Source organism: Stappia sp. BW2 (genome assembly GCF_008107695.1).
Classification (GTDB): domain Bacteria; phylum Pseudomonadota; class Alphaproteobacteria; order Rhizobiales; family Stappiaceae; genus Roseibium.
Genome location: NZ_VIRG01000053.1, coordinates 56997 through 172339 on the forward strand (window position 1 = coordinate 56997; position 115343 = coordinate 172339).

Annotated in this window: 100 protein-coding genes (2 of these 100 cut by a window edge); 41 read left to right on the plus strand and 59 right to left on the minus strand. The window is 60.2% G+C overall.

Going from position 1 to position 115343, the window contains the following annotated elements; all coding sequences use genetic code 11:
* From hypD to FMN63_RS04690, 17 genes are all read right to left on the minus strand, one after another.
* Positions 1 to 688: the 5' portion of a hydrogenase formation protein HypD gene (gene hypD, locus FMN63_RS04610; RefSeq protein ID WP_148582782.1), read on the minus strand. The gene continues 467 nt to the left of window position 1, outside the view; only the first 688 of its 1155 coding nucleotides appear in the window; it begins with the start codon at positions 686 to 688; the stop codon falls past the left edge of the window.
* Complete coding sequence (locus FMN63_RS04615) at positions 685 to 954, minus strand: HypC/HybG/HupF family hydrogenase formation chaperone (protein ID WP_148582783.1); 270 nt, start codon at positions 952 to 954, stop codon at positions 685 to 687. Before FMN63_RS04615 ends, hypD begins: the two co-directional genes overlap by 4 nt.
* A gap of 12 nt (positions 955 to 966) precedes the next feature.
* A complete protein-coding gene (gene hypB / locus FMN63_RS04620) occupies positions 967 to 1800 on the minus strand; it encodes a hydrogenase nickel incorporation protein HypB (protein ID WP_209000939.1) in 834 nt (277 codons plus the stop codon).
* A complete protein-coding gene (gene hypA / locus FMN63_RS04625) occupies positions 1800 to 2141 on the minus strand; it encodes a hydrogenase maturation nickel metallochaperone HypA (RefSeq protein WP_148582785.1) in 342 nt (113 codons plus the stop codon). Before hypA ends, hypB begins: the two co-directional genes overlap by 1 nt.
* Complete coding sequence (locus FMN63_RS04630; protein ID WP_148582786.1) at positions 2134 to 2592, minus strand: hydrogenase maturation protease; 459 nt, start codon at positions 2590 to 2592, stop codon at positions 2134 to 2136. Before FMN63_RS04630 ends, hypA begins: the two co-directional genes overlap by 8 nt.
* A 218-nt stretch (positions 2593 to 2810) precedes the next feature.
* Complete coding sequence (locus tag FMN63_RS04635; protein WP_148582787.1) at positions 2811 to 4253, minus strand: Ni/Fe hydrogenase subunit alpha; 1443 nt, start codon at positions 4251 to 4253, stop codon at positions 2811 to 2813.
* An 11-nt stretch (positions 4254 to 4264) separates the two neighbouring features.
* On the minus strand, positions 4265 to 4834 hold the full coding sequence (locus FMN63_RS04640; protein ID WP_148582788.1) for an NADH-quinone oxidoreductase subunit B family protein: 570 nt from the start codon (positions 4832 to 4834) through the stop codon (positions 4265 to 4267).
* Positions 4831 to 5559 (minus strand): 2Fe-2S iron-sulfur cluster-binding protein, encoded by a 729-nt coding sequence (locus FMN63_RS04645; RefSeq protein ID WP_148582789.1) that lies wholly within the window; start codon positions 5557 to 5559, stop codon positions 4831 to 4833. The genes FMN63_RS04640 and FMN63_RS04645 overlap by 4 nt, the downstream gene beginning before the upstream one ends.
* Positions 5556 to 7436 carry an NAD(P)H-dependent oxidoreductase subunit E gene (locus tag FMN63_RS04650; protein WP_148582790.1) on the minus strand — a complete coding sequence of 627 codons (1881 nt, stop codon included), beginning with the start codon at positions 7434 to 7436 and terminating at the stop codon, positions 5556 to 5558. Before FMN63_RS04650 ends, FMN63_RS04645 begins: the two co-directional genes overlap by 4 nt.
* Positions 7437 to 7917: 481 nt before the next feature.
* A complete protein-coding gene (locus tag FMN63_RS04655) occupies positions 7918 to 9105 on the minus strand; it encodes a M56 family metallopeptidase (protein ID WP_148582791.1) in 1188 nt (395 codons plus the stop codon).
* Positions 9092 to 9487 carry a BlaI/MecI/CopY family transcriptional regulator gene (locus tag FMN63_RS04660; RefSeq protein WP_006931837.1) on the minus strand — a complete coding sequence of 132 codons (396 nt, stop codon included), beginning with the start codon at positions 9485 to 9487 and terminating at the stop codon, positions 9092 to 9094. The genes FMN63_RS04655 and FMN63_RS04660 overlap by 14 nt, the downstream gene beginning before the upstream one ends.
* A 170-nt stretch (positions 9488 to 9657) precedes the next feature.
* Entirely contained in the window at positions 9658 to 9939 is a 282-nt protein-coding gene (locus FMN63_RS04665; protein ID WP_209000940.1) for a DUF2160 domain-containing protein, read from the minus strand.
* Positions 9936 to 10733, minus strand: a complete 798-nt coding sequence (locus FMN63_RS04670) for a carbohydrate ABC transporter permease (protein WP_148582793.1) — start codon at positions 10731 to 10733, stop codon at positions 9936 to 9938. Before FMN63_RS04670 ends, FMN63_RS04665 begins: the two co-directional genes overlap by 4 nt.
* A gap of 11 nt (positions 10734 to 10744) precedes the next feature.
* The gene (locus FMN63_RS04675; protein ID WP_006931840.1) at positions 10745 to 11611 is read right to left on the minus strand and encodes a carbohydrate ABC transporter permease; all 867 of its coding nucleotides are present in this window, start codon (positions 11609 to 11611) and stop codon (positions 10745 to 10747) included.
* Positions 11608 to 12699 carry an ABC transporter ATP-binding protein gene (locus FMN63_RS04680; protein WP_148582794.1) on the minus strand — a complete coding sequence of 364 codons (1092 nt, stop codon included), beginning with the start codon at positions 12697 to 12699 and terminating at the stop codon, positions 11608 to 11610. The genes FMN63_RS04675 and FMN63_RS04680 overlap by 4 nt, the downstream gene beginning before the upstream one ends.
* 12 nt (positions 12700 to 12711) lie before the next feature.
* Positions 12712 to 13776: an ABC transporter ATP-binding protein gene (locus FMN63_RS04685; protein WP_148582795.1), complete on the minus strand. Its 1065-nt coding sequence runs from the start codon at positions 13774 to 13776 to the stop codon at positions 12712 to 12714.
* A gap of 174 nt (positions 13777 to 13950) precedes the next feature.
* A complete protein-coding gene (locus FMN63_RS04690) occupies positions 13951 to 15690 on the minus strand; it encodes an ABC transporter substrate-binding protein (RefSeq protein WP_148582796.1) in 1740 nt (579 codons plus the stop codon).
* A 582-nt stretch (positions 15691 to 16272) separates the two neighbouring features.
* On the opposite strand from FMN63_RS04690, the gene FMN63_RS04695 reads away from it, so the two are divergent.
* The gene (locus tag FMN63_RS04695) at positions 16273 to 17331 is read left to right on the plus strand and encodes an NAD-dependent epimerase/dehydratase family protein (protein WP_148582797.1); all 1059 of its coding nucleotides are present in this window, start codon (positions 16273 to 16275) and stop codon (positions 17329 to 17331) included.
* Between the two features lie 187 nt (positions 17332 to 17518).
* Here the strand turns inward: FMN63_RS04695 and FMN63_RS04700 are convergent, their stop codons facing one another.
* The 3 genes from FMN63_RS04700 to FMN63_RS04710 form a co-directional block, all read right to left on the minus strand.
* Entirely contained in the window at positions 17519 to 18655 is a 1137-nt protein-coding gene (locus tag FMN63_RS04700) for an ABC transporter substrate-binding protein (RefSeq protein WP_148582798.1), read from the minus strand.
* Between the two features lie 122 nt (positions 18656 to 18777).
* Positions 18778 to 19632 carry a tryptophan 2,3-dioxygenase gene (gene kynA, locus FMN63_RS04705; RefSeq protein ID WP_148582799.1) on the minus strand — a complete coding sequence of 285 codons (855 nt, stop codon included), beginning with the start codon at positions 19630 to 19632 and terminating at the stop codon, positions 18778 to 18780.
* A 134-nt stretch (positions 19633 to 19766) separates the two neighbouring features.
* Entirely contained in the window at positions 19767 to 20855 is a 1089-nt protein-coding gene (locus FMN63_RS04710; protein ID WP_148582800.1) for an ABC transporter substrate-binding protein, read from the minus strand.
* A gap of 480 nt (positions 20856 to 21335) precedes the next feature.
* On the opposite strand from FMN63_RS04710, the gene FMN63_RS04715 reads away from it, so the two are divergent.
* From FMN63_RS04715 to FMN63_RS04730, 4 genes are all read left to right on the plus strand, one after another.
* Entirely contained in the window at positions 21336 to 24668 is a 3333-nt protein-coding gene (locus FMN63_RS04715) for a transglutaminase family protein (protein ID WP_148582801.1), read from the plus strand.
* Positions 24669 to 24701: 33 nt separating this feature from the next.
* Positions 24702 to 27107 carry a circularly permuted type 2 ATP-grasp protein gene (locus FMN63_RS04720; RefSeq protein ID WP_148582802.1) on the plus strand — a complete coding sequence of 802 codons (2406 nt, stop codon included), beginning with the start codon at positions 24702 to 24704 and terminating at the stop codon, positions 27105 to 27107.
* Positions 27108 to 27149: 42 nt separating this feature from the next.
* The gene (locus FMN63_RS04725) at positions 27150 to 28025 is read left to right on the plus strand and encodes a transglutaminase family protein (protein ID WP_148582803.1); all 876 of its coding nucleotides are present in this window, start codon (positions 27150 to 27152) and stop codon (positions 28023 to 28025) included.
* A 138-nt stretch (positions 28026 to 28163) separates the two neighbouring features.
* On the plus strand, positions 28164 to 29615 hold the full coding sequence (locus tag FMN63_RS04730; protein ID WP_148582804.1) for a serine protease: 1452 nt from the start codon (positions 28164 to 28166) through the stop codon (positions 29613 to 29615).
* Between the two features lie 41 nt (positions 29616 to 29656).
* Here FMN63_RS04730 and FMN63_RS04735 read toward each other — a convergent pair whose 3' ends face one another.
* The 9 genes from FMN63_RS04735 to FMN63_RS04775 form a co-directional block, all read right to left on the minus strand.
* On the minus strand, positions 29657 to 30715 hold the full coding sequence (locus FMN63_RS04735; RefSeq protein WP_148582805.1) for an ABC transporter ATP-binding protein: 1059 nt from the start codon (positions 30713 to 30715) through the stop codon (positions 29657 to 29659).
* Between the two features lie 10 nt (positions 30716 to 30725).
* The gene (locus FMN63_RS04740; protein WP_148582806.1) at positions 30726 to 32015 is read right to left on the minus strand and encodes an MGH1-like glycoside hydrolase domain-containing protein; all 1290 of its coding nucleotides are present in this window, start codon (positions 32013 to 32015) and stop codon (positions 30726 to 30728) included.
* Between the two features lie 43 nt (positions 32016 to 32058).
* Positions 32059 to 33291 (minus strand): carbohydrate ABC transporter permease, encoded by a 1233-nt coding sequence (locus FMN63_RS04745; protein WP_148582807.1) that lies wholly within the window; start codon positions 33289 to 33291, stop codon positions 32059 to 32061.
* Positions 33288 to 34535 carry a carbohydrate ABC transporter permease gene (locus FMN63_RS04750; protein ID WP_286192543.1) on the minus strand — a complete coding sequence of 416 codons (1248 nt, stop codon included), beginning with the start codon at positions 34533 to 34535 and terminating at the stop codon, positions 33288 to 33290. The genes FMN63_RS04745 and FMN63_RS04750 overlap by 4 nt, the downstream gene beginning before the upstream one ends.
* Before the next feature lie 259 nt (positions 34536 to 34794).
* A complete protein-coding gene (locus FMN63_RS04755) occupies positions 34795 to 36144 on the minus strand; it encodes an ABC transporter substrate-binding protein (RefSeq protein WP_148582809.1) in 1350 nt (449 codons plus the stop codon).
* Position 36145: 1 nt separating this feature from the next.
* The gene (locus tag FMN63_RS04760) at positions 36146 to 37252 is read right to left on the minus strand and encodes a LacI family DNA-binding transcriptional regulator (protein ID WP_148582810.1); all 1107 of its coding nucleotides are present in this window, start codon (positions 37250 to 37252) and stop codon (positions 36146 to 36148) included.
* Positions 37253 to 37550: 298 nt separating this feature from the next.
* A complete protein-coding gene (rbsD, locus tag FMN63_RS04765; RefSeq protein ID WP_148582811.1) occupies positions 37551 to 37961 on the minus strand; it encodes a D-ribose pyranase in 411 nt (136 codons plus the stop codon).
* 27 nt (positions 37962 to 37988) lie between these two features.
* Complete coding sequence (locus FMN63_RS04770) at positions 37989 to 39170, minus strand: GAK system CofD-like protein (RefSeq protein ID WP_148582812.1); 1182 nt, start codon at positions 39168 to 39170, stop codon at positions 37989 to 37991.
* Between the two features lie 71 nt (positions 39171 to 39241).
* Positions 39242 to 40498, minus strand: a complete 1257-nt coding sequence (locus tag FMN63_RS04775; protein WP_148582813.1) for a glycerate kinase type-2 family protein — start codon at positions 40496 to 40498, stop codon at positions 39242 to 39244.
* A 190-nt stretch (positions 40499 to 40688) separates the two neighbouring features.
* Between FMN63_RS04775 and FMN63_RS04780 the strand changes: the two genes are divergently transcribed.
* Complete coding sequence (locus tag FMN63_RS04780) at positions 40689 to 41078, plus strand: DUF427 domain-containing protein (RefSeq protein WP_209000941.1); 390 nt, start codon at positions 40689 to 40691, stop codon at positions 41076 to 41078.
* 27 nt (positions 41079 to 41105) lie between these two features.
* Here the strand turns inward: FMN63_RS04780 and FMN63_RS04785 are convergent, their stop codons facing one another.
* The 5 genes from FMN63_RS04785 to FMN63_RS04805 all read right to left on the minus strand — a co-directional run bounded on the left by FMN63_RS04785 (position 41106) and on the right by FMN63_RS04805 (position 44921).
* Entirely contained in the window at positions 41106 to 41477 is a 372-nt protein-coding gene (locus FMN63_RS04785) for a hotdog family protein (RefSeq protein WP_148582815.1), read from the minus strand.
* Entirely contained in the window at positions 41474 to 41863 is a 390-nt protein-coding gene (locus FMN63_RS04790) for a MaoC/PaaZ C-terminal domain-containing protein (RefSeq protein ID WP_148582816.1), read from the minus strand. Before FMN63_RS04790 ends, FMN63_RS04785 begins: the two co-directional genes overlap by 4 nt.
* A gap of 3 nt (positions 41864 to 41866) precedes the next feature.
* Complete coding sequence (locus FMN63_RS04795; RefSeq protein WP_148582817.1) at positions 41867 to 43408, minus strand: AMP-binding protein; 1542 nt, start codon at positions 43406 to 43408, stop codon at positions 41867 to 41869.
* 102 nt (positions 43409 to 43510) lie between these two features.
* On the minus strand, positions 43511 to 44284 hold the full coding sequence (locus FMN63_RS04800) for an enoyl-CoA hydratase/isomerase family protein (protein ID WP_148582818.1): 774 nt from the start codon (positions 44282 to 44284) through the stop codon (positions 43511 to 43513).
* Positions 44285 to 44294: 10 nt separating this feature from the next.
* A complete protein-coding gene (locus FMN63_RS04805; RefSeq protein ID WP_148582819.1) occupies positions 44295 to 44921 on the minus strand; it encodes a TetR/AcrR family transcriptional regulator in 627 nt (208 codons plus the stop codon).
* Between the two features lie 462 nt (positions 44922 to 45383).
* On the opposite strand from FMN63_RS04805, the gene hemA reads away from it, so the two are divergent.
* The 10 genes from hemA to FMN63_RS04850 all read left to right on the plus strand — a co-directional run bounded on the left by hemA (position 45384) and on the right by FMN63_RS04850 (position 55483).
* A complete protein-coding gene (hemA, locus tag FMN63_RS04810) occupies positions 45384 to 46601 on the plus strand; it encodes a 5-aminolevulinate synthase (RefSeq protein WP_148582820.1) in 1218 nt (405 codons plus the stop codon).
* A gap of 468 nt (positions 46602 to 47069) precedes the next feature.
* Positions 47070 to 47804, plus strand: a complete 735-nt coding sequence (locus tag FMN63_RS04815; protein WP_148582821.1) for a DUF1194 domain-containing protein — start codon at positions 47070 to 47072, stop codon at positions 47802 to 47804.
* 148 nt (positions 47805 to 47952) lie between these two features.
* Entirely contained in the window at positions 47953 to 49200 is a 1248-nt protein-coding gene (locus FMN63_RS04820; RefSeq protein WP_148582822.1) for a cation:proton antiporter domain-containing protein, read from the plus strand.
* Between the two features lie 53 nt (positions 49201 to 49253).
* On the plus strand, positions 49254 to 50864 hold the full coding sequence (locus FMN63_RS04825) for a glutamate synthase-related protein (protein ID WP_148582823.1): 1611 nt from the start codon (positions 49254 to 49256) through the stop codon (positions 50862 to 50864).
* A 29-nt stretch (positions 50865 to 50893) separates the two neighbouring features.
* Entirely contained in the window at positions 50894 to 52870 is a 1977-nt protein-coding gene (locus FMN63_RS04830; RefSeq protein ID WP_148582824.1) for a thiamine pyrophosphate-binding protein, read from the plus strand.
* Between the two features lie 163 nt (positions 52871 to 53033).
* Positions 53034 to 53255: a hypothetical protein gene (locus tag FMN63_RS04835; protein ID WP_062487206.1), complete on the plus strand. Its 222-nt coding sequence runs from the start codon at positions 53034 to 53036 to the stop codon at positions 53253 to 53255.
* Complete coding sequence (locus FMN63_RS29545) at positions 53252 to 53419, plus strand: hypothetical protein (RefSeq protein ID WP_162854991.1); 168 nt, start codon at positions 53252 to 53254, stop codon at positions 53417 to 53419. Before FMN63_RS04835 ends, FMN63_RS29545 begins: the two co-directional genes overlap by 4 nt.
* On the plus strand, positions 53416 to 54483 hold the full coding sequence (locus FMN63_RS04840) for a Rieske 2Fe-2S domain-containing protein (RefSeq protein WP_148582825.1): 1068 nt from the start codon (positions 53416 to 53418) through the stop codon (positions 54481 to 54483). Before FMN63_RS29545 ends, FMN63_RS04840 begins: the two co-directional genes overlap by 4 nt.
* Positions 54480 to 55241 (plus strand): hypothetical protein, encoded by a 762-nt coding sequence (locus FMN63_RS04845; protein ID WP_148582826.1) that lies wholly within the window; start codon positions 54480 to 54482, stop codon positions 55239 to 55241. The genes FMN63_RS04840 and FMN63_RS04845 overlap by 4 nt, the downstream gene beginning before the upstream one ends.
* The gene (locus FMN63_RS04850) at positions 55238 to 55483 is read left to right on the plus strand and encodes a hypothetical protein (protein ID WP_148582827.1); all 246 of its coding nucleotides are present in this window, start codon (positions 55238 to 55240) and stop codon (positions 55481 to 55483) included. Before FMN63_RS04845 ends, FMN63_RS04850 begins: the two co-directional genes overlap by 4 nt.
* A gap of 86 nt (positions 55484 to 55569) precedes the next feature.
* On the opposite strand, the gene FMN63_RS04855 is transcribed toward FMN63_RS04850, so the two are convergent.
* The 8 genes from FMN63_RS04855 to FMN63_RS04890 all read right to left on the minus strand — a co-directional run bounded on the left by FMN63_RS04855 (position 55570) and on the right by FMN63_RS04890 (position 63982).
* Positions 55570 to 56352: an alpha/beta fold hydrolase gene (locus tag FMN63_RS04855; protein WP_148583093.1), complete on the minus strand. Its 783-nt coding sequence runs from the start codon at positions 56350 to 56352 to the stop codon at positions 55570 to 55572.
* 8 nt (positions 56353 to 56360) lie between these two features.
* Positions 56361 to 57422 (minus strand): branched-chain amino acid ABC transporter permease, encoded by a 1062-nt coding sequence (locus FMN63_RS04860; protein ID WP_148582828.1) that lies wholly within the window; start codon positions 57420 to 57422, stop codon positions 56361 to 56363.
* A 15-nt stretch (positions 57423 to 57437) separates the two neighbouring features.
* Positions 57438 to 58466, minus strand: coding sequence for a branched-chain amino acid ABC transporter permease (locus FMN63_RS04865; RefSeq protein ID WP_148582829.1), 1029 nt, complete (start codon positions 58464 to 58466; stop codon positions 57438 to 57440).
* Positions 58463 to 59188: an ABC transporter ATP-binding protein gene (locus tag FMN63_RS04870; protein ID WP_148582830.1), complete on the minus strand. Its 726-nt coding sequence runs from the start codon at positions 59186 to 59188 to the stop codon at positions 58463 to 58465. The genes FMN63_RS04865 and FMN63_RS04870 overlap by 4 nt, the downstream gene beginning before the upstream one ends.
* Positions 59188 to 59970 (minus strand): ABC transporter ATP-binding protein, encoded by a 783-nt coding sequence (locus FMN63_RS04875; protein WP_209000942.1) that lies wholly within the window; start codon positions 59968 to 59970, stop codon positions 59188 to 59190. The genes FMN63_RS04870 and FMN63_RS04875 overlap by 1 nt, the downstream gene beginning before the upstream one ends.
* A 143-nt stretch (positions 59971 to 60113) precedes the next feature.
* Positions 60114 to 61313 (minus strand): substrate-binding domain-containing protein, encoded by a 1200-nt coding sequence (locus FMN63_RS04880; RefSeq protein ID WP_148582832.1) that lies wholly within the window; start codon positions 61311 to 61313, stop codon positions 60114 to 60116.
* Positions 61314 to 62104: 791 nt separating this feature from the next.
* The gene (locus FMN63_RS04885) at positions 62105 to 63166 is read right to left on the minus strand and encodes an ABC transporter ATP-binding protein (RefSeq protein ID WP_148582833.1); all 1062 of its coding nucleotides are present in this window, start codon (positions 63164 to 63166) and stop codon (positions 62105 to 62107) included.
* Between the two features lie 27 nt (positions 63167 to 63193).
* Positions 63194 to 63982 (minus strand): IclR family transcriptional regulator, encoded by a 789-nt coding sequence (locus FMN63_RS04890; RefSeq protein WP_209000943.1) that lies wholly within the window; start codon positions 63980 to 63982, stop codon positions 63194 to 63196.
* A 117-nt stretch (positions 63983 to 64099) separates the two neighbouring features.
* Between FMN63_RS04890 and FMN63_RS04895 the strand changes: the two genes are divergently transcribed.
* The 9 genes from FMN63_RS04895 (at position 64100) to FMN63_RS04935 (ending at position 74519) form a co-directional block, all read left to right on the plus strand.
* Complete coding sequence (locus FMN63_RS04895; protein ID WP_148582835.1) at positions 64100 to 65359, plus strand: ABC transporter substrate-binding protein; 1260 nt, start codon at positions 64100 to 64102, stop codon at positions 65357 to 65359.
* A gap of 87 nt (positions 65360 to 65446) precedes the next feature.
* Positions 65447 to 66364 (plus strand): carbohydrate ABC transporter permease, encoded by a 918-nt coding sequence (locus FMN63_RS04900; protein ID WP_148582836.1) that lies wholly within the window; start codon positions 65447 to 65449, stop codon positions 66362 to 66364.
* A 1-nt stretch (position 66365) separates the two neighbouring features.
* The gene (locus FMN63_RS04905) at positions 66366 to 67214 is read left to right on the plus strand and encodes a carbohydrate ABC transporter permease (RefSeq protein ID WP_148582837.1); all 849 of its coding nucleotides are present in this window, start codon (positions 66366 to 66368) and stop codon (positions 67212 to 67214) included.
* A complete protein-coding gene (locus tag FMN63_RS04910) occupies positions 67211 to 69286 on the plus strand; it encodes an alpha-galactosidase (protein WP_148582838.1) in 2076 nt (691 codons plus the stop codon). The genes FMN63_RS04905 and FMN63_RS04910 overlap by 4 nt, the downstream gene beginning before the upstream one ends.
* A 61-nt stretch (positions 69287 to 69347) precedes the next feature.
* The gene (locus tag FMN63_RS04915; RefSeq protein ID WP_148582839.1) at positions 69348 to 70112 is read left to right on the plus strand and encodes an SDR family NAD(P)-dependent oxidoreductase; all 765 of its coding nucleotides are present in this window, start codon (positions 69348 to 69350) and stop codon (positions 70110 to 70112) included.
* Positions 70109 to 71029, plus strand: a complete 921-nt coding sequence (locus tag FMN63_RS04920) for a 2-dehydro-3-deoxygalactonokinase (protein ID WP_148582840.1) — start codon at positions 70109 to 70111, stop codon at positions 71027 to 71029. The genes FMN63_RS04915 and FMN63_RS04920 overlap by 4 nt, the downstream gene beginning before the upstream one ends.
* On the plus strand, positions 71026 to 71640 hold the full coding sequence (locus FMN63_RS04925; protein WP_148582841.1) for a 2-dehydro-3-deoxy-6-phosphogalactonate aldolase: 615 nt from the start codon (positions 71026 to 71028) through the stop codon (positions 71638 to 71640). The genes FMN63_RS04920 and FMN63_RS04925 overlap by 4 nt, the downstream gene beginning before the upstream one ends.
* Positions 71641 to 71644: 4 nt before the next feature.
* Positions 71645 to 72484 carry an SMP-30/gluconolactonase/LRE family protein gene (locus tag FMN63_RS04930; protein WP_209000944.1) on the plus strand — a complete coding sequence of 280 codons (840 nt, stop codon included), beginning with the start codon at positions 71645 to 71647 and terminating at the stop codon, positions 72482 to 72484.
* Positions 72485 to 72617: 133 nt separating this feature from the next.
* On the plus strand, positions 72618 to 74519 hold the full coding sequence (locus tag FMN63_RS04935; protein ID WP_148582843.1) for a beta-galactosidase: 1902 nt from the start codon (positions 72618 to 72620) through the stop codon (positions 74517 to 74519).
* A 208-nt stretch (positions 74520 to 74727) separates the two neighbouring features.
* Here FMN63_RS04935 and FMN63_RS04940 read toward each other — a convergent pair whose 3' ends face one another.
* The 3 genes from FMN63_RS04940 to iolG all read right to left on the minus strand — a co-directional run bounded on the left by FMN63_RS04940 (position 74728) and on the right by iolG (position 78010).
* Positions 74728 to 75405, minus strand: a complete 678-nt coding sequence (locus tag FMN63_RS04940) for a DsbA family oxidoreductase (protein WP_205513858.1) — start codon at positions 75403 to 75405, stop codon at positions 74728 to 74730.
* A gap of 298 nt (positions 75406 to 75703) precedes the next feature.
* Positions 75704 to 76837, minus strand: a complete 1134-nt coding sequence (locus FMN63_RS04945) for a Gfo/Idh/MocA family protein (protein WP_148582844.1) — start codon at positions 76835 to 76837, stop codon at positions 75704 to 75706.
* 174 nt (positions 76838 to 77011) lie between these two features.
* Positions 77012 to 78010 (minus strand): inositol 2-dehydrogenase, encoded by a 999-nt coding sequence (gene iolG / locus FMN63_RS04950; protein ID WP_148582845.1) that lies wholly within the window; start codon positions 78008 to 78010, stop codon positions 77012 to 77014.
* A gap of 117 nt (positions 78011 to 78127) precedes the next feature.
* Here iolG and FMN63_RS04955 point away from each other — a divergent pair, with 117 nt between their 5' ends.
* The 8 genes from FMN63_RS04955 to iolB all read left to right on the plus strand — a co-directional run bounded on the left by FMN63_RS04955 (position 78128) and on the right by iolB (position 87885).
* Positions 78128 to 78994 (plus strand): MurR/RpiR family transcriptional regulator, encoded by an 867-nt coding sequence (locus FMN63_RS04955; protein WP_148582846.1) that lies wholly within the window; start codon positions 78128 to 78130, stop codon positions 78992 to 78994.
* A gap of 145 nt (positions 78995 to 79139) precedes the next feature.
* Entirely contained in the window at positions 79140 to 80081 is a 942-nt protein-coding gene (locus FMN63_RS04960; RefSeq protein WP_205513861.1) for a sugar ABC transporter substrate-binding protein, read from the plus strand.
* A gap of 173 nt (positions 80082 to 80254) precedes the next feature.
* A complete protein-coding gene (locus FMN63_RS04965) occupies positions 80255 to 81382 on the plus strand; it encodes an ABC transporter permease (protein ID WP_148582847.1) in 1128 nt (375 codons plus the stop codon).
* Position 81383: 1 nt separating this feature from the next.
* Positions 81384 to 82163 (plus strand): ATP-binding cassette domain-containing protein, encoded by a 780-nt coding sequence (locus tag FMN63_RS04970; protein WP_148582848.1) that lies wholly within the window; start codon positions 81384 to 81386, stop codon positions 82161 to 82163.
* Positions 82164 to 82191: 28 nt separating this feature from the next.
* Positions 82192 to 84150 carry a bifunctional 5-dehydro-2-deoxygluconokinase/5-dehydro-2-deoxyphosphogluconate aldolase gene (locus tag FMN63_RS04975; protein WP_148582849.1) on the plus strand — a complete coding sequence of 653 codons (1959 nt, stop codon included), beginning with the start codon at positions 82192 to 82194 and terminating at the stop codon, positions 84148 to 84150.
* On the plus strand, positions 84147 to 85988 hold the full coding sequence (gene iolD / locus FMN63_RS04980; protein ID WP_148582850.1) for a 3D-(3,5/4)-trihydroxycyclohexane-1,2-dione acylhydrolase (decyclizing): 1842 nt from the start codon (positions 84147 to 84149) through the stop codon (positions 85986 to 85988). The genes FMN63_RS04975 and iolD overlap by 4 nt, the downstream gene beginning before the upstream one ends.
* A gap of 200 nt (positions 85989 to 86188) precedes the next feature.
* Positions 86189 to 87085 carry a myo-inosose-2 dehydratase gene (gene iolE, locus FMN63_RS04985; RefSeq protein WP_148582851.1) on the plus strand — a complete coding sequence of 299 codons (897 nt, stop codon included), beginning with the start codon at positions 86189 to 86191 and terminating at the stop codon, positions 87083 to 87085.
* Positions 87082 to 87885, plus strand: coding sequence for a 5-deoxy-glucuronate isomerase (gene iolB, locus FMN63_RS04990; protein ID WP_148582852.1), 804 nt, complete (start codon positions 87082 to 87084; stop codon positions 87883 to 87885). The genes iolE and iolB overlap by 4 nt, the downstream gene beginning before the upstream one ends.
* A gap of 138 nt (positions 87886 to 88023) precedes the next feature.
* Here iolB and FMN63_RS04995 read toward each other — a convergent pair whose 3' ends face one another.
* From FMN63_RS04995 to FMN63_RS05025, 7 genes are all read right to left on the minus strand, one after another.
* Positions 88024 to 90456, minus strand: a complete 2433-nt coding sequence (locus tag FMN63_RS04995; protein WP_148582853.1) for a methyl-accepting chemotaxis protein — start codon at positions 90454 to 90456, stop codon at positions 88024 to 88026.
* A 205-nt stretch (positions 90457 to 90661) separates the two neighbouring features.
* On the minus strand, positions 90662 to 91597 hold the full coding sequence (locus tag FMN63_RS05000; protein ID WP_148582854.1) for a sugar kinase: 936 nt from the start codon (positions 91595 to 91597) through the stop codon (positions 90662 to 90664).
* 364 nt (positions 91598 to 91961) lie between these two features.
* Positions 91962 to 92768: a DeoR/GlpR family DNA-binding transcription regulator gene (locus FMN63_RS05005; protein WP_148582855.1), complete on the minus strand. Its 807-nt coding sequence runs from the start codon at positions 92766 to 92768 to the stop codon at positions 91962 to 91964.
* Positions 92769 to 93388: 620 nt separating this feature from the next.
* Positions 93389 to 94480 carry an ABC transporter ATP-binding protein gene (locus tag FMN63_RS05010; RefSeq protein WP_148582856.1) on the minus strand — a complete coding sequence of 364 codons (1092 nt, stop codon included), beginning with the start codon at positions 94478 to 94480 and terminating at the stop codon, positions 93389 to 93391.
* Between the two features lie 33 nt (positions 94481 to 94513).
* The gene (locus FMN63_RS05015) at positions 94514 to 95662 is read right to left on the minus strand and encodes a carbohydrate ABC transporter permease (protein WP_148582857.1); all 1149 of its coding nucleotides are present in this window, start codon (positions 95660 to 95662) and stop codon (positions 94514 to 94516) included.
* On the minus strand, positions 95662 to 96903 hold the full coding sequence (locus FMN63_RS05020; protein WP_148582858.1) for a carbohydrate ABC transporter permease: 1242 nt from the start codon (positions 96901 to 96903) through the stop codon (positions 95662 to 95664). Before FMN63_RS05020 ends, FMN63_RS05015 begins: the two co-directional genes overlap by 1 nt.
* A gap of 143 nt (positions 96904 to 97046) precedes the next feature.
* Positions 97047 to 98414 carry an ABC transporter substrate-binding protein gene (locus FMN63_RS05025; protein ID WP_148582859.1) on the minus strand — a complete coding sequence of 456 codons (1368 nt, stop codon included), beginning with the start codon at positions 98412 to 98414 and terminating at the stop codon, positions 97047 to 97049.
* Between the two features lie 261 nt (positions 98415 to 98675).
* Here FMN63_RS05025 and FMN63_RS05030 point away from each other — a divergent pair, with 261 nt between their 5' ends.
* A complete protein-coding gene (locus FMN63_RS05030; protein WP_286192544.1) occupies positions 98676 to 99707 on the plus strand; it encodes a LacI family DNA-binding transcriptional regulator in 1032 nt (343 codons plus the stop codon).
* Here FMN63_RS05030 and FMN63_RS05035 read toward each other — a convergent pair whose 3' ends face one another.
* The gene (locus FMN63_RS05035) at positions 99708 to 100376 is read right to left on the minus strand and encodes a GntR family transcriptional regulator (RefSeq protein ID WP_148582861.1); all 669 of its coding nucleotides are present in this window, start codon (positions 100374 to 100376) and stop codon (positions 99708 to 99710) included.
* Positions 100377 to 101218: 842 nt separating this feature from the next.
* Between FMN63_RS05035 and FMN63_RS05040 the strand changes: the two genes are divergently transcribed.
* The gene (locus FMN63_RS05040) at positions 101219 to 102703 is read left to right on the plus strand and encodes a TolC family outer membrane protein (protein ID WP_209000945.1); all 1485 of its coding nucleotides are present in this window, start codon (positions 101219 to 101221) and stop codon (positions 102701 to 102703) included.
* A gap of 65 nt (positions 102704 to 102768) precedes the next feature.
* Here the strand turns inward: FMN63_RS05040 and FMN63_RS05045 are convergent, their stop codons facing one another.
* The 4 genes from FMN63_RS05045 to FMN63_RS05060 all read right to left on the minus strand — a co-directional run bounded on the left by FMN63_RS05045 (position 102769) and on the right by FMN63_RS05060 (position 107101).
* Positions 102769 to 103800, minus strand: coding sequence for a quaternary amine ABC transporter ATP-binding protein (locus FMN63_RS05045; protein ID WP_148582862.1), 1032 nt, complete (start codon positions 103798 to 103800; stop codon positions 102769 to 102771).
* Complete coding sequence (locus FMN63_RS05050; RefSeq protein WP_148582863.1) at positions 103793 to 104677, minus strand: ABC transporter permease; 885 nt, start codon at positions 104675 to 104677, stop codon at positions 103793 to 103795. Before FMN63_RS05050 ends, FMN63_RS05045 begins: the two co-directional genes overlap by 8 nt.
* A gap of 83 nt (positions 104678 to 104760) precedes the next feature.
* Positions 104761 to 105753: an ABC transporter substrate-binding protein gene (locus FMN63_RS05055; protein WP_148582864.1), complete on the minus strand. Its 993-nt coding sequence runs from the start codon at positions 105751 to 105753 to the stop codon at positions 104761 to 104763.
* 487 nt (positions 105754 to 106240) lie between these two features.
* A complete protein-coding gene (locus tag FMN63_RS05060) occupies positions 106241 to 107101 on the minus strand; it encodes a LysR family transcriptional regulator (protein WP_148582865.1) in 861 nt (286 codons plus the stop codon).
* 90 nt (positions 107102 to 107191) lie between these two features.
* On the opposite strand from FMN63_RS05060, the gene FMN63_RS05065 reads away from it, so the two are divergent.
* The 4 genes from FMN63_RS05065 (at position 107192) to FMN63_RS05080 (ending at position 109840) form a co-directional block, all read left to right on the plus strand.
* On the plus strand, positions 107192 to 107605 hold the full coding sequence (locus tag FMN63_RS05065; protein WP_148582866.1) for a VOC family protein: 414 nt from the start codon (positions 107192 to 107194) through the stop codon (positions 107603 to 107605).
* Complete coding sequence (locus FMN63_RS05070) at positions 107602 to 108549, plus strand: 2-hydroxyacid dehydrogenase (protein ID WP_148582867.1); 948 nt, start codon at positions 107602 to 107604, stop codon at positions 108547 to 108549. Before FMN63_RS05065 ends, FMN63_RS05070 begins: the two co-directional genes overlap by 4 nt.
* 86 nt (positions 108550 to 108635) lie before the next feature.
* Complete coding sequence (locus FMN63_RS05075; protein WP_148582868.1) at positions 108636 to 109454, plus strand: sugar phosphate isomerase/epimerase family protein; 819 nt, start codon at positions 108636 to 108638, stop codon at positions 109452 to 109454.
* A gap of 137 nt (positions 109455 to 109591) precedes the next feature.
* The gene (locus FMN63_RS05080; RefSeq protein ID WP_148582869.1) at positions 109592 to 109840 is read left to right on the plus strand and encodes a YccS family putative transporter; all 249 of its coding nucleotides are present in this window, start codon (positions 109592 to 109594) and stop codon (positions 109838 to 109840) included.
* Between the two features lie 132 nt (positions 109841 to 109972).
* Here FMN63_RS05080 and gnd read toward each other — a convergent pair whose 3' ends face one another.
* Positions 109973 to 111397 carry an NADP-dependent phosphogluconate dehydrogenase gene (gene gnd / locus FMN63_RS05085; protein WP_209000946.1) on the minus strand — a complete coding sequence of 475 codons (1425 nt, stop codon included), beginning with the start codon at positions 111395 to 111397 and terminating at the stop codon, positions 109973 to 109975.
* 336 nt (positions 111398 to 111733) lie between these two features.
* On the opposite strand from gnd, the gene FMN63_RS05090 reads away from it, so the two are divergent.
* The gene (locus tag FMN63_RS05090) at positions 111734 to 112714 is read left to right on the plus strand and encodes an ABC transporter substrate-binding protein (RefSeq protein ID WP_148582871.1); all 981 of its coding nucleotides are present in this window, start codon (positions 111734 to 111736) and stop codon (positions 112712 to 112714) included.
* 256 nt (positions 112715 to 112970) lie between these two features.
* The gene (locus FMN63_RS05095; RefSeq protein WP_148582872.1) at positions 112971 to 114671 is read left to right on the plus strand and encodes an ABC transporter permease; all 1701 of its coding nucleotides are present in this window, start codon (positions 112971 to 112973) and stop codon (positions 114669 to 114671) included.
* A 74-nt stretch (positions 114672 to 114745) separates the two neighbouring features.
* Here FMN63_RS05095 and FMN63_RS05100 read toward each other — a convergent pair whose 3' ends face one another.
* Positions 114746 to 115343: the 3' portion of an ABC transporter ATP-binding protein gene (locus tag FMN63_RS05100; protein WP_148582873.1), read on the minus strand. 449 nt of this gene lie beyond the right edge of the window; only the last 598 of its 1047 coding nucleotides appear in the window; its start codon lies off the right edge, out of view; it ends in the stop codon at positions 114746 to 114748.

The window sequence follows — 115343 nt, forward strand, 5'->3', positions numbered from 1 at the left end:
CAAAGCCGGCAATGACGACCGGCTTCCTGAAGTCCCGCGCCGCCGGTTCATAAGGAGCCCAGCCGATGACCGAGCTGACATGGGAGGGACCCAGGAAACCGTCGATCTTCACCGGTCGCTCGCCCGGTTCCGCCGGCGCGTTGACGATATGGGCGATGGCCGGAGGCGTCAGAACATGATTGCAGAAGACAGAGAAATTCTTCAGCCCCTCCGCCTTTGCCTGCAGGATCGCGACCGCCGTCGGCGGCGTCGTCGTTTCGAAACCGATGGCAAAGAACACCACCTGCCGCTCCGGGTTCTCCCGGGCAATCCGCAGCGCGTCCTGGGTCGAATAGACCATCCGGATATCGGCCCCTTCGGCCTTGGCCCGGATGAGGCTTTTCTGCTTGGTTCCCGGCACGCGCATCATGTCGCCGTAGGTGGTCAGGATCACGTTCGCCTTCAGTGCCAGCTCCACGGCGTCATCGAGACGGCGAACCGGCAAGACGCAGACCGGACAGCCTGGCCCATGGACATACTCCACATTTTCCGGAACCAGGTCCTGCACCCCGTAGCGAAAGATCGCGTGGGTATGACCACCACAGAACTCCATCAGATGATAATGCCGATCCGGATCGGCTTCCTGCCGGATGGCAAGGGCAAGCTTTTCCGCCAGCTGTCCGTCCCGAAATTCCTTGATGTATTTCATGCGTCCGCCCCCGCCACCGGTTCGCCTGCCATATCCTCCAGCTCTTCGGCGAGTACGCCGGCTTCCGCCATCAGCTGCAAGGTGCGTTCGGCTTCCTCTTCGCTAAGCTTGTGCAGGGCATAGCCGACATGGACGAGAACATAGTCGCCGACGGCAACCTCCTCCAGCAGAGCGGTCGAGACCGGTTTGCGGATCCCCTCCAGGGCAACGGTTGCCATGGCGTCGCCGTCAATGGAAACGACCCTGGCGGGAATGGCAAGACACATGAACCGGACCTCCTATTCTGCGGCAAGGCCGCGCGCGTGCGCCACCTGCATCTTCAGGGCACCGTCCAGCCATGTCAGCCAGCCGTTGACGCCCTCGCCCGTGCGGGCCGACACTTGCAGAACCTGGATCTTGCGATTGACCCGCCGCGCGTTCTTGATCGCCGCCCCGACGCAGAAATCCACGTGCGGCAGAAGGTCGGTCTTGTTGAGGATCATCAGATCGGCATTGGCAAAGATATCCGGATATTTCAGCGGCTTGTCCTCGCCTTCCGTCACCGACAGGATCACCACCTTGAAGGCTTCGCCGAGATCGAAGGCCGCCGGGCAAACCAGATTGCCGACATTCTCAATGAAAAGCACTCCGCCTTGGGCAAGCGGCAGCCTTTCCAGGGCGTGGCCAACCATATGCGCATCCAGATGGCAGCCCTTGCCGGTGTTGATCTGAATGGCGGGAGCACCGGTTTCACGGATCCGATCGGCGTCATTCGACGTCTGCTGATCGCCCTCGATGACCGCGGCAGGGGTCTTTCCTGCCATCCGCTTCAAGGTTTCAACGAGCAGCGTTGTCTTGCCAGAGCCGGGGCTGGAGACGAGATTGAGCGCCAGCACACCTTTTGCAGTCAACAAGGCCCGGTTGCGATCTGCATAGGAATTATTCTTGCCCAGAATATCGGTTTCGATCTGGATCAGCCGTGCCTGGCTCATGCCCGGCACAGCCCCACCGGCTTCGCCCTCGCCGAAATGGACATGACAGACATCGTGTGCGCGCGCATGCGCGTCAGAATGCCCATGATCAGGGTCATGGTCTTTTTCATGGAAACCGCTGCATCCGCATACCGTACACATCAAACCACCTCCAGTTCCCGGATCTTCAGTTCTTCACCGCTGACGACCTGCAGGGCTTCGGAACCGCATTCCGGGCAGCAATCGAACCGCGCTTTTACCGGCACGGTCTTGAAACAGGACAGGCACAGCGCTTCGGCTGAAGGCCGGGAAATTTCCAGCACGGCGCCATCCGCCAGCGAGCCCTTCATGACGACGTCAAAGCCGAACTTCAGCGCTTCGGGTTCGACGCAGGACAAAGGCCCGATGTCGACGGCAACCCGCTTCACCCTGGTGAAGCTGTCCTTCGCCGCCTGGTCCTTCAAAATGTCGAGGATGCTCTCGCAAAGGGACATTTCATGCATCGGCAGCCTCCCTCTGGTGAGCCGCTGTTTGCAGCCAGTCCAGAAAGAAAGCCTCGGCTTCCGCCAGATTGGCGGCAGCCCTCGCAGAAAGGCCTTCCTTCACCTCGCCAAACTCATAGCCGGAGATCCCCAGCACGAAGGCCTTCGGCGTAGCGCCGTATAGCGTTTCACACAGCGCCAGTACGGTCTCTGGAACAAGACTGTGACTGCCGAGCACCTCCGGTGCGCCCGGCGCAATTTCCCTGAACGAATATGCCCCTTCTGCGCCAATCTCCGCATCGGCGAAGATCACCACATCATGGCTAGAGACCGCCAGCGCGTGCTCGGCGACAAGCTGGTAATCGGTGTCCACTTCCAACCCCGGCAAGGCGCGCGCGGCAACGGCTTCGGACAAGGCCGGCCCAAGCCCGTCGTCCCCTCGCCCCGGATTGCCGTAGCCGATCAGCAGCATGACGACATCCTCTTTTCAGGCACATAAAACCTTGCCGCACACAAATTCTCTCCATCGTCATCCCGGCCAAGCGCAGCGCGAGCCGGGATCGGGGAGCCACACATCTCTCCGGAATTCATTTCCAGAAAGAGAGTATTCGGCTCTCCGATCCCGGATCTCTGCGTTGCTGCGTCCAGGATGACTGAAGGAGAGGCTGTCATGTCGTTATCCCCCCACGTTCAAACACACTGCGTCTGGCTGTCGACCAGCGCACCGTCCGCATTGAACAATTCCACCTGCAGCGGCATCTGGCCAAGGGCGTGGGTGGCGCAGGAAAGGCACGGGTCGTAGGCGCGGATCGCGACTTCGACATGGTTCAGCATGCCCTCGGTGATCTGCTCCTTGCCGGACAGATGCTTGATCGCGACATCCTTCACCGCCCGGTTCATGCCCTCGTTGTTATGGGTGGTGGAGACGATCAGGTTGCAATAAGTGACCTGGTCATGCTCATCGACCTTGTAATGGTGGATGAGGTTGCCGCGCGGTGCCTCGATCACTCCGATGCCTTCCTCGCGCCGATCGCCCTTGGCAATCAGATCCGTCCCTTGCAGATCCGGGTCGTTCAGCAGCTCCCTGATCTTTTCCACGCAATGCAGAACCTCGATCATGCGCGCCCAGTGATTGGCCAGCGTGGAATTGTTGGGTGTTCCGCTGGTGACGGCTTTCAGATCCTTCAGGGCAGCATTGGCAAGAGGCGTGTCGATGAAGCTTGCCGTATTCATGCGCGCCAGCGGCCCGACCCGGTACCAACCTGCGTCCGGTCCAAGCGACTTGATGAAGGGAAATTTCATGTAGGACCAGGAGCGCACATCCTCGACGATCAGCTCATGATACTTGGTGTAAGGCACCTGATCGAAGATCATGTCACCGGTAGAACTGAGCGCGCGCAGATTGCCGTGATAAAGATCGAGCGCACCGTCGCTCTCGCGTACCAGCGACATGTAGTTGGACGGGAAGGAGCCGAACTCGGCGACCAGGTCCTCATGTTCGAGCGTATAGTCCTGGGCCAGCTTCACCGCATCCAGGGACCATTCGATCATCTGATCCACCGTGGCGAGGAAATGATCCCGCCGTTCGATGGGTAGATTGCGGTTGATGCCGCCCGGAATGGCCCCGGTGCCGTGCACCTTCTTGCCGGCTGTCGCCTCGATGATCTCCTGACCGTATTTGCGCATCAGGATGGCGCGTTTGCCGAGTTCCGGATTTTCCTTGATCACTTCGAAGATGTTGCGCTTTTCCGCAGGCGCACCAAAGCCGAACAGAAGATCGGGCGCCGCCAGATGGAAGAAGTGCAGAACGTGGGACTGCATCACCTGGCCGTAATGCATCAGCCGGCGCATCTTTTCCGCCGTCGGCGTCAATTGGTCGACCCCCGCGATCATGTCCATGGCTTTCGCCGCCGCCAGATGGTGGCTGACCGGGCAGATGCCGCAAAGCCGCTGCACGATCACCGGTACTTCCCACATCAGCCGTCCGCGGATGAAGCGTTCGAAGCCGCGGAATTCGACGATATGCAGCCGGGCTTCATCCACCTCGTTGTCCGCATTGAGATGGATGGTCACTTTGCCGTGCCCTTCCACTCGGGTGACGGGGGAGATTTCAATCAGTCTGGGTTCAGCCATTGCGATCGCCCTCAGTCGAACTTGATCATGTCACGCTCGAAGCCCCGGAACTTGCCGGTCAGCAGCTTGGAAAGCGTGTCGAAAATGATGTCCCCGCTCGGTGCACAGCCCGGGATCTGGTAGTCGATCTCCACCACCTGGGAACAGGGATAGACCTCGTCCAGCAACAAGGGCAGCGCCGGATCGTTGGGCACGTTGTGGGTGGTGTTGCGGATGTATTTGCCGGTGATATAGGCCTCATCCAGACATTCGCGCAGCGGGGCGTCGGAATGCATGATCGCGTTGCGCATGGCCGGCAGGCCGCCCATGATCGCGCATTGACCAAGCGCGATCAGCACATCGCAGTTTCGGCGGAAATCATGCAGCACATGCACGTTCTCCTCGTTGCAGCAGCCGCCTTCGATGATGCCGATGTCGCAGCGCTGGGTGAAGCGCTTCTTGTCGGTGAGCGGCGACCGGTCGACATCGACAAGCTGCATCAGATCGATCAGGCGTTCGTCGATATCCAGGATCGCCATGTGGCAGCCGAAACAGCCGGCAAGAGACGCGGTCGCGATCCTGGCCTTGGGCAGCTCGCTCATTTGCGCTTCTCCTCGATGTCATGACCGATCAGCCCATGATCGAATTCCCGCTCGCCGATGGGAACGGCAAAGCCGACGCGCTTGCGGATGATGCAGCCGACCGGGCAAACCTCGGCCGAAATGGCGTGATCGCTCACCTGCGCATCCGTGTCGGCAAGGTTCTCGCCGTTGACCGCGACCCGCCGGTGAATGCCGCGGCCGACATAGCCGAACACCCCCTTGCCATCGACATCCTGGGAAGCGCGGATGCAGCGCCCGCAGGAAATGCAGCGGTTGGTGTCCAGCGCGATATCGGGATGAGACGCATCCAGCGCCCGGCAGGGTTCGAGATAGGGAAACTTGGTAGCCTCCGTCATATCCAGCCGGTAGGCCATGGCCTGAAGCTCGCAATTGCCGCTGGCTTCGCAGATCGGGCAAAGGTGATTGCCCTCGTGAAACAGCATCTCCACCAGGTCCCGGCGCATCTTGGTCAGATGCGGGGTCTCGTTCTCCACCGCCTGCCCGGGTGCCGCCGGTTGCGTACAGGCCGCCACGCTGCGCCCGCCTGCCTTCACCGTACACACCCGGCAACTGCCCTGGTGGCGCAGGCCTTCGTGGTCGCACAGACGCGGAATATAGACCCCGGCCTCGTCGGCAGCTTCCATGATGGTCTGGCCCGCATAAGCGGTGATCTCCACTCCGTCGATGGTGAAGGTAAAGCCGGTCTCTTTCTTCGTGCCGCTCATTGGGTGAAATCCTTGTCGAAGATATAGGAGCGGCGCTTGGCAATCTTGCGTGCACCATCGATGGCCGACTGGATGTCGAACGTGTCGCGAATGCCGTCCTTGCTCGGCTTGATCACCGCCGAATAGACCAGCGGAAAATTCTTCAAGGTGGTGAGAACCGGATTAGGCGACGTCATGCCGAGGCCGCAGCGGCTGGTTTCGATGATAGTTCCGGAGAGATCCTTGAGGTAGTCGATATCCTCCGGGTTCGCGAGGCCCTTGCGGAACTTCTGGATCGCCTTCTGCAGGAAGACGTTGCCGACCCGGCAGGGCGTGCAATAGCCGCAGCTCTCATGCACGAAGAAGGACATGTAATATTCGACGATCTCCAGAACGTTGCACTCGCCGTTGAAGACAATGATCGCCCCGCCGGTCGCAAGGTCGTCGAAGGTCAGTTTGCGGTGAAAGCTGTCGCGGGCAATCATCGTGCCGCTCGGCCCGCCGACCTGGACGGCAGCCGCATCCTCACCGCCAACCATCGCCAGCAGTTCCCAGACCGTGTGCCCATATGGCAGTTCATAGATGCCAGGGTTCAGGCAATCGCCACAGACGGAGAACAGCTTCGTGCCGTGCGACCCTTCCAGACCCATCGCATTGAACCAGGCCGCCCCCTTGTCGAGAATACGGGCGGCATGACAGAAGGTCTCCACGTTATTGACCACCGTCGGATACCCGAGATACCCCCGATTGACCGGAAACGGCGGCCGCGTCTTGGGTTCGCCCGGCAGGCCCTCACAGGAGCTGATGAGCGCACCTTCCTCACCGCAGATATAGGCGCCCGCGCCGAGCTGCAGGCGGATATCGAAATCGAAGCCCTTCACGCCCAGTATGTCCGTGCCGAGCAGGCCCCGACGGCGCCTTTCCTCCAGCACCTGTTGCAGGAGCTCGCGCAGATAGACATATTCGCCGCGCAGATAAAGAATGCCCTCGCGCGCCCCGACGGCTCTTGCCGCAATCGTCATGCCTTCGATCAGGAGATGCGGCCGTTCGGTCAGGAGAACCCGGTCCTTGAAGGTGCCCGGCTCGCCTTCATCGGCATTGCAGATGACGAAATGCTTTTCAGCGCGCTCGCTGGCGGCAAAACGCCATTTTCGCCCGGTGGTAAAGCCCGCGCCGCCACAGCCGCGCAACCCGCTTTCCTCAATCGCGGATATGATCTGCGTCGGGGTAATTGTGGCCGCCTTGGCAAGTCCGGCGTCTTCCGGCACCGGAGCGAGCAACACCTCGCCTGCGTGGCGGATGTTGTTGTCGACCATATGCAGAGCGCGTTCGGTGGGTGTCAGCGCCTCGAACCGTTCACTGATCAGCTGCTCCGGACGCTGGCCAGCCTTCAGCGCCTGTGCAGCACTGCGCGCCGTCTCCGGCGTCAGTTTCGTCAGGACGATGTCATTGACCATCGCGGCCGGCGCCTGATCGCACATGCCGATGCAAGGGGTGTATTCCAGCGAAAAGGCGCCATCATTGCTGGTCTCGCCCACCTTCACCCCAAGTACCTCTTCAAAGGCACAGGCAACCTCGGACAGGCCGGAAAAACGATCGACGATATCGTCGCACAGCCGGATGGTGATGCGGCCTTTCGGCGTCAATGACAGAAAGGAATAGAAACTGGCAACGCCCTCCACCTCGATCCGGGTGAGACCTGTGGCAGCGGCGATATGGTCCATGGTTGCCGGGGCAATACAGCGGTAGCGATCCTGCACGTCGCGCAGGATATCGAGCATGCGATGCTTGTCGTTGCCGAATTGCGCGCAGATCGCGTCTATCTCTTCGGCGGGAACAGGTTCGGTTCCGCAGATGGCCGTCGAGACCCCGTTTCCGGTCTTGTGCCCGTTTTCCATGGCCCCTCCATTCTGATACCCAAAGCTGACTGCACCCGAGCCGGCACAGAAAATGCGCTGTTCCATCAGCAACCGACTGGCTGGTGTTGCGCCCCGCCCTAAATCGATTTGAAGCCGAACAGGCCTGTCGCGCATAATCGCAACGAGCCGCAACAAACTTGTGAAATTTACCGGCGACCTCACGCTCACAGACTTGTAGGACAACGTCTTTGAGGAAAATCAACTTGCATAAAATCGGAGCAGCCAGTGCCGTCACAGTCTGCCAGCCGGATGCGGTTCCGCACCGGTGCAGATGCGCCTCCGGCAATCACGTGCAGGACAGACTTTTTGGGGTCGACTGGTTTGAAGGGACAGGCAGTGGATACGCCAGTTGCGCAAGCGGCTCCAGCCACAAGCGCGCTTGCGTCGTCTCAGGCGGCTTGGCGCGTGAGGGCTATGTCCCTGCTCCGGACGAATGCCGGCCGGAGCAGCGTTGCGTCACTCAGCGCAGTGGGCGCTGCGCGAAGGTGTTATAAGCCTGCAACTGGCCATTCGAACCGTTTCTGGTTTCCAGCCGTTCCAGGTTGATGATGGCCGACAGCATCAGCCGGTCCTGGCTCCAATCCGCCGGTTTCTGTATCGAAAGAGCCGACAGGAACACCACGGCCACCATGGGCAATACGGCCAGACTGGTTACACCCCAATGCGGGCGAACCCGGTTGGTTTCCAGAAGGGCCTCCACACGGCGGCGGAGTTTTTGGGCCGGCGAGCGGCGCAAGAGCTTTTCCTGCACTTCCAGAAGGGCGACGGCGGCTACACCGACGGACCGATCACGTGCTTCCCTGTCCTGGCGTTTGCGAATTCCCGCCTGGGCAGCCCGCAGCAGGCACATGCAGTAGGACCTCAGGTCCACATGCGCGTTTTCCGCAACCTTCTGATCGCAGGCAAGTTCACGCAGACGCTCGACTTCGGACTTCCACATGTAGAAGAACGGGTTCCAGAAAAACAGCGGCCGCAGCAGCTCCAGTCCGACTTCCCAGGTGACATCGCCCTGACGCAGATGCTGGAACTCGTGCTTGAGAACCAGCTTCAGATCCTCCGGCTCGGCCAGAAGATCGGACGGGATGACCACATAATGGCGCTTCAGGCCGCGTGCCGAGAACGGCACCAATGCGCTGTCGGACAGCAGCAGTTGCACACGGCCGTTGCTCCGCCATTCGTGGCAGGTGGCCAGCACCCGGTGCAGCCGGACGAAACTGACGACGAGTTTCAGGGCGAAATAGCTGAACCCGGCCAGAAGGCCGAGCGCAATTCCCACACCGACGCCATTGGACAGGGTCAGGATCATTTCACTGAGCTGCCCGCGCAAACCCAAAAGGGACTGGAAGTCTTCCGCCGGAATGGCAATGCCACCACGCAGATACTGCGCTACGGCATAATCGGCCAGATTGACGGACAGGGTCCGGGGGACCACTTCCGCCGACAACATGTGCTGGTAGCCCATGACGGCGAAAGGCGTTAGCAGGATCAGCGCGAACAAACCGTTCAGCAGCCCAAGCTGTACGGAAAAATCGACCTTTTTTCCGGAACGGGCCAGCAGAAGTTTGGCGCTCAGCCACACCATTGCGGTGATGGCAAGTGTGATGTTCAGATCGATGTAGATATCAAAAATCTGGTTAAGTAGCGTCATCTGTCCTCCTCCTGTCCAGCAACGCTCTGATTTCCTCCAGATCGTCTCCCGTAAGTTCGTATTCATCGACAAGCCGGGCCACGAGGGACGCAGGTGTGCCGTCGAACAGTTTTTCTGACAGATTTCGGAGAGATCGGGACTGGTAGGTATCCCTGGTCAGCCGAGGGGAATAGATGAATGTCTTGCCTTCTTTGCGGCTGTCCACGAAGCCTTTTTCATCCAGAATCCGCATGATGGTGGCACAGGACGTATAGGCGAGTTTTCTCTCCGGCGGCAGACATGCAAGGATGTCCCGCACGGAACCTTCGCCGAGCTTCCAGAGTTCAGTCATGAACTCCAGTTCGACTTCGGTCAAAAACTCGTTGCTTTTACGCTTTCTCATTACAGTCCTGCACCGATTGCGGAATGGATGTGGCTTACGACATCTATTCTTGCACCAGAATATCGGAAATTACTATGTCTTTAGTCGATGAAGGCGTTCGGGTCTTTTCCCGTCTTTAAGACCTCCCACGGGGACGAAGCGCGCGGAAAATCCGCGCGCCCGGTTGCTCATCAAACCTTCCAGAAACAGAAGACGCCCCACCCGATGCTCAGGGCCAGCGGCCACCAGAGCGGGTTGCCCACCAGGCCAAGCCAGGCCAGGAAGATGTAGGCCGCACCGAGCAGGGTGATGAAGAGGCGGTCGCCACGGGTCGTTTCCAGTCCCAGGATCCCCCTTCGTGCAGCACCGCCCGGAAATTTGAATTCCACAACAGTCAGCACGCCGATTGCGGAGAAGATACCGACAAACAACAGGGCCGTCGGCAAGGTCCATGCCATCCAACCGAGCATCATACCCTCCCCAGGGCGAAGCCCTTGGCTATGTAGTTACGAACAAAATAGATAACGATGGCGCCGGGAATGATCGTCAGGGTCCCGGCGGCCGCCAGCAGACCCAGTTCGTAACCGGCGGAGGAAGCGGTTCGGGTCATCACGGCAGCAATGGGTTTCGCCTCGACGGCGGTCAGTGTCTTGGACAGCAGCATTTCCACCCAGGAGAACATGAAGCAGAAGAAGGCAGCCACCCCGACGCCGGACTTGATGGCCGGCAGGAAGATCGTCATGAAGAAACGCGGGAAGGAATAGCCGTCCACATAGGCGGTTTCGTCCAGTTCCTTGGGCACCCCGCTCATGAACCCTTCCAGGATCCAGACCGCCAGCGGCACGTTGAACAGGCAGTGCGCCAGGGCAACCGCCAGATGCGTGTCGAACAGGCCGACGGCGGAATAAAGCTGGAAGAACGGCAGCGCGAAGACGGCGGCCGGTGCCATGCGGTTGGTCAGCAGCCAGAAGAACAGGTGCTTGTCGCCCACGAAGGAGTAGCGGGAGAACGCATAGGCTGCCGGCAACGCAACGGTGATCGAAATGACCGAATTGATGGTCACATAGATGATCGAGTTGATGTAGCCCCAATACCACGTCGGATCGGTGAAGATGTCGATGTAGTTGGCAAAGGTCCAGGTCTGCGGGAACAGGGTGAACCCGGACAGGATCTCGTTGGTGGTCTTGAAGCTCATCGCGACGAGCCAGTAGATCGGCAACATCAGGAAGAGGATATAGATCACGGGAACCAGGCTTTTCAGGCGCATGACGGTTCTCCTTAGGACTTGTTATCGTTCATCGTCATCAGCGTGTAGAACAGCCAGGAGGCGAACAACGTGATGGCGAAGTAGATGAGGGACATGGCGGCTGCCGGTCCAAGGTCGAACTGACCGAGGGCGATCTTCACAAGGTCGATCGAGAGCAGTGTCGTGGAGTTGCCCGGACCGCCGCCCGTCAACACGAAAGGCTCGGTGTAGATGTTGAAGCTGTCCATGAAGCGCAGCAGCACGGCAATCGTCAGCACCGTTTTCATCTTCGGCAGCTGGATGAACCGGAATACCGCCCAGCGGGACGCCCCGTCGATTTCCGCCGCCTGATAGTAGGCGTTCGGGATCGAGACCAGGCCGGCATAAGCCAGAAGCACCACCAGTGACGTCCAGTGCCAGACATCCATGACGATGATCGTCACCCAGGCTGCAATCGGGTTCTGGGTCATGTCGTAGGAGATGCCCAGGGTGTGGTTCAGGAAGTAACCGAGCAGACCGATGTCCGGCAGGGTGAAGATGTTCCACATCGCGCCGACCACGTTCCACGGGATCAGCATCGGCAAGGCCATGGTCACCAGGCAGAACGGCACCCAGAAACCCTTCTTGGGCATGGACAGCGCAATCGCCACGCCGAGCGGCACCTCGATGATCAGGATCAGAAAGGTGAACAGGAACTGCCGGCCGAGCGCATTGTGGAAACGCTCCGAGCGAAGCACCTGCTCGAACCAGTCCAGCCCCTGCCAGAAGAACAGATTGTCGCCGAAGGTTTCCTGAACGGAATAGTTCACCACGGTCATCATCGGGATGAGCGCGTTGAAGGCGACAAGAAGAAGCACCGGGGTCACGAAGAACCAGGCGCGTTGATTTTGCGTTTTCATCGGGCCCCTCCCTCGGGCTGGCTCGCCAGCCAGCCGTCCTTGTAGAGACGCGTCTGGGATTGTTTGAAGTCGAGCATCACGTCGTCTCCGGCGTTGGGCGCTTCGCCCTCCAGAATGGCGTTGATGCGCATGTCGTGCGCGACGGCCTCGACCACCTTGTGGCGGCCGATGTCGGCAACCTTGCGAACCTTCGCCGCAATGCCTGCGCCGCTGGCGGACACATTGACGAATTCGGGCCGAACGCCGATCTGGGCTGCGCCATCGCCGGCACTGGCCACCGGTCCTTCCAGCGCGACCCTTTCGCCGCGGAAGAAGGCCGCTCCGTTCTGGACCTCGCACGGCAGGACGTTCATGCCCGGAGAGCCGATGAAGTGACCGACGAAAGTGTGGGCGGGACGCTCGAATAGGTCCACGGGCGTGCCGATCTGCACAACCTCGCCGTCCTGCATCACCACCACCTGATCGGCGAAGGTCAGCGCTTCGGTCTGGTCGTGGGTCACATAGATCATGGTTGCCTTGACCCGCTGATGAAGCTCTTTCAGCTTGGACCGCAGCTTCCATTTCAGATGCGGATCGATCACCGTCAGCGGTTCGTCGAACATCACCACGTTGACGTCCTCACGGATGAGGCCGCGGCCCATGGAGATCTTCTGTTTGTTGTCCGGCGAAAGATTTGCCGCCCGGACCTTGAGCATGTCGGTGACTTCCAGCATTTCGGCGATCGCGGCGACCCGGCGCTTGACCGTATCCTCGTCGCGCCCCCGGTTTCTCAGCGGAAAGGCCAGATTGTCGTAGACGGTCATCGTGTCGTAGATGACCGGAAACTGGAACACCTGCGCGATGTTACGCTTTGCCGGCGGCAGGGCCGTGACATCCTGATCGTTGAACAGGATCTTGCCTTCCGACGGCACCAGCAGGCCGGAAATGATATTCAGCAGCGTGGACTTGCCACAACCCGACGGGCCAAGAAGGGCATAGGCCCCGCCGTCGTCCCAGGTCAGGTCTATCTTCTTCAGGGCGTAATCTGCGTCGCTGGCCGGGTTCGGCTGATAGCTGTGGCGCAGATTGGAGAGTTTGATTTGTGCCATGATGTCCTCTCCTCAGGCGGCCAGCTGGCCGTCAGGCGCAAAGAAGAAACAATGGCTCGGATCCAGGTAGAAGCTGTGGACCTCGCCGACGGAATAGGGATGGACACCGGGTGACAGCGAAACCCAGGCATTGCCGTCCATGTCGAAATGCGCGCTGCTTTCCGATCCACTGAGCTCGGTTACCAGAACGTGGCCGTCGAGCTTCACCGTGTGATGCGCACTTTCCACCGGCATGACATGGTGGGGCCTTATCGCCAGAGTGTATGTGCCGTCCTGAAGCCCAGAAGCGGCGCCTGTCACCTGCCAGCGCGTGACGTCGTTGAGCATGACCATGTCACCCTGCTTCGTCACGGAGGCGACGTTGATCGGTGGATTGGAGAAAACCTTGGCCGCATCCAGATCTTTCGGTTTGCGATAGATGTCCGCGGTCGGGCCGAACTGCACCACGTTGCCATCGGTCATCAGGGCCGTGTGCCCGCCCAGAAGCAGGGCTTCCTCAGGTTCGGACGTTGCGTAGACGACGACCGCGCCGCGGCCTGCGAAAAGCTCGGGAAGCTGGTCGCGCAGTTCCTCGCGCAGCTTGTAGTCGAGGTTGGCAAGCGGTTCGTCGAGAAACACCGCATCACTTTCCTTGACGATGGCGCGCGCCAGCGCGGTGCGCTGCTGCTGGCCGCCGGAAAGTTCATGCGGATTGCGCTTGAGATAAGGCTTCAGCTTCATCAGCTGGGCCGCTTCTTCCACCCGACCCTCGATTTCCGACTTGGCAACGCCCGCGACTTTCAGCGGCGAGGCAATGTTGTCGAAAACTGACATATGCGGGTAGTTGACGAAAAACTGATGCACCAGGCTGATGTTGCGCTTTTGCGCGGACAGACGCGACACATCCTTGCCGTTGAGCACGATCTGCCCGCTGGCCAGACTGTCGAGACCAGCCATCAGCTTGATCAGCGAGGTCTTGCCCGAGCCGGTTTCTCCAAGCAAAACATTGAAGTGACCGGGATGCAGCGTCAGGCTCGTTTCCTTGACATGGGTGATGCCCGCAACGCGCTTGCTGACGTTCTTGAGTTCTAGAGACATTTATTCTCGCCCGCGTCCGGACAGGTTCAAGTGGCGAAACATCGATTTCGCGCCCTGTCGCTTCGGATCGGTGGTGGACCGGGGAAACGCCCCGGTCCGGTTTGTCGGGTGATGAGTGCCCGGGCACCGTATTCTGCCTGGCAGAAACAATGCCCGTGCACGTCGCGCCGGGGTTTACTTTTCAGCCCAGCGAGCAACCAGCTCGTCGTAGTTCACGGTCTGGCCCTGGGGCTTCTCGTTTTCGAGCTTGGCTTTCGGTGCGCCCGGCTTGTCGAGCCATACCTGCGGGTCGGACTCTTCGTTCAGACGCGGGCCGCATCCGCCGTAGACATTGGCACGCTCGTCAGCCTGCTGCATGCGGGCCATGACGATGTCCATTTCCTCGGCCAGACGGTCCATTGCTTCCTGCGGCGTGAAGGCGCCGGAGTTCACGTCACCGATCTGCTGCCACCAGATCTGGGCCAGCTTCGGATAGTCCGGAACGTTGATGCCGGTCGGGGACCAGGCAACACGGTCGGGCGAGCGATAGAACTCGACCAGGCCGCCAAGCTTCGGAGCACGCTCGGTAAAGGACTCGTGACGGACGGTACTGTCGCGGATGAAGGTGAGACCGACATGGCTCTTCTTCACGTCAACCGTCTTGGAAACCACAAACTGGGCATAGAGCCAGGCAGCTTTCGCACGGTCCGCCGGAGTGGAGTTCAGGATGGTCCAGGACCCCACGTCCTGGTAGCCGACCTTCTGGCCTTCTTCCCAGTAGGGACCATGGGGGCTCGGTGCCATGCGCCACAGCGGCGTGCCTTCGTCGTCAACCGTGTTGTTGCCTTCGGACTTCGGCTTAACCATGTCCGCGGTGAACGCGGTGTACCAGAAAATCTGCTGGGCAACGTTGCCCTGGCTCAGAGCCGGCAGGGACTGGTAGAAGTCGAAGCTGGCAGCCCCTGGAGGCGCATAATTGCGCAGCCATTCGTCCCACTTGCGGATGGCGTAGACGGCCGCCGGGCCGTTTGCAGCACCGCCGCGGGAAACCGAAGCGCCAACCGGGTTACAGGTGCCGGCTTCCATGCGGATGCCCCACTCGTCAACCGGAATGCCGTTCGGCTCGCCCTTGTCGCCCGCGCCCGCCATGGACAGCCAGGCATCGGTCATGCGCCAGCCGAGATCCGGCGCGCGCTTGCCGTAGTCCATGTGACCATAAATCTGAACGCCGTCGACTTCCTTGACGTCCTTGGTGAAGAACTCCGCAATATCCTCATATGCGGACCAGTTCACCGGCACACCGAGGTCGTAGCCGTATTTGTCCTTGAAGGCCTTCTTCAGGTCTTCGCGGTCGAACCAGTCCTTGCGGAACCAATAAAGGTTCGCGAACTGCTGGTCGGGCAACTGATAAAGATCGCCGTCCGGACCGGTCGTGAACTGGGTGCCCATGAAGTCTTCCAGGTCGAGACCCGGGTTGGTGACATCCTTGGCATCGCCGCTCATCCAGTCGGTCAGATTGTAGGCAAGCTGCAGACGGGAATGGGTGCCGATCAGGTCGGAGTCGTTGACATAGGCGTCATAGAGGTTCCGGCCGGTCTGCATCTGGGTCTGCACGGCCTGCACCACTTCCCCTTCGCCGAGGATCTGGTGATTGACCTTGATACCGGTGATTTCTTCGAAGGCCTTGGTCAGAACTTCCGACTCGTAGGAGTGCGTCGGAATGCCTTCGGACAGGACGTTGATTTCCATGCCGTTGAACGGTTCGGCCGCCTTGATGAACCACTGCATCTCTGCAAGCTGCTCGTCTTTGGACAGAACGGATGGCTGGAATTCCTGGTCGATCCACTTTTGCGCCGCTGCTTCATCGGCAAAAGCGGACCCTGCCCCCGCAAGCACAGCACCAGCTGCGACTGCGGTGAGTAGATACTTACGCATCTGCATCTCCTCCCGTGAGATAATATACGCCGTCGTTATCCGGCTCGGGATAGAAGGTCACAGCATTGCCATGTTGTCAAACTAAATTTTTAGTAGATAGATCAGCCTCCAAAATACAGAGGCAATATCTTGTTTTTAAAGGCTTTTCATAGCCTGAACGCTTATCCGAATGCGATCCGAAAACCCGGCCGCCTGTCGAGCGCTGCCCACAGTGTGGCACAAATTAGACATTGGATGTAGCACGAATTCGGGTTTCGAGTCTTTCATATTCTTCCGCGCAAAGCTTCCATTGACATTCGTTTTGCATCGCAAAACGAAATATGAATAAATGTTTCGCACTGCGGCACAGTGTGATCGGCCAACAGTCGACGCTGCGTCACGTCCGGCAATGGAGCCCGGCCGAACTCCGATGACCGGTACCCTGGGGTGGTCGCAAGGCGCTTTGCCTGGACCGGCGGACTGGATCAAGGGACCGGGCGCAGAAAGTTTCCTGCGTTGACGCGACAACCTCAAAGGCTATGTCACATGGCGGATGATCCACCAGTGCCTGACCGGTCTTCAAGAGAAGGATGACAGCAGCCAATGACCACTTTTCCAACCGATGCACCGGTGCTGGTAACAGGGGCCACAGGGTATGTCGCCGGCTGGCTGGTGAAGGAACTGCTCGACGCAGGAAGAACGGTCCATGCTGCTGTCCGCGACCCGGATGACACGAGAAAGACCGCCCACCTTCAGGACGTTGCCGCCACATCGCCCGGCACCTTGCGCTTCTTCAAGGCCGACCTGCTGAACGAAGGCTCCTATGCCGAGGCAATGGCAGGCTGCGCGACCGTCTTCCACACCGCCTCTCCCTTCACCGTTTCGGTCAGGGACCCGCAAAGGGAACTGATCGACCCGGCCGTGAAAGGCACACGGAACGTTCTGGAGGAAGCCGCACGGACACCTGATGTCAAACGTGTTGTCGTCACCAGTTCCTGCGCAGCCATTTACACCGATGCGATCGATTGTGCGAAAGCGCCCGGCGGCGTTCTGACGGAAGATATCTGGAACACTACGGCCTCCCTCGATTACCAGCCCTACAGCTATTCCAAGACGCTTGCGGAGAAAGAAGCCTGGAAGATTGCCGGCGCTCAGGACCGTTTCAAACTGGTCACCGTCAATCCCTCACTGGTGATCGGCCCTGCCCTTAACGACAGACCGACCTCGGAAAGCTTCAACATCGTCCGCCAGATGGGCGATGGCACCATGAAGCGCGGCGCGCCGAAGTTGGGTCTTGGAGTCGTGGATGTGCGTGACCTGGCCAGGGCCCACATGGAAGCAGGCTTCAGAAAAGATGCCGACGGCCGTCACATTATCTCCGGCCACAACACCAACATTCTGGAACTCGGCAAGGCCCTGATCGAAAAATACGGCGACCGCTACCCGGTGCCGCGCCAGTCTCTGCCGAAGTGGATCGTCTGGCTGGTCGGGCCGATTGTCGGCGATATTTCCCGGAAATTCGTCACCAACAACGTCGACGTGAAATGGCGTGCCGACAATTCCAAAAGCAAGCGCGCCCTGGGTGTTACCTACCGGCCGATGAAAACGTCCATGGAAGAGATGTTCCAGCAGATGATTGACGCCGGGGCGTTCGGAAAGTAGCTCGCTTCAAATCACGCCCTCTCCGTTCGCTGAGGTCACGGCATGGATTGCAGGGTCAAGGTGCGGATTACAGCCCCCGTGATTCCGGCGAAACGTGAGCCGGGACCGGGGAGCCCCAGGGTTTCAAAAAACAAAAGGCGCGGCCGGTAGCCGCGCCTTTCCCGATGAGGAAAACCCGAAGCAGGTCTTACATCTTGCACTCGTCCGAATAGGCATCGCCGTGATCGGTCAGGGCCGTTCCGACAATCTTGTTGGTGTAGACGTCGCCTTCCTTGATCACCTCACGGACATAGATGTCCTGGATCGGGTGATGGTTCGGGCCGAAGCTGAACTTGCCGCGCACGGACGGGAAGTCCGCAGCCTCAAGAGCTGCGCGGAACGCGTCCGCGTCCGTCACATCCGCCTTGGCCATGGCCGACAGCAACAGGTTGGCCGTGTCGAAGCCCTGAGCCGCATAGAGCGACGGCAGGCGGCCGTATTCGGCTTTAAAGCTATCCACGAAAGCCTTGTTGGCATCGTTGTCGATGTCCTTGCTCCACTGGCTGGTGTTCTTCACCCCCAGCGCCGCATCGCCAACCGCCTGCAAGATGCCCTGATCGAACGAGAAAGCCGGACCGACGACAGGAAGATCGATGCCGCTGTCGGCATATTGCTTCAGGAAGGAGATCCCCATGCCGCCCGGCAGGAAGAAGAACACGCTGTCGACGCCCGACGAGCGGATCTGGGCCAACTCGGCCGCATAGTCGGTCTGGCCCAGCTTGGTGTAGATCTCGCCCGCCAGTTCGCCGCCATAATAGCGTTTGAAGCCGGTGAGCGAATCCTTGCCGGCCGGATAGTTCGGCGCAAGGATAAAGGTCTTCTTGAAACCGGCTTCCTTGGCGTAGGCACCAGCGGCTTCATGCAGGTTGTCGTTCTGATAGGCGACGCTGAAATAGTTCGGGTTGCAGCCTTTGCCGGCCAGTGCGGACGGACCGGCGTTCGGCGACAGGTAGAACTTGCCCTGAGCGGTCACCGACGGCACGACGGCCATGGCCAGGTTCGACCAGATGATACCGGTCAGGACGTCGACCTTGTCCGACTGGATCATCTTGTCGGCAAGCTGAACCGCGACGTCCGGTTTGCGCTGGTCATCCTCGACGATCACCTCAAGGTCCTTGTTGCCGGCCTGTTTGACCGCCAGCATGAAGCCGTCGCGCGCATCGATGCCTAGGCCCGCACCGCCGCCCGACAGCGTCGTGATCATGCCGACCTTCACGGGCTCGGCCTGCGCGGCTCCAGCCAGAAGGGCCACAAGGCTGGCGGCCGCAGCAAATTGTTTTAACATGGGAAATCCCCTCTCTTAAGTCCCTTGAGCCCACTTGCGGGGCTCTTGAAACCACACTCTATCGGCACAATCGCGGATGGCAAACATGCAATTCGTCTGGGAGTGACGAGGGGCCGCCTGTGTCAAAGAGCCGTGCGCACGTGCCAGAGTTCGGGGAAGAGTTCCACTTCCAGCATGCGCTTCAGATAGGTCACCCCGCCGGTGCCGCCGGTGCCACGCTTGAAGCCGATCACCCGTTCCACGGTGGTGACATGGTTGAAGCGCCAGCGGCGGAAATAGTCTTCCAGATCAACCAGTTTTTCGCCGACCTCATAAAGCGCCCAATGAGCCGCCGGATCCCGGTAGACCTTTTGCCACAAGGCCATGATCTCGGGGACTTCCCGGTGCGGGGCAGAGGAAGGTTCGGCGATGGCATCCTCCGGCACATCCAGACCCTGACGGCGGGCAAAGGCAAGCACGACCTGATAAAGGCTCGGCCGTGCCAGTTCCGCATTCAGCAGGGTAACGCCTTGCGGATCGTGTTCATGCGGGCGGATCATCGCCGTGTTCCGGTTGCCCAGCGCGTATTCGATCAGCCGGTATTGCAGCGACTGGAAACCGGAGGACATGCCAAGCGCATCGCGGAACTGCGTGTAGTCGCTGGGCGTCATTGTCCGCAGAACGTCCCACGCGGAATTCAGCTGCTCCATGATGCGGCTGACCCGGGCAAGCAGTTTCATCGCCTGCGGCATGTGATCGTCTTCTATGGCCTCGCGAGCGGCATTCAGCTCATGCAGCATGAGCTTCATCCAGAGTTCCGAGGTCTGATGCTGAATGATGAAAAGCAGTTCGTCGGATGCATCCGACAAAGGCGCCTGAGCGTTCAATATCTGTGTCAGGCCCAGATAATCGCCATAGGACATCTTGTCCGCAAAGCGCATCTCGGCGCCTTCGGTTTCCGGATTATAGGCTTTTTCCGGCTCGACTTTATCGTTCATGGTTCTCCCCGCTGGTCTCTTCGAACGACCGATTGAAGGCATCTATAGCCTCGACATGGCAGAGTTGGATAGAAGAGATATCCAGCAGGCATGACAAAACGGGTGAGCAACCGCTGCGTCCGATCAGGGCATTCTCAACCGTCGGCGGCTTCCAGAATGGCGGCTGCGGAGAAGTCATAGTGGCTGCGTTTGGATATCGATTTGCTGAAGCTCGAAAAATCTATCTTCTCCCAGTTCCCGTTCCCGAGCCGGCTGAGGTAAGTGTCCACATTCCGCGAAGTGATGGGCGACATCCTGAACAGCACATCGACGGAAAATTCGCTCTGGATGCGTCTGAAATAGTGGTCCCGCAGCACAACAATCGCCCAGCCCCCTGAAAAAAAGTGCCCGCCATGGGTCATGGTCATGTCCCCCGATTTCACCGCCTCCATACCCCGGTTGGACCAGTTGAGCCCCGCAAACAGAATGTCCTTGCCGACAAGCAATCCGGCATCGGCAGCTGCCCGTTTTGCACCGAGGGCGATGTCGTCGTTCGCCCCCCACACCACATCGATGCGCGTCCGGTCCAGGACGTCACGCGTGCGCACGAAAGCAAGTTCCTCGTTCCAATTGACCGGAATGGCATGCAACAGTTTGACATCGCTGTTGTCCGCGACAGCGCGCATCATGCCGAGTTCGCGCCGCAGGGCCCCTGATGTTGTCGTGTCGCCCGTCAGGGCGAGCAGCCGGATCTCCTTTGCCTGCGGATGAAGCTTCCGCGCCTCGGCAAACAACGACTGCGCCATTTCGTAACCGGCCGCTTCATTGTCCGGAACGATCGAGGCAATGATGCCACGAAGATCGATATTCCGGCGTTCGAGTTCGCCCGTTTGTTGCGGCGTCAGCTTGTTCAGCAGAAACAGAACCTTGCTGGGCAGGCCTGCCAGCTGCTGCATCAGCCTGGCTGCCGACTGGCCCTCGTTGACCAGGATGAAATAGTCGGGAAGATCTCCCTGGCTCAGACGCTGGCTGAGAAGTTCTTCCATGCCATAGGGGCGCCTGTTTGCGTTGAGGATTTCCAGGTCGACATTCAGATCGGCTGCGGCAGCAAACATCGTTTTGGACACTTCGCCCCAAAAGCCCGTTTCACCACCCGGATTGATGAAGGTCACGCGAAAGTCCGCCGCCTGAACCACACTGGCAGCAATCCAGAACCAAACCAGATACAGCAGTCTGACGAACATATTTATCCTTCGCACTCAAACGAGGGCTGGAACAGCTTCGGGTTCATAATAGCCACCACACACATTCTGAAGACACGGCAAGCACTTGCATGCATTTCAAGCATTCAACACCCAGGATTTTCGGGAGCCGGACTTTAAGACAGCCTGCGAGCGAGCCGACTATGGCAGAACTGCTGTCACCAGGTCATTTACATCGAGCGGGCACCTTGATCCGATTTTCTTAATCAAAGCAAAATCTGCCCTGAAAAAGCGTCCTTCAAAACCGGCGACACCGGAAGGAGTGCATCGTGCATAACGAACGCCGACCGGTTGAACGGGGTTTCGTCGGAAGGTTTGCCTCAGCGTCAGCCGTACCATCTTCAAAAGACGCTTCGGATCGTTAGCAAGGCAAAACTGCCTACAGAAAGACGTGGTTATACGTTTGATTTTGTGAAAATCTGATATCCGCGCCTTGAAACGGACACTACCGGGACCCTGTTAATGTCAATTCGTGCAAGCATTTATCATCTGACGCATTACCGATACGACCGCCCAGTTACGCTAAGCCCGCAGATCATACGCCTGCGGCCGGCTCCACACAGCCGCACCCGGGTCCTCTCCCACTCGCTGAAGGTTTCGCCAGAAGGGCACTTCGTCAATCATCAGCAGGACCCGTACGGCAACTGGCTGTCCCGCTTCGTGTTTCCCGAGCCTGTGCGCGAATTCAAGATCGAAGTGGATCTGGTCGCCGACATGGCCGTCTACAATCCCTTCGATTTCTTCATCGAGGAAAGCGCCGAGGAATGGCCCTTCGACTATCCGCCTGAACTTCGTGAAGATCTCCAGATCTACCGGAAGCTCGACCCGACCGGCCCGCACCTGACCGCATTCCTGGAAACGGTGCCGAAGGATCGCCAGAGAACTGTCGACTTTATCGTCGGCCTGAATGCCAAAGTCTCCCAGACCGTCAACTATGTCATCCGGATGGAACCCGGGGTCCAGACGCCGGAAGAAACATTCGAAAAAGGCACCGGGTCCTGCCGCGATTCCACCTGGCTGCTGGTGCAGGCTCTGCGTCATCTCGGTTTTGCTGCCAGGTTTGTTTCCGGCTACCTCATCCAGCTGAAACCGGATCTGGAAGCGCTCGATGGCCCTTCCGGCACCGACCACGACTTCACCGATCTGCACGCCTGGGCCGAGGTTTACCTGCCCGGCGCCGGCTGGATCGGGCTGGACCCCACGTCCGGGCTGCTGGCGGGGGAAAGCCACATTCCGCTGGCCGCAACACCTCATTACGTCAACGCCGCACCGATTGTCGGCATGGCGAGCAAGGCGGAGGTCGACTTTGCCTTCGACATGAAGGTCTCCCGCGTTGCCGAACACCCGCGTATCACCAAGCCTTTCTCGGATGATGCCTGGTCGGCGCTCAATCAGCTCGGGGCCAAGGTCGACCGTATCCTGGCGCAGGAAGATGTCCGGCTGACCATGGGCGGAGAGCCCACGTTCGTCTCAATTGACGATTTCGAAGCCGACGAATGGAACACCGATGCCGTTGGCCCCACCAAACGTCAGAAGGCGGACACGCTGATCCGCCGCCTGCGCGAGCGCTTCGCCCCGGGCGGTTTTCTGCACTACGGCCAGGGTAAGTGGTATCCGGGGGAAACCCTGCCTCGATGGACGTTCTCGCTCTATTGGCGCCGGGACGAAAAACCCATCTGGAAAGACCCGGATCTGATTGCGGAAGAAGGCCAGGAGACCGGCGCGAACGCCGAAAAGGCCGAAGCCCTGTTGCAGGAGATCGCGACAAAGCTGGAAATCGACCCGGACTTCGTCGTGCCGGCCTATGAGGACCCGGCGGTCTGGCTGGTAAAGGAAGCCAACCTGCCGGAAAACGTCACCCCGGAAAATTCCAAGCTGGAGGATGCCGAAGCACGGCATCGTATTTCGCGCGTCTTCGACCGCGGACTGACCGCACCTGCCGGCCACGTACTGCCGATCCAGCGCTGGCAGTCGAAAGCCGGTGGCCATCGCTGGCGGTCCGAGCAATGGAAGTTACGCCGCAACGCCCTGTTCCTGGTTCCCGGAGACAGCCCGGTCGGTTACCGCCTGCCGCTGGAGTCCCTGCCTTACGTCCCACCGGCGCAATATCCCTATACCAACATCGCCGACCCCACCGTGCCGCGAGATCCCTTGCCGGAATTCCCCGCAGGCCCGCGTGCCGAACGCGAACAGAGCATTGCACGTTTCACGGCGGGCGAAGCTCAGCAGGACAGGCGCGAACAAACCCTGCCGGATGCCGAAATCGGCGATTCCGCCGTCAGGACAGCCTTGTCGGTTGAGGCGCGTGACGGCCGTCTGTGTGTATTCATGCCGCCGGTGGAACGCATAGAGGACTATCTGGAGCTGGTGGCGGTGGCGGAGTCCGCCGCTGCAGATCTGAATCTGCCGGTCCATATCGAGGGGTATCCGCCACCAACGGATCCCCGCATGAATGTCATCCGTGTCGCGCCGGATCCCGGCGTGATCGAGGTCAACATCCACCCGGCCTCGAACTGGCAGGAATGTGTTGCCATCACCGAAGGTGTCTACGAGGAAGCCCGGCAGACACGGCTCGGCGCCGACAAGTTCATGATCGACGGCAAGCACACCGGCACCGGCGGCGGCAACCATGTGGTGGTTGGCGGCGCGACACCGCTCGACAGCCCTTTCCTGCGCCGGCCGGACCTGCTGCGCAGCCTGATCCTGCACTGGCAGCGTCATCCCAGCCTGTCCTACCTGTTCTCGGGCCTGTTCATCGGCCCCACCTCGCAGGCCCCGCGTGTGGATGAGGCCCGGCACGACGGCCTTTACGAGCTTGAAGTTGCCCTGGCTCAGATCCACCGTCCCGACGAAGGCCCGACACCCTTCCCCTGGCTGGTCGACAGGTTGCTGCGCAACCTGCTGGTCGATGTCACCGGCAACACGCACCGGGCGGAAATCTGCATCGACAAGCTTTACTCCCCCGATGGCCCGACCGGGCGGCTGGGTCTGGTTGAGTTCCGCGGTTTTGAAATGCCGCCGGATCCGCGCATGAGCCTTGCCCAGCAGCTATTGCTGAGGGCCCTCATCGCGCGCCTGTGGCAGCAGCCGCTGTCCGGCAACCTGACACGCTGGGGCACGGCCCTGCACGACCGCTTCATGCTGCCGCATTACGTGTGGACGGATTTCCTGGATGTTCTGGGCGATCTGGAGCATCACGGATTTTCGATGCGCCCCGACTGGTTCGAGGCCCAGGCCGAATTCCGCTTCCCCTTCTGCGGTGAACTTGAGGTCGACGGCGTCCATCTGGAACTGCGCCAGGCGCTGGAACCCTGGCACGTCCTCGGTGAAACCGGCGCCATCGGCGGCACCGTGCGCTATACCGACAGCTCCACCGAACGGCTGCAGGTCAAGCTTACCACCAGCGATCCGGACCGTTATGCCGTCACCTGCAACCGCCGCACATTGCCGCTGAGGAAAACCGAGACCAACGGCGTCTCTGTTGCCGGTGTTCGCTACAAGGCCTGGCAGCCAGCCATGGCGCTGCATCCGGTGCATCCTGTGGACGCCCCGCTTACCTTCGATATTTTCGACCGGTGGAGCGGCCGGGCGCTCGGTGGCTGCGTCTATCATGTTGCCCATCCGGGCGGACGGAACTATGAAACGTTTCCCGTCAACGGGAATGAGGCAGAGGCCCGCCGCCTTGCCCGGTTCGAGCCCCACGGCCACACGCCCGGGCTCTATATGCCGGGGCTGGAACGGCCGCATCCGGAGTTTCCGTTGACGTTGGACCTGCGCAGACCGCAGAATGTCTGACGGACCGGCAGGCCCGCCGATTGGAAACGACGTATGAGCTTGGACGAAAACGCAGAACCCGGAGCACTTCGCTACGGCCTCTTGAAGGCCTATCGTCCTTTTCCGGATGTCTCGGACGAGCTGCTGTTTCCTGACGGGCGGGTCAGACCGGTCTGGCGACCGTTTCTCGATCACCTGAGCGCATTGACGGCGGATGAGATCGCCGAGCGGTTTGCACGCGGCAATCAGTATCTGAACGATGCCGGTGTCTATTTCCGTCAGTACGGGCAGGACGGGGCCAACGAACGGGAATGGCCGCTAAGCCACATTCCGGTGATCATCAGCCAGGACGACTGGCAGGTGATCACGGACGGTCTGACGCAACGTGCTGAACTGCTGGAGCAGGTTGTCGCCGACCTCTACGGCGACAACAGCCTGGTGGCGAACGGTTACCTGCCCGCAAGCCTGATTGCCCAAAGCTCCGAATGGCAACGTCCGCTCGTCGGCATCAAACCGAAGTCCGGGCACTTTCTGCATTTCCTGTCCTTTGAGATCGGCCGCGGGCCCGACGGCACCTGGTGGGTTCTGTCCGACCGGGCCCAGGCGCCCTCCGGCGCCGGTTTTGCGCTGGAAAACAGGGTTGCTACCGGGCGCGTCTTCAACGAGTTCTTTGCCCGTGCGAACGTTCACCGGCTGGCCGGGTTTTTCCGGCGGTTCCGCGATCATCTGGTGGAACTGCGCGGAGAGAGCGAAAGCCGCGTTTCCATCCTGACCCCAGGACCCTTGAACGACACCTATTTCGAGCATGCCTATATCGCCCGTTATCTCGGCTTCATGCTGCTGGAAGGCGAGGACCTGACGGTTGAGAACGGCAAGCTGATGGTTCGCACGGTGGCCGGCCTGAAGCCTGTCAGTGTTCTCTGGCGGCGCCTCGATGCCGGCTGGGCCGATCCGGTCGAACTGAACGAAACCTCACAGATCGGAACACCCGGCCTTGTTCAGGCCGTGCGCAGCGGTGCCGTGACCATGATCAACGCGCTCGGGACCGGCGTCCTGGAAACACGGGCGCTGCTGGCCTTCCTGCCGCGTATCAGCGAGCATCTGCTTGGCGAACCGCTGAAACTGCCGAATGTCGCGACCTGGTGGTGCGGGGAAGAGGCAACCAGAGCCTATGTGAAGGAACACGCGGAAAGCATGATGTTCAGCCCCGCGCTGTCGACCGCTCTGCCCTTCACCTCCTCCAAGACCGATTTTATCGGCAAGGATTTCAGCAAGTTCCACAAGGGCATTCTGGAATCCTGGATCGACAGCAAGAGCGACAAGCTCGTGGGACAGGAAGCCGTAACCCTGTCGTCATCGCCGGCCTACGACAATGGTCTTCTGGTTCCCCGGCCGATGAGCCTCCGGGTTTTCCTGGCCCGGACGGCCAACGGCTGGGAAGTGATGGCAGGCGGTTTTGCCCGGATCGGGCGGACGGAAGATGCCAGCGCCATAGCCATGCAGTCCGGTGGATCCGCCGCCGATGTCTGGATCGTTGGTGGCCAGAAGCAGCACAAGGAAACCCTGCTTCATCAGACGGAATCGCCGTTCTTCAAATCGCAGCCAGGTACCCTGCCCTCCCGCGCAGCCGACAACCTGTTCTGGCTCGGCCGTTACGTGGAACGGGCGGAAGGCGCGGTGCGACTGCTAAGGGCCTATCACGCCCGGCTGATGGAAACGGCAGACCCGGAAGCCCCGCTCGTCGCCCTGACGGCGGAATATCTCGACAAGATCGGCATGTCACCGGACGAACCGGTTCCCGCTGGTTTGTGCGACATGCTGCAATCGGCCGTAGCCAGCGCTTCGAAGGTACGCGACCGGTTTTCCGTCGACGGCTGGCTGGCGCTCAACGACCTGGCGCAGACCGCAAACGGCGTCAGGCGCACAATGCATGGCAATGCCGATGTCACACGGGCAATGGGCCTGCTCCTGCGCAAGATAACCGGCTTTTCGGGCCTCGTTCACGAGAACATGTACAGGTTCATCGGCTGGCGCTTCCTGTCCATCGGCCGTGCATTGGAACGGGCCCACCGAATGGCCGATCTCCTGTCGGTCTTCACCGACGAGGAAGCGCCGGAAGGCTCTCTTGAACTGCTGCTCGAGGTTGGCGACAGCGCCATGTCCATGAGCCGGCACTACGCCGTGTCCCTCAGCCACACCACGGTGCTTGACCTTTTGGCAATGGACATCAAGAACCCGCGCGCGGTGCTCTATCAGCTTACCGACATGAAAGATCATATCAGCGTGCTGCCCAACGCAACGGAAAACGGGCACCTGTCGGAGCTGGCCCGCTCGGTTCTGCAGGTTCACACCCGTTTGGCAATCGCCACCCCGGACACGCTGACACCGGACACTCTCGGCGACCTGCGGGACCAGATCGCCTATCTCTCCGTGGAGCTGACCGATGCCTATATCCGATGATATCAGGCCGCGTTCCACCAACACGCCCGACGTGAGGCGCCCTTGTTCTACGATGTAACGCTTGAAATTACCTACGATTACGCCAGTCCGGTCAACTACGGTCACCACGCGCTCAGGCTGATGCCGGCGACCATTCCCGGTGAGCAGACGTTGATCGACGGACAGATCCACATCGTTCCCTCTCCGTCCGAGCGGCATGATCGGGTGGACTTCTTCGGCAATGCCGTCACGGACGTCGTTTATCGCCGCAATCACAGCGAACTTGCCTTCAAGCTGAAGGCACGGATCGACAGAACCGCGACGCCGGAAGCCTTCGACATTTCTCCACCGTTGAATGCCCTGCCGAAAGAGCTCTCCGCAGTCCAGTCTCTCGCGCCCAAGGCGCCAGTCCATTTCCTGTCCGCCTCGCCGCGCCTTCCCCTCGACCCTGCCTTCGCGGTCTATGCCCAGGATCTCGTCGTGCCGGGCATGAGCACGATTTCGGCGGTGGAATCCATCGGCAAGGCCTTGAACAGGGACATGCAATTCGACGCCGAAGCCACGACGGTCGACACCCCGGCCATCGAAGCCTTCGAGCGCCGCAACGGCGTCTGTCAGGATTTTTCGCATATCATGATCGCCTGCCTCAGAAGCATCGGGATCCCGGCGGGCTATGTCAGCGGCTTTTTGCGGACCATCCCGCCGGAAGGCAAGGAGCGGCTGGAAGGCGCCGACGCCATGCACGCCTGGGTCATGGCCTGGTGCGGCATCGATATCGGCTGGATAGAATACGATCCAACGAACGCGCTCCGGGTCGGCCAGGATCATATCGTTGTCGCCCATGGCCGCGACTATGGCGATGCAGCACCGGTAAAGGGCATCTTGCGCACGTCCGGATCGCAATCGACCGATCACAAGGTCGATGTTGTTCCGCTTTGAGGCAAGACGTCTTTCCAGCACTGCGCCTGAACATTGGCTTTAGATATTATCGCGAGATATCCCCGGATGAGCCGGGTGAACCTGTTTCCATGAGAGCCATTTTGTTAAAACGTGGAACGCGACCAAGGGGAGTTGGTTATGCGTTCTTTTCTTCATGCCATCGTGTTCCTGCTGGTTTCGGCCAGCACCGTCCAGGCAGGTTATGACCAGTCGAAGGACTGGTTCCATGCCAAGGACTGGCGGGAACGGGTTCGCATCCAGTTTCTGCTGGTTTTCACCGGCGACTATGCCTTCCAGGTGGATGGCACTTTTGGCAAGCTCACCTACAAGGCGCTGACCGACTTCCAGAAACATCGCGACTTCTATCCGAACGGCGTGCTCGACAGCGAGCAGATGCAGATCCTTCAACGCGATGGTCTCGACCTTGTCGAGCGGGTTGGATTTGAAACCTATTTGGATGCCATTGCCGGTTTGCAGCTTGGCGTTCCGGGCAAACTCTTCGAACCGTTTACGCGTACGCGGCGCGGCCAATTGTGGCGGGCCTATGACCACAGCATCGAACTGGAAACGCTGCAGGTCCCGGCAGACGAAACCGGCTACGCCGCCCTCTACAAGCGTCTGACCAATACCAGCGATGGCAGGATCGTGGAACACAAACGATTCCGCAACGATTACTTCGTCGTTTCCGGCCAGCAGAACGGACGCGATTTTTATCTGAGGATGATGAAAACATCTTCAGACAGCCGTGGCTTCTCACTTGCCTGGCAGGCTCGCCATGCGGTCTTCATGGATCGCGTGGCGGTTGCCATGTCAAACAGCATGACGTTTTACGACGGTTCAGGTGACAGGAAGCCGGACGACGAGAAACTGGACGCGGTTACCTCGGCGCCCGCTCTGAAGCTTCCGGAAGAGGATAGCCGCAGTACTCCGCTTCCCAAGGGTGCGCGCAAGAATGCGCACGGCCAAACGACCACCTCATCCGGCAGCGGCTATTTCCTGACCACCAAAGGCCATATCGGGACCAACGCCCATGTGGTCGGCAATTGCCGGTCGCTGGATATTCCGGGTCATGGAACTGCAAGGCTGGTGAGGGCGGATACGGAAAACGATCTTGCGATCCTTCAGCTCGACAGCGGCAAATCGGAACATGCCGCACAATTCCGGTCTGAACAGCCGATTGTACGCGGCGAGGAAATCTTCGTGATCGGCTACCCGTTCGCCGAGATCCTGGACAACAACTTGAACTTCACCCCCGGCATGATCTCGTCATTGGCGGGTGTGAAGGGCGACAAGCGGCATTTCATGGTGACCGCACCAGTCCAGCCCGGCAATTCAGGTGGCCCGGTTCTGGACCGGACCGGAGCAGTGATCGGCACCGTGGTATCCCGCCTCGACACGTTCAAGACGCTGAAACTTGCCGGGGACCTGCCGGAGAACGTGAACTTCGCCGTCCGCGGAAAGCTGATGGCGCAGTTCATGGAAGAGCTTGGCCTGGCCCCACGCTACAACACGATCACCACCCTCAAGAGCCCGACGCGGATCGACGAGGAAGCCTCGCAGTACACCGTTCTGGTGCTGTGCCGGAACTGAGCCTGCCGAAAAGAAACCCCTTGCTGCCGGCAGGCGGGAATTCATCGGATGGCCTTGTCCTCTGCGTCGAAGAAATGCAGGCGGGTTTCGTCGAAGGTCAGACCAATACGAGTGCCTTCTTCCACTTGCTCAGCACCGCTGATACGCACCAGGATCGTGTCCAAACCGTCGAGAGCCACGTAGAGGAACGTGTCGGCCCCCAGATATTCGGCGACTTCCACCGTGCCGCTGCAATGCCCTTCGCCGGGTGCGGTGATGCCGATATGTTCCGGCCGGATGCCCAGTTTCACCGGGACTTGCGCGCTTCCGGCATGCGGATAAGGACCACCGCCGTGCCCTTGCAGCGAAAACTGCCCCTCTTCCAATGAACACGGCAGTACGTTCATCTTCGGCGAGCCGATGAACTGGGCAACAAACAGATTGTCCGGCCGCTCATATAGCTCGCGCGGAGACCCAACCTGCTCGATCTGGCCGGCCTGCAACACCACGATCTTGTCGGCCAGCGTCATCGCTTCAACCTGGTCGTGGGTCACATAGATCATCGTGGTGCCCAGGCTCTTGTGAAGCCGTGCAATTTCAAAGCGCATTTCCACGCGCAGGGCCGCGTCCAGGTTTGACAGCGGTTCGTCGAACAGGAAGGCACTCGGCTCACGCACAATCGCACGGCCGATGGCCACTCGCTGGCGCTGACCACCTGAAAGCGCCTTGGGGCGCCGGTCGAGATAGTCGTCCAGCTTCAGCACCTCGGCTGCAGCATTCACCTTGCGATCAATCTCTGCCTTGGGAAAGCCTGCCGTCTTCAAACCGAAGCCGACATTCTCGCGCACCGACATATGCGGATAGAGCGCATAGGACTGGAACACCATCGACAATCCGCGCCCTGAAGGAGGCAGAGCGGTAACGTCCTTGCCGTCGATCTCGATGGCGCCGCGGCTGGTTTCCTCCAGGCCCGAGATCAGGCGCAGCAGTGTCGATTTTCCGCAGCCGGAAGGCCCGACAAAGATGACGAACTCGCCGTCCTTGATATCGAGGTCAATCCCCTTGATGACCTGCAGGTCGCCGAACCATTTTTCGACCTTGTTGAGCTGGATCGCTCCCATCCCGTCCCCCTTAAGCTGCCTGTTCGGCGTGTGAAGGCGAAGCCCAGGTCAGCCAGATGGCCGACGTCCAGGAGAACGACCTCCCCCCTGCTCCCGCACCGGTTTCCGGACTGAAATATTCGGCAAAACCACCGCTTTCGATCAGCCGTGCCGTATCGGCACGCAGCCGCTCGGCACGGGTGGCATCGCCCGCTTCGGCAAAGCCTTTCGCGATCATGTAATTGATCATCGCCCACACCGGCCCCCGCCAGTAGCGCAGGGGCTCGTAGCTGCGGTGGTCCGGGTCGTAGGAGGGCATCAGATAGTCGACCCGTGCCGCAATCCTGTCGAAGTGGTCCTGAAGCGCGCTGAGGGTTTGCGGATCGCTGAGCCCTGCATAAAGCGCCAGAAAAGATGCGCTGGAGAGGCCATCGGTCTGCTTGCCGCTGCGTTCGTCGAAAGCGACATGAGCCTGGACCTTATCGTTCCACAATGTCCGGCTGCCTTTTTCCATCGCAGCGATCCAGCCCCGGATCTCTTCGGCTTCCGCACTCTTGCCGAGCTTTTCCGCCAGCGCCAGAAGATCCCGGTTGGCACGCAGGAAGATGAAGGTCACTCCCGGGTCAGCGACGAAGAAGGGGCAGGTCTCGGCGACCTTTGCCGGATCCCAGCCGACTTTTCGGCAGGCCGCGACGATGCTGAGATAGCGGTCATAATCCTCCTTGTGCGGCCGCATGGCCGGGTCCACATGCGAGGTATCCTTGCGCTCATAAGGACCGATGTCCTTGACCTCAACCGCCCTCAGAGCCTCATCCCAGTCCGGCAGGTTGTCCCGGCCGGATTCCCATGGGTGAATAACGGCGATGACGCCAAGGTTTTTCGGGTCGCGATAGGCCAGAAACCAGCGGTGCCAGGCCATCAGCTTGGGCAACAGCGCTTCCGCCCGTTCCAGCGCCTTGCCGGTGCGGTCAGCCTCCACCAGACTGTGAACGACAGACGCGGCCACCGGCGGCTGAGAATGTCCGGAGCTCGGGATCGGGCCGCCGTCGGTGCCCCAGACACTCGGACCTGGAAAATAACTTGGATCATCCTTGCGGAACAGGATGTGAGGCACCATTCCGTCGCGCCACTGGCCCTGAAACAGCATCTCGATTTCCTGCCAGGCACGGTCCTGATCGAATTCCGCGAACCCCAGCGCAACGAAGACGGAATCCCAGTTCCACTGGTACGGATAAAGCCCCTTGGTCGGGATCGTATATCCGCCCTGGTCGTTTTCGGTCAGGATGGCCCTCGCCGCCTGGTCTAGATCTGTGTGTGCCACAGCAAACTCCCTTGGGCTCTTCGCAGCCCCTTCTCTTGATCGGTCAACCCTTGACGCTGCCGGCCGTCAGGCCCTGGACAAGGAAACGTTCGAACCACAGGAAAATGAAAAGGACGGGCACGGTCGCAATCACCGCGCCCGCCATGAGGTGCTGACGCGGCACCTCGGAGGAATTGAGGGACACCACGCCGCGCGACAGCGTGAAGATGTCCGGATCGTCCAGGAACATGAACGCGAACAGGAACTCGTTCCAGGCGATCATGAAGACGTAAAGCGATACGGAGGCCAGCGCAGGCAGCGACAGCGGCAGGGTGATCTTCAGGATCACGCCGATGCGCGACAGCCCGTCCATCAGCCCGGCTTCTTCCAGTTCCGACGGCAGGCCGCGGAAATAGCCCTGCAGCATGTAGAGCGCGACCGGGATCGTGGTTGCCGGATAGACGATCAGAAGGCCGGTGAGCGTATTGCGCAGGCCAAGCTGCGAGAAAACCGCGTAGAGCGGGATTACCAGAACGATGGCCGGGACCATGTAGATGAGCAACACGGAGCGGGCCAGAAAGGCCTGCCCCGGAAACCGCAAGCGCGATACCGCATAGGCACCCGGCACCGAGAACAGCAGCGTCAGCACCACGGTTGCCACGGAAACGAAGGCGGAAACCATCAGGTAGCGGCCAAAATTGAACTGGGTGAAAAGTTCGACATAAGACCGGAACAGACCGCTGATGCCCTGACTGACGTCTATCGACAGGTCCAGCGGGTTGGCGAGCAGCGCCTGCTGGCTTTTCAGCGACGTCATGATCATGACGTAGAACGGCAGGGCCACGATGATGGAAAAGACGACGAAGCCGATGCCCTTGGCAATGCGGATATAGACGACCTCGCGCTCATAGCGCGACATGGCGCCAAGCTGGGCACCATCGAGACAGATGGCGTTGGCACCGGCGACGCCGGCGACAAACAGTACCAGACCGAGGCCCTGCCAAAGCGTGTGTTGTCCAAGCGACAGTCCGAAGGGAGCCGCGAAAGAGACCACCATCACCACAACGAACAGGATGGCAGCCGACAGCCCCCTGTCCGCCATGGCGCCAGCGTGTCCCGCCGACTGCCGCCAGACCAGAACAAGAGCGCTGATGAGCCCGGCAAGACCGGCGGCCGATGCCTGCGGCAGGGCCACATCGCCAGTCACCAGCGTCAGCGTGACCCCGATCACCACCATGGCTGTGACGCCCCAGATAAGGCCCGTCAGGGCAACGAGAACGATGCTGCCGGGTTTCATAGCCCTTCCTCCTTCGGTGAAAAGCGGATGAACAGGGTGGCGAAGGTGACAAGGACGACGAACACGACGACCGCGACAGCCGCACCGGCGCCGAGATTGGACAGGGCAAACCCCTGTTCATAGACATCGACGGTCAGCGTGCGGGTGCCCGCATTGCCGCCGGTCAGCAGGAAGATGTCGTCGAACTTGTTGAAGGTCCAGATGAAGCGCAGCAGGAACAGGACCGAGAGGATGCCCATGAGCTGGGGTAGCGACAGGTACCAGAACTGCTGCAAGGGCGTCGCCCCGTCCATTTCGGCAGCTTCATACATATCCGTGTTGATCGACTGCATGCGTGCCAGGATGAACAGGAAAGACAACGGGAAATAGCGCCACGCCTCAAAGGCGATCACCGTCGTCAGCGCCAGGGGAAACTCCATCGGAATGCCGAGAAAGGAAAACTCGATGGCCCGCTGGCCGAAGAAATTGATCGGATCGGTGACGACGCCCATCTTGGTCAGCAACGCATTCAGCGTGCCGGAGAACGGGTCGAACAGCACCACCCAGGTAAAGGCTACGGCGATCACCGGCGACACATAGGGAAACAGGAACAGGCCGCGCAGGACGCCGCGCCCCGGAAAGGACGTGTTCAGCAGCTGCGCCGCAAAGAGCCCCAGCACAAGCGCTCCGCCGGTGCCGAAGATGGTGTAGTAGAAGGTGATGCGCAGCACGGACCAGAATTCGTCGGCGCTGAAGATCCGGCTGAAATTCTCGAACGTGAAATCGAAGTTGGTCAACACGTTGTTGGCTTCGCCGGTAATCACGGGCTCACTCGCCCGCTCCGGACGGTGCGCGGCCAGAAATGCTTCCGAAACCGTTCCGACCAGTTTGACGTCGCCGCGCCAGCCGGGCGCCACCGTTCCAAGGTCACAGGTCATCTTCGCGCCGTTCAGGGAACAGCTTTCGGAGTGCGAGATAACCGTGAAACCTTCGGGAACCACATCGCTCAGCGTGACGTCGCGGATTTCCTCGTCCTGTGAGGAATTGCGCAGCCGGTATTCCAGCCGGGCCTCGTCGCCCGGCGCTTTCGGTCGGCCACGCACGCGCTCGTTGACCAGCACTGTGGGCGGCCGGAGGTCGGCGAGCTGAACCGGTTTCACGCTGATCCAGAAATTGGCAAGCAAAGGCCCGGCGACAATTATCAGGATGATGGCGAAGGTCGGCGCCAGCATCAGATAAGCCAGCCACATTTCACGCCGCTGCATCGGACCTATACCTTTCGGTGGCCCAGAGGACGCGTCAGCTTGGGATTTGGTGTTCATCTTTCCGCCCGGGGTCTCGGTCCCGTTCTGCCGCTGGCAACCGTCCGGCACCAACAGACAACTGACTAAAGCTCCATCAGGACTGCCGTCATTGCCGCGGCAGACGATGGAAAGAGGACCGGGCATAAGGAAAACGCCCGGTCAGGGTCTTTATGTGCGGGAATTCCCACCCCTCCGTTCAGTCCGGAGAGGTGGAAACGCTTTACTGGATCTTGGCCAGTTCTTCGTTGAGCTTGGCAACGGTTGCCGCCGCATCCCGCTCATCGTCGATGTACTCACGCACCAGACGGTTCATCACCTGGCTGTTGATCATCTTGGAGGCAAGCGAAAGCTGGCCTTCCTTGACGCCCCAGCGGCTGGCGGTGTCGAGACCGGATACGATGGTCTTGATGGTGTCTGCATCGTAGAGATCGGTCAGCGGTGCCTTGCGGTCGACACCCACGGGAAGCTCCGCCCAACCGTCGACGAATTTGGTCGGATTGTCGGCCGTACCGCGGCGGATCGGGAACTTGCCTTCCGGTGCGATCGACAGGGTCGACAGGTAACCGTCGTCCATGGAGAACTCGACGAATTGCATCGCCGCTTCGGTGTCCGCATCATTGGTGATGCCGAAGTAACGCATGTCTGCCCAGGCAGCGCCATCGGGATTGGACGGCCCGCTCAAGGTGGTGACGACACCGGTCTTGGACGCAAGTTCCTTGGAGGTGGGGTCATCCGTGATGGTCGGCGGAGCGCTGTCGCGAAGTCCGGCAAGCTCGTCCAGGATGAACGGCGACCAGATGATCATGGCCGCTTTGCCGGCAAAATAAAGCTCGCGCGACTGCTTCCAGAAGAGATCACCAGGAGGCGACGCCTTGGCGATTGCCTTGTAGAACTCCAGCGCTTCGATGGTTTTCTTCTCGTCCAGAGGCGTGAAGCCTTCCTCGCCAACCGGGCTCACGCCATTGGCCAGAAACACATGCTCCAGCACCTGGCTCATGAAGTTCTCGTCCACCTTGGTGGCGGCAACGAAGCCGAACATCTCGGGCGGGTTATGCAGCTTTTCGACGGCCGCCAGAATGTCTTCATAGCTGTCAGGCGCGGCAAGGCCATTTTCCTCGAACAGGTCCTTGCGGTAGATCACCATCTGGGTCCAGCCGTCCACGGGCACCGAGGCAACGCCGTCTTCAACGGCGGCCATCGCAACCGCGCCCGGCGCGAAGGTGTCAACTCCAAGTTTCTCGAACACCTCGGTCGCAGCTTCGGTGTCCAGAATGCCCGCTTCTGCCCAGGGCAGCGCGTATTGAACCGTGTGATAGATGACGTCCGGCAGGTCACCGGCGGCAAAGGCTGCCGTGGCGCGCGTGCCGAGGTCGGATTCGGTCACCGGAATGACATTCACCTCGATGCCCGTCTTTTCCTTGAACGCGGCGGCCATTTCTTCCTGTTTGGCCAGGCGCTCCGGTTGTTCTTCTGTTGTCCAGAACCGCAACGTATCGGCCTGTGCGGCCGTCAGACCGAGCGTCAGAACGCCCGCGATGGTCGAGGCCAGAAATGTCGTCCTCCCAAACATATTACTCTCCCTTCCTGCCGGAATGTGGCTGTTGGTTCAGCCGGTCGCGGAGCGCGCTTGCAAGCGCCTCCGATGAATTCGCCGGAGCGCCATCCGAGGCGCGCCGGATTAGGTTTGCCGTGGCAAGTGCCTGCAGATCAGTCGGATTTTTGCCGTCCAGAACATCAATCAGCATGCGCGCAACCCTGCCGCCTGCTTCCTGCGCGCTTTGCGAGAATGTCGTCAGCGGCGGGTCCAGGTATTCCCCAACCGGCAGGCCGTCATATCCAACGATGGTGACATCCGCGCCGACCTTCAGGCCGAACTTGCGGCAGAACTGGACCGCCCCGATGGCCAGAGCGTCCGTCGCACACAAAAGCGCGGTCGGCGGCGCCTCGAGCGACAGCAGCGCCTCGGCGCCTGCAAACCCGCCCTTCTCGGTGAGCAACTGCAGCGTTTCCAGCTCCGGGTCATGCGCAACCCCCAGGGCCTCAAGGCCCTGCCGGTAACCGTCGCGCCTCTGAAGTGCGAAATTGAGTTCCATCGGTCCGCCGATGAAACCGATCCGCTCGTGCCCGAGGCTGTAGAGATGGCGCACGCCATCGGCAAAAGCCGCCTCGTTGTCGATATCGAACCAGGCATAGCCAGACGGGTCGCGCGTTCGGCCGTGCGCGACGAAGGGAAAATTGTGCTCCCGCAGATAGGCGATGCGCGGATCGTCCACCTCCGTACGGGTGACGATGAAGCCGTCCACCTTGCGCCGGGCGATCAACCGCTTCACGGTTTCAATCATGTGTTCGCGCGAATGGGCCGTCGTCACCAGCAGGTCGAGCCCCAGTTCGTCGAGGGCTCTGGCGATGCCGTCGATGAACTCCGACAGGAACGGATCGGCGCCGCTGCCGTGACCAACGGGAATGACGATGCCGAGCGTATCCTGGCGTCCGCGCTTCAGATTGCGCGCTGTGGCCGACGGCTGATAGCCCAGTTCCTGAACCGCCGCCAGGACGCGCTTGCGGGTAGCTTCGGAAATATCGGTGTAATTGTTGAGGACCCGCGACACGGTTCCCTTCGCAACGCCCACATGGCGCGCCACGTCATCAATCGTGACGGAACCGCGAAGTCGCGACATCAATCCTCCCTGCGAGCCTTGCTGGCTCGATTCCCTTTCCGCAGCCGCTTTCGACAACGGTTTGTTTTATCGCCAAAAGTTTTGCAAAACCGATTTTGTAAGTCAACAAAATCGGTTTCGGAGATCGAATAATTCTTTTTTTGCAAAGCGGGAAGAGTTTGAGGCAACAACGAAACATGCCTCTGCAATGTTTCGGAAATCAAAAAAGGGAGGAGCATTTCTGCTCCCCCCTTGCATGGATCAATCTCTGCTCAGCAACCTTTGAAACAGCTTTGGACGCCAAGGCCAGCGATGATTGTCAGAACGGCACTCCGGACACGAGAATCAGGTTGGCGTAAGGCGTGCACTCACCGGTACGAATGACGGCACGTGCTTTCGCGCAACGCTCCTTGAAATTCTCATGGGACATCCGGACGTGCTCGATGGGCTTGCCCGCATCGGCCGCCCAATGGGCCAGCCGGACCTCGATCTGCGTGACGAGATCTTCCGAGGCTTCCTCTGCGAAGACTGCCTGCTCGACGATCATTTCATCGGCCAGCGCTTCCAGCACATCGAAAAAGCCGGGCACCCCCGGGCTCACCGCCAGGTCGATCACACCGACATTGGCAGGCACCGGCAGGCCCGCGTCCGCCAGGACGATTTCGTCCATATGGCCGAGCGAGGCAACCAGTTTGCTGAGGTGCCGGTTTAAGAGCTTGGTACGTTTCATGGCCTTGTCCTGAATGTTCGGTAGTGCTTACGTGAGCGAGACCAGTGTTTCGCAAAGCGGCACGGGGTCATAATAGGGTGCGGAGGCCTTGCTGACGAGAGCAAGACGAAGAACGGAAAGTCCCAGATCCCGCAGCCCTTCCGTTTCACCTTCCGGAACTGCCTGGTCGACGATCACGAAATTCAGCAGCCGATCCACCGGGCAGTCGCTGCCCGCGTCCCGCCGCAGGTAGGCAAGCAGGGTCATCACCTTGTCCGCAACGCTCATTGTTCCCGTTTCCGGGTCGTGCCCCATTCCGGGCACAAAGACCTTCGGCACAGTGCGCGCAGCGATGGCCGTTCCGACACCAGTCGGCAGAAGATTCGCGATCAGGCTGGTGTAGAAGCTGCCCGGCGCGTAGCAGATCAGATCCGCGGACTGGATCAGGCTCTGGTTGCGCTCCGGAAACGCAGCTTCCGCAGGATCCTTGCCGGACAGTCCCCGGTTGAGAAAAAGGAATTTGATCGGCGACACCAGCGGGGGATGTTCCTTGCCGGTCAGAAGATGCTGGCCGATGACCACCTCGCCATTCTCCAGCTCCGCGCCCAGATGCAGGTTATCCTCGGCAATGGCCCGCACGGTGCCCTGCACACCTACCAGCTTGGCCACCAGAAAGATGATCGGTTCAAGCTGCTGGTTCTGGTTGAGATAACCCCCGGCCAGGATCAAATTGCCGATGCTGGCTCCCCGCAAATCGAAAGCATCCGGACGCGCGGCGTAAAACGTGCCCAGCTGGTTCTGGATCAAAGTGCGCATCGGCTGCTCGATCGCCGTCACAAGACCATGCGTTCCGGCAATCATGCTATCCAGCTCGCCGGCCAGATCCGCTTGCGGCGCCGTTTTGGAAAAACGGTGCGTGAACAGGCGAAAGATATCGGGGTGACCAAGCACCGTCTCGTCGGCAAGAGCCATCAGCCGGCTTCTGAGATCGCCGATGGCAGGCATGTTGAAGGCAATCCTGAGGCCTTGCGAACTGCCGCCGCTGTCGAACGGTGTTACCAGATGAATGGAATTATGCGTGTAGCGTTTCAGGTTCTGGGCAACACCGTTGAGCGCCGAGCCCCCACTGAAAAACAGCGTACTTGGACCAAGCTTGGGATTGGACAGAAACCGTTCGATCCGGAACGGATCGGGCAGGCGCGCCACACGGGTGATGGTAATTTCAGTCAAGTCCTGTCCCTTGGGATGTCCGGCAAGATCAACCGGGTAAAGGAAGTGCGGCGCCTATCCATGCCAGTATGCTATCCAATCCATATGGCGCGGAAATCATTGACATTCGTCAGTGTCGGTCCGGTGACAATCTGATCTCCGATCGTGTCGAAAAAGCGGTGAGCGTCGTTGTTGAGCAAGGCTTCTTCCACATCGGCACCGGCCTTGTCCGCCCGGGCGAGCGTATCGGGTCCGATTACGGCTCCGGCAACCTCCGCGGCCCCGTCGACACCATCCGTATCACAGGCAATCGCATGGATACCTTGAGCGTCGCGCAAGGCAAAGGCCAGAGCAAGGGCATATTCGGCGTTCGGTCCGCCGACCCCTTCACCGCGCCGCGTGACCGTCAACTCGCCGCCGGACAAAAGCAACAGGGGCCGGCTTCCCTCAGGCCGTTCGCGCTGGCGGCTCAAGGCAAGTTCCGCATGGGCGCGCGCGACGTCCCGCGCCTCGCCTTCCAGTGCATCGCCCAGGATCTCGACATCGCAGCCTTCCGCCTCCGCAAGGCTTTTGGCTGCCTCCAGCGACTGGGAGGGGGCCGCGTAGATGGTATTCGAAACGCGGCTGAGCTTTTCGTCATCCGGCTTCAGAACACCACTGCCCTCAGACAGAACCTGCTGAACCGAGTCTGGCACCTCGATCTTCCACTGGTCCAGGATGGCCTTTGCATCGTCTGCCGTGCTTTCGTCGCCCACAGTCGGACCGGACCCGATCTCGGCAGGACTGTCGCCGGGAACATCCGAAATGAGCAGGGTCAGCATTTTGGCAGGATAGGCAGCGGCAGCCAGTTGGCCGCCCTTTACGCGGCTCAGATGTTTCCGCACGACATTCATCTGGCCAATGGGGGCCCCGGAAGCCAGAAGCGCCTGATTGACCGCCTGCTTCTCCGCAAGCGTGATGTCGCCCGCAGGCGCGACCAGAAGCGCCGAAGCACCGCCGGATATCAGCGCCAGCACAAAGTCGTCCTCACCCAGGCCGGACACGAGATCGATCATCCGCTCGGTTGCGACCAAACCCATTTCGTCCGGAACCGGATGCGCCGCTTCCACAATCTCGATGCCCTCGCACGGTCTCCCGTAGCCGTAGCGCGTAATCACCAGACCTTCGCAAGGCCCCCAGGCCTTTTCGACCGCCTCAGCCATACGGGCGGAAGCCTTGCCTGCACCGATCACCACAACCCGGCCTGCCGGTTTTTCCGGCAGAAACCCGGCGAGACTTTGCATCGGGTCAGCCACCTCGACAGCCCGCAGAAACAACCGCTTCAAACAATCCCGAACGCTTTCGGCCATGGCACCACTTCTTCCGTAAATCGTGTTCTCCTGTTTGAGCGCAGAACCGCAGGCATTATCAAGGCCGAAACGCTGTCTTCCCGTCTGGCAGGCTCCAAAACCCAGCGAAACTGTGTGCCCCGCAGCATAGAAATGTTTTGCGTTTCACCGTTGCCAACCACACATGAGCACCAATTCCAAGGAGGACAAAATGACCGCGCAGACAATGCCCGCCTTCGAGACGGCAATCCGCAACCCGGATAATCCGGGCCACCTGATGGTGATCAAGGACGTCCCCCGGCGCATCCGCATCTACCAGGGCGCGGCCCTGCTTGCAGACAGCACCCGCGCGCTCCGCGTTCTGGAAGTCGGCAAGTCTTTTTACGATCCGGTGATCTATGTGCCCGAGGCCGATCTCAAAACCCGGTTCGGATATGTCGACAAATCCACCCACTGCCCCATCAAGGGCGATGCCAGCTATATTTCCCACGACAGTGAAGAGATCGGCTGGGTCTACCGATCACCGGTGCCGATGGCGGAGAAACTTTCCGGGCATTATGCCTTCTGGCCGTCCAAGGTCAGGGTCGTTGAAGGCGAATAGAGCGAATAGAAATCTGTAAACTTCGGCTCAGCCCTTGCCGACATCCTCGACATAAACCAGCGCCCGGCCCTGGCAGATCCTTGTGCCATCTTCAGCTTCGCAGATCGTTTCCAGATCGACCAGGTGTTTTTCCGGCCGCAGACGCGTGATGGTGACCGATGCCGTCAGTATTTCCCCGACGGGCGCAGGCGCCACAAATTCCAGACTTTGCTTCAGGTAGTTGGTGCCTCTTCCCGGCAACTCCACCCCCAGCAGATAGGAGAACAGCCCCCCGATCAGCGGCCCCGGAACGGAAACCGGCACCTCAGTGCCTTCGCCGGCAAGTTGCGCGAAACCAAGCATGTCTTCCTCGGTGTATCTGCGCCGCACTTGGGCGCGTGCCCCGACTTCCAGGCTCATGTCCGCCTCCCCAGTTTGCAGGTGCCGGACAAGGTCACTGCCCCGTCCGCCGCGCGTGCGACCTCGATCAGGATCAGGTCCGCCTCATCCTCACTCGGTGTGAACGAAAACGTCAGTTCCTCGTTTGCATACGCCGGGTTCGGGAACATCATGGTCTGAACGGCATGGGTCCGCTGCGGATAGAGCGCTGCCAGATGGGCGAAGACCCGCGTATAAAGCAGCATCCCGTGCGAAACGGTGCGGCCGAACCGCGTGCGGCTCGAAAAGTCGGGATCGACATGGATCGGATTATCGTCACCGGACAGATCCGCAAAGGCGTCGAAATCTTCCTGACGGGGAATCCAGCGAAACGTCGCGCCGTGCTGCGCGTCAGCGGTGAGGCTCATCGGTTATGCTTTCTCCAGCGGTTTGTCGGCAAGGAAGTCGTCTTTGAGAATGTTCTTGCGCACCTTGCCCGCAGCGGTGCGCGGAAGGTCGTCCGTAACGGTGAAGCTTTTTGGCACCTTGTAGGGCGCAAGCTGCTTGCGGCACCAGTCGGCGAGCGTCGCCGTGTCCAGATCTTCACCCGGCCGCGCTATCAGAAAGGCCGCACCGACCTCGCCCCATTTGGTGTCCGGCACGCCGATGACAACGGCCTCAAGGATGGCGGGATGACCGACCAGCACCTTCTCGACTTCGGCCGGATAGACGTTCTCGCCACCGGAGATATACATGTCCTTGATGCGGTCGACGATGTAGTAGTAGCCGTCCTCGTCGCGGCGCCCGATGTCGCCGGACTTCAGCCAGCCGTCGACAGTGAAGGTCGCGACCGTCGCTTCCTTGTTGTCCATGTAGCCCGGCGTGATGTTCGGCCCGCGAAACTGGACCTCCCCCTCACCCGGCCCTTCGACAATGCCGCCATCGCCGTCGACCAGACGGACGTCCGTGAGGATCTGCGGCTTGCCGACCGAGCCGATCTTGGCCGATGCGTGATCCTTGTCCATCAGGAACACGGTTGGTCCGGTTTCGGTCATGCCCATGCCGTTGCAGATGGTGACGCCGCGTTGCTGAAACTCGGACAGCAAATGTTTCGGCACGGGCGCACCGCCACAGCCAAGCGACCGGACCTTCGAAAAATTCGTCTTGCCGATCCTGGGTGACAGGGCCAGTGCCTGATAGATCGCCGGAACACCGAAGAAGCAGGTGACGTTTCCAGCGGAAACGAGATCGAGAACGGTCTCCGCATCGAACTTGCGCAGAACCGTCGACATGCCGCCGTTGAGGAAGATCGGCAGCGTTGGCAGATTGATGCCCGCCGTATGAAAGAGCGGCAGGAAGTTGACGCCCTTTTCACCGACGGAAAGCCCGGTGGCCTGGCAGTAGTTGATCATGTTGGCATAGGCCATGCCCGCCGTCTGGATAACCGCCTTCGGCAGGCCCGTCGTTCCGGAGGTGAAGAGCAGATACCAGGGCGCCGACGCCTTGACCTTGCCGCAACCGATTGCAGCAGGACTTGCCTCAGCCAGCAGATCGTCGAGAGCGCTGACACCTTGACCTTTTGCGCCCATCGGCAGCAGTGACAGGTCGGCACCGGCGGCAAGCTCTGCAGCGGTCTCCGCAAAGTCCTGATCATGAAACAAAAGCTTCGCCCCGGAAGCGGCCAATATGGGCTGCAGTTCGGCAACCGGCTGGCGCCAGTTCAGCGGCACCAGAAGGATGCCGGTCTTTTGGGCGGCAAACAGCAGCGCGAAGAAATCCGGATGATTGTGGCAAAGCACCGCCATGCGGTCGCCCTTGGCAAGCCCCCGTGCGAGCAACAGATTGCCCAGGCGTGTCGCCCGCTGGTTGATGTCGCAGAAGCTGAAGGCTCTGCCGCTGTCCCGGTCGACAAAGGCAGTTGCTCCGGGCGTGAGCTCCGCCCGTTTTGCAGCCATGTCGGTCACATACTCCATAGGTCCTCCCAACACCTGGTGCGGCTACGAACCGGCGGCCCTCGGAAGGTTGAGGCGATCACGTTGGCGATCATCGCTCGAACCTTCAGGCCGGGCCTCTCCTCAAGCCCACTTCCTGGTGAATTCCTTCATCCCCTCGAGCGTGCTCGGACGGGTTACCAACTCCAGAAACCTGGTCTTTTCCTGATCCAGACGCTCACGCACGATGCTCCGCCTGCGCTCGTCCCAAACATTCTGCCGTGTCGCACGATGGGTCTGCGCGAAGCCAGAAGCGAGTTCCGCGACCCAGCCCTCAACGGTTGCGGCAAGGTCAGCCCCTTGCACGCGGCACTCGGCAAGGTCCAACGCAACCGCATCCGCCGCTCCTATGCGCGTGTTGCGATACTGGATCGCAAGGGCCCTGGAGGGGCCGATCCGTTCCGGCAGCAGCGCAGTCCAGCCGCCGTCCGGCCCAAACCCCACCTGATTGTAATAGGGCTGCACGAAAGCCGTCTCCGACATAGCAACTAGATCCGCCGCCAGCATCAGACCGGCAGAGCCACCCGTCACCGGCCCGTTGACGGCTGCAAGCACCGGCGCCGGAAAGGCCAGCAGGTCAAGGATTGCCTCGTGCAAGCTCCCGACCAGCACGTCGGAATAGGCGTGAAGATCCTCGGCAGACCCGGCATGGTCCATGAAGCTGCCAATGTCACCGCCAGTCGAAAAACTGGTGCCACGGCCGGACAACACCAGCGCAACCGGCTCGGCAGTGGCTGCTGCTGCAAGGGCATTTCGCAGATCGCTGACCAGAGCCGGAACAAGGGCATTGTGCCGCTCCGGCCGGTTCAGCCAAAGCCAGATCGCACCGCCGCGCGTTTCTGTCTCGACGAGGCTCATGACATGCACCTCAGGGCTTGATGCCGTTGGCAATCAGGTCGTAGGCGCTGGCCACAAGATCGGCAATGGGCTTTTCCGACTTGAAAACCACCAGTTGCTCGCCCAGTGCCCGGGCAATTCCCATGAGCGCCCAGGCGCGGGTTTCCGTGTCGCCTTTCGAGATCTGGCCGGCGGCCTCGGCAGCCACCAGCCCCGACCGGTACCCCTCGGCAAATGTCCTGTAGTATTCCTCATAGGCGGCGGGATCGACAAACAGCGCTTCCTGAACGATCCGGTAAAGATCGGGATGGGCCTGGACGAATTCCAGAAACGCCCGAAGACCGGCCTCCTCCGCTTCCAGGCGGTTGTCGATGTCCTGCGTTGCCTCGGCAATCGTATGGCGGACAAGGCGGCCCATTTCCAGAACAAGCTCGGAGAACACCTGCTCCTTGGTGGTGAAGTAGATATAGAAAGTGCCTTGGGCGACGCCGGCCTCACTGGTAATGTGACCGATGGAAGCGTCGTTATAGCCTTTCTCGCCAATCACCCGTTCTGCAGCAGTCAGGATTGCCTTCCTCGTGGCTTCCCCGCGCGCCGTTTTCGGCTGATTGCTCGCACTCTTTTGTGCTGTTTGTGCTTCTGCGGCCGGTTTACCCACCTGCTGTTTCCTCCCAACTCCTGAAACATGAATCAGTATTCATGTTTGACACATGAAAGCAAGAACCTTCTGCACGCAGACCCGCGCGATGCGGCCATCCGGTACCGTCAGAAATCCCGGATCGGTTTGCTTTCTGCGGCGGCGCTGCAAACTTTCCGGCAATGAATTTTGGGTATCCTTGCGGCTCGCCCGAATTCACGAGCGTTTTCCAACGCTGGATTCGCATCGGTTTCTCGGGCTAAACTGCGGCGGCAGAGACTATGGCGATTGGACGCAGCCGTGGTTTTTGACCTTGATCAAGGCCAAAACTTTGAATAGCAGTTTTGAATGGCTATAAGTTAGCTGCTATTCTGGAATCGGACGGAAAGGCTCCAGACGGCAAAGTTGGCCGCGCGGGACGCGAGTTGCGCGGGCAGGAGAGAGGCGCTGGCAAAAAGTGCCCGCGATGAGAGGATCCTGAGAATGGACGTGAACGCGTATCTGGAAGAACGCCTGGGCAAACTGCATGACAATGGTAATTACCGCGTCTTTGCAGATCTGGAACGCCAGGCAGGTGATTTTCCGCGCGCAACCCGTTACCGCGAGGATGGTTCGGTTCAGGATGTGACCGTCTGGTGCTCCAACGACTACCTCGGTATGGGCCAGAACGAAAAGGTCGTGTCCGCAATGCAGGACGTGATCTCCAAATGCGGCGCTGGCGCTGGCGGAACGCGCAATATTTCCGGCACCAACCACTACCATGTTCTTCTGGAGAACGAGCTGTCCGACCTTCACGGCAAGGAAGCGGCTCTGATCTTCACCTCCGGTTATGTTTCCAACTGGGCAGCGCTCGGCACGCTCGCCTCCCAGGTTCCGGGCATGATCGTCTATTCGGACTCGCTCAACCACGCCTCCATGATCGAGGGCATCCGCCACGCCCGTTGCGAAAAACGCATCTTCAAGCACAACGACTATGAAGATCTGGAACGCCAGATGGCAGCGGACGATCCGGACGCGCCGAAGCTGGTCGCATTCGAGAGCGTCTATTCCATGGATGGCGACATCGCGCCGATCAAGGAAATCTGCGACGTTGCCGACAAGTTCGGCGCGCTGACCTATCTCGACGAAGTGCATGCCGTCGGCATGTACGGCCCACGCGGCGGCGGCGTTGCCGAACGCGAAGGCCTGATGGACCGTCTGACCATCATCGAAGGCACGCTCGGCAAGGCTTTCGGCGTCATGGGCGGCTACATCACCGGCTCGAAGACGGTGGTCGACTTCGTCCGCTCCTTCGCATCCGGCTTCATCTTCACCACCGCCCTGCCGCCGGCACTGGCAGCAGGCGCAACCGCCTCCATCCGGCACCTGAAGGACAGCCCTTTCGAGCGCAAAGCGCACAAGGACCGGGTCGCCCAGGTCCGCGCCGCCCTCGACAAGCGCGGCATCCCGCACATGGAAAACCCGAGCCACATCGTTCCGGTGATGGTGGGCGATGCCAAGAAGTGCAAATGGATCTCCGACATCCTTCTGGAGACCTACGGCATCTACGTTCAGCCGATCAACTACCCGACGGTTCCGGTCGGCACCGAGCGCCTGCGCTTCACTCCGACCCCGCTGCACACGGCCGAGGACATCGAACACCTCGCCAGCGCGATCAACGACCTGTGGTCGCAGTGCGCACTGGCCCGCGCTGTCGCGTAAGCGCTGGAAAAAACAGATCCTGCAAAACCCGCTTTCCGATGGAAGGCGGGTTTTTCTTTGACCGTTTTCCACCGTGGTTATCCCGTGACTTGAGCACGAGTTCCAAGCCTTTGCGGTTCCTGTAAACGATAAAGCGCATCGGCATGGACTACAGGATCGAGCTTCCATGATTTGTCGCCCCGGTTTGATGCGTCAGCAGCAAGACCGGGACCCAGTACGCCGTGTCGTTCGAGGCTAAGACACACACTCAGCCGGTTACTGGATCCCTGCCTGCGCAGGGATGACAAGTTGCCATTACCTTCGCGCAAAAGTCTGTGTCGAGGGTTTTCCCGAATACGAGCGGGGCGAACCGTACAAGACGCGTGACACCAACAACAAACGTCTCGACGCGGCCATCGTCCGCCCTGCCCTTTTCCCATCCCCGCCCTAGCTACTCTCAGATGCCTTTGCCATGGGGAGACGGTTGCGATGCGGATAATCCTTGCTGTTGTTGTCTGGTGCCTGGCCCTGATCCCGCCTGCTTTTTCGGAAGAACTCGACCTGGAACTGGTGCTCCTGGCGGATGCGACCGGATCCATCGATGAGGCAGAAATCCAGTTCCAGCGCAAGGGATATGCCGACGCGATCACGGATCCGTCCGTGCTGAATGCCATATCCAGCAATATCTACGGCAAGATCGTCGTCACCTATGTCGAATGGGCCGACGTGCACTCCCAGGATGTTGTCGTCGACTGGACAGTCATCGACGGACCGGAGAGCGCCCGGCAATTTGCAGCGGAGCTGATGGCAGCCCCGCGCCGCGCCTATGGCCGCAACGCCATCGGCGCCGCTCTCCTGAAGGGCAAGCAACTGATCGACGGCAATGCCTATTCGGGCCTGCGCAGGGTGATCGACCTGTCCGCCGACAGCGCCAACAACTGGAACGGACCGACCATTCCCGAAGCCAGGGATATCGTGGTGTCCTCCGGGATCGTGATCAACGGGTTGGCGGTTCTGTGCCGGCATTGTTCCGGGCGGCCGATAGCCTACGATCTGGAACAACGGTTCTACCAGACCATCATCGGCGGACCCGCCGCCTTCGTAGTGACAGCCGACAGTGCGCAAACCTTTGCCGACGCCGTGCGCAAGAAACTGATCCTGGAGATTGCCGCCAAACCCTCTGACGCGCAGCGTATCCTGAAACAGTTGGCAGCCTTGCAGTAACCGTGAAACGGCCCTTGCACGGACCTTTCCAGTTGCATTTTCGCTTTTGGCAAATCACGGCTGTCACACAAGCGCGTCATCGCATTATGATTTGAGACGACAGCCCAAGCTATCCTAACGTCACTGCGTGCAAGGGGGAATTCGTTTCATGACAACCGGCCTGTTGCTTCTGGCACTGTTTACGGTCAGCTACACACTGCTGGCCAGAACACTGTCCAACGGCATATTGACGGCGCCGATCCTTTTCATCGGCTTCGGTTACCTGATGGCGCAGACCGGACTGATGCCCGGCACCGACGCGGAACGCCTGCTGCACATCGTTGCCGAACTGGCTCTCATCGTCCTGCTGTTTCTGGACGCGGCACAGATCAACCTGCAGGCCCTGCGCCAGCGCCACCAATGGCCCTTGCGCATGCTTGCCCTCGGCCTGCCGTTGGCCATCATTATCGGCACACTGGCCGCAATACCCTTTCTGAGCGGTGAACCGCTTATCGTCGCAGCCCTTGCCGCCGCGCTACTCGCCCCGACCGATGCCGCGCTCGGCCAGGCGGTCATCACCAACAAGGCTGTGCCGGAGCGGGTAAGACGGGCCCTGACGCTGGAAAGCGGTCTCAATGACGGGCTGGCGCTGCCGGCCGTTCTGCTGTTCGCGAGCCTTGCCGGCGAAATGATGCAGCCGGGCGCGACAGACTGGCTGATGTTCGGCGCCAAGCAGCTGCTTCTCGGCCCGCTGGCAGGCGCAGCTCTCGGCGCGGTGGGCGGAGTCCTGTTTCTGGCGGCCAAACGCCGGGGCATGACCACCGACACCATCGAAGGCATCGGCGCCATCGCCATGGCCTGCGGTGCATATCTTGCCGCTGACGAAATCGGCGGCAACGGCTTCATTTCAGCGTTCGTTGCAGGCCTCTTCTTCGGCAACGTCATCAAGGGCCAATGTGCCTTCATTTACGAATTCACCGAAAGCGAAGGGCAGATGCTTTCCTGGGGCGCGTTCTTCCTGATCGGCCTTGCCCTGGTGCCAGAAGCCATCGCGCACCTTGATGCCGGCAGCCTGACACTCATTCTGGTGAGCCTGTTCGTGGTGCGCCCGCTAGCCGTCTGGCTCTCGCTTTCCGGGACGGATGCCGCCCCGCTGACCAAGCTCTTCTTCGGCTGGTTCGGCCCGCGTGGACTGGCGACCGCCCTGTTTGCGCTTCTCATCGTTGACCAGATCGATCACGCAATCGGCCAGCAGTTGCTGAACCTGGCCGTCAACGCGGTCTGGATCAGCGCGGTCCTGCACGGCATCACGGCCGTGCCTTTTGCAAGGTGGTACGCGGCCCATATGTCCGGCCAGGACGATGCCGCGGAACTCAAGGCGATGCCCGCCATGCGGCCGGAGGTAACGGCAGACTGAAGTAAGACAAATCCGATAGCCAGGGCGTAGAGCGCCAGTAGCCGGGGGAAGACATGACAAGACAGGTTGTTGCCAAACTCAGCGAACTGCAGGACAGGAAACCGCACTACGCCCTCGTCGCCGATGTCGACCTTGTGGTCGTCCGCTTCGACGACGACATCTCCGTCTTCTACGGCCGCTGCCTTCATCGCGGCGCGCTCATGTCCGATGGCTACGTCAGCGGCAACAATCTCATCTGCGGCGTCCATTACTGGGACTACCGGCTCGACAGTGGTGTGTCCGAGTACAACAACTCCGAGGCCCTGCCGAAATTCACGAGCTGGGTTGAAGGCGACGATGTGCTGGTGGACGCGGACGAAGTCGCTGCCTGGGCACAGGAAAATCCGCAACCGTTCAACCGCGAAAGCTATCTTGGGCTTTATGCCGACACCAGCCACGGCACCGAGGAAGAACCGTATAATGGCCTGATCCAGCAATATGCCCGCGATGGCCTCAGCAAGACGGGACATCATGGCCGTGTCGACGCCATGGGCGTGCCGCGCAACCAGTTGCCAGACTGGGACGACATCCAGATCCTGACGGCTCAATTACAGAAATTCCCGCTTCTGGAGGACGAGCCGGTCGGCACCGATGTGGTGGTTGGGCCGAACGCCCAGAAGCCGCTGAGGCTGAAGATACCGCTACTTGTGTCCGATATGAGCTTCGGTGCCCTGTCGGAGCCGGCCAAGATCGCCCTTGCCAGAGGCGCGGAGCTTGCGGGCACCGGCATCTGCTCAGGTGAAGGCGGCATGCTGCCGGAAGAACAGCAGGCCAATTCAAGGTATTTCTATGAACTTGCCTCGTCCCGTTTCGGCTTTTCCTGGGACAAGCTCGACAAGGTTCAGGCGTTTCACTTCAAGGGCGGCCAGGGCGCCAAGACCGGCACCGGCGGCCATCTGCCCGGAGCCAAGGTCAGGGGCAAGATTGCCGAAGTGCGCGGTCTTGAGGAAGGTGAAGACGCCATCTCGCCGCCCCGTTTTCCGGACTGGACGGACCTCTCCCAGATAAAGGATTTCGCCGACGAGGTGCGCACCCGCACCGGCGGCATTCCCATCGGCTACAAGCTGTCGGCCCAGCACATCGAAAACGATATCGATGCGGCGCTGGAAGTGGGTGTCGATTACATCATCCTCGACGGCCGCGGCGGAGGCACCGGGGCCGCGCCGATCATCTTCCGGGACAACATCTCCGTTCCAACCATCCCCGCCCTCGCCCGCGCCCGGCTGCACCTGGACAACTCGGGACGGCCGGACGTCACGTTGATCATCACCGGCGGCCTGCGCAAACCGGCCGATTTCATCAAGGCTCTGGCGCTCGGTGCCGATGCTGTGGCGCTTTCCAATTCGGCCATGCAAGCCATCGGCTGCATAGCCATGCGAGCCTGCCAAACCAACAATTGCCCAGTCGGGATCGCCACCCAGAAGCCGCATCTGGTCAACCGGCTGGAAATCGAAAAATCCGCCCGCCAGCTCACCAACTTCTTCGAGGCCTCGGTCGAGCTGATGCAGGTCATGGCGAGGGCCTGCGGCTATTCGCACCTGAACCAGTTCGCTCTGGAAGACCTGACAACCTGGAAGCGGGAAATGGCCGAGCTATCCGGCGTTGCCTATGGCGGCATCGCCTGACCGGCGCGTTTCTTGAGGGAGGAAGACCAATGGACGCTCAGGATCTCGACTGGATCAAGGTGGGACACGTCAACGATCTGCCGCAAGGCCGGGTAAAAACGGTGACGGCCCGAACGACATCGATCTGCCTGTCGCATTTCGACGGCCAGTGGGCCGCCATGGACAACCATTGTCCGCATCAGCGCGGCCCGCTGGGAGAAGGCTCCATCGAAAAGGGATCGGACGGCAAATGCTGGATCCGCTGCCCCTGGCACGGGTGGGATTTCGACCCGCTGACGGGCGCTCCTCCCGGCGGTCATGAAGACAGCGGCCAGAAGCTCTATCCCCTGCGAATCGAAGGCGACGAGATCTTCATCGGTCTGGAACCGGAGCCGCCCCATGAACGCACAGTCACCGACGTCATGGCCGAAACGATGGTCAACTGGGGCGTCAAGCGTGTCTTCGGCATGGTCGGCCATTCCAACCTCGGCCTTGCCGATGCCATCCGCCGGCAGGTCAACACGGGCGCATTGGGCTATGTCGGCATTCGCCACGAGGGCGCAGCGGCCTTCGCCGCCTCCGCCTATGGCAAGCTGACCGGCAAACCGGCGGCCTGTCTCACCATTGCCGGGCCCGGCGCGACAAATCTTCTGACCGGCCTCTGGGACGCCAAGGTTGACCGGTCTCCGGTACTGGCCCTTACCGGTCAGGTGCAGACCCAGGTGTTCGGCCCGGGGGCCTTTCAGGACATTGATCTGAAATCCGCGTTCGAAGCCGTCTCGAAGTTTTCCCAGCCGGTGCTCAGCACCTCCAACCATGCCGAACTGATGTCGCTGGCCTTGAAAACCGCGCTGGTGGAGCGGGACGTTGCCAACCTGATTTTCCCGGACGATGTCCAGACCAACCCGAGCAGCAGGGACGCTGGCAAACCCGAGGGTCGCCTTGGCGGAACCTCCGTCACGCCCTCCGGTGAAGACCTTGCCAGGGCCGTTGAGATGATCAACACGGCCAGACGCCCCGTTATCGTGCTCGGTTATGGCGCCAGGGATGTCCGCGACAAGGTCATCGCGCTGGCCGAAAAGATCGGCGCGCCGGTTCTTACCACCTTCAAGGGCAAGGGGCTGATCCCCGACACGCACCCGCTGGCAGCCGGCGTTCTTGGGCGTTCCGGAACCCCGATTGCAAGCTGGTTCATGAATGAGGCGGATCTGATCGTCTCGCTCGGGTCGTCTTTTGCCAATCACACCGGCATCGCCCCCTACAAGACCATCATCCAGGTGGATTTCGAGCGCATGCAGCTTGGCAAGTTCCATCCCGTGACCCTGCCTGTCTGGGGCGAGATCGGCACCTTCTGCGAGGCGATTGTCGATCAGGTCCTGAAACCGGCCGATGCCCCCGACCAGGCAAGCGAACTGGTGGAACGCTGGACGATCTGGCGCGCAGAAAAGGAACATCGCCTTGCAGAGGACAGCGGCAGGGGCATTCACTCGGCGGCCGTCTTCAAGGCATTGAGCGATCTGTGCCCACCGGACGCGATCCTCCCGGTCGACGTCGGCAACAACACCTATTCCTTCGGCCGCTATTTCGAACCTTGCGGACAACGCATCCTGATGTCCGGCTATCTCGGCTCCATCGGCTTCAGCCTGCCTGCGGCCCTGGGCGCCTGGAGCGCGACCCAGGATTTCGAGGAATTCCGCGGCCGCAAGGTGATCTCGATTTCCGGAGACGGCGGCTTCGGCCAATACGCCATGGAGTTCACCACCGCCGTCAAATACGGAATGGATATAACCCATATCCTTTTGAACAATTCAGAGCTCGGCAAGATCTCCAAGGAACAACGTTCCGGCGAATGGCCGGTCTGGGAAACGAACCTCACCAACCCCTCCTTCGCCGCCTTCGCGCGCCTCTGCGGCGGGCACGGCCACAGGGTGACGGAGGCTGCCGAACTGAAAGACGCCATCACGGATGCCATCGCCCATAACGGCCCCTCACTGGTGGAAATCATCACCGATGCGGATCTGGTGTGATGGGGTTTCAGGATGAGACTTGCCATCCCCGCGAAGGCAGGGAGCCAGTAGACACCGCGAGGGGTTTGTTGCGATACTTCATCGTCCGCAAATACTGGATCCCGGCCTCCCGCTACGCTTCAGCCGGGATGACAAGGAGTGGACAGGACGCAGGGGGAGCGCGATGCAAACAGCAGCCATTCTGATTGACATCGGAAAATACTATCTCATGGCCGGCGGGCTGGTCGCGGCACTGTTTCTTGTTATCGGCATCGATCGAGTGGAACCGTCCGCACGCGGATCTCATGTGTTCCGGCCCTTGCTCATTCCCGGTATCTGCCTGATCTGGCCTCTGGTGCTCTATCGCTGGTACGTGCTTGAAAAACACGGGGAGGCTGGCCGGTGAAACGTGCGCACCGCAAGGTTCATACCCGTATCTGGACCATCCTTGGCCTGCTCCTGCCGCTGGTCTTCTTCACCATTCTGGCCATGCGCCAGTCGCCCCCCGCGGACAGACCGGCTGTGCTGATCGAGGCCCCGGCAGAAAGCTCCGGGGAGGCAAGCCAATGAGCGTGCAATACACACCGGTCATCTGGAACCGCAACAAGATGGTCTATGATGCCGTCCTGCTGATTGCCGTCGCGCTTTATCTTTACGTCTTTATTCGTGTCGGCCCGTTCTACGAGGACGTCACCCGGCCAATCGATGGGGCCATCCTGAGGATGCGCGCTTTCGGAAGCTGTGCCTTCCTGATGCTGACGGTGATCCTGTGCATCGGCCCGCTGGCACGGCTCGACCGTCGCTTTCTGCCACTGCTCTACAACCGCCGCCATTTCGGCGTGATGACCGCCGGTATTGCCGCCGTTCACGCCAACTATGTGCTCGGCTGGTATTTCAATTTCTCGCCGACCGACCGCTACATTGCGCTGCTGTCCTCCAACACCAGCTACGGGCAGATCCTCGGCTTTCCCTTCGAGGCTTTCGGCATTGCCGCGCTGTTGATCCTCTTCGTGCTGGCCGCCACCAGCCATGATTTCTGGCTCAGCTTTCTGGGAGCGCCGATCTGGAAGGCGCTGCACATGTTCATCTATGCCGCCTATGTTTTCGTGGTGCTGCATGTGGCGCTCGGTGCGTTGCAGGGATCGTCCGATCCCATCTTCACCGGCATGGTTGCGGCAAGCGTTGTTCTGGTCTGCGGCCTTCACTTTGCAAGCGGGCGTCTGGAAGCCAATCGGGAAAAGAACGATGCAACGGCAAAGGCTTCGCTGGAGGAAGCCGGCTGGGTTGTTGCCGGAGAGGTGGACGAGATCGACGACAACTGTGCCAAGGTCGTAACCCTGAGCGATGAGGAACGTGTCGCCATCTTCAGGTATGACGGCAAGCTGTCCGCCGTCACCAATGTCTGCGCCCACCAGAATGGCCCGCTTGGCGAGGGCAAGGTGCTGTGGGGCTGCATCACCTGCCCCTGGCACGGATATCAGTACAATCTGGCCGACGGCTGCGCGCCCGCGCCCTTCACCGAGAAGATCGCCACCTACAAGCTGAAGCTGGTCGGCTCCACCGTTCTTCTGGCCCCGAAAGCCCTGCCGCCCGGAACCTATGTCGAGCCGGTCGTGATCGGAGGTGCGTCATGAGCTGGAAACAAACCAAGGCGGCTCCGTTTTTCGTCGGCTATCTCAACAAGGTGCCAAAACCGCTGGTCGCTTTTGTCGGCGTCTTCTCCCTGTGCTTTGTCGCAGGGCTTGGCCTTGCGGCCTTTGCCCTGTCCTCCACCCAGAACGACCCGGGCAACGGTGCGTTTCAGTGGGGCAACCGGTTCGAACAAACTGGCCTGCTGGAACTGCGCCCCTATCCGGTGTTCCGCCTTCCCGCCGATGGCGACACCCCTGCCCGCACCTACATGCTGGCCGGTCAGGGCAAACGGGGTGTGTTCAAACAGGCGGAAGCCAATCGCGAGACGCCAGTGACCTTGCGCGGAGTGCCGGTAAACCGGGGCGACCTGACGATGATCCAGGTCGGTCAGGTGGAAGCTGCAACGAACGCTGCCCCCGGTTTCAATCCAGCCGAACCGGTCTCGCTGGGACGCTGGAAACTGACCGGCGAAATCTGCGACGGCAAGTGCTACGCGGGCGCCATGCGCCCGGGCCGGGGCCTTGCACACAAAGCCTGCGCGGATCTCTGCCTCACCGGCGGCATTCCCCCGGTCTTCGTCTCCTCCGGACCAGTCGAGGGACGCACCTTCTTTCTCATGGCCGGCAAGGACGGCCAGCTTCTTGGCGAGGCCATTGATCCACTGCTGGCGCTTTACATCGAGGTCGAAGGCGAGGTCGAAAAACTGGACGACCTGATGGTCTTCAAGGCGGACCTTCTGACCGCACGGGTGTTGAAATGAGTGACCATCCGCAGAAGCCGCTCTGGCAGACCATCGTGATCTCACTCATGATGACGGCACTCCTTGCCACGATTGTCTGGGCCGTCTGGACCTACGCGAACAAAGGCGTTCAGGAATTCGCGCCCGGCTCGTTTCTGCGCGACTTACGCTTCTTCATCGGGCTGCTCGCCGTGTTTATGGTGCTCAGCGTGCTGGACCGGATAGTCGAGTTCGTGAAGGCGAAACTGGGCGGCGGGCACTGACTGGAAGCCTATCTGGATGGCCACTCCAGTTCCTGGTCCTGCCACCAGCGCTTCAAACTTGAAGACATCGCAGCCTGCTTATCAATTCAGCCCTTCACCAGCTCCCGCAGCAGACTGTTGAACTTTTCCGGTTCTTCCATGTGCGGTGCATGGCCTGACACCTCGAAACCGTGAAAGTGACAGTCCGGAACATTGTCCGCGTGCCAGCGATGCACGCCCGGGCCGTAGAGTTGGCTGCACAGACCGGCGACCAGATGAAACGGCACGGGAAAGGCTTTCAGAAGCGGGCGGAAATCCTGCGCCGTCAACGAGGCCCACATCGGCTTCAAAAGCACGGGATCGGCTGCGGCAATTTCAGTACGGGCAAGCGCTTCGGCGGCCTCCGGCACCGGCAGACCTTCCGCGAAAAGCCTTCTTGCAATCCGGGCGGGTAACCGCGCCCAGTCCGCGACGATGGCGTTCAGGAAATGACCGTTGAGGTCTGCATTGAGGCCGTTCAGCGTTCCATTCTGCCAGTCCGGATCATTGAGCACCTTCGGCGTCATGTCGATGGCAACGAACTGGGAAACCCTCTCCGCGCCATGGCGCTCGATCATCGCGTAAGACACCAGTGCGCCCATGGACCAGCCGCACAGGATCGCATCCGTCAGGCCCCGTTCGGCAAGGGCCGCATGAACCGCATCGGCAGCCGCCTCGATCGTCAGGGGCAGCCGGTCGGCCGTTTTGCCATGTCCCGGCAGGTCCGGAACGATGCAGCGGGCATCTGCCTTGAGCGCATCGACCTGAGCATCGAAGAAACCGCCTGGACAGGACCAGCCGTGGATCAGCACCAGCGGTCTGCCCGTTCCCTCGTCGCGGATGTGCATCATATTCCCGCTCACGCACGCCCTGCCCGTAACCGTCCGACAATGCCCGTCGGGAAAAAATAGACCGACAGAATGAAGAGGACACCCAGCCACAGCAGCCAGCGTTCCGGCGCTACCAGCGTCGAGACCACCGGCACCGCGCTGGTCGCCTCGGCAGCAACCCCCATCAGATAATGCAGGTAGGTCTGCGCCAGAATGAACAGGGTTGCCCCGAGCACGGCCCCGTAGAGCGTGCCCATGCCCCCTATCACGACCATCAGCAGAATGTCGATCATGATCTCCATGGAGAGCGTTGTCGCCGGGCCGGTGTAGCGGAGCCAGATGGCCAGAAGAGAGCCGGCAAGCGCTGCCATGACTGCGGACAGAACGGTGGCTGTGGTGCGGTACCAGACCACGCGGTAACCGATCGCTTCCGCCCGGAAGGCATTGTCGCGCACCGCCTTCAGCGTGCGCCCGAAGGGGGAATTGACGATGCGCAGCATGACCAGGAACAGAATTACAGCGGCGAAGAAGACCAGATAATAGGCCAGGATCTTGCCGTTGATGCTGACGTCGAACACCTTGGCCTTGATCAGCTTGAAAGCCGGCGTCAGCTCGCGCGGGATCTTGTAATTGAGCCCGTCCTCACCGCCTGTCAGCCACGACATCTGCGACACCAGCACGGCAAAGGCGCTTGCCACCGCCAGCGTTACCATGGCGAAGAAGATCGCTTTCACCCGCAGCGAAAACAGCCCGATGGCCAGCGCAAACAGCGCCGCGACACCAGCTCCCGCCGCCGTGCCCCAGACCAGGGCTCCATAGCTCGGCCCGGTGGTCGAGAGCGCCAGCGCGGTGCCGTAGGCCCCGATGCCGAAGAACATGGTGTGCGCGAAGGAAACGATGCCGGCATAGCCCAGCAGCAGATCGTAGCTTGCCACCAGCACGATGAAGATGCAGATGCGCGCAGCCGTCTCCAGCGACTTGGTGCCGGGAAAGAGAAACGGCGCGAAGGCCAGCGAGATCAGCACGATCAAAAGCAGCGCGGTCAGAAGACCGCTGCGCGGTGTGTCGCCGGAAAGAAGTCTGGTCAGCATTCTCTTGTCCCGTCCCTACTTCGCCTTGACGACCGGATAGAGGCCCTGCGGCCGCCACATCAGCACCGCAACCATCAAGGCGATGGTCGAGATCAGCGCCACCTTTGGCGCCAGAAACGCGGTGTAATTGGCGAGCAGCCCCACCAGCATGGCGCCGATGAAACAGCCTTCGACCGAGCCGAGCCCTCCGATGATCACGACGATGAACACCAGCACCATGATCTCCGAGCCCATGTGCGCGGTAATCGTTTCCTGATAAAGGCCCCACATGACGCCGCCCAGCCCGGCCAGTGCCGATCCGGTCATGAACACGATCAGGAACAGGCGGCGGACGCGGTAGCCCAGCGCTTCGACCATCTCGCCGTTCTCCACCCCGGCCCGCACCAGCAGGCCGATCTTGGTGTTCTTCAGGATGTGGCGCATCCCCAGGAACAGGGCGAGGCCGATGCCCACGGCCACAAGCCGGTATTTCTCGATGGCCGCTTCGCCGATCACCAGCGAGCCCTGCAAGGCTTCCGGGCGGGACATGTGCAGCTCGTCCGGGCCCCAGACCACATAGATCATCTGCTGCGCGACAATAAGCCCGCCCATGGTGACAAGGATCTGCTTCAGGTGTTCGCCATAGACCGGCATCACGATCACCCGTTCGAAGGCAAGGCCAAGCAGACCGGTGACAAGCATTGCTGCAAGGATCGCGACCAAAACCGCAGTCAGGTTCATGAACACGCTTGGCGAAGCCGTCCAGCCTGCCAGCCAGGCCAGAACCGTGAAGCCGACAAAGGCCCCGACAGCGACAAAGGCGCCATGGCCGAAGTTGATCACGTCCATCAGCCCGAAGACCACCGTCAGGCCAGACGCCATGATGAAGATCATCATGCCCATGGCAAGCCCGGCCACCGTCAGCGTCAGCCAGCTTGCCGGATTGCCGATGGCGATGAGGCCCACAGCGGCCAGCACCGGCACCAGCAGTACCGGCAGTTTCTGGGCAAGCTGTTCTTTCAGCGGGATTTTCTCGATCCGCGGTTTGATCGCCGTCTCGCTCATTGATGTGCCTCCAGGCTCAGTCCCATGAGTTTTTCCTGCAAGGCCACATCCGCCACCAACTCGTCCATGCGTCCGGAATGAATAATGCGGCCATCATCCATCACCGCGACCGTGTCGCCGATGCTGGAGGCCATGGCGAAATTCTGTTCCACCAGCAGGATGGTGGTGTCGGTTTCCTTCAGTTCCTTCAGCGCGTCGGTCATCGCCTTGATAATCGCCGGGGCGAGACCCTTGGTCGGCTCGTCGATCAGGATCAGCCGGCGCGGTTCGATGATCGCACGCGCCACGGACAGCATCTGCTTCTGACCACCGGACAGCGTGCCCGCAGAAGAGTTCCAGAAGTTGCCGATCGGCGGAAACAGCTCCTTGATCCACGCAAGACGTTTTGGGTCCATCGGTCCGTTGGCTGCGGCCAGGATCATGTTTTCGGCAACCGTCAGATCGGTGAAGATGCCCATGTCTTCCGGCACCAGGGCGATCCCCCTGCGAGAGATTTCCGGGGTCGATAGCTTCGTGATCACATGATCGCCAAACCGGATACCGCCCTGGCTCGCGGTCCAGAGACCCATGATCGTCCGCAAGGTGGTGGTCTTGCCAGCGCCGTTGCGGCCGAGCAGAACGGTCACGCCGCCCTCCGGCACCGCAAGATCGACACCCTGCAAAATGTGATAGGGGCCGATATGAGTATGAACGCCGGACAGGGTGAGCAGGTTCTCCGCCATCACGCAACCTCCCCGGACGAGGCCGGCGCCTTGCCGAGATAAGCCTCCTGCACGATTGGCAGGGCAATCACCTCCGACGGTTCTCCATCGGCCACCAGTGCCCCGTTGTGCAGAATGATGATGCGGTCGGCCAGGGTGCGGATGACATCCATCTTGTGTTCCACCAGCAGGATCGTGCGGTCCATGTCGCTCTTCAGTTTCTTGATCAGCTCCAGGATCACCGGCACTTCATCGACGCTCATGCCCGCGGTCGGTTCGTCGAACATCAACACCTGCGGGCCAAGGGCGATCAGCAGCGCCACTTCCAGCTTGCGCTGGTCGCCGTGTGGCAAGGCGGAAACGGTCTGGTCTGCCTGATCGCTAAGCCGGACCTCCGCCAGCACATGGTCTGCCCGCTCCAGAAGCTCGACATGGCTTTCGGCAACGCTGAAGAGATCGAAGCCCTTGCGGGCCTTTGCCTGTGCCACCAGGCGCACGTTTTCGCGCACGCTCAACGTCGGGAACAGATTGGTCAGCTGGAAGGCGCGGCCGATGCCCCTGTCCGTGCGCTCGGGCACCGACAGTCTGGTGATGGCCTCGCCGTTCAGGAGAACCGAGCCGGCGGTTGCGCTCAACTGGCCGGAGATCAGGTTGAAATAGGTGGTCTTGCCGGCGCCATTCGGCCCGACGATTGCCGTCAGCGTGCCGCGCTCGAACGCGCAGGAAACGTGATCGACCGCCACATGACCGCCGAAGCGGATGGTCAGGTCTCTCGTTTCCAGAATCGGGTGTTCCTTGGCCACGATGCGCGTTCCCAGGTTTGAAATGTCGCGAAAGCTGTATCGGAAATGTGCCCGGCCGAACGGGCGTCTCGCCAGCCGGGCACTTTATTGGTTCTTGGGGCCACGCAGGCGAAACGCAAGGCTCCGCCGCGTCTTCGCAAGGCTTACTGGTTGCGCACCGGGATGTTCATGTCCTCTATTTTCAGTTCGCGCACCAGCTCCGGGATGCCCCATTCGACATCCGGGTCGACCTTGATCTTGAAGTGATACATGGACTGCAGAGCCTGGTGATCGTCCGCACGGAACATCATCTTGCCCTTGGGCGTTTCGAACTCCATGCCTTCCATGGCGGCAATCAGATCCTCGGTCTCCGTGGAACCCGCCTTGCGGATCGCCTCGACAATGGCGATACCGGCCGACATGCCACCCGCGGTGAAGAAATCCGGCGGAGCGTCAAAGCGCTTCTGGTGCTCTGCCACCAGCCAGTCGTTCACCGGGTTCTTCGGGATCTCGTAGTAATAGTAGGTCGCACCTTCCATACCCGGCAGTTCCTTGTAGGCCGCCATGGCCGCCAGGATGTTGCCGCCCGTGGCAATCTCGACACCGAAGCGCTCGGGCTCCATTGCCTTGATCTTGCTGATCGGGTTACCGCCGCCGGCCCAGATCACGAAGAGGAACTTGCGGCCCGGCTCATCTTTCAGGGCATCGAAGACGCGCTGTGCGTTGGCGGTGAAATCCTTGGTATCGGTCGGAGCGTATTCCTCGAACACCAGCTTGGCTCCGCTGCCTTCCAGCGCTTCCTTGAAGGCGGCAACGCCGTCACGGCCGAAAGCATAGTCCTGGGCGAGCGTCGCGATGGAGACGCCTTCCTGCCCGAGCGCAACGGCGTTGGAAATCGCGTCCTGGGATGAATTGCGCGAGGTGCGGAAGATATAGCGGTTCCAGTTCTCGCCGGTGATGCTGTCGGCCACCGCCGGCTCCACCAGCAGCACCTTCTCGTATTCTTCGGCGACAGGCAGCATGGCCAGCGCAACACCGGAGGAGACAGGGCCGACGGCGATATCGACTTCATCGTCGCCATAAGCTTCCGCCAGCGCGGCCTTGCCGATATCCGGCTTCAGCTGCGTGTCCTTCTCGATGACCACGATCTTGCGGCCGTCGATTTCCATGGTGCCGTCAGTGGCATATTCGAGGCCCATCATCAGGCCGGTATGCGACTGTTTCGCATAGGCCTCCAGGGCACCGGTCTTGCCGTAGACGTGAGCGATCTTGATATCGTCGGCCTGGGCGCCGGCAATTCCGGCAGCCGCCACACCGATGCCGGCCACAAGCGGCACGGCCCAGCGAAAAACGCGTTTCGTCATGAATTCTCCTCCCGTTGCGCGAAAGGCCGAAAACCTGCCGAGCCGCTCCCACGACTTTGGACAGGGCAACATCATCGCCTGACGCGGCATCATATGACACCTGAATCAGTATTCACGTCAAGGCAAGATACGTGTTCAAATCAGCCGCCTCACCGGCCTGGCCGTCGGTGAGTGCAAATGATGACCGAGACCGGAGACCGCTGCGGCGGACACAAACGCATAGCTCCACGAGCGGCGGCGCGATCCATGACGGTCATCTGCATAAAGGATGTCTGGGGTATTATAATGACAATGGGAAAAGAGTGGGGCTGACTGGCGAGCCGTCGAATGTGTTTAAGAGCAGCCCAATGCCGACGAAACGAATGCTTCGGAAAGACCCACCGATCAGACACTCTGCAACGGCATGAGTGAACAAGGCTACTCTCGATTGCTGGCGCAATCCGGTTTCCAGCCGCAAACAAGCGATCCGAAAGACGCAGACACCAGGAAAGATGTCATCTCCGCGAAAGGGGAGACCGAAGAATCCTCACCGGCATCTCATTGCGCGATAACAACCGCTCAGGTGTCCTGGATCCCGGCTCGCGCTGCGCTTGGCCGGGACGACAATCGGAGAGGTTTGCGTTCCTCACCGTTGTTCAGGGATCCGCAGGTACAGGATAAGTGTAGCGAAGTCTTTTTCGAACGAAGAGACGCGCAAAAGGCGTGACTGATATCTGGGTTCCGGATCGGCGTTCGGCTTTGCTTCGCTTGTACGGAAGGCGGCGGCGCCTCGGCTGACGGCCTCGGCGAGACTACCGCAGCCGCTTCTCCGTCTTCGCATCGAAGAACAGCGCCGAGGCCGGATCGAAGTCGATGGCAACAAGGCCATCGGAAACCGGTGCATCCTCGCCCTTGGTTTCCACGATCACACGTTCTCCCGTCGGGCAGATGAGATACGAATAGGCGACACCGCCAAGCTGCTCGCACAGATCGACCTTTGCGCCTTCCTGCGCCGGAGAGACTTTCAGATGCTGCGGCCGCAGCCCGACCAGCACCTTTTCCCCCTTGGCCGGCAATGAGACCGATGTCGGCACGGCAACGCCGCCGAACGCAGCAATGCTGACAGTGCCGTCTCCGGCAATGCCTTCGACAAAATTCATGCTGGGGGAACCGATGAAACCGGCAACGAATCTGTTGTCCGGATCGGAATAGAGCTGCATCGGCGAGCCGACCTGCTCGATAATGCCGCCGCGCAGCACCACGATCTTGTCGGCCAGCGTCATCGCCTCGACCTGATCATGCGTCACGTAGATCATGGTCGCGCCGATGTCCTTGTGCAGGCGGGCGATTTCAACGCGCATGTCGACGCGCAGTTCCGCATCGAGGTTGGACAGCGGTTCGTCGAACAGGAACACTTCCGGCCCGCGCACGATCGCACGGCCGATTGCGACGCGCTGGCGCTGACCGCCGGAAAGCGCCTTCGGCTTGCGCTTCAGATAGGGGTCCAGCTTCAGGATGCGGCTCGCCTCGGCAACCTTGGTCTGGATCTCGGCCTTGGGGTGACCGTTCATCTTCAACCCGAAGCCCATGTTCTCCTCAACCGTCATATGCGGGTAAAGCGCATAGGTCTGGAACACCATGGCCACGCCCCGCTCGGCCGGGTCAATCCTGGTCACATCCCGGCCGCCGATCTTGATCCGGCCGTCGGTCGTCTCCTCCAGCCCGGCGATCATGCGCAGGAGCGTGGACTTGCCACAGCCGGACGGACCGACAAAGACGCAGAATTCGCCATCCTCGATCTGAAGGTCCACTCCGTGGATGACTTCCAGATCGCCATATTTCTTGATGGCTTTGGTCAGTGTGACGCCAGACATGTAATTCTCTCTCCCTTGGAAATTCTTTTACGCCGGGAACTGCCAGTCCTCGACCGCCGCCGCGATCTTCGAGGCTGCGTCCAACAGCGCGGGCCGTGCCTCCAGAAGCTGCTCCAGGCTCTTGCGCTGCGTGGAAGTTGTCACGGAAAGCGCACCGACCGGCCGCCCCCTGGATGACAGGATCGGCGCTGCAATGCAGATGATGCCCGGCTCGTGCTCCTCCCTGTCGTAGGACAGGCCCTCTTGGCGGATCTTCTCCAGATCCGCCCGCAGCGCCGCTTCGCTGGCAAGCGTTGCCGGGGTGTATCGATAGAACGACTGCTTCTTCAACACGCGATCGAGCTCAGCCGGCTCCAGGAAGGCCATCAGAGCCTTGCCGACGCCGGTGCAATAGGCCGGGCCAACCTTGCCGGCCTGCGAAAACATGTCGATGGCGTTGGTCGGATTGCGCTTGTCGACATAAAGCACCTGTCCGCTGTCAAGCTGCGCCAGATGTACGGTTTCCCCGACCGCTTCGGACAAGGCGCTGACGAAAGGACGCGCGATTGGCGCAATGGAACTTTGCCGCCAGGCCGCATGTGCCAACCGCACGAGGCGGATACCCAGCGAATAGGTCTGCTGGCGTTCGTCATAGGCAAGCATGCCCTGACTGACGAGGGTCTGCAGCAGCCGGTAAAGGGTCGCCTTGGGATGGGTGCTGTCGGACAGAAGTTCGGAAAAGCGCACAGGCCGGCCGACGGCCGCAACCTTGTCCAGCACTTCCAGCGCCTTGCCGACCGTGCCGTCACCTGTCGATGACCTCTCCTGTTTGTTCATGAGCTCCTCCATCGGCGCGTTCTTGCGGTCGAGCCTGTTGACAACTTATCGCCATCGCATCAGAGTATCAATATACAAAACTAAGTTTCACATAATGGAACAAAAAGGGAGGACACCATGCGTTCCATGCTGAAAACGTCCGTAGCGGCCTTTGCCATGTTGGCAACCGCGATGGGCGCAGCTTCTGCTGACGGCCTGACCGGCAATCTGAAAATCTTTCTCGACACATCGAACCCGGCGCCACGCGCAACCATGGAAGAGATGATCGCGCAGTTTCAGGAGAAGAACCCGGAGCTGACCATCGAGACGACGGTGATCGACCGGGAGGCCTACAAGACTCAGATCCGCAACTTCCTGACGGCAAACGCGCCGGACGTCGCCACATGGTACGCGGCCAACCGCATGCGTCCTTACGTGGAAGCAGGCCTTTTCGAAGACGTGTCCGACCTGTGGGCGGACCCGGCCATCGGCGAAAATCTCGCCTCCACCAAAGGCGCGATGACCATCGACGGCAAACAGTGGGGCGTGCCCTATACCTACTATCAGTGGGGCGTTTACTACCGCAAAGACATCTTCGACGAGCTTGGCCTGTCCGAACCCACCACATGGGAAGAGGAAAAGGCGAACTGCCAGAAGATCCTCGATGCCGGCAAGAAGTGCTACACAATCGGCACCAAGTTCCTCTGGACCGCAGGCGGCTGGTTCGACTACCTGAACATGCGCACCAACGGCTTCGACTTCCACATGGACCTGCTCACGGGCAAGGCCTCCTGGAAGTCCGACGAAGTCCGCAAGACGTTCGCCAACTGGCGCGAACTCATCGACATGGGCGCCTTCATCGACAACCACCAGACCTACTCCTGGCAGGAAGCCCTGCCGTTCATGGTCAAGGGCGATGCAGCCGCTTACCTGATGGGCAACTTCGCCGTGGCACCGCTGCGGGACGCCGGTCTCAGCGACGACCAGATCGATTTCTACCAGTTCGTGGAAATCACGCCGGGAGTCGCCAAGGCCGAAGACGCACCGACCGACACCTTCCACATTCCGGCCAATGCGGAGAACAAGGAAAACGCGCGCGAGTTCCTGAAGTTCGTGGTGTCGCCGGACGTCCAGACCTGGATCAACGACGGCGAGCACCTTGGTCAGCTGCCGGTCAACTCCAAGTCGTCGGTAGACAACGACAAGTTCCTGGAACAGGGCTTTGAAATGCTGTCCTCGAACTCCCCGGGCGGCGTTGCCCAGTTCTTCGACCGCGATGCCCCGGCAGAAATGGCGAAGGTTGCCATGGAAGGCTTTCAGGAATTCATGGTCAAGCCGGACAACCTGGACAGGATCCTGGACCGTTTGGACCGCGCCCAAAAGCGTATCTACAAGTAAGGTCCGCCAGCGCGTGACCGGACAGGGGGCAACCGCTCCCTGTCCTCTTTTCCGGTATACGCCGACGACTCACGAAGAGTTCCGAAAATGGCCCAAGCATCCGTCACCGAGATCCGCCAGAGTTCCTGGTGGCATCGAAACCAGCAACAGCTTACACCCTGGCTGTTCCTGGCGCCCGGGATCCTGTTTTTCCTGTTCTATGTGATCTTCCCGATTTTTCAGTCCTTCAACCTGTCGCTCTACGAGTGGGACGGTCTGGGCAAGGCGGAATTCGTCGGGCTCTACAATTACGAGGAACTCTACTGGGACGACGCGTTCTACACCTCACTGAAGAACAACGTCCTCTGGCTGCTGCTCTATCTGCTGGCCATTCCGGCAGGTCTGTTCATCGCGCTGTTCCTGAACCAGACCGTCACCGGCATCCGGCTCTACAAATCGCTGTTCTTCTTTCCCTTCGTGATCTCCCAGGTCGTGGTCGGCCTGGTGTTCACCTGGTTCTACGACCCGACATTCGGCCTCCTCAACGTTCTGCTCGGCGCGGTCGGCCTGCCGCCGCTCAACGTTCTGGGAGACGAGAACACGGTCACCATCGGCATCATCGTCGCGGGCCTCTGGCCCCAGACAGCCTATTGCATGATCCTCTATCTCACCGGCCTCAACGCAGTCGATCCGGAACAGATCGAGGCCGGGCGGCTCGACGGCGCCAAGGGCTGGCGCATGCTCTGGTACATCATCGTGCCGCAGCTTCGCCCGGCCACCTTCATCGCCTTTGTCGTCACCATCATCGGCGCGCTGCGCTCCTTCGACCTGATTTCGGTCATGACCAACGGCGGCCCCTTCGGCGCCAGCCGGGTGCTCAGCTTCTACATGTTCGAGGTCGCGCTCTCCGAATACGGTTTCCGCATGGGCTATGGCGCGGCCATTGCCGTGGTGCTGTTCCTGATCATGCTGGCCTTCATCGCCTATTTCCTCTGGTCGATGTACAAAGAAGAAAAGGCGCGCTGACATGTTCCCGACACCGATCGAACGCACGTCCCGCTCCTGGCAGATCACTTATCAGTCGCTGCTGCCACTGGCGCTGATCCTGTGGCTGTTACCGCTGATCGCGGTCGCCATCTTCTCCGTCAAGCCGGACGCGGATTTCTCCAACGCCAACTACTGGGGCTGGCCGTCTTCCTTCGAAGGCTTCACCAACTACGCGCTGGTCTTCACCGGCTCGGACATGCCGCAGTATCTCCTGAACTCGTTCAAGATCACCATTCCGACGGTCATCGGCGCGGTTGGCCTGTCGTGCATGACCGGCTTTGCCCTTGGGGTCTACAAGTTCAAGGCCAACATCTGGATCTTCTTCATGTTCGTGGCCGGCAACTTCGTGCCGTTCCAGATCCTGATGGTGCCAGTGCGCGATCTGACCCTGCAGATGGGCCTCTACAACACCATCACCGGCCTTGTGCTGTTCCACATAGCCTTCCAGACCGGCTTCTGCACGCTGTTCATGCGCAACTTCATCCGCGCCCTGCCCTTCGAGCTGATCGAGGCTGCGCGTGTCGAGGGCGTCTCCGAATGGCGGATCTTCTGGTACGTGGTTCTGCCGCTGATGAAGCCGGCCATCGCCGCGCTATCGGTGCTGATCTTCACCTTCATCTGGAACGACTATTTCTGGGCCGTGGTGCTGACGCAGGGCGTTGAAAGCCAACCCGTTACTGCAGGCATCACCTCCTTCAACGCCCAGTACCGCGCCGCCTACCACCTGATGAGCGCTGGCTCCATCGTGGCTGCCCTGCCGCCGGTTGCCATGTTCTTCCTGATGCAACGCCACTTTATCGCAGGCCTCACACTCGGAGCCGTGAAATGATCCGCAGCTGGCATCTTGGAGATGACAGACAGAGCCTGGTCCTGGCCAGCTTCGACAACCGATTGCCGGAAGCCGTCTACTGGGGGCCCGCCCTTCCCACTGGCGAAAACCTGGAGAGGCTTTCGGCAGCCACGCTCGCCGATGTCACCGGCGGCATGGTCGACCGCAACGCCGGCCTGAGCCTGTGCCCCGAAGCCTCAGAAAGCTTCCCCGGGCAAACCGGCCTCGCCGCCAGAAATGCAGCCGGCACCTCGCTCATGCCGTCTCTCCGCTTCGAACGCGAAGCCACGACCGAGCATGGGATGACCTTGGTTTTCACCGACAAGGCTCTCGACCTCGGTCTTGTCTTCGATCTGACCCTGACACCGAAAACTTCCCTGCTGAAATTGCAGACACGGCTGGAGAGCGCGGACGAGATAACGGTCGACTGGCTGGCGGCACCTGTTCTACCGGTTCCGGCCCACACCGGTGAGATGATCGAATTCTCCGGCCGCTGGTGCGCGGAATTCCTGACCCGCCGCGTGCCGTTTGCACCCGGCGCCCGCGTCCGCGACAACCGCACGGGCCGCACCGATCATGCGCATTTTCCGGGCCTGATCGTCTGCGGCGCGGGAACGTCCAACACGGCAGGTGAAGCCTTCGCGTTTCACTACGGCTGGTCCGGTGGCCACAAGATGGTGGCCGAGGAACTTGCCGACGGCCGCCGCCAGGTCCAGTTCGGCCACGCCACCGCGAGCCTTCCAAGCGGCCGCCAATTCGTCAGCGCGCCGCTTTATGCCACCTATTCCGCCACCGGCTTCAACGGCGCTGCCGTAAGGTTCCAGCGCCATGTCCGCGATCACATCGTTCAGGCGGCCCGCACACCACGCCCGGTGCATTACAATTGCTGGGAAGCGGTCTATTTCAATCACGATCTTGAAGAACTCAAGGCCATCGCCTCCCAGGCGGCGGACCTGGGCGCCGAGCGCTTTGTCCTGGACGACGGCTGGTTTGGGCGCCGGGATGACGACACCTCGTCTCTCGGCGACTGGGTGATCGACACACGCAAACATCCGGATGGCCTCACCCCGCTGATCGACCATATCAAGGCGCTCGGCATGGAGTTCGGCATCTGGTTCGAGCCGGAGATGGTCAATGAGGACAGCGACCTCTACCGCACTCATCCGGACTGGGTCCTCGGTCACGCCGACCAGATCCGCGGACGCCAGCAGCTTGTGCTGGACATGTCCCGCCAGGACGTCCGGGACTATCTTTATGCCCACATCGCCGATGTCTTGAAAAACAACGACATCGGCTACATCAAATGGGACCACAACCGCATCCTGCCCATCGTCGATGCCCGGCAGGCAGAAGGCTTCTATGAGCTGGTCGACCGTTTGCGGGCAGACTTTCCCGACGTGGAAATCGAAAGCTGTTCTTCCGGCGGCGGGCGCATCGATTTCGGTGTTCTGCAACGCACGCACCGGGTCTGGCTCTCGGACAGCAACGATGCGCTGGAGCGCCAGCGTATCCAGCACGATGCCGCCCTGTTCCTGCCGGCCAGCGTAACCGGCTCTCATGTTGGCCCCCGTCACTGCCATACCTCCGGCCGCACGCTGGACATCCGCCTGCGCGCCTGGACCGCGGCTCAACGCCATATGGGCTTCGAGATGGACCCGCGAGAGTTGACGGAGGCCGAAGCCGATACGCTGCGCACAGTGACGAGCTGGTGGAAGGCCAACCGGGACTGGATGATGCAAGCGGATATCCTGCGGCTCGACAGCGCGGACCCGGCAGTGATTGCAGAACAGCAGCTTTCACGGGACGGCAGCCAATTTGTTGCCTTCGCCGCACTGACGCGCCCAAGCGACCAAATCCTGCCGCGCCCATTGAGGCTGACAGGACTGGACCCGCAAGCCAGATACAGGATAAGCCTCGTCAATCGGGACGAAGCACCTGGACTGTCTCGCGGAGCCCCGCTCCTGAAACATCAAGACCTTGAAGCCAGTGGACAATATCTGATGTCCCACGGGCTCACATTCCCCTGGCGGTTCCCCGAAACGGTCTGGGTTGTAGAAGGCAAACGTCTTTGAGTAACGTTACTCAAAACGAACGGATTTCGGCTTCGGCCACCAAAACAATTGAGGAAGTGCCATGAACGCAACATACCCGGATCTCGACAATGCATCGGTTTTCATCACCGGTGGCGGCTCCGGCATCGGCGCGGCGCTCACCGAGGGTTTCCTTCGGCAGGGAGCGAAAGTCGCCTTTGTGCAGCGCTCGGATGCCGCTGCCTTTTGCGATGAGATGGAGCAGAAATACGGCCGCCGTCCGTTGTTCCTGCCCTGTGACATCACCGATATGACCGCCCTCAAGGCCGCAATGGATCAGGCAGCCGAGGCCCATGGCCCGATCACGGTTCTGGTCAACAATGCCGCCAACGACAAACGACACAAGACCGAGGAGGTCGACGAGGCGTTCTGGGACTGGTCCGTGGCGATCAACCTGAAGGCCTATTTCTTTGCCTGCCAGCATGTGGTGGCCGGCATGCGTGCTGCCGGCGGCGGCTCGATCGTCAATTTCTCTTCCATTTCCTACATGATGGGCAACGCGGGCTATCCGGTCTACACCACCGCCAATTCCGGCATCAACGGCATGACCCGCAGCCTTGCCCGCGAGTTCGGCCCGGGAAACATCCGCGTCAACGCAATCGCCCCGGGCTGGGTTCTGACCCAGAAGCAGAAGGACATGTGGGTGACGCCCGAAGGCCTGGCGGCACATATCGACCGGCAGTGCCTCAAGGTTGAACTGCAGCCGGAAGACATGGTCGATCCGGTGCTGTTCCTGGCCTCCAGAACCAGCAAGGCCATGACCGGCCAGGCGCTGGTCGTGGATGGCGGCGTGGTGGTGACGGGATGACCACGCCCCCAAAAGCAGCGTGGATCGCAGCGGATTGGGGCACCACCAATCTGCGCATCTGGGCGCTTGACGAAACCGGCGGCATCCTGGCCCATCGCAGCTCGGACAAGGGCATGGGCCGGTTGGAGAAACAGGACTACGAGCCTGCCCTGATCGAACTGGTCGCAGATCTGCTGAAGGAGGACGTGGCCACCCCGGTGATCGTCTGCGGCATGGCCGGATCCCGTCAGGGCTGGGCTGAAGCCCCCTATATGGCCACCCCCTGCGCGCCGCCGTCGATCCGCAATGCCACCCGGGTGGAGGCAGCCGACCCGCGTCTGGATGTGCGCATCCTGCCCGGCATCAAGCAGCTTACGCCCCCCGATGTCATGCGCGGCGAAGAAACCCAGATCGCCGGGTTCCTCGCGGACAATCCCGGCTATACCGGCACTCTGTGTCTGCCTGGAACGCACACCAAGTGGGTCGCCCTCAAGGACGGACGGATCGAGCGGTTTCGCACGTTCATGACGGGAGAAACCTTCGCCCTTCTGTTCAGTCACTCGGTACTGCGGCACGGCCTGTCGTCCGACGACCTGGACAATGCTGCCTTTGCTGCAGCCGCTGAACACAGTTTCCATGCGCCCGAAATGCTGACGGCTGATCTGTTCGGCGTACGCGCCGCCGGTCTGGTGGCGGATCTCGCCCCGGCGCAGGCCAGTGGCAGACTGTCGGGCCTTCTCATAGGCGTCGAACTTGCTGCCGTCAGCCGGGATTTCGATCTCGGCAATACCGCCCTTCTGGGCAGCGACAAGATCGTCGGCGCCTATCGCGCCGCCTTGACCCAGGTTGGCTACGCCTCCAGACAGCTCGACGCGCAAACCATCACCTTGAAGGGCCTGACCCTGGCCTATTCCTCCTACGAACCGGAGCATTCATGAGCCGTAACCTGATTGCCATTCTGCGCGGTCTGACCCCGGACGAAGCCCTGCCCGTTACCGAATGTCTGATAGCCGCCGGCATCACCCGCATCGAAGTGCCGCTCAACTCGCCGGATCCGCTTGTCAGCATTTCAGCGATGGCCAAGAGCTTCTCTTCAAAGGCGGAAATCGGCGCCGGCACCGTGCTCGCCCCCGAGCAGGTGCAAGACGTCAAGAACGCAGGCGGCACGCTGATCGTGTCACCCGACTGCAATCCGGACGTCATCAAGGCAACGAAAACCGAAGGCATGTCCTCCTTTCCCGGGGTGATGACTCCGAGCGAGTGCTTCACGGCTCTGCGCAGCGGCGCCAATGGCCTCAAGTTCTTTCCCGCTTCGCTCATTGGTCCGGACGGTCTGAAGGCGATGCTGGCCGTGTTGCCAAAGGGTACCCCCACTTATGCGGTCGGCGGTGCCGGTCCGGACAATTTCGGCGACTGGATCAAGGCCGGGGCCACAGGTTTCGGCATCGGGACAGCTCTGTTCAAACCCGGCCTCAGCGTTGCAGACGTCAGCGACCGGGCCGAAAAAATCGTCGCCGCCTATGACGCGGCCTTTGCAGCATCCAGGTGATTTCATGAGCACAGTTTTCGACGAGCGTCAGTGCACCCTTGGTGAGGGACCGCTGTGGCACCCCGAACGCCAGCAATTGTTCTGGTTCGACATCCTGAACAAGCGGCTGCTCAGCCGCGACAACGGCACCGAGAAAACCTGGCAGTTCGATGAATATGTCTCTGCTGCCGGCTGGGTGAGCCAGGCCGAGCTGCTGATCGCAAGTTCTTCCAAACTGTTCCTCTTCAATCTGGAAACTGAAGCCTCCGCAAAGATCTGCGATCTGGAAGCCGACAATGCGGTAACGCGCTCCAACGACGGCCGGGCCGACCCCAGGGGCGGCTTCTGGATCGGCACCATGGGTATTGGCGCCGAAAAAGGCGCCGGATCGATCTATCGCTACTACGAGGGCGAACTGCGCAAGCTGTTTTCCGGTATCACCATTTCCAACGCCATCTGTTTTTCGCCGGATGGAACCACGGCCTATTTCGCCGACACCGACGCATTGACCATCCAGCAGGTCTCTCTGGACGCCGAGGGCTGGCCTGCCGGCACGCCGACCCTGTTCACAGACCTTTCGGCAGACGGCTTCGACCCGGACGGTGCTGTGGTCGACAGCGAGGGCTTTCTTTGGAATGCCCATTGGGGCGCGAACCATGTCGCCCGCTATTCGGCGGACGGCAAATTCGCCGAGGCGGTTTCCATGCCCGCAAAACAGGTCTCTTGCCCGGCGTTCGGCGGCGCGGATCTGCAGACCCTCTTCGCCACATCCGCTGCCGACGGCCTGACTGGCGAGGACGAAGGCAAGACCTATTTTGCACAGGTGAAGGTTCGTGGGCAGAGCGAGCACAGGGTCGTGCTGTAACGGCTGCAACCCCTGACATCACAGGATTTCCGACGTGCGCTTTCCCCGCCTCCGTGGGACCGACAAACAAACTCCGGCAACGCATCGCTCCTCGCATGTGGGTTGCCGAACCATCAGGCAGTGAGCACCCATCATGAAACGCACTCTTGGCACCTGCTATTATCCGGAACACTGGCCGGAAGAGATCTGGGAAGCCGATGCCCGCCGCATGGCGGAAACCGGGCTGACATGGATCCGCATCGGTGAGTTCGCCTGGTCGCGTCTCGAGCCCCGCCCGGGTGAGCTGCACTTCGACTGGCTGGACCGGGCCATAGAAACCCTGGGACGCGCCGGACTGAAGGTCGTGCTCGGCACACCAACCGCGACGCCGCCGCGCTGGGTTGTCGACAAGCATCCGGACATGGTCGCTGTTGATGCCGACGGCAAACCGCGCAAGTTCGGCTCCCGCCGTCATTACTGCTTTTCACACGAGGGCTATCGTCAGGAGAGCGACCGGATCGTAAAGCTTGTCGCCGAGCGTTACGGCAACAATCCGCATGTCGCCGCCTGGCAGACCGACAACGAATATGGCTGCCACGATACGATCCTCTCCTATTCGGAGGCCGCCCGAAAAGCGTTCCGGATCTGGCTGAAGGAGCGTTACGGCTCCATCGAGGCACTCAACCGGGCCTGGGGCAACGTCTTCTGGTCGATGGAATATCTCTCCTTCGGCGAGATCGACCTGCCCAACCTCACGGTGACAGAACCGAACCCGTCGCACACGCTTGCCTTTCGGCGGTTCTCGTCCGATCAGGTGGTGACCTTCAACAAGCGCCAGGTCGATATCATCCGGGCACATTCCAGCGCCCCGATCAGCCACAACTACATGGGCCGGGTCACCGATTTCGATCACTTCAAGGTTGGCGACGATCTCGAGATCGCTACCTGGGACAGCTACCCGCTCGGCTTTCTGGAAGACCGTGTCGGCGCGGATGATGCCCATCAGCGGGCCTTCATGCGCCAGGGCGATCCGGACTTCCAGGCGTTCCACCACGATCTTTACCGAGCCGTCGGCAAGGGCCGCTGGTGGGTGATGGAACAACAGCCGGGACCGGTGAACTGGGCTCCGCACAATCCCGCTCCATTGCCGGGCATGATGCGGCTCTGGGCCTGGGAGGCTTATGCCCACGGCGCGGAAGCCGTCTGCTATTTCCGCTGGCGCCAGGCACCCTTCGCGCAGGAACAGATGCATGCCGGCATGCTGCGCCCGGACAATGCCGATGCGCCGGCGCTGCTCGAAGCCCGCAAGGTCGCCGACGAATTGCGCGATGCACCTGACGTCTCGTCCCCAAAGGCACCCGTTGCACTGATCTTCGACTATGACGCGGATTTCGCCTGGGCCACGCAACCCCACGGCAAGGGACTTTCCTACTTCCAGCTCGTTTTCGACACCTACAAGGCGCTGCGCAAGCTCGGGCTTTCGGTCGATATCCTACGCGGTGAAACCCGTGACTTTTCCGGCTACAAGATCGTTGCCCTACCCGGCCTCATCTACGTGCCGCAGGATCTGAAACAGGCGCTGTTGGAAACCGAAGCCCTGGTGGTGATGGGCCCGCGCACCGCCGCCCGCAATGCCGACATGGTCATTCCCGTGCCATTACCACCCGACATGCCCGGTCTTGATCTTGCTGTCTCACGTGTCGAAAGCCTGCGCCCGGACATGCCGATGCTGCTCAAGGGGGGTGGCGCCTTCACCGGTTACCGTGAAGAACTGGAAGGCGCCGGCGAAGTCATACTGGAACTGGAAGACGGCCAACCCGCCGCCTACCGACAGGAGCATCTCGTCTATCTCGGCGGCTGGGGTGAGGAAACCGCGCTAAAGCGGCTTTACGCCATGCTGTGCGAGGAAGCCGGGATCGACACGCTCGACCTTGCCGGCGGCCTCCGCTGCAGAACAACCGACGGCCTCAGGATCTGGACCAACTATGGCGCGGACCCTGCCGAAACACCGGCCGGGCAGATCGAAGCTGCAGGGGTGTTGTTCGAGAAGCTCTGAAGAAACAACGGCCTCACCCTGAAAGGGGTAAGAGAACCAAGCTCTTCCCCCTCCCCGTCTTTGCAGGACTCGCCCCTGCAATCCATGCCGTGACAGCACCTCAAACAGCGGCCCGACGAGTCGGAACGAAACGGCATGGACGCCATGGTCGAACCATGGCTTGACGAAGAAATTGGACGATCTACTGGGTATCTCTAAGGCTGTGCCGTCAGGCCGCCTTGCCCCTCGTCAGCTCGGTGATGATTGCCGCGAAATTGTCGACGCCCTGTGCCCCTGAAACCAGGTGCTGACGTTCGAAGACGACCGCCGGAACGCCGTGGATGCCGTTGCCGGTCCAGAAGGCTTCTTCCGCGCGAACGACCTCGGCAAAACGACCATCTTTTAGAACGGCGAGGGCTTCGACGCGGTCCAGGCCGACGCTTTCTGCCACATCCGCCAGCACTTGGTCGTCGTGAACGTCCTTCTGGTCGTGGAAGTAGACCTGGAACAGCGCCATTTTCAACGCATGTTCCTTGCCGCTCTCACCAGCCCAATGGATCAGCTGATGCGCCTTGAATGTGTTCACCATGCGCATGTCGTCGGTGAACCTGAAGTCGAAACCAAGGCTTGCGCCCAACTCCGTCAGCCGGTCCCGCGCCGCCTGGGATTGCTCTGCGCTGGAGCCGTATTTGCGCATGATATGCTCGCGCAGGTTTTCTCCTTCGGCCACCATGTCCGGATTAAGCTCGAACGGGTGCCACTTGATGGCAGCGGAAACCCCCGTGCGGGCAATCGCCTGTTCAAGCTGCTTGAAGCCGACGATGCACCACGGGCAGACCACGTCTGACACGATATCGATCTGAAGAACATCGTCGAGGCCGGTCGTGTCGGTGTCTTGTGAAGTCATGTTAGCTCCTTTGCCGGCGCTCTCAGCCGGGGTCTGGCAAGCACCATTGTCTGTCTTTCCCTGCATATAGGAGCCACAGCCGGGCAGGAAAAGGCGACGCTTACCAGCGGACTGCTGCATTTTCCGATCAAACAGCAGCCTTCCCGCCCTCCTTCGAAGGATGTGATCGCCTTTCGGCGGCGGTGCCCAGCCGCGGTCCATGTCCTCGGCTCGATCCCCACACCGGTCGACCTGCATGATTTCGAACAGGGTTTCGGATCGCGCCCGCATGGCATTGAGACAGGCGGTGCCTGCCTCGTCAGCCCGCCTTTGTCACCTTCACCCGGGTGCCCGTCTGAGAAGCTTCGGCAATTGCATGGATCACCGCTTCGAAATGAAGCGCTTCGCGGAACGATGGCACCGCGGTGCGGCCTTCGGCAATTGCCGTCAGGAATTCATGAACCTCGATCACTTTCAGATCGTTGAAGCCAAGCTGATGTCCGGCGGCCGGAACAAACTGACCATATGGCGGATGGGCAGGGCCGGTCAGCAACGTCTTGAAGCCCTGTTCGGCAGCTTCGCCCCGGTTCTGGTAGAGCCGGAGTTCATTCATGCGCTCCTGATCGAAGGTGATCATGCCTTCCGTTCCATGCACCTCGAAAGCGATGTAGCTCTTGCGACCCCAGGCACTACGCGAGGTCGAGACGACCCCATGGACACCGTTTTCAAAAGTCAGCAGAGCGGAGGCGATGTCTTCGTTTTCAACCGCCCGACGCTCGCTTGAGCCATCGCCCAATGGCCGTGTTTCGTGAACAGTTCTTGTCTCCGCGATCAGGCTCTCGACCGGGCCGACCAGGGCCGTTGCCAGCGAGATCAGGTGGCAACCAAGATCGCCCAGCGTGCCGAGACCGGCATCGGCCTTGGTTGCCCGCCACGTCCAGGCCAGATCCGGGTCGGCCTGATAGTCCTCGTCGACCATGCCGCGGAAGTGCACAATCCGGCCGATGGCGCCGTCCGCGATGAGTTTGCGGGCATGGGAAATCGCCGGATTGTGCAGGTAATTGTACCCGACAATGGTTTTCGCACCTGTCCTTTCGGCAACGGCCAGCATCTGCCTGGCATCCTCCAGGCTGAGCGCCATCGGCTTTTCCAGATGCACATGCTTGCCGGCCTCAAGCGCGGCAAACGCCATCTCCTTGTGTACCTTGTTGGGCGTGGTGATGCAGACGATATCGACCTTGGGATCCGCAATCAGATCTTTCCAGTCGCTGGTAGCCCTGGCAAAACCGAACTGGTCGGCAAAGGCTTCAGCCTTGTCTGCCGGTACATCGCACAAAACTTCCAGGCGGGTTGCCGGCACATCGCCGAACACCGCTTTCACCGAACCATAGGCAAGTGCATGGCACTTGCCCATGAAACCGGTGCCGATTAATCCGATACCGAGACTTGTCATGTAATCCGATCCTCCCGGAGGTGACGAAGCGGACCGCTCCGCCTTTAACCTCATCCTGAGGAAGCGCCTTGGCGCTGTCTCGAAGGATGGGCCGCGTGCTCAAGAGTGTGCCGCCCATCCTTCGAGACGGACCAGACGGTCCTCCTCAGGATGAGGTCATAGTGGTTCTGACGCTCAGACTTCGTCCATGCCGACGGCACGGCGTTCGGCAATGGACTTGAGCGCGGCTTCCGCAAGGGCGAGTGCCTTCAGACCGTCTTCGCCACTGGGGGACGGCGCCGAACCTGTTTCAATGGCCTCGACGAAGGCGGTGATTTCCGCCGCATAGGCTTCCGTGTAGCGGGTCATGAAGAAATCATGCAGCGGCGGGCGCGTGTAACCGGCCTCTGTCGCCACCTCGATGGAAACCGGACGCTGGTTTTCCGCGCTGACCACCCCCTTGGAGCCATGAACCTCGATCCGCTGATCGTAGCCATAGGTTGCCCGGCGGGAGTTGGAGATCGAACACTGCTTGCCGGACGCCGTCGTCAGCACCACCGTGGCGCTGTCGTAGTCGCCCAGTTTGCCGATTTCCGGATCAACCAGAACAGAAGCAGTGGCATAAACGGTGGTGACTTCTTCGCCCAACAGAAAGCGGGCCATGTCGAAATCGTGGATTGTCATGTCGCGGAAGATGCCGCCGGAGGACGTGATGTAGGACGGCGGTGGCGCACCCGGATCACGCGAGGTGATCTGCACCATTTCCACGTCCCCGATCTGGCCTTCGTCAATGGCGGCACGCACGGCACGGAAATGCGGGTCGAAGCGGCGGTTGAACCCGAGCATCGGGGTTGCGCCGAGATCTTCAACCGTCTTCAGGCAGGCCTTTACCCGGTCAAGCGACAGATCGATGGGCTTTTCGCAGAAGATGGCCTTGCCTTCCCGTGCAAATTTCTCGATCAGATCCGCATGGGTGTCTGTCGGCGTGCAGATGATCACCGCATCGACATCCCCGGCAGCTGCGATCTCGTCGATGGTGCTGACGCGCGCACCACAGGCGGCCGCAAGCGTTTCGGCAGCTTCCAGGAAAGCGTCCGCAACCGCGACAAGCGTCGCACCGGCCGCCGCGCCAATGGCCTTTGCATGCACTTTACCGATACGTCCGGCCCCAAGCAGGGCGACATTGACGGCCATGATACTTCCTCCCGGATAACATGTGGCAGGGCGGGCTGAACCAGCGCTTGCCAATTTAGAATAAAAATTCCAAAATCATTTTCGACGGAATGTGTCAAGCAGGAAAAGAAGAAGACAATGAATGACGCCTCGCCCCATCCAGACCAGGACGCCAACCTCGCTTCCGCCGAAATGCTTGCTCCGCCTCAGTCCATCGACGCGTTTTTCACCCGTCTCGGCAGCACAGCGGACAGATTGCCCAAACGCCTGAAACAATTCGCGAACTATATTGCAGCCAATCCGGACAAGGTGGCGGTTTCCACCGTTGCCGAACTTGCAGACGGCGCTGATGTGCAACCGTCGGCAGTCATGCGTTTCTGCCAGGAAATGGGCTTTTCCGGTTTTTCGCAAATGCAGAAACTGTTTCGCTCCGATTATTCCCAGAAGTGGCCGGACTATGCCACCCGTCTCGCCAAATTGCGGGAACACGGCACTGAGTCTCCCTCCGCCCTCCTGGCCGAATTCGTCGAGGTTGGCCGCGCGTCTTTGGAAAACCTGCTGACAACCGTCGACCCCATCGCCCTTCAACAGGCGGTCGATGTGCTGGCCCGCGCCGAGACAATCCACATGATCGGCTTCCGCAGGGCCTTTCCGGTAACCTCGTATCTCGCATATGCCTTTGAAAAGATGGACGTTCCTGCCGTTCTTCATTCCGGCATCGCCAACATCAACATGGAACACCTGATCCGCCCGAACGACGCCGTGATTGCGGTAACCTTCGCGCCCTACACCGAAATGACCATCGATATGGCCACCAAGGCCCGTGCCAGTGGCGCCGATATTGTCGCGATCACGGATGTGGTCACCAGCCCGCTCGCACGCCTCAAGGCGATCCAGCTTCTGGTGTCGGAACTGGACGTCGGCGCGTTCAGGGCTTTGTCCGCAAGTCTTTCTCTCGCCATTGCGCTGGCGGTTTCCGTGGGCGCGCAGAGGAACCGGATATGAGATTTATGGAAAAAATCTGTTGCGCTCAGATAAAAATGGAATTTATATTCCAAACGCGGCAACGGTCAGCCGGAGCCGCCACAGACTTCTGATGACGCGGGTGGGATTGTTAAAGGCCCGCGGTCCACGTTCTGGGAGGAACACCATGAAGAAGACACTTATCGCGATGGCGGCTGCCGCTGTTGCCTTCACCGGACTTACCGCTCCGGCCTCCGCTGACGGAGAACGTTTCGTTCTGGTCAGCCATGCACCGGACAGCGACAGCTGGTGGAACACAATCAAGAACGCCATTGCCGTTGCCGGCGACCAGATGGACGTCGAAGTGGAATACCGCAACCCTCCGACGGGCGACCTTGCCGACATGGCCCGCATCATCGAGCAGGCGGCTGCGTCCAACCCGAACGGCATCATCGCGACAATCGCCGACTACGACGTTCTGAGCGGCCCGCTGTCCAATGCGGTTGCCAAGGGCATTCCGGTCATCACCATCAACTCCGGCACCGAAGAGCAGTCCAAGAAAATCGGCGCTCTGATGCATGTCGGTCAGCCGGAATATGACGCAGGCAAGGGTGCCGGCGAAAAGGCCAAGGCGGCCGGCGTCACCGACTTCCTTTGTGTGAACCACTACATCACCAACCCGGCATCGGTTGAACGTTGCCAGGGCTATGCCGACGCACTGGGCGTGGAACTCGGCAGCCACATGATCGACAGCGGCCAGGACCCGGCTGAAATCAAGTCCAAGGTCATGGCCTATCTGCAGGGCCATCCGGACACCAACGGCATCCTGACCCTCGGGCCGACCTCGGCACATCCGACGCTGGCAGCGCTGGAAGAAATGGGCAAATCCAGCACCATCCACTTCGGCACCTTCGACCTGTCGGGCGAAATCGCTGAAGCCATCAAGGGCGACGTGATTGCCTTTGCCATCGACCAGCAGCCTTACCTGCAGGGCTACCTGCCGGTCGTCATCCTGACGAACCTGGCGCGCTACGGCGTGGTTCCGGGCAACTCCATCAACTCCGGCCCGGGCTTCGTGACCAAAAACAACATTGCCCTGGTGGAAAAATACGCCGGCGAATACCGGTAAGCGAACCTGAAGGGCCGCCAGGTGCGACCCTGCGGAGAGGCGGTGTCCGCCTCTCCCTTTCAACAGACACACCCGCGCGCCCAGACGGGCAAGCACCGAATTCCAGAACACTGTTCTGCGGCCGGGCCGCATACTGGACGCGGCCGGCCACCCCGGCACGCAGGAGGAGACCTATGGCTGAGACACAATCGGCAGCCGCCCCTCAGAAAGACGAGCGCATCCGCGAAATGTCGCCCATGCGCAAAGCCCTGATCCGCCCGGAACTGGGCGCGATCTGCGGCACCATCCTTGTTTTCATGTTCTTCCTGGGCATCGCCAGCGACAGCGGCATGTTCTCGCCGGAAGGCATCATCAACTGGGGCACAGTCTCTGCCCAGTTCGCCATCATCGCCGTCGGCGCCTGCCTCCTGATGATCGCAGGCGAGTTCGATCTCTCCGTCGGCTCCATGATCGGCTTTTCCGGCATCATCATCGCACTCATCTCCGTACAATGGGGATATCCGGTCTGGGTAGGCATCTTGGTCGCTTTCGCGATGGCACTGGCCATCGGCGCGCTCAACGGCTACCTGGTCGTCAAGACCGGCCTGCCCTCCTTTATCGTCACCCTCGCCTTTCTCTACATTCTGCGCGGCCTGACGATCTTCATTTCCATCGCCACCACCCGCAAGACCATCATCGGCGGTGTGCGTGAGGTCGCAGAGGGCGATCCGATTGCCTGGCTCTTCGGCGGCAAGGTTTTTTCCGGCCTGTTTGTCTGGCTTGCCGATCTCGGCATCGTCGGCAAGTTCGTTGCCGGTCCGAAAGCCGGCCAGCCGGTGGTCGAAGGCATCCCGATGCTGATGATCTGGGCGGTGATCCTGATCGTGTTCGGCCACCTTCTTCTCACCCGCACCCGCTTCGGCAACTGGATCTTCGCCGCTGGCGGCGACGCCCAGGCAGCCCGCTACGTCGGTGTTCCGGTGAACCGGGTCAAGATCCTGATGTTCATGTTCACCGCCTTCTGCGCGACCATTTTCGCCACCTGCCAGGTGATGGAATTCGGCTCTGCCGCAGCTGACCGTGGCCTGCTGAAGGAATTCGAAGCCATCATTTCCGTGGTGATCGGCGGCGCGCTTCTCACCGGTGGCTACGGCTCGGTGGTCGGCGCGGCCCTTGGCGCCCTGATCTTCGGCGTCGTCCAGCAGGGCCTTTTCTTCGCCGGGGTCGAAAGCTCGCTGTTCCGGGTTTTCCTCGGCGTGATCCTGCTGCTGGCCGTGATCCTCAACACCTATATCCGCCGCATGATCACGGGGGAAAGATAAGATGTCCGACAACCTGATCGAACTCGTCGATATCGAGAAACACTTCGGCCCGGTGATCGCCCTGAACGGTGTCTCCGTTTCCGTGAAGGCCGGCGAATGCCACTGCCTTCTGGGCGACAACGGCGCGGGCAAGTCCACCTTCATCAAGACCATGTCCGGCGTCCACAAGCCGACCAAGGGCAAGATCCTGATGGACGGCAAGGAAGTCAACTTCAACAGCCCGCGTGACGCCATGGAAGCCGGCATCGCGACCGTCTACCAGGACCTGGCGATGATCCCGCTGATGTCCGTCACCCGCAATTTCTGGATGGGCCGCGAACCGCAGAAGCGCTTCGGCCCGTTCAAGTTCTTCGACTTTGCCCAGGCCAATGAGGTCACCATGACCGAAATGGCCAAGATGGGGATTCACCTGCGCTCGCCGGACCAGGCGGTCGGCACCCTGTCCGGCGGCGAACGCCAGACGGTGGCAATTTCCCGTGCCGTCTTCTTCGGCGCCAAGGTGCTGATCCTGGACGAGCCGACATCGGCCCTTGGCGTGCGCCAGACCTCCAACGTTCTGGCGACAATCGACAAGGTCCGTCAAAAGGGTATCGGCGTAGTCTTCATCACCCACAACGTGCGCCATGCCATGGCCGTGGGCGACAGGTTCACGGTGCTCAACCGTGGCAAGACGCTTGGCACCGCGTTGCGCGGGGACATCAAGGCGGAAGAACTTCAGGACCTGATGGCCGGTGGCCAGGAACTGGCAGAACTGGAAGGTTCGCTCGGCGGCACCATCTGACGGGCTGAATGAGAAACGGAATGTGCACGTGAAGAAACTCGATGTCATCACGATAGGCCGCTCGTCGGTCGACCTTTACGGAGCCCAGGCGGGCGGGCGTCTGGAGGATATGGCGTCCTTCAACAAATATATCGGCGGCTCGCCCACCAACATGGCCTGCGGCACCGCGCGGCTCGGCCTGCAGTCGGCGCTGATCACCCGCGTCGGTGACGAGCACATGGGCCGTTTCATCCGCGAGGAACTGGAACGGCACGACGTCGACACACAGGGAGTGATTACCGACAAGGAGCGGCTGACCGCCCTCGTCCTGCTCGGCATCCGTGATCAGGAGCAGTTCCCGCTGATCTTCTACCGCGAGAACTGTGCCGACATGGCGCTGGTTGAAGACGACATCGATCCCGCCTTCATTGCGTCGGCCAAGGCCGTTGTCGCCACCGGCACGCACCTCAGCCACCCGCAGACGGAAGCCGCCGTTCTGAAAGCCCTGAGGCTTGCGCGTGAAAGCGGCAGCCGCACCGCGCTCGACATCGACTACCGCCCCAATCTGTGGGGGCTGTCCGGACACGGCGACGGCGAGAACCGCTTCATCGCGTCCGACAAGGTCACGGAAAAACTGCAATCGACCTTGCATCTGTTCGACCTGATCGTCGGCACGGAAGAAGAATTCCACATCGCCGGAGGCACCACAGATACGCTCGAGGCACTTCGCAACGTGCGCAAGGTCTCCGGTGCGACGTTGGTCTGCAAGCGCGGGCCGATGGGCGCGACCGCCTTTGAAGGCGCCGTTCCCGACAGCCTCGACGACGGCATATCCGGCCCGGGTTTCCCGATTGAGGTGTTCAATGTTCTTGGCGCCGGCGACGGCTTCATGTCCGGCCTGCTGAAAGGCTGGATCACCGGCGAAGACTGGGTCACGGCCCTGACCTATGCCAATGCCTGCGGTGCCTTCGCGGTGTCCCGGCACGGCTGCACGCCCGCCTACCCAAGCTGGGAGGAACTGCAGTTCTTCCTGAAACGGGGTGTGAAGGACAAGGCCTTGCGCAAGGACCCGGACCTGGAGCAGATCCACTGGTCCACCAACCGGCACCGGCTGCACGGCGGCGACTGGTCGACCATGCGTGTCTTTGCCTTCGACCACCGCATCCAGCTGGAACAGATGGCCGATGCGGCCAATGCCGATCACGAGCGGATCGGATCGTTCAAGAAACTCTGCCTCGACGCGGCCCTTGCGGTTGCGGACGGTCAGCCTGGCTATGGCATCCTGTGCGACAGCCGGCATGGCCGCGAGGCGCTTTATCGGGCCGCCGGAACCGGACTTTGGATCGGTCATCCGGTGGAGTGGCCTGCCTCCCGGCCACTGACCCTGGAACCGGAAATCGGTCCGGATTTCGGCGGCCTGGCCGAATGGCCGGCAGAGCATGTGGTCAAGGTGCTCTGCTTCTATCATCCCTATGACACGGACGCGATGAAAGCCGAGCAGGAAGGCATCCTGAAACGGCTTTTTGCGGCCTGCCGCCGCAACCGGCTGGAAATGCTGCTGGAAGTCATCCCGTCCAAGGTCGGCCCTGTGGATGCGGACACGACAGCCGCTATCATCCGCCGCTTCTATGAGATCGGCATTTATCCGGACTGGTGGAAACTGGAACCGATGACCTCAGCAGAAGCCTGGGCGAAAGCCTGTGCGGCGATTACCGAAAACGATCCTCACACCCGCGGCATCGTGGTGCTTGGTCTCGATGCGCCGGAAGATGAGCTGGCCGCCAGCTTTGCCGAGGCGGCCCGCTTCCCGTTGGTCAAGGGTTTTGCCGTCGGCCGTACGATTTTCGCGGATGCCGCCCGGAAATGGCTGGCGGGTGAATTGACAGACGAAGCTGCCATCGCCGACATGGTGAGCCGCTTCAACCGCCTGTGCCACATCTGGGATACCGCCCGCGCAGAAGCCGGAAACAAGGCGAACGAAAACGAACCCCAAGGAATTTCCGCATGAGTACGATCCGTCTGACAGCCGCACAGGCGATGGTCCGTTATCTTTCGGCGCAAATGACCGAAGACGGCGAGCGTTTCATTGATGGCGTCTGGGCGATCTTCGGCCACGGCAATGTTGCCGGCATGGGCGAAGCGCTGGAGCAGGCCGGCAACGCCTTGCCGACCTGGCGCGGCCAGAATGAACAGACAATGGCACATACCGCCATTGCCTATGCCAAGGCCAGAAAACGCACCCGGGCGATGGCGGTGACCTCTTCCATCGGCCCTGGCGCCACCAACATGGTGACCGCCGCCGCCCTTGCCCATGTAAACCGCCTGCCGGTGCTGTTGATCCCTGGGGATGTCTTCGCCAATCGCGCACCGGACCCGGTGCTGCAGCAGGTAGAGGACTTCGACGACGGTACGGTTTCGGCCAATGATTGCTTCCGTCCCGTCTCACGTTATTTCGACCGGATCAGCCGCCCCGAACATCTGCTGACGGCACTGCCGCGGGCTTTTCGCGTGATGACCGACCCGGCCAACTGCGGCCCGGTGACCCTCGCCTTCTGCCAGGACACCCAGGCCGAGGCGTTCGACTATCCGGCAAGCTTCTTCGAACCCAAGGTCTGGCGCATTCGCAGGCCGGAACCGGACAGCCGGGATATTGCCGATGTCACGGCACTCATCAAGGCAGCGAAAAAACCGGTTCTCGTCTGCGGCGGCGGCGTCATCTATTCGCAGGCCGAACAGACTCTTGGCGAGTTTGCGACGAAACACGGCATTCCGGTGATCGAGACCCAGGCCGGCAAATCGGCACTGGCCCAGTCTCACCCGATGAACTTCGGCACCGCCGGTGTCGATGGCTCGGCCTGTGCCAACGAGATTGCAGAAAGCGCCGATCTCGTCATCGGCGTCGGCACCCGTTTTCAGGATTTCACCACCGGCTCCTGGGCTCTCTTCAAGGAGCCCGGCCGCAAGCTGGTGTCGATCAACGTTCAAAGCTACGACGCGCTGAAGCACGGCGCCATGGGTCTCGTCGGCGATGCCAAAGTGGCCCTGGAGAAGATCTCCGCCGCGCTCGGCGACGAGAAGAAGTCTGCCTTCGATCCGCAGTCCCGTCTCGACTGGCTGTCCAGGGTCGACGCCCATTGCAGCGCCCGCACCAACGTGCCCGCAGACTACCTGCCGCTGGATGCGGAGGTAATCGGCGCGGTTCAGCGGACCTCTTCGGAAAAGACCATCGCCATGTGCGCTGCCGGCACCATGCCCGGTGCGCTGAAGCTCCTCTGGCAGGCGCCGCAGGGCGGCTATCACATGGAATACGGCTATTCCTGCATGGGCTACGAGATTGCAGGCGCCATGGGCGTCAAGCTGGCCCAGCCGGAGCGGGATGTCATCTGCTTCCTCGGCGACGGTTCCTATATGATGGCCAATTCGGAGCTGGCAACCGCCGTCATGCGGCGGGTGCCGTTCACCGTGGTCCTGACGGACAATCGCGGCTACGGCTGCATCAACCGGCTGCAGATGGGCACCGGTGGCAACCAGTTCAACAACCTCTATCAGTACTGCAACGTCGAAGCCCAGCCTGACATCGACTTCGTCGCCCACGCGGCCGCGATGGGAGCCCACGCGGTAAAGGCAAAGGACATTGCCGACCTGGAAGCGCAGATCCTCGCCTCAAAGGACCGGGCCATTCCGACGGTGATCGTCATCGACACGGACCCGATGCACGGACCGGGTGAAAACGGCGGTGGCCATTGGTGGGATGTTGCCGTTCCCGAAGTGTCGCAGCGCGCCGAAGTCCGGCAGGCCCGTGAAGGCTATGTCGCGGAGCTGAAACACCAGAACCTTGTCGATTAGGGAGAGGCATCGCAGCACACCGACATCCTCTCCTTATGGCCTCCTCCTGAGGAGGACCATCCGGTCCGTCTCGAAGGATGGGGGCAAATACCGAACAAACGGCCCAACCTTCGAGACAGCGCTGAAGCGCTTCCTCAGGATGGGGTCGGAAAAACACAGATATCGAACCCAACGCTCCGACGCGTTACAGGACAACAGCCATGATCCTTTACGGCACCAACCCGATTGCCTGGGCCAATGATGACGACCAAACCCTTGGCGCGCATATTCCGACTGAGCAGATCCTGTCTCAAGCCTCAGAAATCGGCTTCGACGGTATCGAGAACGGCCACCGCTGGCCGAACGACCCGGAAGAGCTGAAACAGCTTCTCGGCAGCTATGGCCTCAGGTTCATTTCCGGCTGGTATTCGCTCAACCTGCTGGTCCAGTCGGTCGAAGAAGAAAAGAAGGCGATCCAGCCTCATCTCGACAAGCTGAAACACAATGGCTGCAAGGTCTGCATCACCTGCGAGACCTCCAACACCATTCAGGGCTCCCAGACAGACATCAACACCAGCCCGGTGCTGACTGCTGACGAAATGAAAGCCTTCGGCGCCAAGATCGAGGAACTCGCGGCCTTCTGCGCAAGCCAGGGCATCGATCTTGTCTACCACCACCACATGGGCACCGTTGTCGAGACGCCGGAAGAAATCGACGCCTTCATGGACGCCACCGGCGCGGCAACCAAACTGCTGTTCGATGCCGGCCACTGCTATTTCGGCAGCAACGGCAAGGATCCGGCCCCGGTGCTGGAAAAACACGCCGCCCGCGTGAAGCATTTCCATGCAAAGAACGTGCGTCCGGTCGTGATGAAGGAAATCCGCGAGACCAAGAAGTCCTTCATGGACGGCGTGCGCGCAGGTGTCTTCACCGTGCCGGGCGACGAGGAAGGCGGCGTTGATTTCAAGCCGCTTCTCAAGATCCTGAAAGACACCGGCTATGAAGGCTGGATCGTGATCGAGGCGGAACAGGACCCGGACGTCCGCAACCCGTTCCAGTATCAAAGCCTCGGCCTCAAGACCCTCAAGCAACTCTCAAAGGAAGTGGATTTGACATGAGCCATCTTCTCGTCAAGCCGTCCGGCACCTCCGGCAAGGTGCACGACATCACGCCGGAAAGCGCCAGATGGGGCTATGTCGGCTTTGGTCTCTATCATCTGGAAGCGGGTCAATCGGCATCTGAAGATACCGGCGACAAGGAAGTCATCCTCGTCCTAGTGGAAGGCAAGGCTTCGATTTCCGCCGGCGATGAAGACTTTGGTGAACTGGGCGACCGGATGAGCGTGTTCGAGCGCAAGAAACCGCATTGCGTCTATGTGCCCAACGGCAGCAAATGGTCTGCGAAAGCCACCACGGACTGTGTTCTGGCGGTCTGCACCGCACCCGGCAAGGGCAATTACAAGGCCCGCGTCATTACCGATATCGGCCAGGTGGAACGCGGCAAGGGTGCCAACACCCGCTACATCCATCCGATCGCGATGGAAGAAAGCGATATCGCCGACAGCCTGCTGGTGACGGAAGTCTATACGCCCCAGGGCAACTGGTCGTCCTATCCCCCGCACCGGCACGACGAAGACAATTTTCCGGATATGACCTATCTGGAAGAGACCTATTACCACCGCCTCAACCCGAAACAGGGTTTCGGCTTCCAGCGCGTCTTCACCGAAGACGGCGAGCTGGACGAGACGATGGCTGTTTCAGATGGCGACGTGGTGCTTGTTCCCAAGGGCCACCACCCCTGCGGCGCGCCCTATGGCTACGAGATGTATTATCTGAACGTCATGGCCGGCCCCTTGCGCAAGTGGCGGTTCCAGAACCATCCGGACCACGACTGGATCGCCCAGCGGGACGCTGGATAGGTTCAAGTAGCAGGGACTGAGCAAGCGGCCATCCTTCGAGACGAGCCTTTGACCCTCCTCAGGACGAGAATTGCTCAGCGTGAAGACAGCAAAAAGGGCGCCAACGGGCGCCCTTTTTCATTTCTCTTGCCTGCGTTCTTACGCGGCAATCAGAATGTGGCTTTCCTGTAGCTGCTCGGCGAACTCGACGCCGCACCCTGCTTCGGTCTGGCGTACGACTTTCGCATTCAGCACGGTGCCATCCAGGAACTCCAGCGTCAGATGCTCGCCATTCGGCATGTCCTTGAGATCCAGGATCTGCGCACCCGTGATGCTGACATCGACCAGCTGGGCGGTGCGCTTGCGGCCGTTCGAGAAGGTAAGTCTGACATCTTCCGAAATCGCCTTGCGGACTGCACGCCTGCGGTCCTCGACATCCTTGGTGACGTCCGAAAGAAATTTCTCGACCTCCTGCGCCAGGCTGGAACTCGCCTCCGAAACCAGATCAGACGCCGTGCTGACAGACCCGGCTTCCGCCGAAGTCTGTTCAACTGCGCCGGAAACGGAAGACATGCTGTTGGCGGCGTTGCCGGTGCTGTCGCTGGCAGATCGCGCCGAGCGTGCGATTTCCTGGTTTGCCGCCCGCTGTTCCTCGATAGCCCCGGCCACGGAGCTGGTCAGGTTCTTGATGTCGGATACTTTCTCGGTGATATGTTCGATAGCCCCGGCCGCATCGCGAACCGAGTTCTGAATACCCGAAATCCGACCGGAAATTTCGTCCGTTGCCTTGGATGTCTGTTCCGCGAGCTGCTTGACTTCCGATGCCACGACCGCAAACCCGCGCCCGGCTTCACCTGCACGGGCCGCCTCGATGGTGGCGTTCAGCGCCAGGAGGTTGGTCTGTTCCGCAATGTCGCGAATGAGATTGACCACACTGCCGATATGTTCGGCAGCTTCCGACAGCGTCTCGACGTTCCGGTTCGTATCTTCCGCCGCTTTCACGGTTTCCAGAACGATACGGGTCGTGGCTTCGGTCTGGTTGGCGATTTCCTGAACGGTGGCTGTCATTTCTTCCGTGGCGGCTGCAACAGCAGCAACGTTTTCCGACGCGCTGACAGAGGCCTGCCCTGCGTGGTCAGACTCCGACTTGGCGTTGATCGCGAGATCTTCCAGCGTGGTGGCGGCGCCGCGCATGCGTTCCATCTGCTCGGATACGGTTGTCAGACGGCTGGACATGATCGACTTGAAGTCATTGATCACCCCTTCCAGAAAGGCCTGACGCTGGCGTTCTTTGTCGCGCTCGTTTCGGGCCTGTTCTTCAAGATGACGCCGTTGAATGGCGTTTTCCTTGAACACCGAGACGGCCTTGAACATGTCTCCGATCTCGTCGCCACGCTTGGCGTCATCGGTCTCCACACGTGTATCGCCTCCGGCAAGCGCATTCATTGCGGCAACAACCTTGCCGATGGGGGTCGTGATCGTGCGAGCCGCGAAGAAACCGACTGCGCCAGCCACAACAAGCAGAGCAAGTCCTGTTAACAGCATGCGGTTCCGCATTGTTGTAACTGGTGCAATCGCTTCTTCGTAAGTCTGCATGGCGATGATCACGAAGTTCTGGCCATGAAACGCAAATCTGATTGCGTCGACTTCCATGGGCTCTTCGCTGAAAAACGAACTGATCCCGAAGGCTTCCCCGGACGCGAAGGCTTCATCGATAATGGAATTGTCGACCTTGGTGACAAGAATGTCGTTCTGTTCGGACGTGAGCTCGGAATTGTTACGCATCAACCGGTCTTCGCCGATCAAGACAAGTTCCCCTGTCTTGCCGAGGCCAAGGTTATGGCTCATAAGCTCATCGATTTTTCCAACAGGCATTTGATACGCAAGCACGCCAACCGTTTCATCGGCAATGCGAACCGGATGCGCGATGAAACTGGCCGGAGCATCAGAACTGGGCTTGTAAGGTGCGAAATCCTCGAAAGCGACCTTCCCGTGCTCCGTGATGCTCATCGCGTTGCGATAGACTTCACCGAGGTCGGTTTCGGCCCACTTGCCCCCGCCGGTACTGAAGTTGGTCGCGAAGTCCGCTTCCTTGAACACCGAATAGACCAGGTTACCCTCGGTATCGAACAGAAAGACGTCGTAGTATTCGTTGTCCTCTTGAAGCTGACGGAACCATGGGTGGTATTTGGCATGCACCTCGTCGTAGTCGGAGCCGGAGGCACCCTTGTCGAGCAGCTGCTTTTCACCATTCGGGTTCGGATTGTCGGCAATATAGGCCTTCTGCAATGCCTGACCGGGGTCACCACCGGACTGTTCCCAGTTTTTCCAGGCGGACGCAAATTCCTGGACGGCAGCGGCGGTTCCCGGATGCTCTGCAACAATGGCAAGATCCCGCTCGATCACCTCCAGATAATCGAGTGTTTCCTGCTTCGAGATCTTGGCGGCCGCCATGAGGCGTTCTCTCGTCATCTGGTTCACGCTTGCTGCAGACGTGACGTAACTGGAAACACCAATACCAATGCCGACCACCGCAGCGGCGCCCAATACCAGCGCCGGGATCTTTTTCGACAAACGCAAACCTGAGAACATTCGTCCCCCCTCTGATGGCCAATACGCCAACATCCAAAATCGGACGTAGGGTAGGAATCAGGAGAGAACAAATTCCTAACTTTTCTGCACGAAGAGCTTTCCGGACAAATAGAACAATAAGAAATCAAAGAAAAAATAAAAAAACACTGTCAATATTCGCAATGATTTTATTTCATATTGATATTTTATACTTTCAGGGAATTGCCTACAGGCGAATCACCGTTTCTCCCCTTAAGGCAGGCTCGAGACAGGCGACCAGAGCACCACGGTGCTGAATAACGTTACCGGCGAGATTTGCGCCCGCATCAACGCTTTCCGCGACATCCCCCCCGGAGAGATATTTCGCCAGAAAGGCCGCATTGAAACTGTCTCCGGCAGCCGTCGTGTCGACAATTTTGGATACCGGCGCCGGCTGGAAAGCCTGCCGCGACCCTGCGCCCGCACAGACCACCTGTTCAGGGCCGTTCTTGACCACCACCATCCCGGCTCCGGCGGCAAGATAGCGGTTCGCGCTGTCATCCGGGGTCGCATCTCCAAAATGAGCCAGTTCGTCCTCGAAAGAGGGCATCAGGAAATCGCAGCAGCCGGCGGCTTCCGTAACGCTTGCCCGCATCGTGTCCGCATCTTCCCAAAGTCGCGGGCGCAGGTTCGGGTCGAATGCCGTTTTGGCCCCAGCCTTGCGGGCAGCTCTCAGTCCGTCCAGGAATGCTTTACGGTCGTCCGGCGGAAGGATGGCAAGGGTAATGCCGCTGAAATAGATCAGCCCCGCCCCTTTGAGCGCCGACGCCAACACGTCCTGGTCGGCCGCCAGCAAGCGCGCGGCGGATTGGGAACGCCAATACGCAAAGCTGCGTTCACCATCCTTCAACTGGATCATGTAGAGACCGACAGTCCGGTCGTCCCGCTTCTGGATGGTGGACGTCTCCAGATCCGAGCCCTTCAGGAAAGACAGCATGTCTTCCGACACCTGATCGCGGCCAACGGCTGTGTAATACCCGACTGTCCAGTCGGCGGGCAGGCATTTGCGCGCGTACCAGGCGGTATTCAGCGTATCGCCGGCAAACCCCATGGCATATGTGCCCTCGCCCGTTGGTGCCATCTCGACCATACATTCGCCAATGGCAAGGAATTTGAGTGACACGGCAGGGCTCCTGAGGCTTCGGGAATCAAAAAAACTAAAGATGAAAATCCCGCAGAAATCCGGGATTTAAATGCATTAGCATAAAAGCCCCTGCCAGAAAAAGTGCCCAACGGCCAACGGCTTGAGCCAAAGCGGTTTGGCCGTCAAGGCAAAGGTCGTCCATCCCCTGCTTTCCGCCGTTTCCCAAATTAAATTTATTTGATAGCGCCACGCATGAAGCTCTGGACAAACTGCCCTTCGAAAAGAAGGACTATCGACGCCAGGAGGCTCAGGTTGCGTCAAATCCACTCCAGAGCATTCGGCTTGCCGGCCCCGGACGAATACACGCCTGAAGCCTGGAAGGTTCAAGCTTGTGGGCTGAAAATCACGCCAGATCCTCATCGGCGGCCACGAACACGTCCGTGTTTGTGCCTTGCAGCGACGCCAGAAAGGCGTCCGGCACCGGGCAATCGGTAAAGACCGCATCGACATCACTGAGATGGCCGCCGCGCACATGGGCGTTCCGGCCGAACTTGCTGTGGTCCAGCACCAGATAGGATCTGCGGCAATTGGCGAGAATGGACTGGCGCGCGGCTACTTCGTCCTCATGAAAGTCCAGCAGCGTGCCGTCTTCATCCACACCGGCAACGCCGAAAATGCCGATATCAACCTTGTAGTTGGAAAAGAAGGCCTGCGCCGCAGACCCAAGCACATCGCGGTCGCCGTGGCGCAAACGGCCACCCGTTATCGTCACCTGAAAGGACGGATTGATCGACGCGGTGAAGGCAACGTTCAGATTGTTGGTAAAGACCGCCAGCTTTTCATGCCCGACAAGGGCCTGCATGACGATTTCCGGCGTAGTGCCGATGGAAAAGGCAAGCGACTGGTTATTGCCCACGTGCCTTGAGACCAGGTCCGCTATGCGCTGCTTTTCCGGAAGGTTCAGAATCTGCCGCGTGGAATAATGGATGTTGGAAGCGGGTGCGGGCGGTTCAACACCGCCGTGGGTTCGGCGCAGAATTCCAAGTTCGCAAAGACCGTTGACGTCCCGGCGGATCGTCTGTGTGGTCACCTCGAACCGGTCTGCCAGTTCCTCGACGGATGCAAATCCCGCCTTTTGTACCAGATCCGCTATTTCGGCCTGACGCTTTGAAATATCTATTTGCCCAAGCATATTCTTCTGATCCGCCATCGTCCCCTTTCCTCCCGCAGGCACGGGAGGCCAGCCGCTCCAAAGGCAACATGTTGACTCGAAAAAGCCTGACTTCGAAGCCCCTTAAAACATTTTCATATGAACCTTATTCGACGCTCATATGAAAATGATGTGACAATAGGGGATCGAGCGGGCCACGGGAACACCAGCGACGCCTCGCAATCGAGATAGGCCACAATATCTTTGGATCTTGGAACGTAGTTGCAGGGAGGATTGCTGCCAGCCGTCCGGAACTTCAGTAAACCGGTCATCCGGCCATGACCTGAAACCCATAGGGCTCAGCAAAGATACCGCCGGACAAATCATAAGACGGCTCAGGCGAAAGGGCTTGCTCGACACTCGCAAGAGCATGAAATGAAAAAGAAAATCTGTGTCTGCAGCTAACAGGCAATCAAATGGCACGTCATTTCATTAGTGACGTGCGTCTGACACCAGCATTGACTGATAGATCCGGGGCCGGACAGCTGGCCACCGCTCATGTAAGGCAATGCCAATGCGCTCACAAACTTGACCGGATCTCCCTCCCCTCTTGGGAGGAGAAGTACAAGGGGTGGGGGCAGCAGTCTCGCCGGACGCCTCTCCCCACTCTGCAGGGTCAATCATCTATAGAGAAACGACTGTCCCTCGCTGTCGAACAGATGCAGTTTTTCCGGCGCAGCCGTCAGACGGATGGACGTGCCCCTTGCGATCTTGTGGATCCCCGGCAGCTTGGCGATCAGGGCCGATGCACCGTCTTTCGGGCGGAAGTAAAGCACCGTCGTCTCTCCGAGCGCTTCGACGATTTCGACCTCGGCGGAGATCAGGAAATCGTCGCTGTCCGTCACTGTCAGGTCTTCCGGCCGAACACCAAGCTTCACCGCCGCGCCCTTGTCGCTGTCCAGCGAGGCAATCGGCACGTCCGCATGACCGTCATCGGACATGACCAGGGACGTTTGGGCGCCGGTTGCCGCCACCTTGGCATCAAGCAGGTTCATGGCGGGCGAGCCGATGAACTGGGCAACAAACGTGTTGGCGGGGCGTTCGTAAAGATCCAGTGGCGCGCCGAATTGTTCGATGTTGCCGCCATGAAGCACGACGATGCGCGTTGCCAGCGTCATCGCCTCCACCTGATCGTGGGTAACGTAGATCATGGTGCTTTCCGGCATGCTCTCCTTCAACTGCGCGATCTCGATCCTTGTCGCAACGCGCAGGGCGGCATCGAGGTTCGACAGCGGTTCGTCGAACAGGAACACCTTGGGGTCCCGCACGATTGAGCGGCCAATGGCAACGCGCTGTCGCTGACCGCCGGAAAGCGCTTTCGGCAGGCGGTCGAGATAAGCCGTCAGCTGCAGCCTGTCCGCCGCCGCCCGCACCGCCTTGTCGATTTCATCACGCGACTTGCCGGCCAGCTTCAGGGCGAAGGCCATGTTGTCGTAGACCGTCATATGCGGATAAAGCGCATAGGACTGGAACACCATGGCAATTCCGCGCTGTGCCGGCGGCACGTCGTTGACGACGACGCCATCGATTTCCAGTTCGCCGCCGGTGATTTTTTCCAGGCCTGCGATCATCCGCAGCAATGTCGACTTTCCGCACCCCGATGGACCGACGAAAACGATCAGCTCGCCTTCGTTGATATCCATGTTGATGTCGCGCAGAACTTCGACAGATCCATAGGACTTGCTGACATTCTTCAAGGACAACGATGTCATGCCGGCTGCTCCCGATTGTTGATTTTGTTCATGTTATTTCACCGATCCGGCCAACAGGCCGCGCACGAGGTAGCGCTGCATCGCGAAGAACACGAAAAGCGGCACGGCGATGGACACAAAGGCAGCGGTCGCGAGAATTTCCCAATTGCCGCCACGCGTTCCCAAAAGTTCCACGATCTGGTTGGTCATGACCGTGGTCGAGCCCGTGGCATCGATCAGGAACACCTTGGCCACCAGAAGGTCGTTCCAGGTCCACAGGAACTGGAAGATGGCGAAAGAGGCCAGCGCCGGAAAACTGAGCGGCAGGATGATGCGGGTGAAGATCTGGAAATCCGTCGCCCCGTCCACCTTGGCATTCTCGATGATGTCCCGTGGCAGCCCGACCATGTAGTTCCTGAGCAGATAGACGGCGAGCGGCATGCCGAAGGCCGTATGGGCCAGCCAGACCCCCATGTAGCCCTTGCCGATGCCGACCGCCAGGTGGAGCCGCAGCAGCGGAATAAGCGCCAGTTGCAGCGGCACGACGAGCAACGCCACAACAGCGGCGATCAAAAGGGCCCGGCCGGGAAATTCCATCCAGGCAAGGGCATAGGCTGCGAACGCCGCAATGACGATCGGGATGATCGTCGCCGGTATGGTGACTGTCAGCGTGTTGAAGAACGCCTTGCCCATATTGTCCTGTCCGGTTCCGGAAAACAGGATGGTGGCATAATTCTGCCAGGTGAATTCCGGCGGCACGGTCGCTGTCACGAAGACACGCTGGCCGCGGCCGGAAATCTGCTTGTCGTTGCCCTTCCAGACATAGGACCCGTCAGCCTGCAACGTCAGGCTTTCGCCGTCGCCCATATCCGCCGTTTCGCCGGTTTGATAGGCTGAGACATCGCGTGAGGACACGCCCCACGACCGGATGTCGCGCGGCTCACCCTCGAAGATGTTTCCCGTGACGATGAACTGATCACCGTCCGCCACGCGGGTCTCGTCCGGATCCGACGTCCTGTAGACTTCGTTCTGCTCGGACGGGAACAGTGCTGCCCACCAGCCGGAACTGGAAATCTGGTCGGCGGTTCGGAACGACGAAACGAACAGCCCGACGGTGGGAAACAGCCACAACAGCACCAAGGCGGCGACGGAGATATGAACGGCCCAGGTCAGGCCGGATTTTTTCCCAGCGATGCTGGCCATCACTTCATCTCCTTCCGGGCGTTGTAGACGTTCCACACGAGGATCGGTGTGACGAGCAGCATGATGATGATGGCACTTGCCGACCCCACGCCCCAGTCATTGGCGCGGAAAAGCTTGTCGTACATGTAGTTGGCCAGAACCTGGGTCTCCCACTGACCGTTGGTCATGGCGAAGACGATGTCGAACACCTTGAGCACGGTCAGCGTGATCGTGGTCCACACCACCACGATGGTCCCCATGATCTGCGGCACCTTGATCTTGAAGAAGATCTGGAACGGGTTGGCACCATCAACAATGGCGGCTTCCACGGTTTCCTCCGGAATGCCGCGCAGGGCCGCCGACAGGATCACCATGGCAAAGCCGGTCTGGATCCAGATCAGAACCACCATCAGGAAGAAGTTGTTCCACAGCGGCAGTGTCAGCCAGGTTTGCGGTTCGCCGTATGGCACATCCGTAATCCAGAGGCTGAGCGCGGAATTCAGCGAAATCCAGATCAGCCAGACCCCGGCGACCGCGATCAGAAGGCGCAGCGGCAGAAGCCAGACCGACTTGTCCTGGCCCTGGGCAACGATCCCGCGCACAAAGGTCCAGGCCACATAGGCGACGACCAGGGCGAAAGCCAGCAGAAGAAGGGTTGGCAGGAGCTGGAGAAAGACAATGGAACCGATGCCGCCGTCGAACTTCAGCCAGATCGCGTTCAGAACACCGATCTGGTTTTGATCGGCTGCGCGTGTGTCATAGATCAGCTTGAAGATGACCGACGCACCAACGAAGGAGATCGCCATCGGCATGAAGATCAGAGACTTGGCGAAATTGCCCCATCTGATCCGGTCCGTAAGCTGGGCAACCAGCAGACCGAAGGCTGTGGAGGCGGCAGGGACCACGATGAGCCACAGCATGTTGTTGCGCACCGCTTCCCAGAACTTCGCCTCGTTCATCATCTGACGATAGTTGGCAAGTCCGACGAAAGCGCCCCCTTGCGAACGGTCCGTCAGCGACAGACGCAAGGTCTCGAACACCGGATAGGCAAGGTATAGCGTCAGCGCGAACAAGGCCGGAAACAGAAACAGCCACGGCCGGATCATGTTGGCCCGGTTGATGTTCCTGCCAGCATTGGGGCCACGGGCCGGAAACAGAACCTTGTCGATGAAGACATTCGAGAAGAAGAAATAGGCAAGGCAGGCGCCAACGCCAATGACGATGGTTGTGAGCCCTAACAGTGCCGGATTATCCGATAGCATGGCCGTTCCCTCCCATTATTGATTATGGGGTGGCACCCGGAAGACCGGGGGCCTCCTGCGTTTAGGAACTGTGTTTCTTGACCGTTTCGCCCATCCGTCAGAAAAACGGCCAGTCTCCCTGAGGAGACCGGCCGCCTGGAGGATTACTTGAGGGCGTCCCAGCTTTTCTGGATTTCCTCGGCGACGGCTTTTGCGTCCTTGCCACCGGTATAGTCGACCATCCCGGTCCAGAACGTTCCCGCACCGACTGCGCCTGGCATCAGGTCGGAACCGTCAAAGCGGAAGGTGCTGGCATTGACCAGGATTTCGCCCTGCTTGCGCAGCGTGTCGTCCTTGTAGGCTTCGGGGTTGGCCCCCTTGTGCGGCGTGAGGAAGCCGGTCTGCGCCATCATCACTTCATGGGCGAGCGGCAGTTCGAAGAATTTCATCAGTTCGTTCGTCGCATCGGACGGATTGGTGATCGCCATCAGCGTACCACCGCCAAGAACCGGGTTGCCGAGGTCCTTGTCCGCATAGGCCGGGAAGTAGAAGAAGTCGACATCGGTGCCGAATTCCACACCATCCGGGAAGAAGGCCGGCACGAAGGACGCCTGGCGGTGCATGTAGCACTGCGGCGGCGAGGAGAAGAGGCCTTTCGGGCTGTCGCGGAAATCGGTGGAGGCAACTGCGCCCGCACCGCCGGCAACCTTGGCGTCGTCGCGGGCAAACCAGCCGAATTCCTCTATAGCGGCCACGACGCGGTCATCGTCGAAGGGGATCTCGTTGGTGGTCCACTGGTCGTAGACTTCAGCAGGCTGCGTGCGCAGCATCATATCCTCGACCCAGTCGGTCGCCGGCCAACCGGTGGCCGCGCCTGACCCCAGGCCGATACACCAGGGCGTTTCGCCATCGGCGACGATCTGCTCCGTCAGCGCCTTCAGCTCTTCCATGGTTGTCGGCACTTCATAGCCGGCATCCTCGAAGTTTTCCGGAACATACCAGACAAGGCTCTTGACGTTGACGTTGTAGAAGAAGCCGAACAGTTGATCCTTGCCGTCCGCATCCTTGTAGGTACCAAGGTCGACCCAGCTTTCACCGGCACCGTAGTTGTTGGCGATCCACTCGCCCATTCCCTCGGGCAGCGGCTTGAGGAGACCGCGCGCGGCCATGTCGGCAGCAAGGCCCGGCTGCGGGAAAACGGCGATGTTCGGAGCAGCGCCGGCTTCGGCATCGATCACGATCTGCTGCTCGAAGGAGTCCGACCCGGTGTAGATGACTTCAGCGCCGGTGGCTTCGGAGAAATAGGCAAGCACGTTCCGGAAATAGCCGTCTTCAGGCTGCAGCCACGGACCGGCGATCGTCACGGTCTGACCCGTGAGGTCAGGAGCGCTCTTTGCCCACTCGTTGTAGCTGTCCCAGTTAAAGGGGCCTTCCCCCGGAGTGAATTTCAGGTCAGCCGCGAACGCAGCGCCCGCGCAAAGGCCAATAGCCAGCGCGAGGCCAGCCGTGCAGGCTTTCAAACGTAATTTCATATCTGTCCTCCCAGATTGTCCCTATTCCGGAACGCTCCATTCAAGGTGGCACACCTTGCCACCTTGCAGCAATACCCGCCCGCATCACCGGGCCGGCAATTCTACCAGAAACCTCCATCCAAACCGCTTTGGATTTGGCCCTAACCATGTCTTCAGACTTCAGTCTTGTCAAGCGTGCTGCTCGCGAATTAATGTTGCATTTCAATAACAGCCTGTTGGGAGGGCGCTTTCAAAGCGTTTTGGGCCACAATGAGCAATGGCGTGAACCTGAAAGAACTGTCGCAACGGCTGAACCTGTCTCAGACAACGGTCAGCCGCGCGCTTAACGGCTATCCCGAAGTCAGCGAGGAAACCCGCAAGCGCGTGAGCGAAATGGCCGCCAAGCTCGGCTATGCGCCCAACAGCCAGGCACGGCGGCTTGCGACCGGACGTGCAATGGCGATTGGCCACGTCATACCCCGCTCAATTCACGAGATGATGAACCCGATCTTCCTGGAATTCATCGCAGGGGCCGGAGAGACCTATTCGCGTCATGGCTACGACATGATCATTTCCGTGGTCGATGACGACCACGAGGAAGACGCCTACCGGCAGATTGCCTCGCGCAAGAAAGCGGACGGCGTGATCATTCACGGCCCTGCCAACGAAGAGCATCGGCACAAGCTTCTGAAACAGCTCAACCTGCCCTTCGTCGTCCACGGCCGCATTCCCGGCGCGGAGCAGGAAACCTCATGGATCGACATGAACAACAGGCGCGCATTCGAGCGCGCCACCAACCTGCTTTTGGACCTTGGTCACACCCGGATCGCATTGCTGAACGGCCTTGAACACATGGATTTCGCCAACCGGCGCCGTCGCGGGTTCGAGGAAGCGTTGGCCGCCCGAGGACTGACACCGGACCCTGCCCTCATGCGCAGCGCCGATATGACGGAGCCTTTTGGCTGCGACAATGCGATGGAAATGCTGAAGAGCGACAATCCGCCGACCGCCTTCCTGATTTCATCCATGATATCGGCGATCGGCGTTGCACGCGCGGTCGGCCAGTGCGGGCTGACAGCCGGCAAGGACGTTTCCATCATCACGCATGACGATGCCTTGTCCTTCCTGCCAAACAGCGGCGAGGTGCCTATTTTCACCTGCACACGCTCCTCGGTCCGTTACGCCGGGGAGAAGGCCGCCGAACTGCTCCTGAACATGATCTCCAATCCGGCCAGCAAACCGGTGTCCATGCATCTGGACGCGGAACTGATCATCGGCCAGTCCACTGGCCCGGCGCCTGCAGCATCGCGATGATCAGACGTGGTTGAGACCGCAGTTCTGGAGCAGGTCTTCCATCCGGGCCAATCCGTTGAGACGGTGAACCCGCGCCAGTTCCGTGGCCTTGTCTGATTTGCCTTCCCGGATCGCCTCGACGATCACGCGATGGTCGGCAACATTCGCGGCCGGGGCCTTGTTCAGGCGCAGCAACACGAGGTTCGCCCGGTACACCTGATCAAGAAGACCTTCGATCTTCGACTCCAGACGCAAATTGCCGCTCGCCCTGGCAATCAGCCTGTGGAACCTGTCGTCGCAAATCGCCCAGGCCTCGATATCTTCACGTTCCAGTGCCTCGTCAGCGCGGGTCAACACACCCTGGATTTCTTCAAGGGTATCAAAGCTCATCTTGCCGCATGCATTGCCTGCTGCAAGCGCTTCAAGCGCTGAAAGGATCTGGTAAATCTCGCAGATATCCTGCCGCGAAATCGGCAGGACCTTGGCACCGCGGCGCGGCACAAGATCCACGAGACCATCTGCTTCCAGTCGGATCAGCGCTTCGCGCACCGGTGTCCGGCTCATGCCCAGCCGGGTTGCAATGTCCGGTTCCGGCGCCTGAAAGCCCGGCGGCAATTGTCCACTCAAAATCTCTGTTTTCAGCCGCTCATATGCGTTGTCGACGCGGGTGAATCTGGCTTTCGTTGACATTGCGGGGTGCACCCGTTCTCCTGACGTGTCTTAAAATATTTGCGTTATCCCGCACCTCTCGATTGAGGTCAGCGCGGCTTGCCCAGGGCGCCGAAGGCAATTCCCTCCGACGCGGCCGCCCTTTTCTGAAAGCAAATCAATGCCGTATTGCTAATTAATTCGATAGAATTTTAATCACCCACCTGCCGTCAGAGCACCCGAGATGAGTGCTCCCATCGCCAGAGCGCGCATTTCCTCGATTTCTTGCAGATTTGCGGCTTTCTTCCGGCGGAAAAAATACTGTCAAAAATTACGGTGACAGTCGAACAGGCCGCCATTTCCTTAACGTAATTTCAGCTCTATCCAACCCGATAGCGTCCGAAAAACCCGGTGAAATTGCAGCAATCGTTTACCGTTTCTCCGGGTCGGATGACCTTGGATGCGGACCCTCAAGAGACTCGCGGCCATTTCAATTCTTCGACCGCCTTCCTTCCGGGTCGAAAGGTCGAAGGTTCAACATTTCATAACGCACCAAAGAAACCGAGCCGATTCCGGCAACCGCAGATCACGTAACAGGTCGCGTCAGCAAGGGAGAAATCCCTGTAAACAAAACATCTACCGCCTGCAAAGGTGAAAAAAATTCTTTCAAGACGAAATCGAAAAGAAGCCACCATTCCCTCAGGACGGAGAGAAATTTCCCAGGACTACTCTTGAGATAATCCACCGGCATAAAAATTCATAAGTAATTTCCAAATATTACGCTAAGTGACAAACAAAATCGCAAACGCGACCGCCGATCTCAACTTACCTTTGATTAACTATAAAATTTTAGCTTGGGCACTGACAATAATCGTGGTGCCACTGTGACGACTGCCCCTGCCAAAATGATGCACGGATTGAAAGCCCGTCTTGCCAGTCTTCTGGCGAGCGCGTCAGTTGTCAGCCTGTTTTTCACCGGCGCCCCCGTATCCGCACAGTCGCTAGAAGAAGCCATGAGTGCCGCCTATGCCATCAATCCGGGCCTGAAGGCGGAACGCTCGCGCTACGAAGCGATCAACCAGGATATCTGGACCGCAAGGTCCGAGTTCCTGCCCACCGTGACCGGCACCTATGTGGGTGAACAGAATGCCCTGCTAAGTGATCGGAATAACAACAGCGACAGATCGTTTTTCCACGAACTGGGCATTTCCATGTCCCAGACCGTGTTTCAGGGATTTGCCGGCGTCAACCGGCTGAACCAGGCGCATGAAGAAGCGAATTCGGGTCGCAACCAGCTGATTGGCACCGAGCAGACACTGCTTTTCAACACGGCCGATGCCTATCTGCGCGTCGTTCGCGACAAGGCCATCCTGTCTCATCTGCGGGCCTACACCAACGTGGTGCAACGGGAGGTGACTGCCGCCCGCGCACGGTTCAAATCGGGCGACGCCACCCGCACCGATATCGAGCAGGCCCTGGCCCGCCTGGGCGAGGCACAGGGAAACTCCGACCAGGCCACCGGCGATCTGGAAGCTTCTGAGGCGGCCTATGAGCGCCTGACCGGCCAGAAGCCGGGCAAACTCGGCTGGCCCGGCATTCCGCGAACGATCGAACCCGACGGACTGGACGATGCGATCTCCGTCGCGCTGCAGAACAACCCCTCCATCCGCGCTGCAACTGCCGATGCCCGGGCAGCACACTATGCCGCGCGCGCCGCAGTCGGCGACATGCTGCCGCGCGTCTCGCTGGAAAGCGAATGGCAGACCGGATACCGGGGCAACCTTGGCAATCAGGACGAAGAGGATTTCCGCTTCGGCGTGCGCGTCACGGCCCCCTTCTTCACTGGTGGCCGCAACATCGCCGCCGTCAAGCGCGCGAACCATACCGCCGCGCAGCAGGAATACGAACTGGACGACACCCAGCAGATCATCCGCGAGAACGTTGTCCGCGCCATGAAGCAGCGAGCGGCCTTGAGGCTCAAGGTCAAATCGGTCAAGCGCGCAATTGATGCAAACAAGCGTGCGGTCAAGGGCCTGCAGGTGGAATTCGACAGTGGCCAGCGGTCCCTGCTCGACGTTCTCAACGGCGAACGCGAACTGCTGCTCAGCAAGGTTGACTATGTGAGGGCGCGCTACGACAGCCGCATCGCGGATTTTTTCCTGCTGGCCAACATCGGTCGCCTGGCACCTCAGCATTTCGGGATCATCGAGGAACGACCAGCGCCGATCCCCCGTATCATCCCCGAATTCAATACCTGGGACCTGCGCCTCGGGCTGTCGGAGAACGATCTCTTTCAGTCAGGCACCGTGGAAGTCGCGACCGGCGACACCATCGTGATCGAAACCCAGCCGTTGCCTCCGGTCAAATAACAAGCCGTACACAAAAAAACCCCGAAGCAAGCTCCGGGGTTTTATTGTTTTCAGACGTCAGCGGCTCAGTGAGTTGCCGGGGTCACCATGGCACTGATGGTGTCCTGAACGTTCAGAACGCCAATCGGCTTGCCGTCATCATTGACCACCGTCGCTTCACCCTGACCGCTTTCGGCGAAGGACTTGGCCGCCTCTTCCAGCATGATGCCGCTGGAAATGGTCAGCCCGCCGTCCAGTGTCCGCGACGTGTCCATGACCGTATCGACCAGGATCACCCGGCCACGGTTCACTTCCCTGACGAAGTCGGAAATATAGGCATCTGCGGGCCGGAGAACGATCTCCTGGCCTGTTCCCTGCTGGATCACTGCCCCGTCGCGCAGCACCGCGATCCTGTCGCCGAGACGCAGGGCCTCGTCCAGGTCGTGGGTGATGAAGACGATGGTCTTCTGCAGCTCTTCCTGAAGATCGAGAAGCACGGTCTGCATGTCCATGCGGATCAGCGGATCGAGTGCCGAGAACGCCTCGTCCATCAGCAGGATGTCGGCATCGTTGGTCAGCGCGCGGGCAAGGCCCACACGCTGCTGCATGCCACCGGAAAGCTGGTTCGGATAATGATCCTCGAAGCCTTCCAGTCCCACCCGCGCGATCCAGCGGGCTGCACGCTCCTCGGCTTCCTTGGCCGGCACACCCTGGATCTCCAGGCCGTAGACGGCATTCTTCATGACGGTGCGATGCGGCAGGAGAGCGAACTTCTGGAACACCATCGCGGTCTTGTGCCGGCGGAATTCCCGAAGTTCCCTCTGCGACATTTTGCAGACGTCTTCACTGCCGTAGAGCACTTCACCCGCCGTTGGATCGATCAGCCGGTTGATGTGCCGGATCAGCGTGGACTTACCGGACCCCGACAGCCCCATAACCACCTGGATCTTGCCACCCGGCATGGAGATGTTGATGTCGTTCAGACCAAGCACATGGTTGAACTTCTCGTTCAGCTCGGTCTTGGACATACCGTCCTTGACCTTCTGCACCATCTCCTCTCCGCTCGGGCCGAAGATCTTGTAGAGGTTCTTGACCTCGATACCTGTTGCATCAGCCATGGAGCACCTCCGAATGCTTCTGAAGGCGTTTTCCATATGCCTGGGTCGCCCGGTCGAAAATGATTGCGATGGCCACAATCGCCAGACCGTTCTGAACTCCCATGAAGAAATACTGGTTTGCAATAGCGTTCAGCACAGGTTGCCCAAGCCCTTTCACGCCGATCAGAGCCGCGACAACAACCATGGCCAGCGCCATCATGATGGTCTGGTTGATCCCCGCCATGATGGTTGGCAGAGCCAGGGGCAACTGAACATTGACCAGTTTTTGCCATGGGCTGGAGCCAAACGCATCGGCGGCCTCCAGGACATCCTGATCGACAAGCCGGATTCCAAGGTTGGTCAACCGTATAGTCGGTGGGATCGCATAGACAACGATCGCGATCAGACCGGCAACTTTACCAATGCCGAATATCATCACGACCGGAATGAGATAGACGAAGCTCGGCATTGTCTGCATCAGGTCCAGAATGGGATTGATCCAGCGTTGGACCCGTTCCGAGCGCGACATCAAGATGCCGAGCGGGATGCCCAAAAGAATAGCCAGCATGGTACAGACCGTAACCATGGCAATCGTTCTCATGGTGTCTTCCCACATGCCGAAGACGCCGATGAGAATGAGCGAAAAGAGCGACCCGGCGACGATCTTGTAGCTGCGGCTCATCAGGAAAACGATTCCCAGAAGAACAGCCAGAACAATTGGCCAGGGTGACGATATCAGCAGGTCTTCCAGCCAGATGAGAAAATCTTTCAGGGGATCGAACGCGTGTTCGATCGCTTCGCCATAAGCGCCCAGGAAAGTATCAACGGTGCCGTCGACCGTCACGCGAATGTCTCGCAACGAGCCCCTGCTCAACGAGGGAAATTCAATCCAATCCATCTAACCAATCCTGATGGTATTCTTTTTGCCCCAAATGAGAAGGGCCGCACCTGCTGGAGCGGCCCTTCAACCTATTCACCGGCTCAGAGTGCCGATTTGACCTTTTCAGCCGTTTCCGGGCTAACCCACTTGGTCCATACATCTTCGAAGTTTTCGAGGAAGTAGTAGGCGCCGTCTTCATTGGTCGCCTGGTTGTCGGTCATCCAGGCAAGAACCTTGCCCGCCGTCCGGTTGTCCCAGGTGCGGCCCTTGATGTAATCCATGGCCGGCCCAGCCTTCTTCGCGAAGTCGTCGGTAACAACAGTGAAGACTTCAGACTTCACCCAGGAGTTCGGCTTCGGATCCGGGCAGTCCTCGATCACGGTGCACTTGTCCCACTCTTCCTTGTCGTGCGGGACTTCGAAGTCGAGCAGGGTCATGTCGTACTTGCCGAGGATTGCGGTCGGCGCCCAGTAATAACCGAGCCAGCCTTGCTTGCGTTCATTGGCCTTGGCGAGTGATCCATCGAGACCGGCAGCGGAACCCGGATCGACCAGTTCGAAACCACCTTTGTCGAAGCCATATGCGCGGAACAGGTTTCCAGTGGTAATGCGGCAGTTCCAGCCGGTCGGGCAGGTGAAGAAGGCACCCTTGCTGTCGTCTTCTGCGCCAGGGAACAGTTCGGGATGCGCAAGGGCGTCCTTCACTGTGTAGATGTCATGCTCTTCGGCGATATAGGTCGGAACCCAGAAGCCTTCGACGCCGCCTTCGTTCAGGATCTCGCCACCGATGATCAGAGATCCTTCCGCAACGGCCTTGTCAAGCGGTTCACGTACGGCGTTGATCCAGAGTTCCGGCGCCATATCCGGCTTTCCTTTGGAACTCATGGACGTGAAGGTCGGCATGGTGTCACCGGTGACCAGTTCGACGTCGCAGCCATAGCCATTTTCAAGAATGATCTTGTCGATCTGCGCGATAGCGCCGGCCGACGCCCAGTTCATTTCCGCAACGGTGACCGTGCCGCACTCTTCTGCCATGGCAGACGAGGCCATGCCGATAAGGGCGGTCGCGGCGACCGAGACAAACAACTTCTTCATGAGGGTGCTCCTGTGCAGTCTGTTTGCTTGAGTTTGAATTGGACGCGGCGCGCGAAAGCTTCCGTGAAAGCAATCACCGTCCTGCGTACCCAATGGAAAAGAATAACGAGCTGAGAACAGAAGTTAGCCGAGAAGGCTTTTAGATTAACTATTATTAGTTCTGCCTTCATTTGACGCATATACGATGTTCTTGCTCGAAACAGCCGTAACCATCCTCTCGGATTGAAAAGAAGGTCATACCCGGTATTTGCACCGAGCTCAGGCTCAACGGCCAATACAATTGCATTAAGACGCCACTAGCACAACAGCATAGTCTCAATTCCTATGTCATTCATACGGCATATTTCGCAGCAAAGCCTGTAAGCGACATATTAGTGCTCGTATTCGTCAAATAACCTAATTTTCTTACTATCGAAGCGATTCTTTTTTCCCTTAAAAAGTGTTTAAACTCAGTAATGTCAACTATTGAGTGCTATATATAGGCACGTCACGTCACGACCTGTTGGCGCAGCACCTCGTGCACGAGGTCAGCAAGCACCGGCGCGGCACAGGCGTGTTTCCGCAAGAAGACCATTTTGCGGCCTGTGCCGCCCGGAAGGTCTTTCAAGGTCATCGCGGGGCCGTGCATCCGCAAACCCTGCCAGACGGGTAAAATCGCTTGCCCTGCTCCTTGTGAGACCATCTGAGCAATCGTTTCAGGGGCATCGAGTTCGCACAGGATGTGCTCTTCACCAACCAGCCCGCCAAAGTTGGACCAAAGTTTCCGGCCGCCCCACGACTGTCTGTCGTAGACGATCCAGGGCAGGTCCTCGGCGGGTGCAGAGGTGTCGCGGCCTGGCGGCAAGGCGTGAACGGCTGTTTGAACCTCCAACGTTCGGCTGATGATGTCCTTGGGCAAATCAAAGGGAGCGGCAACCGCAATGACCGCGTCCAGTCCCCCGCTGCGCAGCCCCTCGTAAAGGTCTGCCGACGTCCCGGGCCGGACCGTCAGCACCGCCTGTGGCGCCTTCACCCGGAATTGTTGAATGACAACAGGCACCGTGTCTGAAAGTGCCGTGGACACCGCCCCCAGCCGAAAGGGGCCGCTTAGGCCGGTGGCATCTATGTCACTGGTCAGCTTTTGCGCGTCCCGCACCAGACGGCGCGCCGCCGGCAAAAGCCGGAAGCACGTTTCGGTCGGCAAGGCCGCATGCGCTGTTCGGTTGAGCAGCGCCGCTCCGAATTCGGCTTCCAGGACACGGATGCGCTGGCTTACGGCAGCTGCCGTAAGTCCTTGCTGTCGGGCCGCTGCCGCAATGGAGCCGGTTTCGGCGACGGCCAGCAGGCTTTCAAGAAAACGGATATCCAAAACAATTTCCTTCGCTCAGAAGCGGAAAAACATCTTAAATGTTTTGGATAGGATCTGCTACTCAACACAGGTTTTCAAAGGAGCCGATTGATGCAACCCTGTTTCCACCTTGCCTACCACGTTACCGATCTGGACGAAGCCCGAGCTTTCTACGGCGGCCTGCTTGGCTGCAAGGAGGGTCGCAGCACGGACACCTGGGTCGATTTCAATTTCTTCGGTCACCAGGTTTCGCTCCATCTCGGCAAACCTTTCGAGACGTCCAACACAGGCAAGGTTGGGGATCACATGGTGCCGATGCCGCATCTGGGGGTGGTGCTGGACATGGAGACCTGGAAGGCGCTTGCGCAAAAACTGACAAACGCTAACCTCGCCTTCGTCATCGCCCCGACCGTCCGGTTCGAGGGCCAGCCCGGCGAGCAGAGCACCATGTTTTTCAAAGACCCTTCCGGCAACCCCATCGAGATAAAAGGCTTTGCAGATGAAGCCGGGGTTTTTGCCGCATGAGGCCGGTTGTTCCTTTCGTGTCTTCCGCCAGTCCCGATGAGCGCCAGGCCTGGCGCGAGGCCCTGCCGCAGGCACTTGACGGCATCGCCGACGTCAAGCCGTTCGAGGACCTGACGGACGACGAACGCACCGCTGCGCGGGTTGCCATTGTCGCCAATCCCGATCCCGCCAATGTGGCAGCTCTTCCCAATCTGATCTGGGTGCAAAGCCTGTGGGCCGGCGTGGAGCGCCTGATGGGCGAACTTCCTGCGGACGGTCCGAAGATCGTCCGCCTGACCGATCCGCAAATGGCGGAAACCATGTCGGAAGCAGTTCTCGCCTGGACGCTTTACCTGCACAGGGGCATGCCTCGTTATGTCGCCCAGCAGCGGCAGAAGATCTGGCAGGATCATGAACTCAAGCGTCCCCAGGAGCGCACAGTCGGCATCCTGGGTCTTGGCAAGCTCGGCGCAGCGGCCGCCTTGCGGATGAAAGCCAACAGTTTCAACGTGCTCGGCTGGAGCCGAACCGAAAAGTCGATTGACGGTATTGCATGCCGGCATGGCCGAGACGGGCTTCTGGAAGTTCTCGGCAAATCGGATTTTATCGTACTGCTGATGCCGCTGACAGATGAGACCCGTGGCTTGCTCGGTCGGGGCGAACTAAGCGCCTGCAAAAAGGGCTCTTCCATCATCAACTTCGCCCGTGGCCCGATTATCGACAAGGCCGCTCTCCTCGACGCACTGGATCAGGGCCCGCTCGGCCACGCCGTTCTCGACGTCTTCGATGTAGAGCCCTTGCCGCCCTCTAGTCGGCTTTGGGACCATGCGAAAGTCACCGTACTGCCGCATATTTCCGCGCCGACCATCATCAGCACCGCCTCCGGGATCGTTGCCGGCAATATCGGTCGGTATTTTGAAGACGGCACAATTCCCCCGGCAGTCGACCGGGACCGTGGATACTGACATTTGATCCGGCCGCCGTCGCAATAGTGTCAAGGATCGGGCTCTATTCAGGCGGCAACCGTTTCGTCTTCTTCAAAAGGTGTTTGATGACCGACCTCCCCATTCTCGGTGCCGCGCTGACAGTCGACACACTGGAAACACACCGCAAGCTAATGCTGGAAAAACCGCGGGATCTGGAGTTACAGGACTTCTGGCCAGCGGAAGTCCTCAACGGCGACTGGAAGCCGATTGTCGAAAAGGCCAGGAAGCTGCTGGATGGCCATCAGGGCCGTGTGGGCATTCATGGCCCTTTCTTCGGCTTCACCGTGGACAGCATGGATGTGGATGTGCGCGAGATCGTGCGCAAACGCCTGTTGCAGGGGCTGGAAGTCTGTGAGGCCCTGGGCGGCACCCACATGGTGGTGCACAGCCCCTATACGACCTGGGACTACAACAACCTCGACAATTATGAAAATGCCCGGCAGCGCAAGATAGAGCTCTGCCACCTGACCATGGCGGACGCCGTCAAGCGCGCCGAAGACATCGGTTGCGAACTCGTTATCGAGAATATCGAGGACAAGGACCCCTATGCCCGGATAGTCCTGGCCGAGAGCTTCGGCTCGGATGCGGTGAAAATCTCGATCGACACTGGCCACGCGCATTATGCCCACGGCACGACCGGCGCCCCGCCGGTCGATCATTACGTCAAGGCCGCCGGCAACCGTCTGCGCCACATTCACCTGCAGGACGCGGATGGCTACGCCGACCGCCACTGGACGCTTGGGCAGGGCACCATCAACTGGCACTCAGTGTTCGATGCGCTGTCCAAACTCGACAGCGACCCGCGCCTGATCATCGAACTGCGCGACCACTCCGGCCTGCCGGCATCGATCGCCAACATGGCGGCACTGGGACTGGCACAGTAACAGAAGAATCGCCAAAAGTCCTGTATAGAGAACATGTTGGCAATGCGGGGCCTGATCGGATGAACGTTCCCAAAACAGTCTATTGTCTGATCTGCTTCACAGTCGGCGGGACATTTCTCGCGCTTGCGGTGAACGACGTGCTCATTGGAGAAGTCGCCTCCAGCGCGTTCATTCTGATCATTGCGGTTTTGACTTTCCCGCTTGGTTTTCTCGGTATCGTGGCAGGACTGATGGCCATTATTTTTGGCCTGATAACACCCGTTGAGTTTATCGTCCCAATGACCCTGCTCTGCACCGCTCTCGGCTATTACCAGTGGTTTCACCTGCTGCCGCGGCTTTTTCGCAGAAGAGACAGAAAAGAAGTGCTGGAAGAGATCTTCAAATAGACGCGCGCTTAAACGCTGGGGCTATGTGAAAACTTCAACGCCGACGCCGTCATTCCGGAGAAATACGATGCAGGCCGCTTCTCCGGAATGACGCCCAGCCAAATAAGCTGAGCGTCCGTCACTTTCAGAAACTCACCCCATCGCCCAGGGGCCATGGTATCCACCACCAGCCTTGTCGGTGCGCTCGAAACCGTGGGCTCCGAAGAAATCGCGTTGACCCTGGAGCATATTGGCGGTGGACCGGCCGGTGCGCATGATGTCGAAATAGGACAGCGCTGCCGAAAGCGCCGGCACCGGCAAGCCGTGCAACGCGGACTGGGCAACAACCTGGCGCAGCATTGCTTCGGTTTGCTTCAGCTTTTCCGAGAAGAACGGCGCCAGCATCAGGTTGCGTTCGGCATTGTCGGAAAGTGCAGACGCCATGTCGTTCAGCATGGAAGAGCGGATGATGCAGCCGTTGCGCCAGATCCTGGCGATTTCCGGCAGAGGCATTGCCCAGCCATATTGTTTGGCCGCTTCCAGGATTAGGCCGAAACCCTGCGCGTAACAGATGATCTTGCCGGCAACGAGCGCAGCTTCCAGAGCATCGATCGTCACCGCCTCCCGGTCCATGCCGCTCGGTGCCGCACCAAATTCGGCTTCGCCTTCCTTGCGTTCAGCATACCGCGCGGACATGTTGCGCGCGGCAACAGCCGCCTCGATGGCGCTTGCCGGGGTGCCCAGCATCAGGGCCTCGATAGCCGTCCAGCGGCCGGTGCCCTTCTGGCCCGCCTTGTCCAGGATGATGTCGAGCATCGGTTTGCCGGTCTCCGGATCCGCCGTCTTGGCAACCTTTCCGGAAATCTCGATCAGGTAGGACTGCAGGATGCCGCCGTTCCACTTCTCGAAGACATCCCCGATCTCCGACGACGACATGCCGAACCCGTCGCGCATGACACCGTACACCTCGGCAATCATCTGCATGTCGGCATATTCGATGCCGTTGTGGACGGTCTTTACCAGATGGCCTGCACCCGCTTCGCCGAGATAAGCCGCGCAGGGCGTGTCCTCGTGCTTGGCGGAGATTGCTTCCAGAATGTGTCCGACCTGGTCCCAGGCGTCTTTCGCGCCGCCGCCCATGATGGACGGACCAAAGCGCGCGCCTTCCTCACCGCCGGATACGCCGATGCCCATGAAGCGCGGGCCCTTCTTGGCAGCATCGGCCGCCCGGCGGTTGGTGTCGTGGTAATTGGCATTGCCCGCATCGATGATGAGATCACCGGCATCGAGCAGCGGCCGCAGGGCTTCGATCTGCGCATCGACCGCGTCGCCGGCCGGCACCATCAGGATGACGGCACGCGGGGTCTTGATGGCAGCTACGAACTCTTCCAGCGTCTTGGTCGGCACCAGTTTCGGCGCGAGTTCCCCGGCCTTTGCAATGAACTGGTCGGTCTTTTCCGTAGTCCGGTTGAACACCGCGATCTGAAAGCCATGTTCGGCGATATTGAGCGCCAGGTTGCCGCCCATGGTACCGAGACCGATCAGGCCGATTTCCGCGGCCGCGCCGTTTGAGCTCATGAACATGCCTTTCATAAATCGATTAATGTCTGGTGGGGCGGTGATAGCCGACAAGCTGCTGAACGGCAATGTCTGGAAGGGGCAAGATCGCGTAAAATTCTCACGCATCCGGAAGCGGCAACCTTACCGTCCATGTGAGCTCTTGTTAGATGTTTTACCCACGGACCAGATGCACTCTGTCGTGACGCCAGCGGTGCCTTGATGGGGCAAAGAGCACAACTTAGCCAGCTAATTTACCAGCAAAAAGACTGGCTCACCGAATAAAACTGTCATGTAGAGCTGATAGGCGGTCTTCATCCGCAACCCTTTTGCTGTTGTGCGCAAAGGATCTGTCACATGAAAAAGCTTCTGATTGCAGCCGGTCTTCTGGCCGCGGCATCCGCCTCCGCTTACGCCGAAGATGTTACCGGCAAGCTCGTGCTCTACACCTCGCAGCCGAACGCCGACGCGCAGGCGACCGTCGATGCCTTCACCGCGGCGCATCCCGGTGTGGACGTGGAGTGGGTGCGCGATGGCACCACCAAGATCATGGCGAAGCTGCTGGCCGAATTCGAAGCCGGTGCACCGAAGCCGGACGTTCTGCTGATCGCCGACATGGTGACCATGGAAAGCCTGAAGCAGGAAGGCCGCCTGATGGCCCATGAGGCGGCCGATGTTTCCGCCTACGATCCGGCGATCATGGACAAGGACAAGACCTACTTCTCCACCAAGCTGATCACCACCGGCATCATGTACAACACCAATGCACCGATGAAGCCGACGTCCTACAAGGACCTGTTGAAGCCGGAAGCCAAGGACAAGTTGGCCATGCCGTCGCCGCTGACCTCCGGAGCCGCGACCATCCACATGACCGCGCTGACCTCCAACCCGGATCTCGGCTGGGCCTATTATGAAGGCCTCGCAGACCAGGGCGCCAACCCGCAGGGTGGCAATGGCGGTGTCTACAAGGCGATTGCCGGTGGCGAGAAACTCTACGGCTTCGTCGTCGACTTCCTGCCGATCCGCGAAAAGCTGAAAGGCGCTCCGGTCGAGTTCGTCTTCCCGGAAGAAGGCGTTTCCGCCGTCACCGAGCCGGTTGCAATCCTCTCTACCGCCCAGAACCCGGATGCGGCCAAGGCATTCGTCGACTTCCTGATTTCCGAAGACGGTCAGAAGCTCGCCGCGTCCCAGGGCTATCTGCCGGCTCACCCGGGCGTCCCCGCCCCGGAAGGCTTCCCGGCCCGCGACCAGATCAAGCTCATGAAGTTCGATCCGGCCGAAGCCCTGAAACAGGACCAGGCCAACAAGATGAAGTTCTCCGAGATCTTCGGCGGGTAAGGCTGTCTACGCAAAACAAGTTCGGCTGCGCGGTACTCGTTTCCCGCGCGGCCTTCCATTCTTTTCACGTCATTCCGGACAAATGCAGCCCTGCTGCCTGCTGATCCAGAATCCAGAAATCAGCATGAGCAAAACGAATACTTTTCCGTTTGGAATTTGGCCGCGCCTCCAGCGCGAAGTATGTCTGGATTCCGGATCAGCGTTCGACTGCGTCTCGCTTGTCCGGAATGACTGCGGGAAGCAACGGTAAATCCCTGTGCAGCTATCGAAGCTTTCCGAAAAGACCACCCTTCTCGCACTCGTTCTCGGCGCAACGCTGATCTGCGGCCTGCCGCTGCTGCTCTTGTTCAAGACCGGACTGACAGGCGAGCACGGACTGAACGTCGGCCCGCTTCTGGAGGCGTTGCAAAGCCGGTCAGTCTTGCGTGCCTTGTGGCACTCAATCGAGAGCAGCTTCTGGTCTGCAGTTGCCGCAACCGCGTTCGGCACCCTGCTTGCACTCCTGATCGGCCTCACCGACATTCGCGCCAAGGGGCTACTGGTCTTTCTGATCCTGCTGCCGATGATGATCCCGCCGCATGTCACGGCGATTGCCTGGATCCAGGCACTTGGCCCGGGCAGCCCGGTGCTGCGCTGGCTCGGGCTGGCGCCGGAACTCGGCTCCACGCATCCGCTTTATTCTCGCGAAGGCCTCGTCCTGCTGCTGACCCTGCAGCACAGCCCGCTGGTGTTCCTGCTGGTCCGCGCAGCGCTCCGGTCTTTCCCGCGCGAACTGTCGGACGCAGCTCGTGTTTCCGGCGCCGGGAGCCTGTTGATGCTGCGCCGGGTCACCCTGCCGCTTCTGGCCCCCTCGCTGCTGGCCGGGTTCGCTCTGGCCTTTGTGGCCGCGCTTGGCAACTTCGGCATCAACGCACTGATCGGCATTCCGGCGCGTTACACCACCTTGCCCGTTCTGGTCTGGCGCAGGCTGGCAAGCTTCGGGCCGGATGTGCTGCCCAATGTGGCGGTGATTTCGGTCATTCTCTCCGCCGTTGCCCTCGCAGCCATTCTGTTGCAAGGCGTCCTGCAGCGGCGCATGCGCACCAGCCTCATCGGCCTGCCGCAGGACCCGCTGGCGATTTCGCTTGGCGGCAAGCGTCCCCTTGTCGAAGCCGCCCTCTGGCTGTTCGTCGCCTTCGTGCTGCTGCTGCCGACGGCCTCGCTGCTGGCAACGTCCCTGGTGCGCACCTACGGCCTACCGCTTTCGGCCGAGACCTTCACCTTCGAAAACTTCACCGAAGTGCTCTGGCGCCAGTCGGTTACCCTGCGCGCCTTCGCCAACTCCACGATCATCGCCGCATCGGCCGCACTTGTCATCGCCTGCGTCAGCCTGTTCCTGGCCTATTTCCTTGCCCACCGGAAGCGAGCCCATAGAAACTGGGCAAACCTTGCACTCACACAATCGGAAATCGCCTTTGCGGTTCCCGGCCTGGTGATGTCGATTGCCTTCATCCTGGCGTTTATCCGACCTTTGCCGGTCCTGAATATCTCGCTGTACGGCACGCTCTGGATCATTCTGCTTGCCTATATCTCCGTCTTCCTGGCCGTCGGCCTCAAACCGGTCACGGCCGCCTTCCTGCAGATGGACGGTTCGCTGGAGGATGCTGCGCGGGTGGCCGGGGCCGGTTTCTTCCGGCGCATGGCGCGGATATTCACCCCGCTCGCAGCTCCGGCTGCCGCCTCCGGAGCCATTCTCGTGTTCCTGACCGCGTACAACGAAGTCACGGTCTCCGCCCTGCTCTGGTCCACAGGCAACGAAACCATCGGCACGACAATCTTCAACTATGAGGACGGCGGCTACACCACCCTGGCCGCCGCGATGTCGGTAATCGTCGTGGCGGCAACGATTTTCATCATGCTGGCAATGAACGCCCTTGCGAAGCGGGTACCCGCCGGAACAATCCCCTGGAAAGATTGAGCGCGTTTCAACGCTCTTGTCATCCCGGTTTGGCATCGCCAAGACCGGGCCGGGAGGACGACAACGAACAAGACTCACTCCGGCAGCACCCAGCCTCGCAGGATCGCAAGCCGAAGAACCTCACCCGGCTCCGCCTTGCGGGGGAGCATCATGAGAAGAGGCTGTGAAAGGCCATCGAGACGGACAAAGACCTCCCAATACCCGCCCCGGTAGATCGTTCGTTCAACCGTTGCCTTGAAGCCGGACGCCCCCGTCGCCAGCACCAGATGCTCCGGCCGAAGCAGCAGCGTTGCGGAACCAGGTAACAGGTGATCCGGGCAATCGATGACTACGGAAATCCTGCCGAAGCGCACCTGCGCCTCACCGCCTTCCACCCGTGTGACGTCCACGGGTATCAGCGTGCTGCGGCCGATGAAACCGGCGACCTTTTTCGAATTCGGCCGGCGGTAAAGCGTGTCGGGGTCCGCCACCTGCAGGATGCTGCCGTCCCACATCACGGCCACCTTGTCGGCAAGGGCCATCGCCTCGCGTTGATCGTGGGTGATGAACAGGGTTGTCGCGCCGCTCGCCCTGTGAAAGGCCGCCAGTTCCTCTTCCATCGCGCTGCGCAGATGCGGGTCGAGATTGGCGAGTGGTTCGTCCATCAAAACGGTACGCGCATCTTGTGCAAGG

Coding starts and splice junctions, on each gene's coding strand:
- FMN63_RS04615 (WP_148582783.1), bottom strand. CDS start 954: ATGTGTCTTGCCATTCCCGCCAGGGTCGTTTCCATTGACGGCGACGCC.
- hypB (WP_209000939.1), bottom strand. CDS start 1,800: ATGTGTACGGTATGCGGATGCAGCGGTTTCCATGAAAAAGACCATGAC.
- hypA (WP_148582785.1), bottom strand. CDS start 2,141: ATGCATGAAATGTCCCTTTGCGAGAGCATCCTCGACATTTTGAAGGAC.
- FMN63_RS04630 (WP_148582786.1), bottom strand. CDS start 2,592: ATGCTGCTGATCGGCTACGGCAATCCGGGGCGAGGGGACGACGGGCTT.
- FMN63_RS04635 (WP_148582787.1), bottom strand. CDS start 4,253: ATGGCTGAACCCAGACTGATTGAAATCTCCCCCGTCACCCGAGTGGAA.
- FMN63_RS04640 (WP_148582788.1), bottom strand. CDS start 4,834: ATGAGCGAGCTGCCCAAGGCCAGGATCGCGACCGCGTCTCTTGCCGGC.
- FMN63_RS04645 (WP_148582789.1), bottom strand. CDS start 5,559: ATGAGCGGCACGAAGAAAGAGACCGGCTTTACCTTCACCATCGACGGA.
- FMN63_RS04650 (WP_148582790.1), bottom strand. CDS start 7,436: ATGGAAAACGGGCACAAGACCGGAAACGGGGTCTCGACGGCCATCTGC.
- FMN63_RS04655 (WP_148582791.1), bottom strand. CDS start 9,105: ATGACGCTACTTAACCAGATTTTTGATATCTACATCGATCTGAACATC.
- FMN63_RS04660 (WP_006931837.1), bottom strand. CDS start 9,487: ATGAGAAAGCGTAAAAGCAACGAGTTTTTGACCGAAGTCGAACTGGAG.
- FMN63_RS04665 (WP_209000940.1), bottom strand. CDS start 9,939: ATGATGCTCGGTTGGATGGCATGGACCTTGCCGACGGCCCTGTTGTTT.
- FMN63_RS04670 (WP_148582793.1), bottom strand. CDS start 10,733: ATGCGCCTGAAAAGCCTGGTTCCCGTGATCTATATCCTCTTCCTGATG.
- FMN63_RS04675 (WP_006931840.1), bottom strand. CDS start 11,611: ATGAAAACGCAAAATCAACGCGCCTGGTTCTTCGTGACCCCGGTGCTT.
- FMN63_RS04680 (WP_148582794.1), bottom strand. CDS start 12,699: ATGGCACAAATCAAACTCTCCAATCTGCGCCACAGCTATCAGCCGAAC.
- FMN63_RS04685 (WP_148582795.1), bottom strand. CDS start 13,776: ATGTCTCTAGAACTCAAGAACGTCAGCAAGCGCGTTGCGGGCATCACC.
- FMN63_RS04690 (WP_148582796.1), bottom strand. CDS start 15,690: ATGCGTAAGTATCTACTCACCGCAGTCGCAGCTGGTGCTGTGCTTGCG.
- FMN63_RS04695 (WP_148582797.1), top strand. CDS start 16,273: ATGACCACTTTTCCAACCGATGCACCGGTGCTGGTAACAGGGGCCACA.
- FMN63_RS04700 (WP_148582798.1), bottom strand. CDS start 18,655: ATGTTAAAACAATTTGCTGCGGCCGCCAGCCTTGTGGCCCTTCTGGCT.
- kynA (WP_148582799.1), bottom strand. CDS start 19,632: ATGAACGATAAAGTCGAGCCGGAAAAAGCCTATAATCCGGAAACCGAA.
- FMN63_RS04710 (WP_148582800.1), bottom strand. CDS start 20,855: ATGTTCGTCAGACTGCTGTATCTGGTTTGGTTCTGGATTGCTGCCAGT.
- FMN63_RS04715 (WP_148582801.1), top strand. CDS start 21,336: ATGTCAATTCGTGCAAGCATTTATCATCTGACGCATTACCGATACGAC.
- FMN63_RS04720 (WP_148582802.1), top strand. CDS start 24,702: ATGAGCTTGGACGAAAACGCAGAACCCGGAGCACTTCGCTACGGCCTC.
- FMN63_RS04730 (WP_148582804.1), top strand. CDS start 28,164: ATGCGTTCTTTTCTTCATGCCATCGTGTTCCTGCTGGTTTCGGCCAGC.
- FMN63_RS04735 (WP_148582805.1), bottom strand. CDS start 30,715: ATGGGAGCGATCCAGCTCAACAAGGTCGAAAAATGGTTCGGCGACCTG.
- FMN63_RS04745 (WP_148582807.1), bottom strand. CDS start 33,291: ATGAAACCCGGCAGCATCGTTCTCGTTGCCCTGACGGGCCTTATCTGG.
- FMN63_RS04750 (WP_286192543.1), bottom strand. CDS start 34,535: ATGCAGCGGCGTGAAATGTGGCTGGCTTATCTGATGCTGGCGCCGACC.
- FMN63_RS04755 (WP_148582809.1), bottom strand. CDS start 36,144: ATGTTTGGGAGGACGACATTTCTGGCCTCGACCATCGCGGGCGTTCTG.
- FMN63_RS04760 (WP_148582810.1), bottom strand. CDS start 37,252: ATGTCGCGACTTCGCGGTTCCGTCACGATTGATGACGTGGCGCGCCAT.
- rbsD (WP_148582811.1), bottom strand. CDS start 37,961: ATGAAACGTACCAAGCTCTTAAACCGGCACCTCAGCAAACTGGTTGCC.
- FMN63_RS04775 (WP_148582813.1), bottom strand. CDS start 40,498: ATGGCCGAAAGCGTTCGGGATTGTTTGAAGCGGTTGTTTCTGCGGGCT.
- FMN63_RS04780 (WP_209000941.1), top strand. CDS start 40,689: ATGACCGCGCAGACAATGCCCGCCTTCGAGACGGCAATCCGCAACCCG.
- FMN63_RS04785 (WP_148582815.1), bottom strand. CDS start 41,477: ATGAGCCTGGAAGTCGGGGCACGCGCCCAAGTGCGGCGCAGATACACC.
- FMN63_RS04790 (WP_148582816.1), bottom strand. CDS start 41,863: ATGAGCCTCACCGCTGACGCGCAGCACGGCGCGACGTTTCGCTGGATT.
- FMN63_RS04795 (WP_148582817.1), bottom strand. CDS start 43,408: ATGGAGTATGTGACCGACATGGCTGCAAAACGGGCGGAGCTCACGCCC.
- FMN63_RS04800 (WP_148582818.1), bottom strand. CDS start 44,284: ATGAGCCTCGTCGAGACAGAAACGCGCGGCGGTGCGATCTGGCTTTGG.
- hemA (WP_148582820.1), top strand. CDS start 45,384: ATGGACGTGAACGCGTATCTGGAAGAACGCCTGGGCAAACTGCATGAC.
- FMN63_RS04815 (WP_148582821.1), top strand. CDS start 47,070: ATGCGGATAATCCTTGCTGTTGTTGTCTGGTGCCTGGCCCTGATCCCG.
- FMN63_RS04820 (WP_148582822.1), top strand. CDS start 47,953: ATGACAACCGGCCTGTTGCTTCTGGCACTGTTTACGGTCAGCTACACA.
- FMN63_RS04825 (WP_148582823.1), top strand. CDS start 49,254: ATGACAAGACAGGTTGTTGCCAAACTCAGCGAACTGCAGGACAGGAAA.
- FMN63_RS04830 (WP_148582824.1), top strand. CDS start 50,894: ATGGACGCTCAGGATCTCGACTGGATCAAGGTGGGACACGTCAACGAT.
- FMN63_RS04835 (WP_062487206.1), top strand. CDS start 53,034: ATGCAAACAGCAGCCATTCTGATTGACATCGGAAAATACTATCTCATG.
- FMN63_RS04840 (WP_148582825.1), top strand. CDS start 53,416: ATGAGCGTGCAATACACACCGGTCATCTGGAACCGCAACAAGATGGTC.
- FMN63_RS04845 (WP_148582826.1), top strand. CDS start 54,480: ATGAGCTGGAAACAAACCAAGGCGGCTCCGTTTTTCGTCGGCTATCTC.
- FMN63_RS04850 (WP_148582827.1), top strand. CDS start 55,238: ATGAGTGACCATCCGCAGAAGCCGCTCTGGCAGACCATCGTGATCTCA.
- FMN63_RS04855 (WP_148583093.1), bottom strand. CDS start 56,352: ATGATGCACATCCGCGACGAGGGAACGGGCAGACCGCTGGTGCTGATC.
- FMN63_RS04860 (WP_148582828.1), bottom strand. CDS start 57,422: ATGCTGACCAGACTTCTTTCCGGCGACACACCGCGCAGCGGTCTTCTG.
- FMN63_RS04865 (WP_148582829.1), bottom strand. CDS start 58,466: ATGAGCGAGACGGCGATCAAACCGCGGATCGAGAAAATCCCGCTGAAA.
- FMN63_RS04870 (WP_148582830.1), bottom strand. CDS start 59,188: ATGGCGGAGAACCTGCTCACCCTGTCCGGCGTTCATACTCATATCGGC.
- FMN63_RS04880 (WP_148582832.1), bottom strand. CDS start 61,313: ATGACGAAACGCGTTTTTCGCTGGGCCGTGCCGCTTGTGGCCGGCATC.
- FMN63_RS04885 (WP_148582833.1), bottom strand. CDS start 63,166: ATGTCTGGCGTCACACTGACCAAAGCCATCAAGAAATATGGCGATCTG.
- FMN63_RS04890 (WP_209000943.1), bottom strand. CDS start 63,982: ATGAACAAACAGGAGAGGTCATCGACAGGTGACGGCACGGTCGGCAAG.
- FMN63_RS04895 (WP_148582835.1), top strand. CDS start 64,100: ATGCGTTCCATGCTGAAAACGTCCGTAGCGGCCTTTGCCATGTTGGCA.
- FMN63_RS04900 (WP_148582836.1), top strand. CDS start 65,447: ATGGCCCAAGCATCCGTCACCGAGATCCGCCAGAGTTCCTGGTGGCAT.
- FMN63_RS04905 (WP_148582837.1), top strand. CDS start 66,366: ATGTTCCCGACACCGATCGAACGCACGTCCCGCTCCTGGCAGATCACT.
- FMN63_RS04910 (WP_148582838.1), top strand. CDS start 67,211: ATGATCCGCAGCTGGCATCTTGGAGATGACAGACAGAGCCTGGTCCTG.
- FMN63_RS04915 (WP_148582839.1), top strand. CDS start 69,348: ATGAACGCAACATACCCGGATCTCGACAATGCATCGGTTTTCATCACC.
- FMN63_RS04920 (WP_148582840.1), top strand. CDS start 70,109: ATGACCACGCCCCCAAAAGCAGCGTGGATCGCAGCGGATTGGGGCACC.
- FMN63_RS04925 (WP_148582841.1), top strand. CDS start 71,026: ATGAGCCGTAACCTGATTGCCATTCTGCGCGGTCTGACCCCGGACGAA.
- FMN63_RS04930 (WP_209000944.1), top strand. CDS start 71,645: ATGAGCACAGTTTTCGACGAGCGTCAGTGCACCCTTGGTGAGGGACCG.
- FMN63_RS04935 (WP_148582843.1), top strand. CDS start 72,618: ATGAAACGCACTCTTGGCACCTGCTATTATCCGGAACACTGGCCGGAA.
- FMN63_RS04940 (WP_205513858.1), bottom strand. CDS start 75,405: ATGACTTCACAAGACACCGACACGACCGGCCTCGACGATGTTCTTCAG.
- FMN63_RS04945 (WP_148582844.1), bottom strand. CDS start 76,837: ATGACAAGTCTCGGTATCGGATTAATCGGCACCGGTTTCATGGGCAAG.
- iolG (WP_148582845.1), bottom strand. CDS start 78,010: ATGGCCGTCAATGTCGCCCTGCTTGGGGCCGGACGTATCGGTAAAGTG.
- FMN63_RS04955 (WP_148582846.1), top strand. CDS start 78,128: ATGAATGACGCCTCGCCCCATCCAGACCAGGACGCCAACCTCGCTTCC.
- FMN63_RS04960 (WP_205513861.1), top strand. CDS start 79,140: ATGAAGAAGACACTTATCGCGATGGCGGCTGCCGCTGTTGCCTTCACC.
- FMN63_RS04965 (WP_148582847.1), top strand. CDS start 80,255: ATGGCTGAGACACAATCGGCAGCCGCCCCTCAGAAAGACGAGCGCATC.
- FMN63_RS04970 (WP_148582848.1), top strand. CDS start 81,384: ATGTCCGACAACCTGATCGAACTCGTCGATATCGAGAAACACTTCGGC.
- iolD (WP_148582850.1), top strand. CDS start 84,147: ATGAGTACGATCCGTCTGACAGCCGCACAGGCGATGGTCCGTTATCTT.
- iolE (WP_148582851.1), top strand. CDS start 86,189: ATGATCCTTTACGGCACCAACCCGATTGCCTGGGCCAATGATGACGAC.
- iolB (WP_148582852.1), top strand. CDS start 87,082: ATGAGCCATCTTCTCGTCAAGCCGTCCGGCACCTCCGGCAAGGTGCAC.
- FMN63_RS04995 (WP_148582853.1), bottom strand. CDS start 90,456: ATGTTCTCAGGTTTGCGTTTGTCGAAAAAGATCCCGGCGCTGGTATTG.
- FMN63_RS05005 (WP_148582855.1), bottom strand. CDS start 92,768: ATGGCGGATCAGAAGAATATGCTTGGGCAAATAGATATTTCAAAGCGT.
- FMN63_RS05010 (WP_148582856.1), bottom strand. CDS start 94,480: ATGACATCGTTGTCCTTGAAGAATGTCAGCAAGTCCTATGGATCTGTC.
- FMN63_RS05015 (WP_148582857.1), bottom strand. CDS start 95,662: ATGGCCAGCATCGCTGGGAAAAAATCCGGCCTGACCTGGGCCGTTCAT.
- FMN63_RS05020 (WP_148582858.1), bottom strand. CDS start 96,903: ATGCTATCGGATAATCCGGCACTGTTAGGGCTCACAACCATCGTCATT.
- FMN63_RS05025 (WP_148582859.1), bottom strand. CDS start 98,414: ATGAAATTACGTTTGAAAGCCTGCACGGCTGGCCTCGCGCTGGCTATT.
- FMN63_RS05035 (WP_148582861.1), bottom strand. CDS start 100,376: ATGTCAACGAAAGCCAGATTCACCCGCGTCGACAACGCATATGAGCGG.
- FMN63_RS05045 (WP_148582862.1), bottom strand. CDS start 103,800: ATGGCTGATGCAACAGGTATCGAGGTCAAGAACCTCTACAAGATCTTC.
- FMN63_RS05050 (WP_148582863.1), bottom strand. CDS start 104,677: ATGGATTGGATTGAATTTCCCTCGTTGAGCAGGGGCTCGTTGCGAGAC.
- FMN63_RS05055 (WP_148582864.1), bottom strand. CDS start 105,753: ATGAAGAAGTTGTTTGTCTCGGTCGCCGCGACCGCCCTTATCGGCATG.
- FMN63_RS05065 (WP_148582866.1), top strand. CDS start 107,192: ATGCAACCCTGTTTCCACCTTGCCTACCACGTTACCGATCTGGACGAA.
- FMN63_RS05070 (WP_148582867.1), top strand. CDS start 107,602: ATGAGGCCGGTTGTTCCTTTCGTGTCTTCCGCCAGTCCCGATGAGCGC.
- FMN63_RS05075 (WP_148582868.1), top strand. CDS start 108,636: ATGACCGACCTCCCCATTCTCGGTGCCGCGCTGACAGTCGACACACTG.
- gnd (WP_209000946.1), bottom strand. CDS start 111,397: ATGAGCTCAAACGGCGCGGCCGCGGAAATCGGCCTGATCGGTCTCGGT.
- FMN63_RS05090 (WP_148582871.1), top strand. CDS start 111,734: ATGAAAAAGCTTCTGATTGCAGCCGGTCTTCTGGCCGCGGCATCCGCC.